Annotated in this window: 113 protein-coding genes and 2 rRNA genes (1 of these 115 running past the window's edge); 32 read left to right on the top strand and 83 right to left on the bottom strand. The window is 40.1% G+C overall.

Translation table 11 applies throughout. The annotated features are described in order from the left end of the window. Both ACOB80_RS11550 and ACOB80_RS11545 read left to right on the top strand, forming a co-directional pair. A protein-coding gene (locus ACOB80_RS11550) for a TorF family putative porin (RefSeq protein ID WP_473165987.1) crosses the window boundary here: on the top strand, window positions 1–217 show its 3' end. 434 nt of this gene lie to the left of the window's left edge; the window shows 217 of its 651 coding nt (coding positions 435–651); the start codon falls outside the window, past its left edge; its stop codon occupies window positions 215–217. Between the two features lie 43 nt (window positions 218–260). Continuing rightward, on the top strand, window positions 261–2,585 hold the full coding sequence (locus tag ACOB80_RS11545) for a methyl-accepting chemotaxis protein (RefSeq protein ID WP_473165986.1): 2,325 nt from the start codon (window positions 261–263) through the stop codon (window positions 2,583–2,585). A gap of 76 nt (window positions 2,586–2,661) precedes the next feature. Here ACOB80_RS11545 and ACOB80_RS11540 read toward each other — a convergent pair whose 3' ends face one another. The 29 genes from ACOB80_RS11540 to ACOB80_RS11400 form a co-directional block, all read right to left on the bottom strand. Continuing rightward, a complete protein-coding gene (locus tag ACOB80_RS11540; RefSeq protein ID WP_473165985.1) occupies window positions 2,662–5,214 on the bottom strand; it encodes a TonB-dependent receptor in 2,553 nt (850 codons plus the stop codon). A gap of 92 nt (window positions 5,215–5,306) precedes the next feature. Continuing rightward, window positions 5,307–5,552, bottom strand: a complete 246-nt coding sequence (locus ACOB80_RS11535; protein ID WP_473165984.1) for a hypothetical protein — start codon at window positions 5,550–5,552, stop codon at window positions 5,307–5,309. Window positions 5,553–5,747: 195 nt separating this feature from the next. Continuing rightward, window positions 5,748–7,187, bottom strand: coding sequence for a metalloprotease TldD (gene tldD, locus ACOB80_RS11530; RefSeq protein WP_473166288.1), 1,440 nt, complete (start codon window positions 7,185–7,187; stop codon window positions 5,748–5,750). Beyond that, the gene (locus tag ACOB80_RS11525) at window positions 7,180–8,019 is read right to left on the bottom strand and encodes a carbon-nitrogen hydrolase family protein (protein WP_473165983.1); all 840 of its coding nucleotides are present in this window, start codon (window positions 8,017–8,019) and stop codon (window positions 7,180–7,182) included. The genes tldD and ACOB80_RS11525 overlap by 8 nt, the downstream gene beginning before the upstream one ends. Next, window positions 8,009–11,995 carry a YhdP family protein gene (locus tag ACOB80_RS11520; protein ID WP_473165982.1) on the bottom strand — a complete coding sequence of 1,329 codons (3,987 nt, stop codon included), beginning with the start codon at window positions 11,993–11,995 and terminating at the stop codon, window positions 8,009–8,011. The genes ACOB80_RS11525 and ACOB80_RS11520 overlap by 11 nt, the downstream gene beginning before the upstream one ends. A 45-nt stretch (window positions 11,996–12,040) precedes the next feature. Next, window positions 12,041–13,504 (bottom strand): ribonuclease G, encoded by a 1,464-nt coding sequence (gene rng / locus ACOB80_RS11515; protein ID WP_473165981.1) that lies wholly within the window; start codon window positions 13,502–13,504, stop codon window positions 12,041–12,043. Beyond that, entirely contained in the window at window positions 13,501–14,109 is a 609-nt protein-coding gene (locus tag ACOB80_RS11510; protein WP_473165980.1) for a Maf family protein, read from the bottom strand. The genes rng and ACOB80_RS11510 overlap by 4 nt, the downstream gene beginning before the upstream one ends. A 13-nt stretch (window positions 14,110–14,122) precedes the next feature. Further along, complete coding sequence (mreD, locus tag ACOB80_RS11505; protein WP_473165979.1) at window positions 14,123–14,602, bottom strand: rod shape-determining protein MreD; 480 nt, start codon at window positions 14,600–14,602, stop codon at window positions 14,123–14,125. Continuing rightward, window positions 14,589–15,479: a rod shape-determining protein MreC gene (gene mreC, locus ACOB80_RS11500; RefSeq protein WP_473165978.1), complete on the bottom strand. Its 891-nt coding sequence runs from the start codon at window positions 15,477–15,479 to the stop codon at window positions 14,589–14,591. The genes mreD and mreC overlap by 14 nt, the downstream gene beginning before the upstream one ends. 91 nt (window positions 15,480–15,570) lie before the next feature. After that, window positions 15,571–16,614 carry a rod shape-determining protein gene (locus ACOB80_RS11495; RefSeq protein WP_473165977.1) on the bottom strand — a complete coding sequence of 348 codons (1,044 nt, stop codon included), beginning with the start codon at window positions 16,612–16,614 and terminating at the stop codon, window positions 15,571–15,573. 165 nt (window positions 16,615–16,779) lie between these two features. Beyond that, window positions 16,780–20,415, bottom strand: a complete 3,636-nt coding sequence (locus tag ACOB80_RS11490; protein WP_473165976.1) for a DUF6701 domain-containing protein — start codon at window positions 20,413–20,415, stop codon at window positions 16,780–16,782. Window positions 20,416–20,568: 153 nt separating this feature from the next. Beyond that, window positions 20,569–21,234 (bottom strand): PEP-CTERM sorting domain-containing protein, encoded by a 666-nt coding sequence (locus tag ACOB80_RS11485; protein WP_473165975.1) that lies wholly within the window; start codon window positions 21,232–21,234, stop codon window positions 20,569–20,571. 188 nt (window positions 21,235–21,422) lie between these two features. Continuing rightward, window positions 21,423–21,932, bottom strand: a complete 510-nt coding sequence (locus ACOB80_RS11480) for a hypothetical protein (protein WP_473165974.1) — start codon at window positions 21,930–21,932, stop codon at window positions 21,423–21,425. Further along, a complete protein-coding gene (locus tag ACOB80_RS11475; protein WP_473165973.1) occupies window positions 21,904–22,668 on the bottom strand; it encodes a PulJ/GspJ family protein in 765 nt (254 codons plus the stop codon). Before ACOB80_RS11475 ends, ACOB80_RS11480 begins: the two co-directional genes overlap by 29 nt. Next, window positions 22,668–23,231 (bottom strand): type IV pilus modification PilV family protein, encoded by a 564-nt coding sequence (locus ACOB80_RS11470; RefSeq protein WP_473165972.1) that lies wholly within the window; start codon window positions 23,229–23,231, stop codon window positions 22,668–22,670. The genes ACOB80_RS11475 and ACOB80_RS11470 overlap by 1 nt, the downstream gene beginning before the upstream one ends. Then, window positions 23,221–23,700, bottom strand: a complete 480-nt coding sequence (locus tag ACOB80_RS11465) for a type II secretion system protein (protein ID WP_473165971.1) — start codon at window positions 23,698–23,700, stop codon at window positions 23,221–23,223. Before ACOB80_RS11465 ends, ACOB80_RS11470 begins: the two co-directional genes overlap by 11 nt. A 24-nt stretch (window positions 23,701–23,724) precedes the next feature. Then, the gene (locus ACOB80_RS11460) at window positions 23,725–24,201 is read right to left on the bottom strand and encodes a type II secretion system protein (RefSeq protein WP_473165970.1); all 477 of its coding nucleotides are present in this window, start codon (window positions 24,199–24,201) and stop codon (window positions 23,725–23,727) included. Between the two features lie 174 nt (window positions 24,202–24,375). Then, a complete protein-coding gene (locus ACOB80_RS11455; protein ID WP_473165969.1) occupies window positions 24,376–24,870 on the bottom strand; it encodes a prepilin-type N-terminal cleavage/methylation domain-containing protein in 495 nt (164 codons plus the stop codon). A gap of 20 nt (window positions 24,871–24,890) precedes the next feature. After that, the gene (locus tag ACOB80_RS11450; protein WP_473165968.1) at window positions 24,891–25,511 is read right to left on the bottom strand and encodes a prepilin-type N-terminal cleavage/methylation domain-containing protein; all 621 of its coding nucleotides are present in this window, start codon (window positions 25,509–25,511) and stop codon (window positions 24,891–24,893) included. Window positions 25,512–25,629: 118 nt separating this feature from the next. Next, entirely contained in the window at window positions 25,630–26,100 is a 471-nt protein-coding gene (locus ACOB80_RS11445) for a hypothetical protein (protein WP_473165967.1), read from the bottom strand. Between the two features lie 2 nt (window positions 26,101–26,102). Further along, on the bottom strand, window positions 26,103–27,341 hold the full coding sequence (locus ACOB80_RS11440) for a type II secretion system F family protein (RefSeq protein ID WP_473165966.1): 1,239 nt from the start codon (window positions 27,339–27,341) through the stop codon (window positions 26,103–26,105). 1 nt (window position 27,342) lies between these two features. Then, window positions 27,343–29,061, bottom strand: a complete 1,719-nt coding sequence (locus tag ACOB80_RS11435; RefSeq protein WP_473165965.1) for a GspE/PulE family protein — start codon at window positions 29,059–29,061, stop codon at window positions 27,343–27,345. 3 nt (window positions 29,062–29,064) lie between these two features. Beyond that, window positions 29,065–30,333: a tetratricopeptide repeat protein gene (locus ACOB80_RS11430; protein WP_473165964.1), complete on the bottom strand. Its 1,269-nt coding sequence runs from the start codon at window positions 30,331–30,333 to the stop codon at window positions 29,065–29,067. Beyond that, a complete protein-coding gene (locus ACOB80_RS11425; protein ID WP_473165963.1) occupies window positions 30,330–31,232 on the bottom strand; it encodes an ExeA family protein in 903 nt (300 codons plus the stop codon). The genes ACOB80_RS11430 and ACOB80_RS11425 overlap by 4 nt, the downstream gene beginning before the upstream one ends. A 9-nt stretch (window positions 31,233–31,241) precedes the next feature. Beyond that, entirely contained in the window at window positions 31,242–32,921 is a 1,680-nt protein-coding gene (mshL, locus tag ACOB80_RS11420) for a pilus (MSHA type) biogenesis protein MshL (protein WP_473165962.1), read from the bottom strand. Continuing rightward, window positions 32,918–33,259: a hypothetical protein gene (locus tag ACOB80_RS11415; protein ID WP_473165961.1), complete on the bottom strand. Its 342-nt coding sequence runs from the start codon at window positions 33,257–33,259 to the stop codon at window positions 32,918–32,920. The genes mshL and ACOB80_RS11415 overlap by 4 nt, the downstream gene beginning before the upstream one ends. After that, window positions 33,252–33,947, bottom strand: coding sequence for a type II secretion system protein M (locus tag ACOB80_RS11410; RefSeq protein WP_473165960.1), 696 nt, complete (start codon window positions 33,945–33,947; stop codon window positions 33,252–33,254). Before ACOB80_RS11410 ends, ACOB80_RS11415 begins: the two co-directional genes overlap by 8 nt. Next, window positions 33,947–34,549: a PilN domain-containing protein gene (locus ACOB80_RS11405; RefSeq protein ID WP_473165959.1), complete on the bottom strand. Its 603-nt coding sequence runs from the start codon at window positions 34,547–34,549 to the stop codon at window positions 33,947–33,949. Before ACOB80_RS11405 ends, ACOB80_RS11410 begins: the two co-directional genes overlap by 1 nt. Further along, on the bottom strand, window positions 34,546–35,454 hold the full coding sequence (locus tag ACOB80_RS11400; protein WP_473165958.1) for a hypothetical protein: 909 nt from the start codon (window positions 35,452–35,454) through the stop codon (window positions 34,546–34,548). The genes ACOB80_RS11405 and ACOB80_RS11400 overlap by 4 nt, the downstream gene beginning before the upstream one ends. Before the next feature lie 148 nt (window positions 35,455–35,602). Here ACOB80_RS11400 and ACOB80_RS11395 point away from each other — a divergent pair, with 148 nt between their 5' ends. After that, a complete protein-coding gene (locus tag ACOB80_RS11395) occupies window positions 35,603–36,532 on the top strand; it encodes a 1-aminocyclopropane-1-carboxylate deaminase/D-cysteine desulfhydrase (protein WP_473165957.1) in 930 nt (309 codons plus the stop codon). Here ACOB80_RS11395 and ACOB80_RS11390 read toward each other — a convergent pair. The 9 genes from ACOB80_RS11390 to ACOB80_RS11350 all read right to left on the bottom strand — a co-directional run bounded on the left by ACOB80_RS11390 (window position 36,510) and on the right by ACOB80_RS11350 (window position 44,971). Beyond that, window positions 36,510–38,132: an EAL domain-containing protein gene (locus ACOB80_RS11390; protein WP_473165956.1), complete on the bottom strand. Its 1,623-nt coding sequence runs from the start codon at window positions 38,130–38,132 to the stop codon at window positions 36,510–36,512. The genes ACOB80_RS11395 and ACOB80_RS11390 overlap by 23 nt on opposite strands. Window positions 38,133–38,266: 134 nt before the next feature. Then, window positions 38,267–38,719, bottom strand: a complete 453-nt coding sequence (gene rplI / locus ACOB80_RS11385) for a 50S ribosomal protein L9 (RefSeq protein WP_473165955.1) — start codon at window positions 38,717–38,719, stop codon at window positions 38,267–38,269. Window positions 38,720–38,736: 17 nt separating this feature from the next. Further along, window positions 38,737–38,964: a 30S ribosomal protein S18 gene (gene rpsR / locus ACOB80_RS11380; RefSeq protein WP_473165954.1), complete on the bottom strand. Its 228-nt coding sequence runs from the start codon at window positions 38,962–38,964 to the stop codon at window positions 38,737–38,739. A gap of 9 nt (window positions 38,965–38,973) precedes the next feature. Continuing rightward, window positions 38,974–39,279, bottom strand: a complete 306-nt coding sequence (gene priB / locus ACOB80_RS11375; RefSeq protein ID WP_473165953.1) for a primosomal replication protein N — start codon at window positions 39,277–39,279, stop codon at window positions 38,974–38,976. A gap of 7 nt (window positions 39,280–39,286) precedes the next feature. Continuing rightward, the gene (gene rpsF, locus ACOB80_RS11370; protein WP_473165952.1) at window positions 39,287–39,688 is read right to left on the bottom strand and encodes a 30S ribosomal protein S6; all 402 of its coding nucleotides are present in this window, start codon (window positions 39,686–39,688) and stop codon (window positions 39,287–39,289) included. A gap of 168 nt (window positions 39,689–39,856) precedes the next feature. After that, window positions 39,857–40,978: an ABC transporter substrate-binding protein gene (locus ACOB80_RS11365; RefSeq protein WP_473165951.1), complete on the bottom strand. Its 1,122-nt coding sequence runs from the start codon at window positions 40,976–40,978 to the stop codon at window positions 39,857–39,859. A 113-nt stretch (window positions 40,979–41,091) separates the two neighbouring features. Then, window positions 41,092–41,853, bottom strand: coding sequence for a 23S rRNA (guanosine(2251)-2'-O)-methyltransferase RlmB (rlmB, locus tag ACOB80_RS11360; RefSeq protein WP_473165950.1), 762 nt, complete (start codon window positions 41,851–41,853; stop codon window positions 41,092–41,094). Window positions 41,854–41,864: 11 nt separating this feature from the next. After that, window positions 41,865–44,240 (bottom strand): ribonuclease R, encoded by a 2,376-nt coding sequence (rnr, locus tag ACOB80_RS11355; protein ID WP_473166287.1) that lies wholly within the window; start codon window positions 44,238–44,240, stop codon window positions 41,865–41,867. Between the two features lie 101 nt (window positions 44,241–44,341). Next, a complete protein-coding gene (locus ACOB80_RS11350; protein ID WP_473165949.1) occupies window positions 44,342–44,971 on the bottom strand; it encodes a tetratricopeptide repeat protein in 630 nt (209 codons plus the stop codon). A gap of 246 nt (window positions 44,972–45,217) precedes the next feature. Here ACOB80_RS11350 and ACOB80_RS11345 point away from each other — a divergent pair, with 246 nt between their 5' ends. Further along, window positions 45,218–46,375 carry an HD-GYP domain-containing protein gene (locus ACOB80_RS11345; RefSeq protein ID WP_473165948.1) on the top strand — a complete coding sequence of 386 codons (1,158 nt, stop codon included), beginning with the start codon at window positions 45,218–45,220 and terminating at the stop codon, window positions 46,373–46,375. Between the two features lie 33 nt (window positions 46,376–46,408). Here the strand turns inward: ACOB80_RS11345 and ACOB80_RS11340 are convergent, their stop codons facing one another. The 4 genes from ACOB80_RS11340 to ACOB80_RS11325 form a co-directional block, all read right to left on the bottom strand. Beyond that, window positions 46,409–49,549, bottom strand: a complete 3,141-nt coding sequence (locus ACOB80_RS11340) for an efflux RND transporter permease subunit (RefSeq protein WP_473165947.1) — start codon at window positions 49,547–49,549, stop codon at window positions 46,409–46,411. A gap of 14 nt (window positions 49,550–49,563) precedes the next feature. Continuing rightward, window positions 49,564–50,640: an efflux RND transporter periplasmic adaptor subunit gene (locus ACOB80_RS11335; RefSeq protein WP_473165946.1), complete on the bottom strand. Its 1,077-nt coding sequence runs from the start codon at window positions 50,638–50,640 to the stop codon at window positions 49,564–49,566. Window positions 50,641–50,924: 284 nt separating this feature from the next. Then, a complete protein-coding gene (gene erpA / locus ACOB80_RS11330) occupies window positions 50,925–51,266 on the bottom strand; it encodes an iron-sulfur cluster insertion protein ErpA (RefSeq protein WP_473165945.1) in 342 nt (113 codons plus the stop codon). Window positions 51,267–51,320: 54 nt separating this feature from the next. Beyond that, complete coding sequence (locus ACOB80_RS11325) at window positions 51,321–52,076, bottom strand: DUF6776 family protein (RefSeq protein ID WP_473165944.1); 756 nt, start codon at window positions 52,074–52,076, stop codon at window positions 51,321–51,323. Window positions 52,077–52,129: 53 nt separating this feature from the next. On the opposite strand from ACOB80_RS11325, the gene ACOB80_RS11320 reads away from it, so the two are divergent. From ACOB80_RS11320 to hemL, 4 genes are all read left to right on the top strand, one after another. After that, window positions 52,130–53,815, top strand: coding sequence for a chloride channel protein (locus tag ACOB80_RS11320; RefSeq protein ID WP_473165943.1), 1,686 nt, complete (start codon window positions 52,130–52,132; stop codon window positions 53,813–53,815). Further along, window positions 53,812–54,243, top strand: coding sequence for a CopD family protein (locus ACOB80_RS11315; protein WP_473165942.1), 432 nt, complete (start codon window positions 53,812–53,814; stop codon window positions 54,241–54,243). The genes ACOB80_RS11320 and ACOB80_RS11315 overlap by 4 nt, the downstream gene beginning before the upstream one ends. A gap of 90 nt (window positions 54,244–54,333) precedes the next feature. Beyond that, a complete protein-coding gene (locus ACOB80_RS11310; protein WP_473165941.1) occupies window positions 54,334–55,347 on the top strand; it encodes an aspartate carbamoyltransferase in 1,014 nt (337 codons plus the stop codon). 14 nt (window positions 55,348–55,361) lie between these two features. Next, complete coding sequence (gene hemL, locus ACOB80_RS11305) at window positions 55,362–56,642, top strand: glutamate-1-semialdehyde 2,1-aminomutase (protein WP_473165940.1); 1,281 nt, start codon at window positions 55,362–55,364, stop codon at window positions 56,640–56,642. 61 nt (window positions 56,643–56,703) lie between these two features. Here hemL and ACOB80_RS11300 read toward each other — a convergent pair whose 3' ends face one another. From ACOB80_RS11300 to ACOB80_RS11275, 6 genes are all read right to left on the bottom strand, one after another. Next, a complete protein-coding gene (locus ACOB80_RS11300) occupies window positions 56,704–57,096 on the bottom strand; it encodes a hypothetical protein (protein ID WP_473165939.1) in 393 nt (130 codons plus the stop codon). Window positions 57,097–57,264: 168 nt separating this feature from the next. Continuing rightward, entirely contained in the window at window positions 57,265–57,657 is a 393-nt protein-coding gene (rpsI, locus tag ACOB80_RS11295; RefSeq protein ID WP_473165938.1) for a 30S ribosomal protein S9, read from the bottom strand. 3 nt (window positions 57,658–57,660) lie between these two features. Beyond that, window positions 57,661–58,089 carry a 50S ribosomal protein L13 gene (gene rplM / locus ACOB80_RS11290; protein ID WP_473165937.1) on the bottom strand — a complete coding sequence of 143 codons (429 nt, stop codon included), beginning with the start codon at window positions 58,087–58,089 and terminating at the stop codon, window positions 57,661–57,663. Window positions 58,090–58,381: 292 nt separating this feature from the next. Then, on the bottom strand, window positions 58,382–59,164 hold the full coding sequence (locus tag ACOB80_RS11285; protein WP_473165936.1) for a TIGR04219 family outer membrane beta-barrel protein: 783 nt from the start codon (window positions 59,162–59,164) through the stop codon (window positions 58,382–58,384). A gap of 5 nt (window positions 59,165–59,169) precedes the next feature. Beyond that, the gene (locus ACOB80_RS11280; RefSeq protein WP_473165935.1) at window positions 59,170–60,162 is read right to left on the bottom strand and encodes a DUF2333 family protein; all 993 of its coding nucleotides are present in this window, start codon (window positions 60,160–60,162) and stop codon (window positions 59,170–59,172) included. A 9-nt stretch (window positions 60,163–60,171) separates the two neighbouring features. Next, window positions 60,172–60,678 (bottom strand): copper chaperone PCu(A)C, encoded by a 507-nt coding sequence (locus ACOB80_RS11275; RefSeq protein ID WP_473165934.1) that lies wholly within the window; start codon window positions 60,676–60,678, stop codon window positions 60,172–60,174. 67 nt (window positions 60,679–60,745) lie between these two features. On the opposite strand from ACOB80_RS11275, the gene ACOB80_RS11270 reads away from it, so the two are divergent. After that, on the top strand, window positions 60,746–61,483 hold the full coding sequence (locus tag ACOB80_RS11270; RefSeq protein WP_473165933.1) for an enoyl-CoA hydratase-related protein: 738 nt from the start codon (window positions 60,746–60,748) through the stop codon (window positions 61,481–61,483). A gap of 47 nt (window positions 61,484–61,530) precedes the next feature. On the opposite strand, the gene ACOB80_RS11265 is transcribed toward ACOB80_RS11270, so the two are convergent. The 8 genes from ACOB80_RS11265 to dusA form a co-directional block, all read right to left on the bottom strand. Further along, window positions 61,531–62,517, bottom strand: a complete 987-nt coding sequence (locus tag ACOB80_RS11265) for a tetratricopeptide repeat protein (RefSeq protein ID WP_473165932.1) — start codon at window positions 62,515–62,517, stop codon at window positions 61,531–61,533. A gap of 24 nt (window positions 62,518–62,541) precedes the next feature. After that, the gene (locus ACOB80_RS11260) at window positions 62,542–62,883 is read right to left on the bottom strand and encodes a hypothetical protein (protein ID WP_473165931.1); all 342 of its coding nucleotides are present in this window, start codon (window positions 62,881–62,883) and stop codon (window positions 62,542–62,544) included. A gap of 46 nt (window positions 62,884–62,929) precedes the next feature. Continuing rightward, on the bottom strand, window positions 62,930–63,130 hold the full coding sequence (locus ACOB80_RS11255; RefSeq protein ID WP_473165930.1) for a PspC domain-containing protein: 201 nt from the start codon (window positions 63,128–63,130) through the stop codon (window positions 62,930–62,932). A gap of 65 nt (window positions 63,131–63,195) precedes the next feature. After that, window positions 63,196–63,858 carry a phage shock protein PspA gene (gene pspA / locus ACOB80_RS11250; RefSeq protein WP_473165929.1) on the bottom strand — a complete coding sequence of 221 codons (663 nt, stop codon included), beginning with the start codon at window positions 63,856–63,858 and terminating at the stop codon, window positions 63,196–63,198. Between the two features lie 32 nt (window positions 63,859–63,890). Beyond that, window positions 63,891–64,157: a hypothetical protein gene (locus ACOB80_RS11245; RefSeq protein WP_473165928.1), complete on the bottom strand. Its 267-nt coding sequence runs from the start codon at window positions 64,155–64,157 to the stop codon at window positions 63,891–63,893. Between the two features lie 215 nt (window positions 64,158–64,372). After that, entirely contained in the window at window positions 64,373–65,218 is an 846-nt protein-coding gene (locus ACOB80_RS11240) for a sulfurtransferase (RefSeq protein WP_473165927.1), read from the bottom strand. A gap of 125 nt (window positions 65,219–65,343) precedes the next feature. Beyond that, a complete protein-coding gene (locus tag ACOB80_RS11235) occupies window positions 65,344–65,472 on the bottom strand; it encodes a hypothetical protein (protein ID WP_473165926.1) in 129 nt (42 codons plus the stop codon). A gap of 278 nt (window positions 65,473–65,750) precedes the next feature. Then, on the bottom strand, window positions 65,751–66,737 hold the full coding sequence (dusA, locus tag ACOB80_RS11230) for a tRNA dihydrouridine(20/20a) synthase DusA (protein WP_473166286.1): 987 nt from the start codon (window positions 66,735–66,737) through the stop codon (window positions 65,751–65,753). A 368-nt stretch (window positions 66,738–67,105) separates the two neighbouring features. On the opposite strand from dusA, the gene zur reads away from it, so the two are divergent. From zur to ACOB80_RS11205, 5 genes are all read left to right on the top strand, one after another. Further along, complete coding sequence (gene zur / locus ACOB80_RS11225; protein ID WP_473165925.1) at window positions 67,106–67,543, top strand: zinc uptake transcriptional repressor Zur; 438 nt, start codon at window positions 67,106–67,108, stop codon at window positions 67,541–67,543. A 234-nt stretch (window positions 67,544–67,777) separates the two neighbouring features. Next, on the top strand, window positions 67,778–68,242 hold the full coding sequence (locus ACOB80_RS11220; RefSeq protein ID WP_473165924.1) for a chemotaxis protein CheX: 465 nt from the start codon (window positions 67,778–67,780) through the stop codon (window positions 68,240–68,242). A gap of 199 nt (window positions 68,243–68,441) precedes the next feature. Next, complete coding sequence (locus ACOB80_RS11215) at window positions 68,442–70,463, top strand: methyl-accepting chemotaxis protein (RefSeq protein ID WP_473165923.1); 2,022 nt, start codon at window positions 68,442–68,444, stop codon at window positions 70,461–70,463. Window positions 70,464–70,639: 176 nt separating this feature from the next. Beyond that, entirely contained in the window at window positions 70,640–71,062 is a 423-nt protein-coding gene (locus ACOB80_RS11210; RefSeq protein WP_473166285.1) for a secondary thiamine-phosphate synthase enzyme YjbQ, read from the top strand. A gap of 101 nt (window positions 71,063–71,163) precedes the next feature. Beyond that, entirely contained in the window at window positions 71,164–71,787 is a 624-nt protein-coding gene (locus ACOB80_RS11205; protein ID WP_473165922.1) for a HEAT repeat domain-containing protein, read from the top strand. Window positions 71,788–71,809: 22 nt separating this feature from the next. Here the strand turns inward: ACOB80_RS11205 and ACOB80_RS11200 are convergent, their stop codons facing one another. The 9 genes from ACOB80_RS11200 to rpmE all read right to left on the bottom strand — a co-directional run bounded on the left by ACOB80_RS11200 (window position 71,810) and on the right by rpmE (window position 79,678). Beyond that, window positions 71,810–72,793 carry a tetratricopeptide repeat protein gene (locus ACOB80_RS11200; RefSeq protein WP_473165921.1) on the bottom strand — a complete coding sequence of 328 codons (984 nt, stop codon included), beginning with the start codon at window positions 72,791–72,793 and terminating at the stop codon, window positions 71,810–71,812. Window positions 72,794–72,889: 96 nt separating this feature from the next. Then, window positions 72,890–73,558: a phage tail protein gene (locus ACOB80_RS11195; protein WP_473165920.1), complete on the bottom strand. Its 669-nt coding sequence runs from the start codon at window positions 73,556–73,558 to the stop codon at window positions 72,890–72,892. Window positions 73,559–73,625: 67 nt separating this feature from the next. After that, window positions 73,626–74,447 (bottom strand): PEP-CTERM sorting domain-containing protein, encoded by an 822-nt coding sequence (locus tag ACOB80_RS11190; protein WP_473165919.1) that lies wholly within the window; start codon window positions 74,445–74,447, stop codon window positions 73,626–73,628. A gap of 177 nt (window positions 74,448–74,624) precedes the next feature. Further along, window positions 74,625–75,692 carry an alanine racemase gene (gene alr, locus ACOB80_RS11185; RefSeq protein WP_473166284.1) on the bottom strand — a complete coding sequence of 356 codons (1,068 nt, stop codon included), beginning with the start codon at window positions 75,690–75,692 and terminating at the stop codon, window positions 74,625–74,627. Window positions 75,693–75,700: 8 nt separating this feature from the next. Beyond that, the gene (gene dnaB / locus ACOB80_RS11180) at window positions 75,701–77,119 is read right to left on the bottom strand and encodes a replicative DNA helicase (RefSeq protein WP_473165918.1); all 1,419 of its coding nucleotides are present in this window, start codon (window positions 77,117–77,119) and stop codon (window positions 75,701–75,703) included. A gap of 168 nt (window positions 77,120–77,287) precedes the next feature. Continuing rightward, entirely contained in the window at window positions 77,288–78,235 is a 948-nt protein-coding gene (locus ACOB80_RS11175; RefSeq protein ID WP_473165917.1) for a DUF4097 family beta strand repeat-containing protein, read from the bottom strand. A 10-nt stretch (window positions 78,236–78,245) separates the two neighbouring features. Continuing rightward, window positions 78,246–78,752 (bottom strand): hypothetical protein, encoded by a 507-nt coding sequence (locus ACOB80_RS11170; RefSeq protein ID WP_473165916.1) that lies wholly within the window; start codon window positions 78,750–78,752, stop codon window positions 78,246–78,248. Then, the gene (locus ACOB80_RS11165; RefSeq protein WP_473165915.1) at window positions 78,749–79,321 is read right to left on the bottom strand and encodes an RNA polymerase sigma factor; all 573 of its coding nucleotides are present in this window, start codon (window positions 79,319–79,321) and stop codon (window positions 78,749–78,751) included. The genes ACOB80_RS11170 and ACOB80_RS11165 overlap by 4 nt, the downstream gene beginning before the upstream one ends. Window positions 79,322–79,465: 144 nt before the next feature. Next, the gene (rpmE, locus tag ACOB80_RS11160) at window positions 79,466–79,678 is read right to left on the bottom strand and encodes a 50S ribosomal protein L31 (protein ID WP_473165914.1); all 213 of its coding nucleotides are present in this window, start codon (window positions 79,676–79,678) and stop codon (window positions 79,466–79,468) included. A 211-nt stretch (window positions 79,679–79,889) separates the two neighbouring features. On the opposite strand from rpmE, the gene priA reads away from it, so the two are divergent. The 4 genes from priA to hslU all read left to right on the top strand — a co-directional run bounded on the left by priA (window position 79,890) and on the right by hslU (window position 84,717). Then, window positions 79,890–82,082, top strand: a complete 2,193-nt coding sequence (priA, locus tag ACOB80_RS11155) for a primosomal protein N' (protein WP_473165913.1) — start codon at window positions 79,890–79,892, stop codon at window positions 82,080–82,082. A gap of 93 nt (window positions 82,083–82,175) precedes the next feature. After that, window positions 82,176–82,730 (top strand): SPOR domain-containing protein, encoded by a 555-nt coding sequence (locus tag ACOB80_RS11150; RefSeq protein ID WP_473165912.1) that lies wholly within the window; start codon window positions 82,176–82,178, stop codon window positions 82,728–82,730. A 118-nt stretch (window positions 82,731–82,848) separates the two neighbouring features. After that, window positions 82,849–83,367 carry an ATP-dependent protease subunit HslV gene (gene hslV, locus ACOB80_RS11145; RefSeq protein ID WP_473165911.1) on the top strand — a complete coding sequence of 173 codons (519 nt, stop codon included), beginning with the start codon at window positions 82,849–82,851 and terminating at the stop codon, window positions 83,365–83,367. 21 nt (window positions 83,368–83,388) lie between these two features. After that, the gene (hslU, locus tag ACOB80_RS11140; RefSeq protein WP_473165910.1) at window positions 83,389–84,717 is read left to right on the top strand and encodes an ATP-dependent protease ATPase subunit HslU; all 1,329 of its coding nucleotides are present in this window, start codon (window positions 83,389–83,391) and stop codon (window positions 84,715–84,717) included. 71 nt (window positions 84,718–84,788) lie between these two features. Here the strand turns inward: hslU and ACOB80_RS11135 are convergent, their stop codons facing one another. Further along, a complete protein-coding gene (locus ACOB80_RS11135) occupies window positions 84,789–86,648 on the bottom strand; it encodes a methyl-accepting chemotaxis protein (RefSeq protein WP_473165909.1) in 1,860 nt (619 codons plus the stop codon). Between the two features lie 109 nt (window positions 86,649–86,757). Further along, window positions 86,758–88,458, bottom strand: coding sequence for a putative bifunctional diguanylate cyclase/phosphodiesterase (locus ACOB80_RS11130; protein ID WP_473165908.1), 1,701 nt, complete (start codon window positions 88,456–88,458; stop codon window positions 86,758–86,760). A gap of 480 nt (window positions 88,459–88,938) precedes the next feature. Between ACOB80_RS11130 and rraA the strand changes: the two genes are divergently transcribed. Then, window positions 88,939–89,424, top strand: a complete 486-nt coding sequence (gene rraA, locus ACOB80_RS11125) for a ribonuclease E activity regulator RraA (RefSeq protein WP_473165907.1) — start codon at window positions 88,939–88,941, stop codon at window positions 89,422–89,424. A 13-nt stretch (window positions 89,425–89,437) separates the two neighbouring features. Here rraA and ACOB80_RS11120 read toward each other — a convergent pair whose 3' ends face one another. Further along, window positions 89,438–91,318 carry an EAL domain-containing protein gene (locus ACOB80_RS11120; protein WP_473165906.1) on the bottom strand — a complete coding sequence of 627 codons (1,881 nt, stop codon included), beginning with the start codon at window positions 91,316–91,318 and terminating at the stop codon, window positions 89,438–89,440. A 91-nt stretch (window positions 91,319–91,409) separates the two neighbouring features. After that, window positions 91,410–92,660: an imidazolonepropionase gene (hutI, locus tag ACOB80_RS11115; RefSeq protein ID WP_473165905.1), complete on the bottom strand. Its 1,251-nt coding sequence runs from the start codon at window positions 92,658–92,660 to the stop codon at window positions 91,410–91,412. A 154-nt stretch (window positions 92,661–92,814) separates the two neighbouring features. Here hutI and hutC point away from each other — a divergent pair, with 154 nt between their 5' ends. From hutC to ACOB80_RS11085, 6 genes are all read left to right on the top strand, one after another. Further along, the gene (hutC, locus tag ACOB80_RS11110; RefSeq protein WP_473165904.1) at window positions 92,815–93,525 is read left to right on the top strand and encodes a histidine utilization transcriptional repressor HutC; all 711 of its coding nucleotides are present in this window, start codon (window positions 92,815–92,817) and stop codon (window positions 93,523–93,525) included. A 32-nt stretch (window positions 93,526–93,557) separates the two neighbouring features. Further along, window positions 93,558–95,249, top strand: a complete 1,692-nt coding sequence (hutU, locus tag ACOB80_RS11105) for a urocanate hydratase (RefSeq protein WP_473166283.1) — start codon at window positions 93,558–93,560, stop codon at window positions 95,247–95,249. Between the two features lie 2 nt (window positions 95,250–95,251). Then, window positions 95,252–96,793: a histidine ammonia-lyase gene (gene hutH / locus ACOB80_RS11100; RefSeq protein WP_473165903.1), complete on the top strand. Its 1,542-nt coding sequence runs from the start codon at window positions 95,252–95,254 to the stop codon at window positions 96,791–96,793. A 317-nt stretch (window positions 96,794–97,110) separates the two neighbouring features. Continuing rightward, window positions 97,111–97,563 (top strand): NfeD family protein, encoded by a 453-nt coding sequence (locus tag ACOB80_RS11095; RefSeq protein WP_473165902.1) that lies wholly within the window; start codon window positions 97,111–97,113, stop codon window positions 97,561–97,563. 36 nt (window positions 97,564–97,599) lie between these two features. Then, complete coding sequence (locus ACOB80_RS11090; protein WP_473165901.1) at window positions 97,600–98,517, top strand: SPFH domain-containing protein; 918 nt, start codon at window positions 97,600–97,602, stop codon at window positions 98,515–98,517. Continuing rightward, complete coding sequence (locus ACOB80_RS11085; protein ID WP_473165900.1) at window positions 98,517–99,440, top strand: SPFH domain-containing protein; 924 nt, start codon at window positions 98,517–98,519, stop codon at window positions 99,438–99,440. The genes ACOB80_RS11090 and ACOB80_RS11085 overlap by 1 nt, the downstream gene beginning before the upstream one ends. Here the strand turns inward: ACOB80_RS11085 and ACOB80_RS11080 are convergent. The 4 genes from ACOB80_RS11080 to ACOB80_RS11065 are packed head-to-tail and all read right to left on the bottom strand — an operon-like array spanning window position 99,437 to window position 101,966. Continuing rightward, a complete protein-coding gene (locus ACOB80_RS11080; RefSeq protein ID WP_473165899.1) occupies window positions 99,437–99,730 on the bottom strand; it encodes a hypothetical protein in 294 nt (97 codons plus the stop codon). The two genes, ACOB80_RS11085 and ACOB80_RS11080, sit on opposite strands and share 4 nt — an antisense overlap. 7 nt (window positions 99,731–99,737) lie before the next feature. Further along, window positions 99,738–100,598, bottom strand: coding sequence for a Rossmann-fold NAD(P)-binding domain-containing protein (locus ACOB80_RS11075; protein WP_473165898.1), 861 nt, complete (start codon window positions 100,596–100,598; stop codon window positions 99,738–99,740). After that, a complete protein-coding gene (locus tag ACOB80_RS11070) occupies window positions 100,599–101,063 on the bottom strand; it encodes a nuclear transport factor 2 family protein (RefSeq protein ID WP_473165897.1) in 465 nt (154 codons plus the stop codon). 12 nt (window positions 101,064–101,075) lie between these two features. Next, a complete protein-coding gene (locus tag ACOB80_RS11065) occupies window positions 101,076–101,966 on the bottom strand; it encodes a bifunctional GNAT family N-acetyltransferase/hotdog fold thioesterase (protein ID WP_473165896.1) in 891 nt (296 codons plus the stop codon). A 38-nt stretch (window positions 101,967–102,004) separates the two neighbouring features. Between ACOB80_RS11065 and ACOB80_RS11060 the strand changes: the two genes are divergently transcribed. After that, a complete protein-coding gene (locus tag ACOB80_RS11060) occupies window positions 102,005–102,739 on the top strand; it encodes a polyamine aminopropyltransferase (protein ID WP_473165895.1) in 735 nt (244 codons plus the stop codon). 10 nt (window positions 102,740–102,749) lie between these two features. Here ACOB80_RS11060 and dtd read toward each other — a convergent pair whose 3' ends face one another. From dtd to ACOB80_RS11045, 3 genes are read right to left on the bottom strand one after another with little or no spacing between them, the layout of a single operon-like run. Continuing rightward, the gene (dtd, locus tag ACOB80_RS11055) at window positions 102,750–103,187 is read right to left on the bottom strand and encodes a D-aminoacyl-tRNA deacylase (RefSeq protein WP_473165894.1); all 438 of its coding nucleotides are present in this window, start codon (window positions 103,185–103,187) and stop codon (window positions 102,750–102,752) included. Next, window positions 103,184–104,173, bottom strand: a complete 990-nt coding sequence (pip, locus tag ACOB80_RS11050) for a prolyl aminopeptidase (protein ID WP_473165893.1) — start codon at window positions 104,171–104,173, stop codon at window positions 103,184–103,186. Before pip ends, dtd begins: the two co-directional genes overlap by 4 nt. Next, complete coding sequence (locus tag ACOB80_RS11045) at window positions 104,151–105,035, bottom strand: virulence factor BrkB family protein (protein WP_473165892.1); 885 nt, start codon at window positions 105,033–105,035, stop codon at window positions 104,151–104,153. The genes pip and ACOB80_RS11045 overlap by 23 nt, the downstream gene beginning before the upstream one ends. A 111-nt stretch (window positions 105,036–105,146) precedes the next feature. On the opposite strand from ACOB80_RS11045, the gene ACOB80_RS11040 reads away from it, so the two are divergent. Next, window positions 105,147–105,380 (top strand): hypothetical protein, encoded by a 234-nt coding sequence (locus ACOB80_RS11040; protein ID WP_473165891.1) that lies wholly within the window; start codon window positions 105,147–105,149, stop codon window positions 105,378–105,380. A 2-nt stretch (window positions 105,381–105,382) separates the two neighbouring features. Next, window positions 105,383–106,036, top strand: coding sequence for a DUF2959 domain-containing protein (locus tag ACOB80_RS11035; RefSeq protein ID WP_473165890.1), 654 nt, complete (start codon window positions 105,383–105,385; stop codon window positions 106,034–106,036). 8 nt (window positions 106,037–106,044) lie between these two features. Here ACOB80_RS11035 and ACOB80_RS11030 read toward each other — a convergent pair whose 3' ends face one another. The 3 genes from ACOB80_RS11030 to typA form a co-directional block, all read right to left on the bottom strand. Then, window positions 106,045–106,221 carry a hypothetical protein gene (locus ACOB80_RS11030; RefSeq protein WP_473165889.1) on the bottom strand — a complete coding sequence of 59 codons (177 nt, stop codon included), beginning with the start codon at window positions 106,219–106,221 and terminating at the stop codon, window positions 106,045–106,047. Between the two features lie 39 nt (window positions 106,222–106,260). Continuing rightward, window positions 106,261–106,440 carry a hypothetical protein gene (locus tag ACOB80_RS11025; protein ID WP_473165888.1) on the bottom strand — a complete coding sequence of 60 codons (180 nt, stop codon included), beginning with the start codon at window positions 106,438–106,440 and terminating at the stop codon, window positions 106,261–106,263. Window positions 106,441–106,811: 371 nt separating this feature from the next. Further along, on the bottom strand, window positions 106,812–108,635 hold the full coding sequence (typA, locus tag ACOB80_RS11020; protein WP_473166282.1) for a translational GTPase TypA: 1,824 nt from the start codon (window positions 108,633–108,635) through the stop codon (window positions 106,812–106,814). Between the two features lie 321 nt (window positions 108,636–108,956). Between typA and glnA the strand changes: the two genes are divergently transcribed. The 4 genes from glnA to glnG all read left to right on the top strand — a co-directional run bounded on the left by glnA (window position 108,957) and on the right by glnG (window position 113,567). After that, complete coding sequence (gene glnA / locus ACOB80_RS11015) at window positions 108,957–110,363, top strand: glutamate--ammonia ligase (protein WP_473165887.1); 1,407 nt, start codon at window positions 108,957–108,959, stop codon at window positions 110,361–110,363. Window positions 110,364–110,474: 111 nt separating this feature from the next. Beyond that, the gene (locus ACOB80_RS11010; RefSeq protein ID WP_473166281.1) at window positions 110,475–110,999 is read left to right on the top strand and encodes a DUF4124 domain-containing protein; all 525 of its coding nucleotides are present in this window, start codon (window positions 110,475–110,477) and stop codon (window positions 110,997–110,999) included. A 76-nt stretch (window positions 111,000–111,075) separates the two neighbouring features. Next, the gene (gene glnL / locus ACOB80_RS11005) at window positions 111,076–112,164 is read left to right on the top strand and encodes a nitrogen regulation protein NR(II) (protein ID WP_473165886.1); all 1,089 of its coding nucleotides are present in this window, start codon (window positions 111,076–111,078) and stop codon (window positions 112,162–112,164) included. Beyond that, entirely contained in the window at window positions 112,161–113,567 is a 1,407-nt protein-coding gene (gene glnG, locus ACOB80_RS11000; RefSeq protein WP_473165885.1) for a nitrogen regulation protein NR(I), read from the top strand. Before glnL ends, glnG begins: the two co-directional genes overlap by 4 nt. Here glnG and ACOB80_RS10995 read toward each other — a convergent pair. From ACOB80_RS10995 to rrf (ACOB80_RS10980), 4 genes are all read right to left on the bottom strand, one after another. Next, a complete protein-coding gene (locus ACOB80_RS10995; protein WP_473165884.1) occupies window positions 113,564–113,944 on the bottom strand; it encodes a MerC domain-containing protein in 381 nt (126 codons plus the stop codon). The two genes, glnG and ACOB80_RS10995, sit on opposite strands and share 4 nt — an antisense overlap. A gap of 82 nt (window positions 113,945–114,026) precedes the next feature. After that, window positions 114,027–114,986, bottom strand: coding sequence for an elongation factor P--(R)-beta-lysine ligase (epmA, locus tag ACOB80_RS10990; protein WP_473165883.1), 960 nt, complete (start codon window positions 114,984–114,986; stop codon window positions 114,027–114,029). 65 nt (window positions 114,987–115,051) lie between these two features. Further along, a 5S ribosomal RNA gene (rrf, locus tag ACOB80_RS10985) occupies window positions 115,052–115,166 on the bottom strand. 94 nt (window positions 115,167–115,260) lie between these two features. Continuing rightward, a 5S ribosomal RNA gene (gene rrf / locus ACOB80_RS10980) occupies window positions 115,261–115,343 on the bottom strand; the annotation flags it as partial.

The raw sequence follows: 115,343 nt of genomic DNA, 5'->3' as shown, positions 1-115,343 counted from the left end.
TTACGAGATTAGCCACCCTTTAGCCATTACCAACACGCTTTCATTGAACCTGCACGCCGGCTATTACGACTTCGCTCACGGCGATAATTATAACGATTTCAAAGTATCGTTCGAAACGCACGGCTTTGAACTAGCGGTAAGTCATTTGAACGGAAACAAAGACTTAGAAGATACATTAGTTTTCCTTTCTTATTCTCACACATTCAATGTGAACTAGTTCACGCTCATAAAAACAATAATTTAAATACATCGGAAAGCTCATGACTTTAAAAAAGAAGCTACTCATTCAGGCAATTTGTTTAGCCATTATTCCTTCTTTATTGCTGGCAACGTTATTAACATTACAGTCAAATAGAATGGCATTTAATGCATTAGAAGAAAAGTCGATTAACAGGCTTGTTTCATTAAGAGAAATGAAAAAATCTCAAATTGTTGACTACATATCTACAATAGAACATCAAATTGAAAGTTACTCAAAGAACATTGCAGTAAAATCAGCTGCATCTAGTTTTATTCACAGCTTTCATCAGTCTGCGATTGAACAAGATCAAGTCAGGTCAAGTAGACAAGCATTACAGCGATATTACCAAGAAGACTTTAGTCATACGTTTAATGAAAGAAACCCAAACAGCCGCTCTTCAGCATTGACCAAAGTTAACGAATTAGATGAAAGAGCAGTGCTTTTTCAAAGTCAGTACATAGCAAATAACCAATATCCACTTGGCGAGAAAGATAAGTTAAACTCTGCGGGTAGCAGCGGTTACGATTTAACCCATCACCATTATCATCCAATGTTTAGGGATTACCAACAAGCATTTGGCTTTTACGATATTTTCTTAGTCGACGCATCTTCAGGCCACGTTGTTTACTCTGTTTTTAAAGAAGTTGATTATGCGACCTCATTGAACACTGGCCCCTATCAAGACTCAGGTTTAGCACAAGCGTTTCGCCAAGGTCTAGCCTTGTCAGACCCTAGTCAATCGGTATTGATTGATTTTGCTAGCTACTACCCTTCTTATAATCAAGCGGCATCATTTATCGCCTCTCCAATCGTGAACGACGCAGGCCAAGTAATTTCAGTACTTATTTTCCAGATGCCAATCGATGGTATTAATCGAATCATGACCAACAACATGCAATGGTCAAGTGTGGGTCTTGGACAATCTGGGGAAACCTATTTAGTAGGCCCAGACAAAACGCTAAGAAGTGAAAGCCGCTTTTTAATTGAAGACAAACAAAATTATTTTGATGCGTTAGAACAAGCGAATGATCAGCCAAACTTAGCGCAAATAAAAGCGTATGGTTCAGCACTAGGTTTGCAGAAAATTAACAGTCCAGGTGCAATCCAAGGGTTGGCAGGGAAGTCTGGCTCCGCAATTTTTAACGACTACCGACAAGTCGAAGTTCTATCAGCGTACACGGCTTTTAATTATGGTAAACACCAATGGGCTGTTTTAGCTGAAATAGACGTGGATGAAGCTTTTGCTGATGCAATTCAACTCAGCGATAAACTGTACCAGTATGCCACCATCTGTATTATCGTCATTGGTTTTATCAGTGTCGCTATCGGCCTATGGGTGTCGAAAATAATCATTACACCAATTAACCAATTAGTGCATACCATTGATGATATTTCACAAGGAGATGGAGACTTACGCGTGCAATTAACCTTGGCAGAACGTAGTGATGAAATTGGTGCTGTCGGTAAATCTTTTAACCTCTTTGTCCAGAAAATACGACATATAATTGAAGAAATAGACTCCCATGCAAGTCAGTTAGCAACATCGTCAGAAGAGCTTTCAGCTGTTACTCGCGATACCAGTGAAGTCGTCAAACATCAGAAAGCGAAAACAGACAACACGACCGATGTCGTTAGAGATTTTTCTGCTGATATTACTGAAATTGCCAACAACTCAAATGAGACGGCAGCGTTGACCTTACAAGCGAATCAGGCTTCCAGCCAGGGAGCAGGCATATCTATTGAGGCAGAACAATCCATTAGTCAATTGGCGAGTTCAGTCACAGGCGCAGCTCAAGAACTAACGCAGTTGAATGCTCAAGTAGAAGAAATTACCGAAATACTAGGCGTTATCGAGTCCATTGCCGACCAAACAAACTTACTTGCACTAAACGCCGCAATTGAAGCAGCAAGGGCTGGTGAGTCTGGCCGAGGATTTTCTGTTGTTGCCGATGAAGTGAGAACCTTAGCAGGAAAAACTCAGGAATCAACAGTGGAAATTCAACGTAAAATTGATCGTTTAAAAACAACGTCTGTTACTTCTGTTAAAGCCATGGAAGAAGCGGCAAACGAAGCCGACAATGGCGTAAAGCTGGTAAGAGAAACAGCATCTAGTTTACAGTCTATTACACAGCTAATGGCACAAGTTAGTCATAAGAATAATGAAAATGCTAATGTCGCTAAGCATCAAAGTGAAAGTATTGAGGGTGTTCACTCTAATATTATTGATATCGCCAACTATACCGAAAACACGGCAAGTGCTTCACTGCAGACCTCTCAGGCTTCACAAGAGCTAGCTAAGTTGGCAGGCAATATGTCATCGATAGTTCAGCAATTTAAGTACTAAACGTCATATTAGCTAAACACTGCTCTATAAAAAAGCCGGACTTATTGCCCGGCTTTTTTATCTCATTCAATAGCTTTTAGAAGCTACCTCTAATACCTAACTCAACACCACGACCTGGTAATGGTGATACATCTCTCAAGAAAGAAGTATGTGGACGTGCTTCTTCGTCAGTTAAGTTACTACCTTTAACGAATAAAACAAAATCTTCACCGATACCATCGAAGTAGTAGTTAAAGTTAGCATCAACTAGCGTGTAACTTTCACTTTCTTCTTCCATAGGTGCTACGTCTGACTGATCAAAGTAATGTGTCACAGATAATTGTGCGGCCATATTATTTAATTGATAATCGAATTGACCACCTAAACGCATAGTAGGAATACGTGGTAAGTTGCCACCATCGTCTAACTTCGCGCGAATGTAATCTGTAAATATTGTTGTTTTAAAACTGTCAGAAGCCTGATAAATAAATTCAGCTTCAATACCGTACATTGTCACGTCTTCTTGCTGATACATGTACACAGGTAAACCTTCTTCTTCACTGTGCTCATCATCATGCTCGTCACCGTGTTCATCGCCATGGTCGTCGTGATCATCACCATGCTCGTCTTCATGGCCGTGATCGTGACCGTCATCAGCAGTAAAGCCTGTTTCAGCAAGGTAATAGAAGTCACTTGCTTGGTTATAGAATGCACCAATAACAAAGCCAAAATCACCTTCAAATTTACGCCATGTTAAATCGATATTAAATGAAGATTCAATCTCTGGATCGTAATCAGTTAAGTCGAAATGTACTTCACCGTCTTCTTCATGCGCTTCATATAAAACACCAACTTCATAAGAGTTAGTACCAATATGTGGGCCATTTGAATATAACTCAGAAACTGAAGGAGCACGCTGTGCATAAGATACCGAGAAACCTAAGTTATAGCCGTCTTGGTAATCCCACACTAAACCAGCAGAAACACTAACAGGCGTGAAAGATTGCTCATCTTTCATTAATTCTGTTTCATGCTCATCTTCATGCTCGTGATCATCGTGATCACCTTCATGCTCATCTTCATGATGTTCTTCTTCGTGATGCATCTCGACATTTGCTGACACTTCTACACGCTCGATACGTGCACCTAGTTGTAATAAAAGATCATCACTAATGTGGGTTTCTTCTAACCAAGCTAATGCAATAGAGCGAGTCTCAGAAGGAGGCGTAAACGCTTCTGCACCTACTGCAGCAAAATCTGTATCTTTGTAATGGAATGTCCAAGCACCTTTCCAACCTGAAGTTTCTTGATGGTAGATATCAAATCTCGCTTCAGCCATTTCGCTGTCAAACGTAGTGCCAACAACACCATTTTCAATTTCACTGTGCGTGTAATCAGTGTAAGACACTTTACTTGCTACTTTATTGATGAAGCCTTCATCAAAGGTTAGCTCGCTTAAAAATTGAAAACGATCTTGCTCAAGATCACCCATTACGCTAATGATCTCGTCTTCGTGACCTTCTTCTTCATGACCTTCTTCATGCTCTTCTTCATGACCTCCATGTGAATGACCAGGAATACCGTATTCACGCGTCATACGACCATATGAGAAACCAATAAAGCCGTTATCTAAAATGTAACTTGTACCTAAAGTAAAACCTGAAGACTTTGACGAGCTATTTGGCAAGTGGCCATATTGGCTCGGATTTTCTTCATGTTCATCATGGTGTTCATCATCATGATGGTCTTCATCGTGATCGTCATCATGGTCATCTTCATGAGCATGCTCTGATTCAGCAAAGCCAGGAATTTTATAATTGTCACCATCGCGCCAAAAACCGTCTAGGTGAAACGCCATGTTGCCAGAGAATGTGTTAATGGCAATCGAGCCTTCGTTTTCATCAGCAACAGTATTGTGCTTAACCATGTAATCGACAGAGTTTTCTAATTCAGTAGGTACACGTGTATCAACAACGTTTACTACGCCACCAATTGCACCACTGCCATAGAATAAAGTCGCAGGGCCACGAAGCACTTCCACTTGTTGTGAAGTCGCTGTTTCAGCGGCAACGATATGGTCAGGGCCAACACGAGAAGCGTCACCTACGTCTAACCCGTTTTGCGTGATCATCACACGAGGGCCGTCCATACCACGAACGATAGGACTACTTGCAACAGGACCGTAATAAGTTGAGTGAATACCCACTTCATTTTTTAAGGTTTCACCTAAGGTTGAAGCGTGCTTTAAACGTAATTCATCATTCGCAACTACGTTAATAGGCAGAGCAGATTCTATTGATGAAACGTGGAAAGGCGTTGCATGAACATCGATAATTTCAATCACTGACTGTGCTAATGAAAAATTGATGTTAGTTACATCATCACTACCAATGTTAAACTTTTTGTTGCTATGACCGTAGCTTTTAGCACTCACGTGAAGTTCTACGACACCACGCTTGATATCGTCAAATGAAAAACGACCTTGTGCATCAGTTAAAACAGATTTTTTGCTATTTACTATTTCAACTTTTGCGTTAGCAATAGGCTGACCTTTAGAATTTTTAATCACACCTGACACCTGTTGTGCAAATACACTTGGTGCAAATGCCATTGCCAATCCACAGGCGATAGCGGTTTTATTAAATTTCATGATTTGTTCACTTATCTTTTAAATGTAAATTGCCTGCTCTTCTAACGGAGCAGAACAGTTAAATAAAATAGGTATGTAATGGGGGTAAATGCCTAGAAAGGTGGAGCGCGCTGTCCTACAAAGGTACGCCACGGTTTTTGGCGATGAATAGGCAACACATCTGGCTGAAGCCAAATATAGTAGGCATTATGAGAAAAAGATACCGAGAAACTTGGTTTTGGCATGTCACCTTGAGGCTGACACAATTTACAATCAAGCTGCTCTTGTGAAGAATCTACTTGGTTTACATCTAGCTCAAATTCATGACTATGTGTCGCGAACGAGCACAACAAAATCATCGCGAGTATGATACTAACGATCGTTTTGCATTTTTCTGATAATTGCGATGTACAAACCTTCATGGCGTGTGATGGTATAACATTACAAATAAGGCTGCAATCTTATTAACATTAAAAGATCATTGCCAAAATGTAACAAAACCTCTACATGGAGCCCATATAGAGGTTTTTTATTCTGTCGGCTTAAGTTGAATTTTACTGGGTGCCACCCACCGTCATTTCATCAACTTTGAGGATTGGCTGGCCAACACCAACCGGGACACTTTGACCATCTTTCCCACAAATACCAATACCTGGATCTAACGTTAAGTCGTTGCCCACCATACTGACTTTTTTCATCGCTTCTGGGCCACTGCCAATTAACGTAGCACCTTTAACTGGTGAGGTAATTTTGCCGTCTTCGATCAAGTAAGCTTCTGAGCTGGTAAAAACGAACTTACCTGAAGTAATGTCAACTTGACCACCAGCAAAATGAGGTGCGTATATGCCCTTTTTCACTGATGCGATAATATCTTCAGGCGCATGTTCGCCAGCTAGCATATAGGTATTGGTCATACGAGGCATAGGTAAATGCGCGTATGACTCACGGCGACCATTGCCCGTTAGCGGAACGCCCATCAAAGAGGCATTATGCTTGTCTTGCATGTAACCTTTCAATATGCCCTTTTCAATAAGTACATTGTATTGGCTTGGCGTACCTTCATCGTCAATATTCAATGAACCTCGGCGGTTTGCTAAGGTACCGTCATCGACAATAGTACAGTGTTCAGATGCCACTTGTTGACCGATTTTACCTGAGAATGCAGATGAGCCTTTACGGTTAAAATCCCCTTCTAATCCATGACCCACAGCTTCATGTAAAAGAACACCAGGCCAACCTGAGCCTAACACGACAGGTAATGTTCCAGCCGGTGATTCAATAGCCACTAAATTAACTAGTGCTTGGCGAACAGCCTCTTCCGCATAGGAAAAATAGCGAGCTTTATCACCCACAGGTTCGAAAAAGTAGCTATAGTCAGTACGACCACCACCACCGGCACTACCGCGCTCACGCTTACTACCTTCTTCTACTAGAACAGAGCAGTTTAAGCGTACTAGTGGGCGAATATCAGTAGCATAGGTGCCATCACTAGCGGCCACTAACACCTTTTCGTAGACACCTGTTAAGCTAACTATTACCTGCTTAACACGTTCATCTTGCTTACGTGCATGCGCTTCCACTTCATGCAGTAAAGAAATCTTCTTTTCTTGAGACAAGCTTTGTAATGGATCGAGAGCTTGATAAATCGCTGTTTGATTAACCGATGTTAATATGCCCACGGTGCCCGAGCTGCCAGTATTTGCGATCCCTTTTGCTGCGTCTGCTGCTTTTAGCAATGACTCAGCGCTAATATCATCCGAGTAAGCAAAGCCGGTTTTCTCACCCGAAATAGCTCTTACACCGACACCACGCTCAATATTATATGAGCCTTCCTTTACAACACCATCTTCAAGTAACCAAGACTCATGCGCACTTGATTGAAAGTATAAATCAGCGAAATCAACTTCACGCTGATAGATATGTGCCAAAGTGTCTTGAAGTGCAGTTTGATCTAATGCACCATTTGCTAGTAGTTCTTGTTCTACTTCATTCATCATATTTAAACTTCGTTTTAAAAGCGTTATGTAAGCTAACTGGCATAGCGGTATGGCAGTCTTCAACTTGTTGTAAATTCACTTCAACACTGATGTTGCCGACCTTGTCAGGTAAACAGCTCAATATTTCTCCCCAAGGGCTAATAATCATTGAGTGCCCATGGGTTTGTCTACCGTTGGCATGTGTACCCACTTGCCCCGCCGCAACAATAAACACTTGATTTTCAATTGCCCTAGCTTGCAATAGTGCTTGCCAATGGGCTTTACCTGTAACTTGAGTGAAAGCGCTTGGCAAAGTAATGACATTTGCTCCAAGCCCTTTTAAGTGTCTAAATAGCTCAGGGAAGCGCAAATCATAACAAATTGCTAACCCCAATGTTAGCTCGTTTATCTTAGCAGTCGCGATACGTTTACCTGCTTGCGTATACTTAGACTCTAGGTAATTCTTCTCACTGTCATTGACTTGAACATCGAATAAATGAATTTTTTCATAGCGAGACACTTCTTGCCCTATGGTATCAAAGACAATACTGGTGTTAGCAAACTTGTTATTGTGAGTTTGATAAATAGGTACACTGCCGGCAACTAAATTCACTTGATATCGTTTAGCTAATTGGGCAAGCATAGTCAGATGTTGCTTTTCTTCATGCTGAGCTTGAGCGTAATCAAGTTGTTCTTTATCTTTGCCACCAAAAAACAAGCAGCACTCAGGTAATACAACTAAGTGGTGTTCATGTTTAGGAAGTTCAATGAGTTGCTGTTCTATAAACGCCAAGTTAGCTACCGGATCCGGCGTAGAAGTCATTTGAATAGCTGAGAGCCTAGCTTTCATTTCGTAAATCCAGTGGAATATTTGTTTTAGGTGGAATTAAACCATTTTGTTGTGGCTTTTGTTGCTTAGCTTCAGGTTCCGGCTCGTTATTTTCAACCACCTGCGGTTTATCACGCCCAACAGTAATGTTTTTCGTTTTTCGGTTCACTTCACGAACCAAAGGATCAGATATTCCACCTGTGACTTCGAAATTAAATTCAGAAACCACTTGCGAAGTGATCACTTCGTCGATGGCAATGCCAGCTAAAAATGTTACAGGGTTTAACGTGGCAATCCAGGCGATTGCCGGCAAGCTCGAAGTAATATTAGGTTTAAACGACATTCTATAGTCGAGTACTTGCGAATTAAGGTCGGTATTACCTTTTACCGTTAGATCGCCAGCAGTTCCTTTCATATAAGTGTTCTGCGTGTAAATAACACCATCTTTCAATTGAAAATCACCGCGAATATCAGTGTAGAACATGCCTTCAGAAAATATGTCCCTAAAATCAAACTTTAATTTTCGAACTAAAGATTGAAGACTCAGGATAGATAAGGCGCTTGCTTTTTTCGCTTCACTCGGCACATCTTTAAGTACCCCTTCATCTAGCTTAGCTTTTACATCACCGTTAAGTTTAGCTAATTCAAAATCAAAGGGCGTATTTGCCCAATGAATATCAAAATTCAAGTCTAAAGAACTGTCAGAAATGGTTGAATTAAAGCCCAAGTTCTCGACTTCTCGCTCAACGTCCGCACTTCGTAGCGAGCCTGTTAGCTGCGTATAATCTTGCTCGCCAGATTGTCGCCATACCGCATCTAGATTTAAACGACTATTTTTTCGTTTGGCGACGAAATTACTTAACGTTAGTTGATCATCCTGCTCACGTTTTAATACAAAATTAACGTCACCAAAATTTATTTTGCCGTATCGACAGTCATCACATTGAAAACGTATTGGCGGTACCGAAGAAAACAATGCTTTGTGGGTTTCAGTAAGCTCTTTTGCGACTTCTTCTAACTCAGGTGAAACATCGTCATGCGCCTCTGTCTGAGCAAAAACATCTTTTTGTGGAGACAATCGAATAAAGTCAGCGTCAATATTTATTCCATCTTCTAGCCAATCGGGTAAAAACTGAATACGGGTATGTGCTTCTTTGCTAGTTAATTCTAATAACCACCAACTGGTTTCATCGCGCACACTAAATGCAACGTTAGTCAGTTTATCGTCACCTAAGGCAAGGTCAGCGATATTCCCTCTTATTCGCTGAGGCGATGGTAGTAAAGGGTTAGCTTGTTCAACCCTATGACTCTGATTCTTTTCAAGGCTGTCGAAAATGTCGCTAATGAAAGGCTGCCACTCAAAGAAATCTGCATTCGCTAGCTGTGTGGTAATGTAAAAGCCGTTAATTGGCAAAAACATGGGCTCACGACCAACAATCAAATGTGCTTGTTCAAAACTGATTTTCTCGTGATCTAATTTCCCATAAAAGGCTAACTGTTCGGTAATGTTGGCATCAATAATTGAGTGGTCTAAATCACCAGTCACTACAACACTTGCATTGAAAGTTTCACCTTTAGCTTTGCTAAACGGCTGAGGAAGCGATGATTCAATCTCTTGAAGGTTACTTGAAACAGCTAGTTGATAATCAAAGGTTTTATCCCGAAAGTTATTTAAGGTTAACTTACCTTGCCACGCCAAATTACCATTTCCGTACCCCGTCATATTATCTGGTAATTGTGCTAACCAACCTGTGTCTGCCCAATCGGCATTAATATCGATATCGGTTTGATAGTGAAGTGGGTACTGATTGCCAACTACCGAGAAAGAAAGCGGCATGTCTCGCCACAAAGCTTGTAACCCCGTTGTCGAGATTTTCTCATTTTCAAAATTCAATACGCCAGAAACATTGGTAAACACCATTTCAGGTGATTGAAGCTTAAGTTGATTATCATTAAAGACGACGGTGCCAGACGCAACGGCCTTATCTACATCATCTAACGGCATATCTAATGAAAACTGACCATTTATTGCCGAGCCAATTTCAAGTCGTTCAAGTACAGCGCCAACACTGTCATCTAGCGGACTAGAAAGCATCAGGTGAGAAACTAATTGTGGTTGAGTCTGATTAAATTCAGCATTAACTTCTAACAACTGATTCGTATCTAAGTTCTCGATATAGGCTGTTACGCCATTCACATCAATACCCGATAAGCTACCATCACGTCCCGTGATTAGCATACTGTTGTTGGTAAAGTTTAAGTTAGCATCAAAATGCTGAATCGCTGGCCAAGATGGACTGAACTTGAACGCAGCATTTTCTAACTCGGCATCAACAACAAAAATACCTTTCGTTGGATCTTTATATGGAAACTCTGATAAAGGCCCATTCACTAGCACAACTGCTTGCTCAAGTTGGCCACTTTTTAGCGAGCCATTAAGGTAACTAATCAGGTTTTCACCCATTAGTTTTACCGGATAAAATTTAGGAGCATTTGCTACAGCTACTTTATTCAGTGTCGTAAGCAGTGACATAGTTATCGGTTCATTTTCGTTAGCATAAAGTGCTAATTGCCCCGATAAATCGATATCATCCGATAACAACTTAAGGGTAGGTAACTTAAGCTGCCATCCAGATTCAGTAAAAGAAACCAGTCCACTTAACGCGATATCATGGTATGCAATTGGTGCAATAAAAGCGTCTTCAAAATCTAGAGCACCAGCGTTCCCCACGACGTCAAATTTTAATCTTCCGCCAGTATAAAGTACGTTACCAGATAACCCATCAACAGCAGGAATTCCTTGATGTGCCTCGGTCTTAATTGAGTGATAATCAAGTTTGACCTTTAAATCACCATCGGCTTTATGGCGATCAAAATAAATATCATTAATCTGCCCTGCTGCCTTCAAATTATTAGTAAAGGTCAACAGTTGATCATTCGAGGTAAATAAGGGCAATAGGTCTTGCATACCAGCCAAGTCAACATTAGAAACATACCCATGTTGCATTTGGTTTTCTTGATTGATACTAAAAGATAATGGCTGCCAATTTTTACCGTTCGATACAACCTCGATATCAGAAGAATAAACCGACAAATTGTTTTGCGAGGCGTGCTCAAAAATTATTGTGCCTTTATTTACATTTACCGTTTTAATACCTGTGTTGTCTTGCCAAGCGATTTGGTTCTGACCAAGTTCTACCTGAACTTTGTTAGCTAAACCATTAGCTAACGTTAACCAAGCATCAAAGTTAACAGAAGAGTGAGTGTCTTCATCGCTAATAGCGAATACCCTGTCGAGCCATGGAGTAATATTTAATTGATTCGCTTGCAAGTAAATGGTGCCATTCATTTCCTGCATCGTTTTTCCGTGCAAGGCCATATTCAATTGCAAATTGTTGGAAGTTAATCCATCAACTATCACATTACCGCGAGCTTTGTGGCTATCACCTTGGTTTAGCCAATCCAGGTTATTCAATAGAAATATTCGTTCACCAACCTCGCTGCGAAAGATCACTTGACTGTTTGCAACGGAAAATCGATTGATCTGTTGTAAGAACAAGTTGGAAATATTTTCCAACATAGATTGTTGCTGAGTATCTGGTTCATTTTGCGCGATAAAGGTTTTATCAAAGAGAATTTTTACGCCGTCGAGGGTAAAGTCTTTAGTAATGATTTGACGATGGCGAAGGCTCCGCCAGAAATCGATGTTTATATCAAATGCTTCGATATAAATTTCTACACCACCCGTTTGCAACAGGCTAACATTAGCCGCGACTAGACTTGGACCCGAACTGGTCCACTCCATTTGCAGTGCACCAATAACAACGTTACTTTCGTAGGTGTCATTAATATAGTTTTGCAGATCCAATCGATAATTGTGTGCATACGGAAGCAATAAACGTAAGCCACTAATAAGCACAGCAAACATCACTAAAAAAATAGCAATGCTCTTGTATACTCTATTAAGCCAACGGTTTATAACCGTAGATGTACTCATTGTTTCGTTACTGCCTTATACGGATCTTTTCACTCAAATAGCGCTTTACATCATAACAACATCAAATTGTTCTTGATTATAAAGGCTTTCTGTTTGAATTTTAATCTGCTTTCCAATAAAGACCTCTAATTCTGCGAGGTTGTGATATTCATCATCAAGTAAAGACTCACTTACTGCTGGTGATGCATAGACAATAAACTTGTCAGTATCGTAAGCACGATTTACTCTCACAATTTCACGCAATATTTCATAACACACTGTTTCAACAGTCTTTAAGTTGCCTCTGCCTTCACATACTGGACATTCGCCACATAAAATATGCTCTAAACTTTCACGCGTGCGTTTGCGAGTCATTTCCACTAAACCTAAAGAAGAAAAACCGCTAATACTATACTTTACCTTATCTTTAGACATCGCCATATCTAAACTATGTAACACTCTGCGTCTGTGGTCATCACTAAGCATGTCGATAAAATCAATAATAATAATGCCGCCAAGATTTCTAAGCCTTAACTGACGAGCAACCGCTTGCGTAGCCTCAATATTGGTATTAAAAATGGTTTCTTCTAGATTTCGATGACCAACAAAAGCGCCAGTATTTATATCAATAGTTGTCATGGCTTCAGTTTGATCAATGATGAGATAGCCGCCAGACTTTAATTCAATTTTACGATGAAGCGCACGTTGTATCTCATTTTCGACATCAAACAAATCAAAAATCGGCCTTTCGCCTGGGTAATACTCTAAAACAGGCGTTAATTCAGGAACAAATTCTTGGGTAAACTCACCAAGCTGATCAAAGGTTAACTTAGAATCGACTCTGATACGCTCTAAGCTAATGCCGACAAAGTCCCTAAGTACCCGAAAAGCTAAAGACAAGTCTTGATATATGGCGACTTTTGTTTGTTTCCGCTTTTTACGCTCAACGACTTTTGCCCAAACTCGGCGCAAGAATTCAGCGTCATGTCTTAATTCTTCGTCGCCCGCACCTTCTGCGGCTGTACGCACGATAAACCCATGTTCTTCGTCACAATACGGCTCGACAATATCTCTTAAACGCTTACGTTCTTCTACATCTTCAATACGTTGAGAAATTCCGGCATGACTCGCGTTAGGCATTAACACCAAATAACGCGCAGCAATAGTAATGTCAGTAGTTAAGCGCGCACCTTTCGTTCCCAACGGGTCTTTTACTACCTGTACAACAATAAACTGCCCTTCGTGAACTAAGCTGCGAATATCGGGTACTTGCTCAGATTCTTTATTGTCATTAAGAATAAGTGAGGTGTTAATATCTGACGCATGTAAAAATGCCGCTTTGTCTAAATTAATATCAACAAACGCTGCTTGCATACCAGGAAGTACGCGAATAACTTTACCGAGGTAAATATTACCCACTAAGCCTCTTTTCGCTTCTCGCTCGACATGAACTTCCTGCAAAACGCCATTTTCAATCAAGGCTACTCGCGTTTCACTAGGCGTAACATTTATTAATAATTCACCACTCATAAATTACCTGACTCCCTTGATGGATTAAATGCGCTAAATAATCCGATAGAGGCTAAAAGCTCAGCGGTTTCAACCAGCGGTAGCCCGACAACATTAGAGTAACTACCGTGAATTTGACGAACAAATTGACCACCAATACCTTGAATGCCATAAGCGCCGGCTTTGTCTTTGGGCTCTCCAGAATGCCAATAGGCCAAAATCTGTTGCGGTGTTAACTCAACAAAATCGACCTCTGTTGATACTACAATTGTTTTGGTTAACCCTTGCTGAACAACAGATACTGCCGTCAATACTTGATGTCGCGTACCTGAAAGCATAGTTAAGTATGCCTGACATTGCGCTAAATTTTCAGGTTTTCCCAATAACTTATCTTCAAAAACCACTATGGTATCTGAACCAATAACCGTTACCGGCGCCTGCCTTAGTTTAGCCACACATTCAGCTTTTTCTTTTGCCAAGCGAGAAACATAATCCGTTGGCTTTTCTTCATCGTGGGGTGTTTCGTCAATATCTGCTGGAATACAGTCAAATGTATAGCCCATATTTGATAATAACTCTTTGCGCCTTGGCGACTGAGAGGCAAGTATTAAAGGAGAATGCTCCATGCAGAAGACCTTATTATTTAATAGAGAAGTGACGGCGAATTTTACGAAGTAACAAAAACGCCCATGGCCACAATATAACAGTCGTGATCACAGGGTATAGATAATTGGGTAGGAAAACGATGTCATTTAAAAAGCGCTGCGACCAGAATACTAACAAGTGATATAACGCAGAAACGACACCAACAATTAACGCTTGTTGCCACACGGAAAAGTTACGAATTTTTTGAAAGTTACCGACAAAAATATAAACTGCCAATGCCATAGCGGCCGCATGAACTCCTAATACAGATCCTAATAAGATATCGAGTATTAATCCCATAAACCAAGCCGTAATAATATTCACTCGGCTAGGCAAAGCCAAAGACCAGTATAACAACACAACAAGTACCCAATCAGGACGAAATGGGTCAACACTTAGCGGTAAAGGAGTGATACTTGCCACTAAAGCAACGAGTAACGTCAATATAATAATAATGCCATTATGAGCCAGCATTAGCTTTCTCCTGAACTTGTTGCGCATTACCGTCATTCGATGAAAATACACTGTTAGGCTTTTCTGGCCACAACAAGAGTAGATAGCGCAGTCTATCTATTTGCGCGATAGGTTCGCTTTGCACTTGTGCAAACGGACGAGATTCGTCACTTAATACCGCTGTTACCTTGGCAACAGGGTAACCTTCTGGGTATTTCCCACCTAAGCCAGAGGTCACCAGTAAGTCATCTTTTCTGACATCAGTGCTATGAGGCACATGGTTATGGGTTAATCTTGAGATATTGCCAGTGCCACTTGCTATCAAACGAACACCGTTGCGTTTAATACGCACAGGTACCGCGTGAGTCACATCAGTAATTAACAGTACTCGACTTGAGATAGTACCAACATGCAGTACTTGCCCCACGATCCCTTGGTAAGCTAACACTGCCTGCCCTTCAAAGACACCGTCATTAGCGCCTTTGTTAATAACGACTTGGTGAGAGTACGGGTCGCTGTCGACAGATAACACCTCTGCCACCATTTTTTTCACGTCCTTTCTCACAGGAGATGCAAGTAATGCGCGTAAACGATCATTTTCTTGCTGCAATATATTCAATTGCATCAGCTGTTCTTGATAAACCAACTCATTCGTTTTTAATTGCTGATTTTCTTCGATTAGCTGGCGGCGAGTCGCAATATTTTCGACTGCCCAGTCAATGGCTTGTTTAGGTGTAGATGCGATATACTGCAAAGGACTAACCAACGACTGCAAATAGCCACGAACGAATTCGAAACTGTTTGCTTTGTGGTCAAAATAAATTAACAAGGCAGAACAAAACAGCACCAATATCAATCGGTGCTGTGCTGAAGGTCCATGTTTAAAAATTGGATTCATCGAGAATATAGTTTCTCTGTATTTATCAAACTACAAATGCGAATTTTTGACGATACATTTAAGGTCAAATAGCAAATTCGACACTTAGCGATTATTCATACGCGAATAAATCGCCGCCATGCATATCAATCATTTCTAGCGCTTTACCACCACCACGTGCAACACAAGTCAGTGGGTCATCAGCGACAACAACAGGAATACCTGTTTCTTCCATTAATAGACGATCTAAATCTTTAAGTAATGCACCGCCACCTGTTAATACCATACCGCGCTCTGAGATATCAGATGCTAGCTCCGGTGGAGATTGCTCTAATGCAACCATAATAGCACTGACAATACCTGTTAATGGCTCTTGTAATGCTTCTAAAATTTCGTTGCTGTTTAAAGTAAAGCTTCTTGGTACACCTTCGGCTAAGTTACGGCCGCGTACTTCAATTTCTACTAGTTCTTCACCTGGGTAAGCAGAACCAATTTCGTGCTTGATTCGCTCAGCAGTAGCTTCACCAATCAAGCTACCAAAGTTGCGACGCACGTAGTTGATAATCGCATCGTCAAATTTGTCACCACCAATGCGAACAGAAGAGGAATAAACAACACCATTAAGTGAAATAATACCAACTTCAGTAGTACCACCACCAATATCAACAACCATTGAACCTGTTGCTTCAGATACTGGCATACCAGCACCAATTGCTGCTGCCATTGGTTCGTCAATCAAATAAACTTCACGAGCGCCCGCACCAAGCGCAGACTCTCTAATAGCACGACGTTCAACTTGAGTTGAACCGCAAGGAACACACACCAACACTCGTGGGCTTGGGCGTAAAAAGTTATTGCTGTGTACTTGTTTAATAAAGTACTGCAGCATTTTTTCTGTCACAAAGAAGTTGGCAATTACACCGTCTTTCATCGGTCTAATAGCTTCAATATTACCTGGCGTACGACCTAGCATTTGTTTTGCTGCAGTACCCACAGCAGCAACACTTTTCGAACCACCCGCTCTATCTTGACGAATGGCAACAACTGAAGGTTCGTTAAGAACAATACCTTGCTCTTTCACATAAATAAGGGTATTCGCCGTTCCTAAATCAATAGAAAGGTCATTAGAAAACATGCCACGTAATTTTTTAAACATAAGGCCTTTTAGTCCTTGCTCTCTGGTTGCTTGGTTTTTATGTCGCAACCGACTACTTAAATAGATAATTGCCGCTAATCATAACTCAGTCTTCACCAGATGTGATGCCTGAATCTTAAAAAAATGGCAGTTTTTTTACATTTTTTTATTAGAAGGCCCAAAATATCAGTCTTCGAATATTTCACGCCATGAAATTACCCTATCATTACCGCGAAATAAACCAAAATTTAACTGTGTTGTAGGATTAACATTGCTATCGTCATTTAGCCAGTCATACTTTAACCACTCAGGTACTTCATACTCCATCAGTAAGACACCCGGCGTTTGACCAACACTATTGTTATCGTTTTCATCTTCAGGCACAGTAAAGTAAAGGTTTGAGAACGTACCACTGGTAAAGGATGAACCAACGCTAAGGTTTGTCAGATCAGTGAAGCTTACTTCAAGATTATCACCACCGTCTCCGTCAACTAACCGATATTCCCAAAGATCTAGGCCACCACTGCGGATCGCTCCAGCTTCTTCTTTATCACCAACAACTGGCACGGTACAGCTGTCTAATGTGTTGGGTATAAAACGCGTACCGTTGAAATATTCGGCGGTTAGATTCACGGGTAACAAATCGGTATCGGAGCCATAGGCATTGGCGATAGCAATGCGACCGTAGCGTACTTCAACACCAGAATTTAAGACGTCAACCAGACCATCTGTAGCCTCACTTTCACCAGAAAACGTAAAGTTTTCTGCTTTTATGCCATCTTTATCTGTAATGGAATCAATTACTGTACTAAAAGAGGCACCAAAAGGAGCAATTTCACTATCAGCATCGCGAATATAAACAAAGTTATCACTGGAAGCAAAGCGGTAATGAAATGTGCCTCGGTCTAAATCAGGCGCGGTAAGGTCATCGTTCGTTGTCAATTTTTTTAGACTTAGCAAAGAGTCATCTTCAGCGCTACCCGTGGCTGTGTATATATCACTGTTAATAGGCCGACTTTCAGCTCCCGTGTCGTTTTGAGGCGCTATTATGTCGATACTACCATTATCCAATTTGAAAAAGTCGGTATGGCTATAGTTTTCTGTAATCACACCATGTTGATTATAAGCGGTAATTTCAAGAACTGGGCGCTCTAAATATTCAATTGCCCCTTTTGTATCATCAAGGGTGTTCATTTGGCCCGTGTAAACATAATTGTTTTGAGCGACACAAGGAACCTCTAGCTCACTTTGACGCTCAACGGTTTGCTGGAAGAATGCTGGCGTAAAACGCCCTAATGTTACTTCGTCGGTGGAAGAGATATGATCATCATCATTATTGATGTCTGAACCTCCATAGCCTCGATCTTCAATCTTCAGCGAAATAATCGCGACTTCATCAAATGTCATACCGGTGAGAATTCCAATGCCATTAGTAAACGTTGGTGTCTGTTTAATAGCCGTGTATATACCGTCAAACCCTGGACTGTTAACACTAGATATTGAAGTGTCATCATTACTGCTATCACCGGGAATTATTAAATCGCCCGCAGACCAGCCGTCGCTAATACTCGGCAAGTCTTGGTGAACAAGTCCATGTAAATTATTGGCTTGATAGTTTTTAGTAGTAACGCCATTCCTGTTCTTTCCTGTCACTTGCACCGTAAAGACGTCACCAGTTTTCAAATGCGAGTTTTCGTCATCGTTTTCGTCCCAAGTAGCATTGCTACTCTCTAGAACAAGGTAGTCTGGCCTTACCCAGAAGCTATTACTTGCACCAACAATATTGATGTCGTCCTGACTATATTGAGCGTACAAGCTAATTTCACCAGCATCGTCATAACGAGGTGTAGTTAAAGTCGCGACTCCTTGCGCGTCGAAACTCAACTCAAACTCTTCAGGCAAGGGTTTATTATTCACGTAAAAACGGTTATCCGTTGAGACACTAGGATTTACGTACTGCTGCGAAAGATTCACTTTGACAGTTTCATTATTAAAAATAGTCTCACAAACGCCTAGATTATTGCGCACTGCTTTTAGGCTTACTGAATTTGCGAATTCTACGCCTGCCACTTGTCTATCTATCGCTGTATTTTCATCACCGTTATAGAAAAATTTAAAAGCAGCATCTTCAAAGGCTAGCTGACAAGCCCCCGTAGAATTATCATTACAAATATAGCCGTTTAACGGTGTAACTGTGGCATTGGCTATCGACATAGTAACCGTTTCAGCGGTTGTATAGGATAAAGGCGTTGTCTTACTGTCATTAAAATTCAATTCTTGAGAAACAAGTGAGACGCTGCCTGTCGCTACCAAGTCTAGAGTTACATTCTCGGAGGATTCGTCACAGGTTTCACCGATACTATTGGTACAGGCCTTAACGGTAATATCGAGAGGCTCACAGGTTAAGCCCGGTCCAGTAAAAGAAATTTCGTAATGATCGATGACAGGTGCAGTTTCACCACATTCATAATAAATACGCGCATCACTGCGGAGAAATACATGACCACCAGATGCCGCACCATATACATGGGCAGATCCTTCAATGCCCACTGTAGATTCGGCATAAATTAAAGCGCCAACACGCGCGGCAGTGTCTACTACTACATCACCGTAGCCGATGATTTGTAAGTTATAACCATCTGCTGCGTTATGGTTAACTTCACTGTAACTGCCAATAGTCACCACATTCTTGGCAAAAATTCGCACATCACCGGGAGACGTCAAATGAATAAACGAACCAGTATTTAATGTGAGATTTTCAATGTAGTAGTCACCAGGCGACAGATTAAGTGTGCTCAAGAAACCATACATATATAAATTTTTAATACGATAAGTTGATTGCGCGCTACTGGTCGTTAATGAGGCACCGACCCAAACATAGATATCGTCATACTCATTATCATTGCTATCACCAATGATTTCACTGGTAAAACTTGGAACAGTTAAGTCCGTACTTGAACTAGACTCCAAAAAGGTACCTAGTACAACATCGCTAATTGGACTGCCACTTGCAGTACAGTCACCAGTGCCACAAGTACCCGTAGCAGCAGCGTTTGTTACATAGGTAGTTTCAAGTTCAGTATCTGGATTATCAAAAATATAGGAGTAAGAATGCATATAGATATTGCTGGAAGCACCATGGGTTGTTGCTCCATCAACAAAGACGTTATCACAGGTTAACGTAGGTTGTGGCACATCAACAATAACGGCAACATCTTCACAAAAGCCTTGAGTATTTAGGCCATCTAAATCACTTGTTTGGTAATTAAACGTGCTACTGTGTTTTAAAGTTAATTTATTTTTCGCTGCGATAGCACCGTTAATAACTGAAGAATGCTCTATTGTAGTTTCATTACCAGCCACATAAATAAAGGCATTGATTTGCGCAGATTCTTCTATCTTAAGCTTGCCTTTAAATACCAACAACACATTAGAAGCTTCACCGCCAACATTAATCTTAGTTTCTTTATTAATAACGACATCATTGTCTTCAAAATAAACAACTGCAGTGCCATTTCCTGAAAAAGTAATCGTTGCGCCATCCCCTAACCCCCAGCCGTCATGCTCATATACACCAGGCGTTAAGTTAGTCGAAGAAAAATCACCAGACGCATTTATGCTAGGAAAAGGCGTTCTTTGATAGAAAGCGCTAGGTGAACATGTTCCGCCATTACACGTTACACCACCTTCTTGAGAAAATTGGTTTAACTTAGTGGTAAACGGATCTGTTCCGGGGAAAATATCAATACATTTATCAGCAAATGCCCATACAGGCATACTGATTAAGGCAATAAAGATAACAGCCAACCGCACTAAATTCATATCAACTAATACTAAGAGGTTATTATTAGTAAAGTTACTCTGAATCACTATATTTAACAAGGTTTTGCTATCAAACAAGCCTAGAAAAGAAAAACCCCGCATCCGGCGGGGCTAATTTTCATGAAATGAAGGGGATACTTCTTTAACGTTATTTTATAAATATAATTTTTTTCTAGACAAAGTCAGTAAGGCTATGGCCATTAAAAGAATGATTGATGGCTCTGGAATCGGGTTACCGCCATTGTCAATTGGCGCTGGCGGACGATCAGATACCGCGCGAACGTAAAATGTTTCCCAGAAAGATACGTTACCAAACATAGATTGGTATGTTGACGCGTTGTTAGGGTCGCTTGCAATAAAACCGTCAAATAAGTTCTGGATAGAAACGTTTTCACCGCCAGACAATAGCTGTAAGTCGTCAAACATAGTGTTCCAGTATGAAACAGCTTGAACGTATTGTACTTCACCGTTTATCACTATATCGTCGCCAAACTCATCTTTTTGCGTAAACAAGTCTAACGCTGCCGCATTGTTATTGTAGGCAAATACACGAAACTCCATCATTTCATCGAAAGTCGCGTAACGCCAGTTTAGGTGTGTAGAAGGTGCTAACAATTGGTTGTCCGGCCAATCGGCATGCGGTAAGTACACAGGGGAAGCCCATGCCCAATCTAGACCATTCCACTCAACGAAGTTAGTACCTAACTTGTCAGCAGTTAGCTTATCTTCGACACTATTTCCTGTAATCAAAGTAGCGTGTATGTTAAATGAACAGAAACATAATAAAATGAAAGCTATTTTTTGAAATTGCTTATTCATTAAAACTTCCTCTATTTAATGAAAACTTCGTGCTAGTTTAATAATAGCGCTAATACTATCAATGTAAAAGCATAATACGTACCAAAATTAATATACACTTTATTTTCAAAAGGTTACAAAAGAAACAAAATACCAAACATTAACAACTGTAAAAAAACGCTACAGTCAAATGTTAATAAAAAGTTAATCTAACGATATCGGCGAGCTTGCACTTCTACCTGTCGAGAGGTAACGATACGCTCTTTTGCCCCCTCTCCTTCCTCTTGGTTGCCAACAGTGCACTCACCAATCGCGTTAATGACCCAGTAATCAACATCAGGTACCTGTGCTGTGTCAGGATCGTCAACTTCCGTTCTAACGCAGGTAGTCGATGCCACTCTACAACCTGGAAAACCTGCAGCTCCCGATAAATCGATATTTTGAAGAGCCAGGTTGCAGTCACCGTTATTGCCGTTGTCGTTTAATGGAAAAATAGCCTGCAACTGCAATTGAGCGCCTATTTGCGCTGCTTGTAATGTACGAGTGCCATAAACCTCATAAACCACGCTTTCCGATTGGGCTGAAAACATTTTCACCAATGCCGCCCCCAATAAGCTCATGACAATAATAACAAATATTGCCGTCATTAACGCGTTGCCTTTAGCTTTTTGTGCTTTAAGGTACATTTGCTTAGGGTACATTCGGTATGTGTATTTCATGATTAAATATCACGGACTCGTTACTCACTTGTGCTGATTGACTGGCGAGTTCCAGCGCCAGATCCACACTCACTATTGCATTACGCTGTAGACTTGCCGCCGTAATGGCAAAGACATTAGCATTCACAAGGTTATCTAATATTGGAATATTATTTCGCTGTAATTGCCCCCCTACGACGCAATAAGAGACATTATCGGCGTTATTAATAAAGTATATTCGACTTGAAGGTGAATCGCTGACAAAGGTAACACCGTTATTAGTAAAATTAACCTGCCAAGGTGCTGGCTCAACGTTTACATCAACTGAATCAATTTCGTGAATTTTGCCACTTCCTATTGTTAAATCATCAACCGATAACGGGTAAACAACCACATGACTGGCGTTTGCTACATTGCCATTATTGGTTGGAAGGATATCAATACTATCTTCGCCTCCTTCAGGAGGTACGGGCAAATCAATATATAAAGTGCTAGCTACAATAGGCATGAAGGTTAAACAACCGTTGTTATTAATGGTCACCGTATTTGGTAAAGCATTTCGAACATCTCGGTTTAAGCGCTCAATAGCAAACCTTGCATTTGCTACCAAGAGATCTCGATCACTTGATTCCACAAATATCTTCGAACCGAACTGCAAAAAACCACTAACACCTACAGCCATCACACCGAGGATCACCATAACAGTAACCATCTCGATCAGTGTAAAACCCGTGATGTGTTGCTTGCGATTTTTCATTAGAAGTTCATCCGGTAAGATGAAAAGGTCAACTGGATACCTGTTGGCGTTTCAACAATAACGGTAATGAGTTTAGCCGTTTCTACGTTGTCATTCCCGTCACCATCCGAAATAGTAATACCGTTCAAGTCGCTGTCATTACCAACTGAAATCCACATGCTATAGCCGAGGTAAGCGGTCAAAACATTTCCTTGAGAGTCTTGTACATTATCATTTGTGTAGCTCAAGCCATCATAGTCGTCGACATCATCAAACAAAGCTCTATTACCACCTTCGTCGTCTTCAGCGCCTAAAGCAGCGTCTGCCGTACAATCATTATCTACTCCCTCACCGCAACGAATATTACCTCCGGATTTATCAGACTCCTCATCAAACGCTTTAGCTGTAATCTCGTTAAGAACTGATTGCGCTAATTCCGCAGCGCGAATTTGATGTAAAGTACTAGCACTTCTTTCTGTCGCAGGTAATATCCAGGTGCTCATGATTGAGAAGGCGATAGCAATGAGCACGATGCCGACGATTGTTTCTATTAACGTAAAACCAAAGTGCTTATTAATTCCCACTAATAAACCCCTCTACGTTTATGTTAACACTTACTGTTTGCGTTCCTTGTACAAATAACTCTATCGCTTGAACATTGCCCAAACAATCGGTTGGCTGACCTAACGAATTAAACTCAAAACAACTGGTATTAAGATTATTGGAAAAAGTAATAGAATGATTTCCCTCCACCGCGATACGTGTTGTATCACCCGAACTAGCATTGCCACAGATAGGCAGTGGTGGATTGTTTACGGTGTTTTTTAAAAATATTTGTGTGCTTTGCAAAACAATTTCTTTGCAAGTATCACTGTGCACTTGTTGCATTGCTCGCAGTTGAATGGTTCTTAGTTTGAGGATGAGCTCTTTTTGATAGCCGAGGTATTCAAAATCCTGACTTTTAGAAAAACGAGGAACTACCGTAACAGAGATTATTCCTATGATAAGCAGTGTTACAATTAGTTCTAATGTCGTAAATCCACGTTCACTCATGTTAAATCAATTTCAGAACCTAATTTATTCGCAGTCGTAAACAGTCACTTGAGACCTCAAACCAACGCCTTGTGCTTGCTCGTAAACAACGGTACATGGCTCGCCAATTGCAGTTGGTACGGGGTTTTCGGCCAAATAAAAAATAATGGTAGAGCCATCGGTTGTGCCACGTATTCTATACTCGTCGGATAAATTTAATATTTTCTCCCACTCGCTATCGTCTGCGATAGGGTAGCCATAAGTAATACCAATATCGCCGTACTCAGTTTCTACCGAAGGTAAATCAAAAAAGGTTCTTCTTTTAGTGTGATTTCCTTTAACAACAGACTTACCGTAAATTTGTGCAGCGGCTCCTTCAATAGCCGCAGCTAAGCCTTGCAAAGTTGCCGTATGAGCATCTGCTTTCAAGTTAATAAATTTAGGCGCAGCTGTCGTTGCTAAAATGCCTAAAATAACAATGACAACAATCAGCTCAATTAACGTAAATCCTTTAGTTTTCATCAACAACCATCCGTCACACAACAACCCTACTCAAGATAACCTGAATAAAAAGAAAAAGTAAGAAAAATATAACACGATAGCAAGAACAGATCATTTCTCAGAAATATCGATCTATTCACCAAACAAAAACGGAGAGCATTTGCTCTCCGTTTCTTATTACTGAATGATTGTTTACTAACAGCCAGTAGTATCAACAGTAGCTGCTGAAGGCGTAACAACTTGACCGTTTATTGTTGCATCAGCATACGTTACCGAACAATTTGCTGGCGTTGTTGCACCATCGTGACTAAACACACCTGCGGCATACGAAATATCTGAACCATTACTTAATTCAATTAGCTCACTAATTGGATAACCATCATCTGCAGATGTTCCATCAGCATCACCACGGCCCGCTAACGTTGGGTAACCGTATGCCAAGTCGTAGAACTCACCATTAATTTGAATCGCACCTGTTGCAGCGGTCTGATTTTCTACTAATGCTTTTGAGTAAGCTAAGCTTATTGCGCTGTTTACGCTACCTTGTACACCTTCAATAACTGAAGCACGTGCGTCACCTGTTAAATCAATAAACTTAGGTGCAGCTGTCGCAGCTAGAATACCTAAAATTACGATAACGACAACAAGCTCAATTAAGGTAAAACCTTTGTTATTTTTCAATGTTTTCATTTGCTGTTCCTCAATTTAAATTAATTAGTGCTGTTAATGGTAATAGCTACAGAGCTATTAGCAGGCTGATAAGTAAAGTAGTTAGCCGTAGTATTAATATCTGTCGTTACAAAACTACCGTTATTTTTGGCCATTGTCTCTTTTAAATAATAGAAACAAGTAGTCGATGCGCCAGTACCTGTTTTATCCACGTAATATTGCATTGAAGTGTCACCATTAAGCGTAGTCGTACTGTCGGTTAACTTCGGTGGTTGCTGTAAAATGCTATTCCATACGTCAATACAGTTAGCACTGTCAAAGTTAGCGCCAAGGTCATTACCATCGTTCGAGCCACCAGTAGAAGCGACAATGTAACCAGGTCTAATACCATTAACAGAATCTTCGGTGGTCAGTAACACTTCTAAGCCATCATACACAACGACATTATTACCCGTATTGTCTTGTGGGCGCCCCTCTGCTTCCCACTGAGCTCTCGCAAGCGATACGCCAGTGGCGAAACCGCCCGCCATACCTTCAATATTAGCTTTAGTTGCTTGATCAGTTAAATCAAGAAATTTAGGAATAGCAGTTACAGCCAAAAAACCTAAAATCACTACGACTATAACCAATTCTATTAGCGTAAAACCAGATTGTTTTTTCATACTAACCTCAAGCATTTTTATCTAACTTCATTCTAGCAACCTTTTAAACAATAAGTCACTTACTTCGTTCATCTAATTACAAATTTTAGCACTTTACTATCAAATTGTAGCACTTTCATTAATCACTCTTAACCACACCAGAAGTCAATGAATAATCGAAATACTCACCGCTTGCTAATTGGTATCGACAAAAGCGACTTTTAGAACTTTCGTTTTTTAATGCGATAGCCGAAACGGGCTGTTTCATAAAAGTTAAATCTACAGACATAACTGCCTGCCAAATTTTTTCACAGTTATTACTAACTGGCGAAAAATCGACCCACCCTTTATTGTTTAATTTTACGAGTACTTTTTTATCGTCAATGTTTAGCTCACTGGGCTGGTTGTCCATAAACCACTGACCTCGTATTGAAGTAACACGAGTCGAAAACGTATTGGCTATCGTGGTGTATGCTACCTTCGTTAATTGCTTTTCTTGCTTAAAAAAGTAATAAATAAAACTAACCATCATGATTAATACTAAAACGCCTATAGTTATATTTTCTATAACCGATTTCTCTCGTTTGTCAGCGCGTCCTTGTCTATCCATGATTACCCTTTAAATGCGGACATCATATCCCACATAGGCGTAAATATACCTAGCGCTAACACCAGCACCATAGTCGCAACAATGCCTATTAAAATAGGTTCAATACGTGCTGTTAACGTACTCAGTTCATAGTCGACTTCTCGTTCGTAGTACTCTCCCACTTCCTGCAACAGCTCATCTACACGACCCGTTTCTTCGCCAACCGCAATCATTTGTAGCACGAGTGGAGTAAACAATGTACTGGTTACAGCCGACCGCAATAAGCTTTCACCACTTTCAATGGCACTACGCATAGAAATAATTTTGTCACTCATAAAGGTATTATCAACGGCTTCTGCAACCAAGCTTAAACCTGATGTCATTGGCACGCCAGCCTTTAATACGATAGAAAAACTATACGAGAAACGCGCTAAAATAGAGCGCTCAATAATAGAGCCAACTATGGGCAGCCGAGTTTTAATACGGTCCCATTTATAGAGTCCCGCTTTAGTTTTTAAATAGCTACGAACACCAAAAACTAACGCTAATAGAGCAACCAACATATGAGGCCAATAGGCCAAAAAGAAATTAGAACTAGCAATAAGAGCACGCGTTGCCAGTGGCAAGTCGGCACCAAGCTTACTGAACATATCAGCGAAAGTAGGCACTACAAATATGTTTAACACCACCATGGCGGCGACTATGGCGATCAAAACAAACGTTGGATACCGCATTGCTGTTTTAATGCGTTTTTTCGTTTCTTGTTCACGCTCATAATAGGACGCGAGTTTGGCAAAAGACTCTTCTAACTGACCAGTGTTTTCACCCACATGAATTAGAGAAACAAACAAAGGAGAAAATATTTTAGGGTGCTGGTTTAATGCAGAAGATAAAGCATAGCCGCCCTCTAATTGACCCGCGATTTCCTCAAGCGCGCGCTTAAGTTTAGGATTAGTGCCTGCGTCAGCCATACCATTGATAGCACGCAAAATGGGGACACCAGAACGAACAAGCGCATACATTTGCCGACAAAATACAATCAAATCATCGAGAGATACGGGCGAAAAGCCTAATAAGTCACCGATATCAATATTGGCTAAATCATCTTTATCGACTTGGACGTTAGTGCTTGGTTCAATCTTAATAGGAATAATGCGCTGACGAGACAATTGCTCAGCGACAGCGCTGGCACTAGCAGCTTCTATACTACCACTGACCTGGTTACCATTGGCGCTTCGCCCTTTGTAGTCAAAGATTGCCATATTAGTTGTCAGTGACCTCAACCATCTCAACCAAGCGTAATACTTCTTCCACAGAAGTTACTCCTGCGACGGCATAATCGAACGCTGCAAGCGCCAACGGTCGAAATCTTGGGTGCTTTTTAGCGGCTTCAGTAAAGCCTTCTGCATCGTCACGCTTTAGAGCTGCCATCATAGCTTCATTCATCTCTAAAAGTTCAAAAACACCAATTCGTCCCTTATAGCCAGTATGCTGACAAGATTGGCAGCCTGTACCGCGCCTATACTGCACTGTAGCTGCTTGCTCTCCGGCAAGGTTAGTCAACCACATTTTTTCTTGGCTCGTTAGTTGATAAGGTTGTGAGCAGTTTTCACAAACTCGACGAACCAATCGTTGGGCAATAACAGCTCGTAACGAACTACCAACTAAAAAGCCCGCGGCGCCCATATCAATTAATCTTAAAGCACTGGTAATAGCATCATTAGTATGCAGTGTAGAAAGTACTAAGTGACCTGTTAAGGCACCTCTCAGGCCTATTTCAACCGTTTCTTGGTCACGCATCTCACCCACCATGATAATATCGGGATCTTGACGTAGTGCTGTACGAAGAACGCTTGAAAAGCTTAGGTCAATTTTACTGTTAACTTGCACTTGGTTAATACGCGGTAAGCGATACTCTACAGGGTCTTCAACGGTAATAATTTTCTTCGAAGACTGATTGAGTTCACTCAAGGCACCATACAAGGTTGTGGTTTTACCGCTACCAGTCGGTCCTGTTACCAAAACCATCCCGTGCGGTCTTGTAATTTGATGTCTGACTCTTTCGACTAATTCAGCCGGCATACCTGTTTCATCTAAAGACAACAAACCAGCCGACTGATCTAGAAGTCGCATAACCGCCGATTCACCATACTGAACAGGCATAGTCGACATACGAACATCAATACTATGACCTTTAATTTGCAAATTAAAGCGGCCGTCCTGAGGTAAACGTTTCTCAGAAATATCTAGTCCCGCCATTAATTTTAAGCGTAAAATCATTGCCGTAGCGATTTTACTTTCTTTTAATATGTTTTCTTGTAAAACACCATCGATACGTTGACGAATTCTCAGTAAATTTTCATCAGGCTCAATATGAATATCTGATGCACGCATTTGTACAGCATCTTCAAATACTGACTGTAACAGCTTACCAACAGTCGCATCTCCACCTTCATCTAGAAATGAAGTGCTTAAGTCGAAGTCCGTCGTTTGTTCATATTCTTCTTCAAGTTGGCTCGCGAAACTCTCAATGTCCGCAGTTCGGCGATATAGACCATCAAACGCTTCATATAGCTGCGATTCCATAACAACAGCGAGTTTAATTTTCTTAGGCGCCAGCATATCTTCAAGCTGATCAAGGCCACCTAAATCGGCAGGGTCACTCATTCCCACCAACACGCTGTCACCGTTATCTTCTATGATAATAGCGCGCAATCTGCGAGCATGTACTTCTGGTAATAAATTAGCTACTTGAGAAGAAATTCGACGTTGTCCGATATCCAAGAAAGGAACGCCTAACTGTTGAGCTAAGAATTCTAATAATTGACGCTCACCAATATAGCCAAGTTCAATTAAGGTATCACCAAGCTTACGACCAGTTGCTTTTTGACTATTAAGCGCCTGCATTAACTGTTCGTTAGAAATAATGTTTTCGTGAACCAACAGGTCCCCTAAACGCATTTTTAGTTTAGGTGCTGCCATAAATTAAATACCTCCTAATGCCTGAAGCCTTTGATTAACAAAGGAAGTAGAATTACTTGATAAACCACCCACAGCAATCGCTTGTCGGTAAGCAACAACCGCATCTTCAAAACTACTTTGGCTATCTAACATAGACGCTAACCCTAACCACCATTTTGCCAAATTTGGCTGCAATTTCGTTAATTGTTGGTAGGCCTTTATCGCAACGTCAAATCGTTGAGTTTGCTGAGCGCTAGTGGCTAACAAAGATTGATACTCTACTGTTTCGATATTGGCGTAAGGTAATAAAGTGTTTAATGCGCCTGAAAACTGTTCCTGTTTTAAGTATATACGGGCTTTCATCACCAGCAATTCAGGATTACTTGGCGATAATGCTAAGCCTTGCGACAATAAGTTTATAGCTGCCTGGTAATCTTGCTTTCCAAACCAAAGAGCTGCAAGCTGTTTCCTTGCTTGCGTTTGATTCGCATCAATTAACAGTACTTCTTCTAACAGAGTTTGTGCCTGCGCTAGCTGATTAGTATTAACCGCCTCTTGTGCTTTATTTAGTTTAGTTTGTACTAACTGTTCTGGCGTTAATTGTTTTCGCGCGATTGAAAGTGTTGGTTTAGCTTTCTGTTCCTGTTGCATGTATTGTGGGTCAGCCTTTGTAATGTTTGAATTTTCTAATTTAGTTTTTACAGTTCTAGACGTTTCTAGTTCCGCCAACGCAGGTACTTTAGAGTCAGTTGGGAGCGCATTTTTATCAATTTCTTTTGTATCGACACTAGCGTGTTGCTCACTCGTTGATTCAGAGACTATATCTTCCGTTGGCGAAGTCTGTGTTGTTGGCTTGTTTGAAAGAGGCTTGGTTGAAAGTGACTTGGCTAAATCTGCAGATTCTTGCTCAACTTTTTTGTTAATTTTTTCAACACCTTGCTTCACCACAGATGTTTGTTGCGTGTCAGTCTCTTCAGTTCGCAATTTAGAATGAACCTGATTACCTTGTACCTGATTACCTTGTACCTGATTACCTTGTACCTGATTACCTTGTACCTGATTACCTTGTACCTGATTACCTTGTACTTGGTTAGCTTTAAGTGATTGATTTTCTTGATACAAGCCCCACCCATATAACCCAATAACATTAACAATAACAATCACAATGATTGCCAAGGTAAGTATTTTAGAGGTACTCCAAGGTGAATGACTTACTTGGCGTTGAACTTGATTTTGATCTTGGGCTTTTTGATTACTATCAAGATCTTTTAACATTTGATTTATTACACTCATAAAGAGCCACCAAAATAATAATAACTAATACCGCATAGCAGGATTAATAACAAAATAGCAAAGCTCAAAGGGATTAAAGAGCTTGAATATTGTGTTGACTCCGTATCCTTGGCCGCCATTTTTAGATGGTTATTTGTTAACTTGTAGGTGCTTTGCCCATAGCCGAGCATTAAAATTTTATGGCAAAGTACATTAACTAATCGAGGAATACCTTTAGCCACCTTCGCTATCTTGCGACATAAAGCGGGTTTAAATAAAGTAGCTCCTTTGTAACCTGCAACATGTAACCGATGTTGAATATAATGCTCTACTTCTTGGCTGGTCATAGGTCTGAGCTTGTATGAGAAAGTAATACGTTGCTTCAATTGCCTAAACTGGTCGGTTGCTAAACGTTGATCAAGCTCCGGCTGACCAAAAAGTACCACTTGTAACAGTTTTCTTGACTCTGTTTCTAAATTGGTAAATAAACGCAACGCTTCCAAACTTTCATCCGGTAACGCTTGTGCTTCATCCAATAACAAGACCACCGAATGACCTTTAGCATGTAGTTCAAGTAATCGGTTTTGTATGCGTTGTGTCAACAATTGCAGTGACATACTGCGGGCTTGCTTTACACCAAGCTCCATAGCGACAGCGCGACGCAATTCGTCAGGATTTAGATAAGGATTGGGAATATAAGCGGTAACAAAGTGCTCAGGGATTTCATTCAACAGTTTTCGACAAAGTAGGGTTTTACCTGTTCCCACTTCGCCTATAACTTTAATAAAACCCTCACCGGTTTGCAGGGCTGTCGTTAATACTTCAAACGCTTCATCATGAGGCGCCAAACCTAAATAGAAGTTAGTATTTGGCGTCAACGTGAATGGTAGTTCCCGCAGTCCGAAGTGATATAGGTACATAACTACCTACTATTCAGAACTGTCGAGTTGTTCGTTTGGAAACCATTGCTTAAGCAGTTTACGTGCGTCTTTCAGCTGGTTCTTCCATGTATCTTGCCCAATAACCACAGGTTTAAGCATAATGATCAGCTCTTTCTTTTGCATGGTTTGGCTCTTACTTTTAAACAACTCACCCATTAGAGGAATGTCGCCAAGTAACGGTGTTTTAGACTCTAAATCAACACTGCGGGTTTCGATTAGACCACCAATTACGACGATTTCTCCGGAATTTGCCCGAATAATAGTGTCAGATTCACGTACGCTACTTTGTGCCAAAGGCAACGCGAAATCATCGTCGCCTAACGTAATAACCTTAACCTGTTCGTTCGTCACCGTAACTGAAGGGTGTATATGTAAAATAACTTCGCCATTTTCATTTATCTGAGGAGTTACATCTAGCGCTATACCCGAGAAAAATGGTGTTAATTCAACTTCTGGCGTCGTTGTTGTCGCTGTACCTGTTGTGGTCGTGCTTGAGACTTCTGTAACAAAATACTCATCATCACCTACTTTGATAACAGCTTTCTGGTTGTTCGTTGCCGTAATTCGAGGACTTGACAGAACTTGTACATTACCTTGTGTTTGTAATAACTCAATCACACCTGAAAAATCTTGGTTACTAAAACTGATAGCTGTTGTACCGCCAATAGTCGACGCAATAGCGTTACCTGCAAGTTGCCCTGTCGTAGAAAAACCGATATCTGTGCTACCAATATGACCTAGCACTTGATCCCACTTCACGCCCTGTTGGTAGTCGTCATTCAAGGTAACTTCCATTATTTTTGCTTCAATAATGACCTGACGGCGCAAGTGGCTTTGCGTATCATTGATGAATTTTTTAACCGCCGCGATTTCATTTGGTAAAGCACGTACTGTCACTAAACCAGCTTGTGGAGAAACGATAACCGAGCGACCTTCTTCTTGACCAACCAGTGTTACTAACGTCTCTTTTAGCTCTTTCCAAAAGTCAGATTCATTCTCGGTATAAATATTAATACCGCTATTCATACTCTGATTGTTCTGACCGTTCTGGTTATTACTGTTGTTATTTCGTGAATTACTATTTCGACCGTTATTATTATTGTTTCCGTTACCATTATTAGGATCATTTTCTGAAACACCGCCAGAATTTATTGAAGTACTCGACGCACCAAATCGTTTAACAAACAAATAGTTAAGCGGGATGGTTTCGGTGCGAATCCCTGCAGGATAAACCTGAATAATTCGACCTTGGTGTTTAATATCAAATCCATAAAGTTGTTCAATAACATCAATTGCTTCAGGTAAAGTGACATCTTTTAAGTTTAAGGTAATGCTACCGGCAACTTCAGGGTGAACAGCCACACTATATGGAGAGTCTTCTACTAGGGCAGCAAAAAAAGCCTGCGCATTTACTTGGCTTGCCGCAATATCTAATCGTTTTTCAGATAGCAATCCTGCTCTAGCTTGCTGAATTTCACCTTGCATCAGCTCTTGCTGCACGCTAGAAGGTAAATTCTTTAAAGGTGCGGGTGCTGCAACTTTTTCTGCACTCGCGATGGCGTCGTCTAGTTCCTGCGCCATTTCAGTCGGTGGCTGAGGTACACTTTGGCAACTCGCTAGACCAACTAGCATCAAAAGGGAAAATATTCTTAACGATGGCTGCTTCATAATTGCGTATCTTTTGTTGTTGCTTTTATTACTTGGTTGCGAAATAAAGACAGAGTTAGCGTATCTTCTGGAGACGTTAATGTCACCAGTTTATCCTTAATGTTCTGCACTTTATACTGATTAATTTGGTCACCAACTTTGAGTATTTGACCGTTAATAACGACACGGACTTCATTGTTAGCTTGTATGACAGACTCGAGTGTTAATTCACCGACTTGCCTAACTGACTCTGCACCAGATTGAGCATGCAGGTTTAAAGGCTTGGTTGGATCAGTGGTCTGAGCGAATACTATCGCTGACGAAAATAACGAGACGATGAAAATGCACTTATTAAACACCGATAAACCCTCTTTTCGTACTCAAACTATATAATCGAATGACTAAAGTCCCTTTAGGGTACTCAGTTAATTGATAGTCAAATTCTTGCCAAAAAAACTTCCACTTTAAAGACTCTAGCGCTTTCAAGTAGTCTTGCAAGGCAAAGTAACTCCCTGACAAAGTAAGCGTTAGTTCATGACGATAAAGAGTTAAATCTTCTTCTTTCTCACTGTTTTGTTCAGCGTTACTATCCATATCGCTGTCTTGTTTATCTGCGCCTAAGATCACGCTCTTTGCAGGCGATATTTCGAAGGATAACAATGACACTCGATTATCTGAGCGGAGTAGCTCTTGTAACGCCATTCGCATCTGAATCGGAGAAATTAACTCAGTGGTTAATTCGAGAAGTTTACCGTCAACTTGCTTTAACTGTTGTTCTATTTTTTCTAGCTGCAAATTTAAACGCTTATTCGGATCTTTAGACAAACCGTCATTTAAGATGTTGATCATAGATTCAGTCGACTTAATCGTCGTCTGCGATGTACGAATACTTTTTTCATACGAGTTAATTTTTTGTAGCAATGGGTCAATTGCCAAAGAAAAACTAACAAATATAATTGCTACTAACCCTGTTGCGGTAATAAGTATTTGCTCGCGAGAAGATAACGCCTGAAATTTTTGTTGATACTCTTGCCAACGATTTGCCATTATTTCGTCTCCTCACTATCAACCTGTGAGCTTACGGTAAATTCAGTAATGCCTTGTTCATTTTCTCGTAAGGCGAAGTGGGCAAAATGATGGCCAGATAAAAATGTAGTATGTTCAAATGCCGTAAGCCAAGTAGGCACAGAATCTGGCGCCCTAGCAACTCCAGCCAAATAAATCGAATCATCCGCAAGCTTGACTTGTTGAATACTAATATCGCGATGGTGACGCTCAGAAAGTTCCGTCATTGCCTGAGAAAAACCTTTTGCATGAGTCGAAGATGAGTTGGTCAGTAACTGATTAAGTGTATTCTTGTGCTTTAGCACCAATTCAGCATTTTTAAGTTTTTCAACGAGCGCAGCATCCGCTTTGTGGTTACCAAGCGCTGTTTCTAAAGTATTCTTTTGATCTTCTAATTGTGCTTCTTTTTCTGATAATTGATTAGCTAACTCACTCAATTCACTGTGCTTGTTATCAGACCAAACAAACCAAACCACCATTAATAAAGCAGACACACCCCACAATTGCACCGTGTTTTCGAAAGACCAACGAGGCTTTTTAGGCAGTAAATCATCTTGTAAAAGGTTTAATGTATATTTACTCATTGTGTCAGCTCCATTTGACTCGCGAGTCTAGTCGCTCCAATGCAAGCTGCGAATTCCCTATGCTGTTCATACCCTTCAGGCATAGTAAATAAATTGACGGGGATATGAGTATTTTCAGCTAATTTTCGAGCAATAAAAGCCTCACTTTCAATAGGAAGTAAAACGTCAATCGATTTAATGGGTGCTTGCTTTAGTTGTCTTTCGTAATAGTCTGTAGAACGCTGAATTTCCAAGCTTAGGCTATCTAATGTGCCAAAAGCTAATTCTTCCTGTGTTTTACTGCCAATTTGAGCCATACCCCGCAATCGACGCTGAAAGTAAATCATGCCCTGCTTAACAATTAAAATGAGTATTTCCTCATTTGGCTGCTGGCAAAGAAGCAACTTAGCGTCTTCACTCACGGGCGGTAACGCAGCAAACGCAAACTCTTCAGCCGTAATAGACTTCAAAGATAACTCTTGTTCTGCTAAGGAGCTAACCCATGCGCTCAAATTATCTTTGGCAGTGCACACTACATTTATCTTATCTTCGCCGGCAATTTGAATAGGTAAATCGACATAATCGACAACCATATTCTCTGGTGCATAGGATACGAGATCTTTAATTTGCCAAGGGAGGGCGCTTACAATTTCATCGTCAGCTAATTTAGGTTTATCGATTTGAACAATTTGTTGCTGTTTACCGGATAATATCAAATGCGTTTGACCAGCAAACTCGTCGCGTTCTGCTAGTGATTCAAATGCTTTGTCTACATTATTGCCAGATAACTCTTTATCAAAGCATGTTGCAACCATAGCTTTATTTGTATAGCAACATTGCACAACTTTTTGCTGCAAGCTAATAGCTAAGATGCCCTCAGGCTCTTTTGAAGAAAACAGCTTTTTAACGCGATTAATTAAAGACATTGGTCCGTTTTATTATATGATACTGCACCTTGCTCTATAGATTCATTATCCCTGATTGGTCGTGATCCGCAAGTTTTTTAGCTAAAATTCAAGGCCTAACCTAAATTGAGCCTAATTAACACTCGCTAATTTAACGAAAGATATTTAAATGACAGATTATTTTACTGGCTCTCCGCTTCATAAACTCAGCCATCCTATATTCGACAAAGCTAATATTTCTGTCTCTGTAAAGCGTGACGATCTTATTCACCCTATTATCTCTGGCAACAAATGGCGAAAGCTAAAACAAGCATTGCAGCAAGTTAACAACAAAAAATTCAAAGGTATCTTAAGTTTTGGTGGCGCTTATTCAAACCATATTCATGCACTAGCTTATGCAGGCAAGCTCCATCAATTTAAAACCATGGGCATAATTCGTGGGGAAGAAAGATACCAAAACAATGCGACCTTAAGTGAAGTTCAACAGTGGGGAATGCAGCTTCAATTCGTTGATAGAGAAACGTATAAGCAAAGAGCTGAACCGGCCTTTTTAAAAGAGTTACAAGAAAAGTACCCTGATTACCTTCTTCTTCCTGAAGGTGGAAGCGCTTCTTCGGCATTGCAAGGTGTTGGCGACGTAATCAATGAACTCGATAAACAAACGACTTATGACTATTTAATTACACCTGTAGGTAGCGGTGGCACCATAGCAGGTTTGATTAAGGCAGACCAAAATAAACACAACATTATTGGTATTAGCGTCTTAAAAAATGCACATTACTTAGAGCAAGAGATTAAAGGCTTAATTGAGAAAGGAACCCCCCTTCTTACCCAATGGCAGTTGCTACACAATTTTCACTGTGGCGGATACGGCAAGTTTTCTGAAGATGATATCAAGGCAATGCTTTCTTTTAGGCAATACACGCACCTTCCCATTGAGCCAGTTTATTCAGGAAAAATGATGCTTGCCGTTTTACAACTGGCCGAGCAAATGTACTTTAAACCAGGAACACATGTTGTTTTGCTGCATACTGGTGGTCTTCAAGGGTTAAGAGGTATGGTTGAGCGAGGAAAGCTTAAGGCAAGTGAATGGCTTTAGCCATTTGTGATACAGGCTCGGTAAAAAAGTGCCCTTGCCCGCCACTAATGCCTAATCTTAGTAAGGTTCGCCATTCTAAAGAAGTTTCTACACCTAACGCATACATAGTCACTTCTTGTTGCTCACAAATTGCAGACAGGCTTTGCACAAATACCTGATTCTCAGGTTTTTTATCTATATTTCCAACAATACTCGAATGTAACTTCAAATAGCTTATTTGGCAAAGTTTCAGGTATTCTGCACTTTCAACATATTGACCAACCTTATCGACAAGTAACCTAAATTTCATGGCAATAAGCCGATCGAGAATAGGGCGCAATGCTTCTAGGTGATTAACGAGGTGGTATTCAGAAATTTCTACGATTATTTGCGAACACACTTGCTCATATTGTGCTGCAAGCTCTTCTAAGCCTTCCATAAAAGCATCGGATAACAGAGAATCTATAGACAAATTTAGACTACAATCATCCCTGAGTGGCTGGTCGTAAGTAAGTAGGCGGCAAACTTGTTCGACAATGAGTAAGTCGACTTGAGACGCCATACCACATTTAATCGCCATTGGTAAAAAGACCCTGGCATTAATTAAACCGCCATCCCTATCTCTGACTTTAGCTAATACCTCATGATGTATTGGTGCTGCGTTGTGATTTGAAATGACGGGTTGAAAAAACAAAACAAAGGCATTTCTTTGAATGGCTTTTTCTAAAAAGGTACGCCATTGCAAAGAGCCTTTAGCACTAATATGCTCAACTTCACCAGGCTCATACATGAACCACTGAGAAGGTCCTTGTAATTGGGCAGAACGTAACGCCATATCGGCTTCTGACTTTATTTGATAACTATTTTCAGCTTGAGAGAAATAGCTCACCCCAATATGAACAAAGGCTTCTTTATTTACGCCTACAGGTAAAGATAAAGCTGATAAAGATCGAATGAGTCTTTGTGCCAACTTTTCAGCTTCGAGCACAAAAACATTGGGTAGAATTATGGCTAATTCATAGGCGCGTCGTCTTGCAATATGAGCACCTTGGTATTTCATGACTTGTCGCTTGATGGTGTTAACCACCTGCTCTAGCAACACTTTTGCTTGCGAAGCGCCATATAAAGATAAGATAAGTTCAGCTTCATTAAAGTGAATGAAATACACGGCCCCTTGCACATCTTCCTCTTTTAACAATGCCTCTAATCGGTTATTAAAAAACTCTCGATTCCCTAGGCCAGTATCCTTGTCTAATAACGCTTGGCTCCTAAGACGTTGGTCAAAGTTATTAACAACAAAATCATTTTGCTGAGCGGTTCTCATTAGCTTGCGAATGAGATCTCCTATAACCCCTACTCTAGGTGGTCGAGTTTTCTGTTGAAGATCTGAATAACAATACGCCCAATTTTCTAACTGAATAAATTGCCTTAGCTTCGGAAATAAATAGAAATAATTTATGGCTGCTAATGCAGCTGAAAGAAGCGCTGTAATTGCTGCACACCATAAAATAATAAGGTAGCTATTATTAAATGCCCAATACATTCCTGCACTGGCAATTAAGGCAATAACGCCACAAAACACATTTGCTGCAACAAATAAATTTTGCAATGACCGTGTCATAATATTGATTAAAAGTATTGTTATGTCTTAGCAAGTGTAGTCAAAGAAATGAAAACAACACGGGATTGGAAAAATTTTGACACAAAAAAAGCACTATGCCGAAGCGCTAGTGCTTTTTTAAGTAAAATAGTTAATTATGCTTCAGCGATAACAACTAATTTTACTTCAGTGTCTACATCTGTGTGTAAGTGAATTGCGATAGCGAATTCACCAGTTTCACGGATGCTACCTAAAGGTAAACGTACTTCAGCTTTTGCTACTTCAACACCAGCTTCAGTGATCGCATCAGCGATGTCACGAGTACCAATAGAACCGAATAACTTACCTTCGTCACCAGCTTTTGCAGCGATAGTTACTTCAGCAAGCTCTGCTAATTTAGCAGCACGAGCTTCAGCAGCAGCTAAGTTTTCAGCTAATTGCTTTTCTAATTCTGCGCGACGTGCTTCGAAATGCTCAACATTTGCTTTTGAAGCGAAAACTGCTTTACCTTGTGGTAATAAGTAGTTACGTGCATAACCAGATTTTACTGTAACCTTGTCACCAAGGCCGCCTAATTTGGCGATTTTGTCTAGAAGGATAACTTCCATCTTAATGCCCCTTTAGGTTACTTGTGTAAATCAGTATACGGTAATAATGCTAAGTAACGAGCACGCTTGATCGCACGACCAAGTTGACGTTGATATTTAGCGCTAGTACCAGTGATACGGCTAGGAACGATTTTACCACTTTCAGTGATATAGTTTTTTAACGTAGCGATATCTTTGTAATCAATTTCGCTAACGCCTTCCGCTGAAAAGCGGCAGAACTTACGACGTCTAAAAAAACGAGACATGGATTTCTCCTAAATAATCATTTCAATTCGCTGGGCATGCAGTACCAGAAGTGGATTACCATTTCTGGCTTCGTGACGATGAATAAATCCCGTCACCTCTACGTTACTGCCCGCAATTAATTCATGCGTTATGTGTGATAAATCACCTGTTGCCATCACTTGCATTCGAACATACGCTTGGCGATTTAAGCCAGCTTCCTGTTGAACAGATTTATGTTCGATAGAAAACTGACAATGCTCGATGCCTGCGGGGCTTGTTGAAAAGCTTGGTTGTTTAACCACCTCTCCAGCAATAACAAGGCAATTAGTAATCACAGATCACTTATTCTTCGCTAGCTGCTTCTTCTGTTGTTTCAACAGCAGCAGGTGCTTCAGCAACCTCTTTCTTAGCTTCACGGCGGTCATCTTTAGCAGCAGCCATAGGTGATGCTTCAGTTACCGCGTTTTTAGTACGCATGATCATGTTACGAATAACAACGTCGTTATAACGGAAAGAAGTTTCTAGTTCATCAATAACTGACTGAGGCGCTTCAACGTTCATAAGAACGTAGTGTGCTTTATGTAGTTTATTGATTGGGTATGCTAATTGGCGACGACCCCAGTCTTCTAGACGGTGGATTTGGCCTTCAGCACCACTGATTAAATCAGTGTAACGCTGGATCATACCAGGTACTTGTTCACTCTGATCAGGGTGAACCATAAATACGATTTCGTAATGACGCATTACGAGCTCCTTACGGTTGTAGCCTCTTATCTGGCTCAGCCAAACACCAGTATTGAGGCAAGGAACAAAAATGTTCAGGCTGATTTAAGGCCGCGTATTGTATGGAATATCTACATTAAAGGCAAGTCATTTTAGCGAGCAGTTCAAATATCAAGCAGAATGACAAAGTTATTGGTGTATAAAGATATTTAAATACACTTTATTTAAGCCTTGATGATTAGATTCACTAAAGGATACCAATTGTCCATCAAACTTAAATGTCGCGTTTTGTATTTGTTTAATAAAGCACTGTTTGTCCAGTTGGGGTTGACACTTGAGTGCTGCTACCGAAAACAAGTGAGCATTCAAATAACCTTCTAATTGAATAGGATCAGTTTTAGAATGACCAAGTGCCTTCATGTCTGAAACAAACAGCTTGCACAAAGGGTCTTCACACTCTGCGGGGTCAGGCATTACCTCCGTGACTAATACCTTAGCGCTGCGTGTGAGCTTAGGGAATAAATCATAACTAGAAACAAAAGAAACTGAGCTAAAAATAGGTGAAAAGCCTTGTTCAATTGAAGAGTTTATTAAATGTGCAAAAGGCGCGTAGGTTCCGACAAATGCGATGGCGTCAACGTTAGCTTTTTTCAACAAGCTCAATGCCAATTCAATATCTTGCGTATTTCTGCGGTAACGTGTCGTCACGGTAGGAGAAATACCAAGAGCTGCCATTTCTTTTAGGTAGCCTGCCTCAACGGTTTTGCCAAACTCGTCAGCCTGTACTAATAGCCCTATGCGCTTTGCTCCATGTTGCAATAAATATTTTAACTGAGCTTTCACTTCTTGCCTGTAGCTCGCCCGTAAATTAAAAATATTGCTTGAAACAGGGGTTCTTAGAAATTCAGCTCCAGTAAAAGGTGTTAAAAAAGGTAAATTAGATTGTGTGACAATTTCAAACGCAGCGAAGCTCGTTGGCGTACCTACATAATTAAAAAAGCCAAAAAGCTCACCTTTCTCAAGAAAGTTTTTTGTATTCTTTAACGTTTTATAGGGTTCATAACCATCGTCCAAATGTGACATGTAAACAGGTTGGCCATTGATACCGCCACTTTTATTCAGACGATGAAAGTAAGCACTTGCACCTTGATTTAACCGTATTCCTAACTTTGAAGCAGGGCCTGAGGTCGCATTTGATACAGCGAGGACAATTGGTGGACCTTGCTGCTTTTCTATTGAGTTCACGCTGCTACTTTCAGCATCCGCATGAACTTGTCTTGCAAAGCCAAAACAAAGAAAGATTAACACCACGAATAAGAATCCGCGGCGTAACTTTATAACTGATTTGATGGGGGTACTTACTAACAAAAGAGACTTCTTTACAACTTAACTTCTCGTTTAACTATGTTAAGCATAGTGCTAATTTAGCTAATTGCACGCCTTTGTCTGACAATTTCGAATAAACAAATACCTGAAGCGACAGAAACGTTCAAACTAGAAACTGAACCCGCCATAGGCAATTTCACTAATTGATCACAGGTTTCTTTCGTGAGGCGGCGCATTCCTTTTCCTTCTGCTCCCATCACTAATGCCATTGGCCCTGACAGTGATACGTCATAAATGTTATCGTCAGTTTCACCAGCAGTTCCGATCACCCAAACCCCTAAATTCTGTAGTTGTTTAAGCGTTCGAGATAAATTAGTCACTTGAACCAAAGGCACAGTATCAGCAGCACCCACAGCAACTTTTCGAACAGTCGGGGTAATGCGAGCTGCATTGTCTTTGGGAACGATTATCGCTTGAACACCTGCGGCATCAGCATTCCTTAAACAAGCGCCTAAGTTATGTGGATCTGTAACGCCATCTAACACTAATAAGAAGGGGTGCTCCCCCTTGCTTTCAGCCTGCGATAAAATGTCTTCTAAATCATTCTCACTATACGTTTTACCCGGTGTTACTTTAGCAACAATACCCTGATGTTGTTCACCTTTAGTTTTTTCATCAAGTACTTTACGGTTAACTAAGTGACTGGCGATTTTATACTTGCGTATTTGATTAATGATTGGCACTAAACGCTCATCTTCGCGCCCTTTCAGTAAATATATTTCTATAAACCTTTCAGGCGATCGCTTTAGTAGCGATTTTACTGCATGAATTCCGAAGACTAGCTCTTCATTTTTTGCCATGTCTAAATACCTTATTTCTTATTACGCTTACGAGCGTTCTTTCCAGGGCGCTTTGCTTTATGCTTCTTTGCCCCTTTTTTTGTCGTTTTGTTTTTTTTCGCCGTTTGAGGCGATGAATTCTTTCTCAACGATTTTTTAACCGCTTTAGTCGATTGCTGCTTTCTTTCCCCTTTTATAGCTTTTGCCTTTTTCACAATGGGGTTGTCTTGATCTAAGACAAGGTCAATTTTCTTCTCTTCCAAATTGACGGCAGCGACTTTAACCGTTAATACATCACCGACTCGAAAACTGTTACCTGTTTTCTCTCCGCTCAAACTCATGCGAATATCATCGAAGTGATAATAATCTCTGCCTAGAGAGGTTATGTGGATCAGCCCTTCAATGTGCAACTCTTGTAAGCGAACAAATAAACCAAAGTTTGTTACAGTGGAAATAACCCCAGTAAAAGAGTCTCCAACATGATCTTGCATGTATTCACACTTTAACCAGTCGGCGACATCTCTTGTTGCATCGTCGGCTCTGCGCTCTGTCATAGAGCAATGTTCGCCAAACACCATCACCTGTTCTTCACTGTAATTTACATTGCCAATGTTGGCGTCACTTTCTTGTTGTGATTGCAAAATACTTTTAATGACACGGTGAATAACCAAATCGGGGTAGCGCCTGATCGGTGAGGTAAAATGACTATAAGACTCTAACGCTAAACCAAAATGACCAATATTGTCACTTTGATATACCGCTTGCTTCATTGACCGAAGCAGCATGGTTTGAATCAATTCCTGATCTGGACGTTCCGCTACTAGCTTTAAAATATTGCTGTAATCGTGTGGCTCAGGTTGTTCTGTAAGAGGCATTGAAATACCAAGCTCACCAAGGTACTTCACAAAGTTAACGTATTTCTCTTCACCTGGTTTATCATGAACACGAAACAGGCCAGGCTTTGCATGCTTTTCGACAAATTTTGCAGTAGCCACGTTTGCCAAAATCATGCACTCTTCGATCATTTTGTGGGCGTCATTACGCACCAAAGAGACTATTGATTCGATTTTTCGATCTTGATTGAACAAGAAGCGTGACTCTTCCGTTTCAAAAGCAATCGCCCCGCGCTTCTCTCTCGCAGCATTAAGAGTAGTATATAAACGGTGTAGTTCTTCTAACTCAGGAACACGTGCTTGATATTCTTCGCGAAGCACTTCGTCACCATCAAGAATTGCAGCAACTTTAGTGTAAGTAAAACGAGCATGAGAGTTAATCACAGCAGGATAAAACTTGCTGCCAGATAACTTGCCGCGATCACTTATAGTCATCTCACAAACCATTGCCAACCTATCGACATTTGGATTGAGAGAACAAAGGCCATTTGATAGTTTTTCTGGCAACATAGGAATAACTTGGCTCGGGAAATAAACTGAATTTCCGCGCGCTAATGCTTCTTCATCTAAAGCGCTTCCTGGCCTTACATAATAACTAACATCAGCTATTGCCACCCAGAGACGCCAGCCGCCTGATTTTTTTCGCTCACAATAGACTGCGTCATCGAAGTCTCTTGCATCTTCACCATCAATAGTAACTAACGGCAGATTGCGTAAATCTACACGACTTTGTTTGGCACTATCTTCGACTTCATCAGCGATTTTATCTGCTTCTTCTTCGACTGCTGGTGACCATTGATGAGGTAAGTCGTGCTCTCGAAGTGCAATTTCTATTTCCATGCCAGGCGCCATATGGTCACCCAATACTTCAATAACCTTGCCCACCGCGTTACTTCGTTTACTTGGTCTTTGTACTATGTCCACCATGACCATTTGACCATGACGTGCACCAAGACGCATTTTAGGGTCGATTAATATATCTTGTTTAATTCGTGCATCTTCTGGTACGACGAATAAAATATTATGCTCAACAAAGAATCGACCTACCATGCCGTGTTTTCTTGGCTGAATCACATCAAGAATTTTTACTTCTTGTCGGCCTTTTCTATCGGTGCGATCAACGACAATTGCTTCGACAACATCGCCATGAAAAACACGCTGCATTTCGTGAGAGGAAATATACAGATCTTTACCTTGTACGCCATCTTTTTTGTCAGGCTGGAAAAAGCCGTAACCATCACGGTGACCAATCACTGTCCCCGTTAATACATTGCTTTTAGGTGGTACTGCGTATTGCTTGAATTTGTTAAATATAAGCTGACCATCGTTTTCCATTGCTCTCAGCCGACGCTTTAGACCAATAAGTTGCGATTCCTTCTGATATTTTAATGATTTAGCAATAGCTTTAAAGGTTTGCGGCATGGCCGCCTTTTCGATAAGCGTCAGTAAAAGCTCCCTACTAGCAATAGGGTTCTCATACTTTTCAGCTTCGCGTTTTAAATGTGGATCTTTGATAAGGTAATAGTCTTAAGTTGATATTTTTATCTATTATATCGTAGATACCTTAGACAAGGTCAATGTTAGAACAAATCTTTCACGATTTATTCAAATAAACCTTAATATTTGTTTTGTTTTGCCGCTTCAACAACGCGGGTTGGCATTTTTTGTTCGAGGCTTCTTAAGATATTACCGATTTTCTTATGCACTTTTTTGTCGTCGGTAACAGAGTGATGAAGTTGAGCATACAACTCTGGGTAATCGAGCGGGCTGCCTTCGCCGTTACTGTATATTTCTCCTAGGCGAATTTGTGCCTTCAAGTTATTGAGTGCTGCCGCTTCGCGGAGGAATATTATTGCCTGTCTTAGGTCTGGCTGCATGAATTTACCTATATGGTAATAACGTCCTAGCTGTTCTAAGGCTTCAGGCAAACCTTGATCTGCAGCTTCGTTCATATAGTGAAGCCCAAGTTCGACATTTTTCTTTACGCAAACACCGTACGCTAACATGTCTCCCCAAAGAAACTGAAATGACGGTTTATTTGAAATGGTTGCTCTAGCTTCAATGTCTTGCACCAATTGACATTCATCGACTACGACTTGAGAAAGGTGCTTGTTCTCTTTAATCAGATCAAGCAAAACATCGTCAGTATAAACCTGAACAGCTTTCAAAGCGGCTGAATGGGCCATAAACGGCGTTAATGTTACGATTAACATCATTAACGATAGCTTTAATATTACTGACTTCATTTTTCTAAATACTCACAACCTTCTTATTTGCTTTATCGGCAACAGGTACCAAAACTAAAGCTGTTTAATAAACCAGCCACCAAAGACGAAACTTTGACTTAGCTCTAAATACCTAGCAATTTTGACACCATAATTATTTATAGTATGACAAATCGTAAATACGGTTGCATAAAACTTCATTAGCGCTTATAAAAACTATAGAGGTAACAAATGTGTTACAGACTTTAGTCAACGAGCAAGAGCTGTATGTTAAAAGAAGTGTCAATAGGAGAGTTAGTGATAGGAGATTTTGTTGTAGACATTGTCGAACAACAAGGTGACTACAGCTTAACAAAATCGGACAACATAAAAAGCCAACTTGTTATAGACAACTTAAAAGCTAAAGGCGTTGTTTCAGTTTTAATTGATACAAGTAAAGCGAAAAAACCACTCTCTGAGCGTCGTAAGCAAAAAGCCAATACTGTCATTGTTGACGTTCAAAAAGCCAAAGCGATTTTTGACAAATCTAAAGACATTCAAGCTAAAGTTTTCCAAGACGCTCTAGACGGTAAAGCCCTAGAAGTTGAGCCTGTCGCAGAAATTACCGATAAGGCCATAGATGAAGTATTCAAAAACCCTGATGCACTCGCTTGCGTTATTAACATTCGAAACAAAGACGAATATTTACTCGAACATTCAGTCTCTGTATCTGTATTAATAACCATATTTGCCAAATACTTAAAAATAGATCGCAACATCACCCATGAACTTGCTATCGGTGCATTTCTGCATGATGTCGGCAAAATTATGATCAGCGATGACATACTGCACAAACCAGGTAAATTAACGTCAAAAGAATTTGAAGTGATGAAAACTCACGTCAACCATTCTATAAATATTATTGAGCAAACACCTGGTGTTCCAGCACTTAGCTTGGAGGTAGCTCGATTACATCACGAGAAATTAGACGGTACGGGTTATCCGTTTAATGTGAAAGGTGACGATATTTCCATGTATGGTCGCATGATTGCAATCTGTGATATTTTCGATGCGTTATCTGCAAACCGCTGTTACAAACAGGGATATAGCCACATAAAAGCTTTCTCGATTTTGCGATCGTTGGCCGACAACAATCACTTAGATTCTCGTTTAGTTAATTTGTTTATTAAGTGCATGGGAGTTTACCCTGTAGGTTCGCTAGTCGAACTTAACTCAAACAAAATAGCAATTGTTGAACAACGAAACCAAGACGACCCCACCAACCCTAAAGTTCGCTCGTTTTACAATAAGAAGCACGGTAGATACATCATGACGGAAGATGTAGATTTAGCGAAAGAAGAAGATTTCATTGTCAAGGGTGTTAGAGCAGACGACTATGACCTAGACATGAACAAAATCGTCGAGTTTTTATTGATGGAAGGTTAGCCCTCCCATCAATACATGTATTATTTAGCTTAATTAAGCTGCCGATCGAATTTTCTTAAACTTATTCACCAAAGAAGATTTTTCTGCCGGTAATCGATTGTTTCTATTTCTATCTCTTAAAACGATTAAGCAAGGCGTTAGCAAAAGGGTTAACACTGTTGCGAAGGCTAAGCCTCCTGCGACAACTGTTGCTAACTGAGTCCACCACTGAGTAGATGGTGCACCAAACACTGCTGTACGATTAAAGAAATCAAGGTTGACCTGCAACACCATAGGCATCAGACCTAAAATAGTGGTGACTGTTGTTAGTAACACCGGTCTTAGTCGTTGAGCGCCGGTCGTTAATACCGCATCAATCACGTTCAACCCTTGTTTTCTCAAAACGTTATAGGTATCGATCAACACGATATTGTTATTAACGACAATACCTGCAAGCGAAATTACACCTATCCCTCCCATAACAATACCGAATGGCTTTTGCGCAATAAACAACGCTAGAAACACGCCGATAGTAGAGAAGACTACCGCACTTAATATTAAAAATGCTTGATAAAAACTATTAAACTGAGTCACAAGAATAATGGCCATCACAAACAAGGCAACGCCAAATGCATTTACTAAAAACTCTTCAGACTCTTGCTGATCTTCATTTTGCCCTTTAATGGCAATTTCAACTCTAGGATCTATCCCTAAACTAACAAACTGTTCTTTTAATTTAGGTAGTTCTGTCGCTAATTGGGCACCAGTCACCAAGTTTGCCTGAATAGTAACAACGCGCTTGCCATCTGTACGGCGAATAGTGTCAACTTTTGGAACAGCTTTACGCTCAACAAAACTACTAACAGGCACAAGCCCGGCATTGGTTTTTATGCGTAAGCTATCTAGCCGGCCAATATTTCGCTTTTCTTCAGGAAATCTAACGCGAATATCAAGCTCATCATCGACATCATCAGGTCGATACTCCCCAAGTTTTAAGCCATTGGTCACCATTTGTACGGTAGATCCAACAAGTGCTGCATCGGCTCCATATGTTGCCGCTTTCGCTCTATCGATATTAAGCTGCCATTCGATACCAGGTTTAGGGGCAGAATCTTCAATATCGGTAAATTTACCAGTTTGAATAAGTGCTGTTCGTAATGTACGCACAGAATCATCTAACATCTCAGGAAATCGAGAGCTCAGTTCGATAATAAGATCTTTACCACTTTGTGGCCCGTCTTCATTTTTTCTAACTTCTAGTTCGACGCCAGCCAAATCACTTGTTTTTTGGTTGATATCGGCAATGATTTCATCGGCCTTTCGTCTAAATTGCCAATTCATAAAATTGACTTGAAATGATCCGACAATATCGTTCCCACCAGTTAGCGTATAGAGAGACTTAATCTCTTCCATACCTAATACTCGCGTCTCGATATCTTTCATAATACTGTCTTTTTCTCGAACAGAAAGATCGCCATGAGAACGGACAACAATTGTCGCGCTATTTGGCTCAACATCTGGAAAAAATACGACTCCTAGGCCTGAAGCCCCATATAGCCAAATAACAAAAGCTGAGATACCAATGGTGGCCATTAATACTTTCCAAGGATTAGCCACCGCTTTTTTTAATATGGCAATGTAGCGCCCCGTCACCCCTGTTAACGCATCTAAGTTACCTTGCTCAGCTTCTTTTACTTGCTGCTGTTCTTTTTCAGACATATAACGGGCTTTACCAAATAAGCTTCCGAGTGTTGGCACAAACACTAACGCCATTGCTAAAGAGGCAGTCAATACCGCAATTAACGTGATAGGTAAATATTTCATGAATTCACCCATCATACCTGGCCAAAACATCAGTGGTGCGAAAGCTGCAAGAGTTGTGGCTGTTGATGCTATGATCGGCCATGCCATGCGTCTAGCAGCCAAACCGTATGCTTGTAGTTTGGGCTTGCCTTCACTCATTTCCCTATCTGCAAACTCAGTTACCACAATCGCGCCATCAACTAACATGCCAACCGCCATGATTAAACCAAATAGCACGACAATGTTGACGGTCAACCCTGATATAGCCAACACAAGAATGCCTGTTAAAAACGCACCAGGAATTGCTAAGCCAACAAGCAATGCCGTTCTGCTTCCTAGTGTGGCAATAATAACAATGACGACTAACAATACTGCAGACAACACATTATTTTGTAGGTCACTCAAGGTGTCTTTCACATCTACTGACTGATCGCCAACGTAGTCAACAACCACTTGGTTAGGCCAGCGTAATCTATCTTTCTCAATTAACGCTTTCACTTTCTCAACGGTATATATAATGTTCTCACCAGAGCGCTTTTTTACCTCAAGTGAAATAGACCTTTCACCATTTAATCGGGCAAAAGTTGTTGGATCTTTATAAGCACGTCGAACAATAGATACATCTTGAAAGGTGATCACTTTATCACCATCTGCTTTTATCGGTAGTTCAAGTAAATCTTGTACCGTTTCAAAAACGGAAGGTACTTTGATAGCAAATCGCCCTTTACCTGTGTCCATTGTCCCTGCTGGCACGAGTCTATTATTGCGCTCTACTAAGTTATAAATATCATTTTGATCAAGTCCGTAGCTTTCCATTAATAGAGGGTCGACAATAATTTCCACCATGTCTTCTCTATCACCGCCGATATCAACTTCTAAAACTTCTGTTAACGCTTCAATTTTATCTTTTAGATCACGCGCGAGTGTTAGAAGTCCTCTTTCCGTCACAGGTCCTGAAAGAATAACAGTTACCGCAGGCACTTGATTCGCCATGGTAACTTCGTGAACTTCGGGCTCTTCCGATTCTGACGGTAGTTTCGCTTTAGCTAGCGTCACCTTATCGCGTACGTCGGCTAATGCTTCTTTAGGATCTAAACCAGCAAGAAATTCAAGTGTTACCGAAGCATGGCCTTCACCGGCATTAGAGGTCATCTCTTTGATACCAGCAATAGATTTAAGCTCCTTTTCCATCGGTCTGACTAGCATTCGCTCGGCATCTTCAGGCGAGATACCGTCATGTACCATAGAAACATAAATCATTGGTATGGTGATATCTGGGTTAGATTCTTTGGCAATATTCGAATAAGTAACCGCGCCTGCAATTAATAGCAGCACAAATACCATTAAAACTGAGCGTGTTCTAGAAAGAGCAGCGTCGATAATTGTTAACATAGCTTATCCCTCTCTTAATTTACCGGATCAACTTGATCTCCGGCGCGCACAAAACCTTGCCCAAGAATTATCACATCAGCTTTAGCGCCTAGCCCCGTTAACCAAAGACCATCACTTTCACTTTTAATCAGGTTTATAGGAGTGAAAACCACCAGATTATTTTCAACCGTTTTAACACCAATGTTTCCTTGTTCATCGAGCGCAAGTAATGCCGGTGAAATTTTAATGGCATCAACCTCTTTTAAGCCGATGTTAATTTCGCTGCTGATACCCGCGACCAATTGATGGCGACTGTTGTCTAGTTGTACTTCAATCTTGAATGTATTGGTCGCGTCATCTGCTACACTCGAAATATAACGTATAGTTCCGCTAATGGTTCCTTTATCTAGTAATTTGACCGAAGCCTCCTGCCCAACCGACAAGCTGCCCACTTGATTTTCTGTCGCAAATGCCCTGACGATTAAAGGGTTTAGATCAGCAATAAGCGCAATATCATCTCCAGCTTGAACAAAGTCTCCCTGCTCAACATAACGTGTATTCAATACCCCAGAAAATGGTGCTTTGATCACGGTATTACTAATAGCTATCTCTAGGCGCTTTATTTCTGCTTTTATAGCGGCTAAATTTGCTTTGCTTTGACTTAACTGCACTTCACCTTGATAGCCACTAGCATTCAATTTTTTCGCACCTTTGTATTCAATTTCACGCTGAACAAGTAAAGCTTTACTTTTCGTTAACTGAGCATCTAAATCGTTGATGGCTAGTTGTGCAATGACCTGACCTTTTTCAACAAAAGCGCCACGCCTAGCAAGAACATTTTCAACTTGTCCTGAAATTTCGGCCTTCAATGTCGTGACTCGATGAGGCTCAGTACGCCCATATAGCTCGATGGTGTTTTGAACTTTAGTCGCTGATAAAGTTTTAATTTTTACTTGAGGGATAACCTCTTTCTTATCTGTTTGCAGATCTGGATTTGTCGGAGTCTTAGTAACGCCACTAGCCATCCAAAAAAAGAGAATGAGAGAAATAAAGAGCGCAATAACATAAGGCTTTTGAGACAGCCAACGGGAAAAAGATACTAGCTTATTCATTGTTCGTCCTAACTAACTTTGCTTACTCAGAGTGAGTAATCTCTATCCTTGTGAAGAGAAGAGCAAATTCGAAGTTTTTTACATCAAATTAGAGCTTATGCCATTTGCGACAAAAAAACACCCTTGTTTACAAATTTCAACATTTTCCTATATAAATATAACGCATTTCTAGAGCCTCATTTGGTCTAAAAAAGGCTTTTGTGGAGACTTAGACTCCAAACATTACTAGCTAAAACCAAAAAAGGCTGCGCAAGGCAGCCTTTTGAAAAACTTGTAACATTTAACTAGATAGAGAAGGAAGAACCGCAACCACAAGTTGTTGTTGCATTAGGGTTATTAACCAAGAATCTGCTTCCTTCTAGTCCTTCGATGTAGTCTACTTCACCATCGACAAGGTACTGTAAGCTCATTGGGTCAACAACCATGGTTACCCCTTGCTTTTCGATCGTCATATCACCGTCATTTACCTTTTCATCAAAAGTAAAACCATACTGAAAGCCAGAACAACCACCACCAGTTACATAAACGCGTAACTTCAAGTTAGGATTTTCTTCTTCAGTAATTAACGCATGAACTTTATTAGCGGCAGCGTCGGTAAACTTAATTGGGACTTCTGGGTTTGACATAACTCTTTCATTCTGACGAAAACAACGGCACTAATTATCTTAAACTTGACTAATTTAATCAAGTATTAGCGAAGAGGTTTGGGTAACATTTTCGATAACGTCTTGCCAGCGATAAGATTTATCTACCCGTTGAAAGGTTTGCCATTTACTTTTTGGCAATACGGCGGCTAACGCTATTTTTTCTGGCTCAAAACCATCAGGAAGCGTTACTTCACCTTCTATAATTTGAAAGTATTGAAAGTTAAAGCTTAGATCTTCTTTACTTAACTCCGAAACACGCAATAAATTGAGTTTTTTAGGTTTAAGTTCCTGACTACCTATGAACTCTACAACGATATGACCTTTAGCGTAGCGTTTTTTGACTTTTTGTTGCACTAATACCACTTGAAATCGATAGTGGTTTGCACTTGCTGTTGGGGTGATCGCAAAATTATCAACGACTAAGCCATCAGCTTGTTTCTCGGGAGCCATGACTTTTTCATAAAAGCCTAGTTGTGTTTTAACTTGGTAATGCTGTTCTTCTATGTCTTTCAGCATTTTTTGCGATTCTTGGTTCGCTAAGCGTTCAACTTCTAGCTCCACCTCAAGAGTGTGAATACGTCTTAACTGCTCTTCATTTTGTTGATACAGATAAGAAAGTCGTTGTTGTTGCTGTTTTAAGCTTTGTTGCTGATAACCATGAAAAAAATTACCTATTCTATAACCACAGAACAAACATACCGCTATTAAAAGCAATAATAACAGGGCTGAACGAAAGCTCCCTAATCGCTCAACTAATGCTTGTAAATTTATTTTTGCTAACCAACTCATAGGAAAAGTATTATGATAACTACAAAATAACAATATTAATCACTAAGTTGAGCATGAGCCGTTTACTCATTTTAAAAAAGCACTTAGCACAACCTAAAACGTCTTGGCAGCTTTGTTTACTCGCTGCAACAGGTGGCTTTGCTTCTGCCCTACTGGTGATCCTCTTTATCCTTACAATTAAAGGACTCAGCTATTTTTATCTTCATTATATTGCTGAGTATATCAATTCTGACAGTTTTAGTCGTTTATTAATACCTCTTTTTGGTGTTTCAATTATTTTGCTGCTCGGAAAAATTACGGGTTACCAATACTTAAGAACCGGCATTCCCTTTGTTTTAAACCGCTTAAAAGTCGCTTATGGCGTGATCCCATTTCGCAATACCTTTAACCAATTTTTTGGCAGCGCATCTGCTATCGCCAGTGGCTTTTCCGTAGGGCGCGAGGGCCCAGCCGTGCATTTAGGCGCGGCGTGCAGCAGTTATTTAGGAAATAAACTTGGCTTACCCTATAACGCAGTTCGCACCTTATGTGCCTGTGGTATAGCAGCAGGAATATCAGCTAGCTTTAATACGCCTGTTGCAGCGGTAATTTTCGTGATGGAAGTTATATTGCGTGAATATAAAGTTTATATATTTATTCCTATTATGATTGCAGCGCTGATTGGCTCAATGATGACACAAGCGGTATTTGGTCCTGCTCATGATTATGAATTCTTCAATACCATTTCCTTAGATATTGAACATTTTCCGCTACTTATCGTCTTAGGTTTAATCTTAGGGATGATGTCTTCTAGCTTCAATTTATCATTGACCAAACTCGTTGGTTTCTCACAACTATATTCACTGCCTAAAAGGTTATTAATAGCAGCGTTAATTACCGGTATCATTGGTTTTTTTCTTCCCGAGGCGGTGAGTTTAGACTTCAAATTTGATCAAGAAAATAGCCTAAATATGTCCCCCGCTATTTTTATATTTTGTTTACTGGTTGCCAAATTAGTGATGACCACAACGGCCCTAGGGTTAGGTGTACCGGGCGGCGTGGTTGGCCCTATTTTGTTTATTGGTGCGCTATCTGGCGTGGCAACCGCCCATTTAATAGCCTTGTATGTCCCTGGGCAGCAGTTTACAACAGACTATGCGTTAATGGGGATGGCAGGCTTTATGGCCGCAACGCTAAATGCGCCATTAGCCGCGCTATTAGCTGTAGTTGAGCTATCAAATCAAATCGAAATCATACTTCCGGCTATGTTAGTTATTTCTACGGCATGTGTTGCATCGGGGCAGTTTTTAAAGAACCGTAGTGTGTTTATTATGCAATTAGAAGTTCAAAAACTATTGTACCGTCAACCGCCCATTGAAAAATCGTTGCAGCGCATCGGTGTGCTAGGCGTAATGCAAGATAACTTTAAGATCGTGCATACGACAAAGTTTGACGCTTTAAAGCCCCTTTACGAAGAACAAGACGGCAAGTTAGTCATCATTTCTAAAGTCCCCGAAAAACAGGCAAGTTTTAACTGGCACTCTCCAGTTTTTGATGGTCACGGAAACTTAGCGCATTTTGAAAAGCACGTACTTTTGCCTATGAGTAGCCGAGCAACATTGTCCGAAGCTTATAATGCTTTGATAGATGCGCGACAAGGTGGGATTTACGTGTATGAAAATACACCAGATAATATTTTAGGCATTGTGACTTTTTCACAACTTAGAAACTATTTACTTGAAGGAAAAACACATTCATGACAATTCTTTGGTTAAAAGCCCTACATGTCAGTTTTATAGTCGCATGGTTTGCCGGTATTTTTTACTTACCGAGACTATTCGTTAACCACGCAGAAACAGACAGTAAAGATGTTAGCGAGCGTCTAAAAGGCATGGAAAAGCGATTACTGTATTTTGTTACCCCATTTGCCTTACTTACCATAGCACTGGGTATATCGTTAATCTTCCAGTATGGCTATGAATGGTTTGCTACGTCCATTTGGCTACACATAAAGGTTACCTTAGTTATTATTCTAGTTTTTTATCACCTGTATTGCTTTAAATTGGTCGCTGATTTTAGAGACGATAAAAACAAAAAGTCAGCAAAGTTTTACCGAATTTTTAATGAAGTACCTGTTCTAATTTTATTTGCTTGCGTCATCTTGGCTTACGTTAAACCGCAATTTTAATTTAAACCATTTTATGCTATATTTCCGCGGATTTTATTCCCCTATTTTTAACCGAAATTTGCGGTTAAATAAGATGAATTAGGAAAAGCCATGATGACCTTCGAGGGTAGCCATATCCTGTCAGTTTCACAGTTTGATCGTGAAGCTATTTCAAAAATTCTTTCAGTTTCAGCTCAAATGGCGCCATATGCCATGCGCCAAAAGCGTTGTCACGTATTAGATGGTGCGATTTTAAACAATCTATTCTTTGAGCCTAGTACCAGAACCCGTGTTAGCTTTGGTACTGCGTTTAACTTATTAGGTGGCTTTGTAAGAGAAACGGTTGGTGAAGAGAATTCTTCTCTTAGTAAAGGCGAGTCATTATTTGACACCGCAAGAGTGATTAGCGGCTATTCCGATGTTATTGCAATGCGTCACCCTAAAATGCACTCTGTTAGTGAATTTTCATTAGGTAGTAACGTGCCTGTGATTAATGGCGGTGACGGCGCCAATGAGCATCCGACACAAGCGCTATTAGACCTATTTACCATAGAGTCTGAAATGAGGCCTCATGGCAAATCTCTAGACGGTATCAATATCGCGTTAATGGGTGATCTTAAACACGGTAGAACCGTACACTCTTTGTCTAAGTTATTAAGTTTATACAAAGACGTAAAGATCACCATGATTGCGCCAGACGCACTGCAAATGCCTGATAATGTGATTAGCATTCTTGACAATGCAGGACACCAAATTACTTTAACAGACAAAGTAGAAGGTAACCTTGCTTGTGACGTTATTTACCAAACACGTATCCAGCAAGAACGTTTTCCAAGTGTTGAAGAAGCCAATAAATACCGTGGCCACTTCAGCCTAAATCATGAAACTTACCGTCAATACTGTCAAAAGCACACGGTAATCATGCATCCGTTACCAAGGGATTCTAGACCAGAAGCAAATGAACTAGATACCGATTTAAACGAATTAGATAACTTGGCTATATTCCGACAAGCTCAAAATGGTGTACTAGTAAGAATGGCGCTATTTGCCCTGACGTTAGGCGTAGAAGACAAACTTACACAATATGAACGCCCAGTGACTTGGTACACCCCTAAAAAAATGTGATAGACGAGAAGCAAATGAACCAATCGCAACAATTATTTGATCAAGCAAAAGAAGTTATTCCAGGCGGTGTGAACTCACCTGTACGTGCTTTTAACGGCGTAGGCGGAACACCGCGTTTTATAGAAAAAGCGAATGGCGCTTATATCTATGATGCTAACGGCAAAGAATATATCGATTACGTAGGCTCTTGGGGGCCGATGATTCTTGGTCACAACAATAAAGCTATTCTTGATGCCGTTATTGAAACCGCTCAGAAAGGCTTAAGTTTTGGTGCGCCAACAGAACTTGAAATTACCATGGCTAATAAAGTGCGTGAAATTGTACCGTCAATGGAAAAACTACGTATGGTAAGTTCAGGTACAGAAGCGACGATGAGTGCAATTCGTCTAGCACGCGGTTACACAGGTAGAGATAAAATTTTAAAGTTTGAAGGCTGTTATCACGGTCATGCTGACTCTTTACTTGTAAAGGCTGGCTCTGGCGCGTTAACGATGGGCGTTCCAAATTCTCCAGGCATTCCAGAAGACTTTGCCAAACACACGTTAACAGTTAGCTTTAATGATATCGAGCAAGTGAAGCAAGTGTTCAGTGAAGTTGGCGATCAAATTGCTTGTATTATTGTAGAACCTGTTGCCGGCAATATGAACTGCATCCCACCAGTTCCAGGCTTCTTGGAAGGACTTCGCCAAGTGTGTGACCAATATAAGTCTGTACTTATTTTTGATGAAGTAATGACAGGCTTTCGTGTCTCTTTAGGTGGAGCACAAGCTCACTACAACATTGAACCAGACTTAACCACGCTAGGTAAAGTTATTGGTGGTGGTATGCCAGTAGGCGCCTTTGGTGGTAAAAAAGAAATAATGGACTTTATCGCGCCAGTAGGGCCGGTCTATCAAGCAGGAACATTATCTGGTAACCCAATTGCTATGGCAGCAGGTTTAGCAGCGCTTAACGAGCTTTCAAATGGTGAACATTATGAAAAACTAGTAGCTGCTACAGAGAAAATTGCTAAAGGCTTTAAAGCGGCCGCAGATAAGCACAATATCCCATTAACTATTAATTATGTGGGTGCTATGTTTGGTTTCTTTTTTACCTCTGACGAGAAAGTAACGACTTACAAACAAGCGACCGAGTGTGACGCTGAGCGTTTTAAGAAGTTTTATCACCTAATGTTAGATGAAGGCGTATATCTTGCACCTTCAGCTTTCGAAGCAAGCTTTTTGTCGACGGCACATTCAGAACAAGATATTGAGAATACATTAGCAGCAGCAGACCGCTGTTTTGCTCAGTTATAAGATATCAACAGCAGCCTCATTTTCTTGAGGTTGCTTTCTCTTTGTGTAAGACAGAAAAAGGCTATACCTCTTCTGTTGCCAACTCGTGTTGTAGCCACTTGTAAGCTTGTTGCCAACCTAGCTCAAGCCCTGAAAAAACTTTTGTATTCCAATTATCCATTTCTCGCGCTTTGTTTAAGCTCTCTGTAACAGCTAGCCCATCTTTTGAATACACAACAAAAGCCAGTGCTTTTAAATTCTCATAAGAAGCAATGCTGAGCTTCGCGCCATATTCATAGTCATAGTTATTGATGCGATTAACCAACATTCCAAATTCACCTTGGATATGCTCATCTACGAACTGATGGCATTCTTCTATCATTTCTAAAGTAAATAGTACGCCTTCATCGCCAACGACTTCGACAATATTATTATCGAGAATATTAAAGTACCCGAAGCTCATACGATATTTCATGGCGTTACCTACTTATAAACGTGTTAGGTTTGATGTGTATTGTATACGAAGCTATAAACTTTAATACGGAATAAGAATTATTTCAATTTAGAGGAGTGCATTTTTTAATCACTTTTAGGCATAAAAAAAGCCAGCATATGCTGGCTTTTTGACATAAGATAAAACGAATTAACGTTTTGAGAATTGTGGACGTTTACGTGCTTTGTGTAAACCAACTTTCTTACGTTCAACACGACGTGCATCACGAGTAACGAAACCAGCTTTACGTAGTTCGCTACGTAGAGTCTCGTCATACTCCATAAGAGCACGAGTGATACCGTGACGAATTGCACCAGCTTGACCTGTGCTACCACCACCAACTACAGTGATGTTAAAGTCAAACTTGTCAGCTAATTCAGCTAGTTCGATAGGTTGACGAACAACCATACGAGCAGTTTCACGAGCGAAGTACTCAGAAATGTCACGTTTGTTAATTGTAATTGCACCACTACCAGCTTTCATGAACACACGAGCAGTAGAGCTCTTACGACGACCAGTACCGTAATATTGATTATCAGCCATTGCTTACAGCTCCAATGTTTGTGGTTGTTGTGCAGCATGCTTGTGCTCAGGGCCAGCATACACTTTTAGCTTGCGGTACATTTCACGGCCTAAAGGACCTTTTGGAAGCATACCTTTAACAGCGAATTCGATCGCACGCTCTGGCGCTTTGTCAATTAGCTTTTCGAAGCTAATTTGCTTTAAACCACCAGGGAATTCAGTGTGCGAGTAGTAAATTTTACCTTTCGCTTTGTTACCAGTAACTTTCACTTTCTCAGCGTTAACTACAACAATGTAGTCACCTGTGTCACAGTGAGGTGTGTATTCTGGCTTGTGCTTACCGCGTAAACGGCGTGCAATTTCAGTAGCGATACGACCAAGAGTTTTATTCTCAGCGTCCACTAAAAACCATTCGCGTTGTACGCTTTCTGGTTTAGCTACAAAAGTTTTCATTTGAAAAACCCAATATTAAAAATGTTACTTAAAAAACAACCCTAAGGTTGCCGTTCAATAAGGCTTCGCCTTTACCCCTTCGAGTATCGAGCCCCTTGCCTACCCGTTTGGGAAAAACTAAAGCAGACAATTTGTAACGTTAGGGAGCGCAGGATTATACAGAATTATTTTTTCAAGATCACGCTTATTTTTTAATCTTTTGCATTTTTATTAAGTAGAAAACAAACAAGCAGTTAACCGAGTTATTATCGATTAACTGCTTGTAGAATATTTTCAACTAAAAATGCGAGGATTAGAAATGTAAAACAGCGCCAGCAAATACACCGTCAATATCAAGATTTGAGTATAGGCCGTCAACATCTTGTAAGTCGATTTGTGCAGCTCTATAACCAAGAGTAAGATTAAAATCTACTGCAATATTATCAACTAAAGCGTAGCTTAGACCTACTTGGTAATCATAAATGGTGTGATCGCCAAATGATAAAAAGTTGCCTTCCCCAAACACACTTAACCCCGTTAAAGGTAAACCAATAGACGTAGCAGCGTACACCATAGGCACTATTTCGTCAGTGTTCATCGTTCCTGTAACAGTCGTTAAAACAGGAGTTTCGCCAACAGGAGCAGTGTTTACTGAAGATGACACCATGATGTCGCCATTAAAGTCACGACCAGTTAAACCAATATCAAATGAGAATAACCCGTTATCGAAAATCTCGTAATACAAGGTGTAGTCAACATAACTAACATCGAAACCTGTATCTACTTCACTGCCAGCAGCAAACGTTTCACCACCGAAATCGATATCACTGGTTAATGTGGTCAAACCTGTTGTATCCATCGTTGTAGAAGCGATACGCGCGTTTGGAATTAATGGGATTGGATGTTCAAATGCGACATAGAAGTTGGTTTGCTTTTCTTTTGCAAGGTTAAAGTCGGTTTGGTTACCGCTCTCACCTAAGATACCATCAAATTGTGCATCCCACACTTGCCCACCTATGTACAAGCCCAATGTATCTGCTGCTGAAGAAACTGAAAATGTTGCTGCCAACATGGCAACAAGACATGTTTTTTTCATTTAATTTACCCTTGACTTAGTAACTCATTTAAATCGATAAGAGCGGCATTGGCTCTTGAAATATAATTAGCCATCACTAGAGAGTGATTAGCAAGAACGCCGAAACCGTCACCATTTAAAATCATAGGACTCCAAATAGCTTGTTGACTGGCTTCTAGTTCACGAATAATTTGTTGTAAGCTAACTTTTGCATTTTTCTTTTCAAGTACATCGTTGAAATCTATTTCAACAGCTCTAAGAAAATGTAAAAGTGCCCAGCAAGCTCCTCGAGCTTCGTAAAATTCATTATCTATTTGCCACCAACTGGTTTTAAGTTGAAGTTGGCTAGCAGAGGCAGTAGATTGCGTCGCGACACTATCACCGGCTAAATCAACGTTCAGCTGATCACGACCAACACTTGCACTTAATCTTTGCGAATAACTACCAAGCCTTTTACTTACTTCTCTTAACCAATCTCGTAAATTATCTGCACGAGCATAAAATTGTGAAGACTGAGTATTTACATCAGTTAGCTCAGAGCGATAGGCGTATAAAGATTTAATCGCTTCGCGATATTCACTTTCGGCACTAGGCATCGCCCAACTTTTATGATCAATGTTTAATCTAGGCTGCGCTATTTTCAAATGACTATTTTCAACGGATTGTGATTGAGAGCGACTAAATTCTTGGCGCATAACAAGTGCCATGTCTCTACTCATTTCTAATACGCCAAACTCCCAAGAAGGAATGTTGTCTAGAAAGACTGATGGCGGTAATGCATCATTTGCTAAATAGCCCCCTGGCTTATCTAACAAGGTTTCAGCCACTCTAATTAAAGCAGTAGTCGTCGTGTAACCTACAACGGGCTTAGCGTTTTCCGCTTGTGCTGCCGTAATCACTTCTTGCTTAATATCTAGAGCCGATGGTTCAAAACTCCAATAGACGCCAAGTAAATAAAAAAAAGCGAAAACTGCGGCGACAGTCGAAACTATCGTTTTAGTTGAAAAATTAAACGTCATTGCATCCCCCTAGTGATGGTGGTGGTGTTCAGCCGGTTTCTTTTTGCGAATAATACTTTCGATAGGTAACTCTACCTCTTGTTTACTATCGTCGGAAAAATAAAAGACAAACGAGGCTTTTTCACCACTTTTAAGAGCCTGTTTTAAATCAAAAATCATAATGTGATAACCACCAGGCTGTAACTTAACAGTTTCTCCTGCGGCCAAATTTAGCGATTTAATTTGTTGCATTTTCATCATACCGTTTACATGAGCATGTTCATGAATTTCGATACGATCACTTACAGCACCAGTAACCTTCACCAACTTAATATCTTTATCGCCTTTATTGGTAATATCCATATAGGCAGATGACACTTTTGTTCCCGGGATTGTTTCCCTAACGTGTCCATTTTCAATAGACACGCTAGAGGCTGCTTGCACAGACAGGGACGCAGCTATAAGCGTTAAAAAAGAGAAGACTTTTTTCCAATTGAGCCAATGGTTGCTTACCAATAATTTTATATTGTTTTTCATATCTAGCTATACTTCCTAATCAATCCATACTAAGGTTACTGGGGTATTGTAACTAAGCAAATGATAAATGGATAATTTAATTCACACTCACTATAAGAATAACCTTCTTGTTATTACAATTAATCGTTTCGATAAAAAAAATGCTTTAAACACTGAAATGTATTTGGCGCTGACATCTGCGTTAAAGCATGCAAGTACTGAAGAAAGCGTTCATTGCGTTCTCATTCAAGGTAATGAGCACTGCTTTTGTGCAGGTAACGATTTAGCTGACTTCATGAAACACGCTAATAGCGAAGAGCTCGCTGCATTTACTTTTGTCAAAGCTTTAGCAAACTTTAATAAGCCCATTATTGCTGCAGTCGCTGGGCCAGCTGTTGGTATTGGTACCACCATGCTATTACATTGCGACTTAGTTTTTGCCACTGCAGACGCCAAACTAAAACTCCCTTTTAGCCAACTTGGTCTTTGCCCCGAGGCTGCATCTAGCGTACTTCTTCCTTTGAAACTCGGCCATAATAAGGCTTTCGAATTATTAGCACTTGGCGACACCTTCTCTGGTGAAAAAGCCCATGAATTAGGGCTAGTCAATCAAATCGTCCCTAGCGAGTCACTGCTCGACACTGCATTAAGTCAAGCTGAAAGGGTAGCTGGTTTGCCAAACGACGCTGTTATAACGAGTCGAAAATTGATGAAGCAAGCCACGCGACCTCAAGTACTTCAGGCACTGGAAGAAGAAGCAATTGAGTTTACCCGGTTAGTCAAAACTAACACTTGCCAGCAAATACTCGCTTCATTCTTTAACTAATCAATGAAAGTACCTCAAAACAGAGGTACTTTCCTCTTTGACCAACATTAAACCTTATGTTTCTTTAGCTTCTTTTTTAGCTTTTTAACTCTTTTACTTAGTTCCTTGTCGTCGGAAACATCAATACTGCTCACTTGTGCTTTTGCTTGCTTCCAGTCCTCTTGATGTACATATAACTCCGCTAAACGGTAATGAACCCAAGGTATAAAGCTCTCTGAGGCAATAGGCAAAGACTCTTTCAACGAATCTAACCCTAGCTCAATGTTCAAACCTGACTCCGCAGAAACCTTACCTTGTTGATACAAAGCCTGCGCTTTTTCATCTTCATCTTTGGCATGAGCAACAGCTTTGATTAAATCGTCACTTGCTTGCTGCCACTTTTCATCCTTGATGTAAGCAACCGCTCTAGAAAAGTAAAGCTCTCCTATTTCCGGGTTGGCTTCTATAGCATTTGCTATCTTCTCATACGCAAGATTCGATTTTTCAGTTGCCCAATAAACGTTAGCAATTTGCTTAGCGCCTGCAACCTCATCAAATGTAGCAAGACTTTCAGCGTAAGCTAGTGCTTGCTCTTTGTCGCCACCAGCGATACTCGGAGCATTCAAATGAAAGCCTATGAGATAATTCAATGCCCCTTCATGCTCAGGCTTAAGTGCTAATGTTTTTTCCATTGATGCAAGAAAGTCTTTGGCATAACCCATTTTGGAGAAAATACTGGCTTTTTGGGCCATTATCACGGAACTAACACCCAGGTAATAATGTGCTTCAATATTTTTAGGAAGGGATTCAGTAAGATCTTCGAAGTAATCATAGGCATCTTCTGTTTCGTCGTTTTCCAACAAAAAACGACCAGTAAGAATTTTTCCTTCGACAGTCTGTTTATCTTGTTTAGTTAAACCTTTAAAAAGAGAACTCGCATTTTTAACTTCACCTTTATCTAAAGACGCTTTTACTGCTGAAAGGTCATTGGCATAAACGCCCACACTAGCTGTTACACAAAGCAACAAGCTAGCAGCTAATATCGTTTTCTTCATTTGTTATTATTCCTATTTATTCCTTTAATTATAGTGTGGTCGTTTATTATCTCGGCAAGCAAGCCAAATAATAATAGCGGCTAAAACTATCGGCCAAAACACGCCAATCATAACCATACCAATCGTGCCTGCAACGATAAGTCCAACAAATACTAATGTGCCGAAAACACTCAATACGATGAATACTGCAGCAACAACTAATAAAACCACGACTAATGCTGAGATACTAATTGCTTTTAAAGGTTCAATTAGTTGGTCATCCATATATAAATCTATATCAAGTAGCTCGATAAAACTCATTCCGAGAGCATAGGTAATAAATAACGTCGCTAAAACAGCGAGTACAAGTGCTTTGAAAAATGACATTGTCCAAACCTCTGTGTAAATGAAACAGTAAATATGATTGTTAAATTTAACGGCGAGTAGGAAGTAAAATTGCTGCAGTGATGTAGGCTACGCCAGTTACCATAGGAAACATAAATAAAGAAACGATCGCGCCGGCACGTACACCCCATGCGGGTAAATCAAAATAGTTAGCTAATCCAGCACATACACCTGAAAGTTTTTTATCTATTTGGCTTTTAAAAATTTGGTTTCTATCTGAGTAACGCATATATCACCTCTTATGTTATTAAAGAAAGTTAAGTGCGCTCCTGTTTACAGAGCGCTCTGTCTAAATTAGCCGTTCGCTGCTTTCTTCTTCAGCTCACTAAGCTCTTGTTCAACATTTTCGTCAGTTTCTAATGCATCGATTTGGCTTGCCAGATCCTGGTTATTAGTCATGTCATAAGCCTCAACTTTTGCTTCAACTTCATCAATTTTTTGTTGATAACGTTCAAATTTAGAGATTGCCTGGTCAATGTTATACACCGCTGCTTTTTCGCGAACTTTCAAACGAACTTGTGCAGATTCTTGACGCAATGCAAATGACTCCTGACGACGCTTAGCTTCGTTAAGCTTTTCTTGTAAGCGTTGGCTGTCTTGTTGAACATCCGTCAACAACTCTTCTAATGTGTCCATTTCCTCATTGAGGGTAGCCAATTCTTGCTGACACTTTTGTTTTTCAACTAAAGCAGCTCTAGCTAAATCATCTCGAGATTTCCCAATAGCCAACTCAGCTTTTTCTTGCCAATTCGCTATTTGCTTTTCAAGGCTTCGTGTTTGTCGTAACAAGGTTTTCTTTTCAGCAATATGTTTTGCGGCTGTTGTACGAACTTCCACTAAGGTTTCTTCCATTTCCTGAATAATCAATTTGATCATTTTTTCAGGGTCTTCAGCGCGATCTAATAGGCTGTTGATATTAGCGTTAATTACATCAGTAAATCTTGAAAACATTCCCATAATAGTGCTCCTAAGTGGCTAATTTTGATAAATTATTTTTTAACTTGTTTGTTAATTTTGACGATAAGTTGCGAGTCTTTCAGGTCAACTTGCGCTGACTTTTTTAACCCGTTAGTTACTTGTTTCTTAATCGACGCTTTAAGGCTTTGTGCGATTGATTCACTCAACATTTTCTGGTGTTCATTCAATGACTGAGTTAACTGTTTTTCTATATCGCTCTGTTGTGCTGAAACGGTAGTGATTGATCCTAACCCTACTACTAGGACCAATAATGAACATGTACGGCCTAGACGATTCATAACTTTTCTCCCTCAAATTAGTGATAAAAATTCAGGTAACTAACCTGTGGGATAACATAATCAATCAACGTGCCAACACGGAAAAAAGTTTTAAGTGGTTGTTTTAATGATATTTATTAATTTTATTGAAATTCAAGATGGGATAAGGACATATTATGTCAAACTAATTTATGGTTAAATTGACCAAGGATATAGTCAATTTAACCATGCTAGATTTACTCAATAGGAAGGTTAGTATTAGATCCCCACTCAGACCATGATCCGTCATAAACTTTTAATTGGCTAAAACCTAGCATATCTGCCGCTAACGCAAGTACACAGGCCGTTATACCTGAGCCACAACTAAAAATAAGCTCCTGTTCTTTATCATTGAATATGGAGAAGGAATCTGACAAGTGTTCAACTGAGTTAAAGCACCCATCGGTGAGTAATGTGCTAAACGGGAGATTAACCGCATTTGGGATATGCCCTTTTCTAACACCAGCTCTTGGTTCATCTACCAAACCATTGAATCGTGCTTCGGCGCGAGCATCTACAACAGTAGAAGAACTCTGCTCTATTTGTTGTAAAACATATTGATGATCACAAAACCTGTCATTGTAAGAATCTACATTTACGTGCGGTTCAACCTGGTTAAATTTAACCTGCTCATTGTTTGCTGGATATGTTTCCCGCCCCTCCTTCAACCATTTAGGCAGTCCACCATCCAGAACAGCTACATTCTTAAACCCAGCATTTTTTAACATCCACCAAGCTCTAGGCGAACTAAAAATACCGACATTGTCATAAACAACAATTTGGCTATTATTATCGCAACCTAATGCATACATTTTTTCTACAAGTTCAGATTCAGGTATTCGAGTATGAGGATTAGGAGCACCCACTCGAGAAAAATGTTCTTCTAAATCGAAACGTTGGGCAGTATCAATACTTGCTTCAGGCCAGGATGGCTTGCAAGCCTGTATGCCAGCAATAGGTTTTATGCTAGCGTCAAATACTTTTACCTGTCCGATAGAAAGGAGTTGTTGTAGTTCATTCGTGGATATTAAATGAGTGTACATTGAATCTATCCGATAATTTTATATAGAGAAATTTATATAAAATTAGCGAAAGACACCGAGACTGTAAATAGAAAGGTAGCTGTCTTAACTCGTTATTAAAGAAAAACTGCAGGCTTCATTTAGGGTTATTCTTGAATGAGAATTAATGATTCTGCTGAATCATTTGATTCAACCATACCCAAAATCATTGATAGTGCTAATAGACCTAACGCTGGCACTAACATTATTAAACTCACGGTGAATAAACTAAGCATTTTCTGCAATCTCCATTACTCGATAATAAATAAGATGCAGTTACTAGTACAAAGGTTGTGCCACTAATTAAGGTTTTTTATATCTTGTTGTTTTTATTCAAAATTTAATTTTTACATTTTTGGTACATATAGACATACCTCAAGTGGCAATATGTTGATATGGCTAAAAAGCTGTAATATTAGTTAATTTCACCAACTATTAAATAAAATCAAATTTTACAAATCGAGATAAATTCCTGAAAACGGAATAGCAATTCCCGATTTCAGGACATTTTCACTTATAACTCAGACTCATTTAATGCTTGCACCAACGCATAAGCTTCTTCGAGCACTTTACTATCAGCCCCCTCGCGCCCAGATTGCTCACTCAAGTGACGACGAAACCTTTTTGCTCCGGCTAGACCATTACACAAACCCAGCATGTGACGGACAACATGCCAAACACGGCCGCCATCTGATAGGTGCTTTTCAATATAGTCACTCATTTCAGCAATAACTTGCGCTCGTGATTTAATTGCTTCAGCACTTTGCCAAAGCGTTTGATCTGCTTGTGCCAACATATAAGGGTTTTGATACACTTCTCTGCCTATCATTACACCATCAATGTGCGCTAAGTGCGCAAGTGACTCTTCATAGGTTTTAATACCGCCATTAATAGAAACCTGAATATCAGGGAAATCTTGCTTAATTTGATAAACGCGCTGGTAGTCTAGCGGCGGAATTTCGCGGTTTTGTTTAGGGCTTAAACCACTAAGCCATGCTTTTCTAGCATGAATAATAAAATGTTCGCAGCCAGCCGCTTTAACGGTTTCAACAAACTGAGTTAAAAAAGCATAACTGTCTTGATCGTCAATACCAATGCGAGATTTTACCGTGACAGGAATATTCACCGCTTGCTTCATGCTATCAACACATTGTGCAACAAGCTCTGGCTCAGCCATTAAACATGCACCAAAGCGACCATTCTGCACTCTATCAGACGGGCAACCAACGTTTATATTTATCTCGTCGTACCCTTTTTGCTCAGCAATTTTGGCGCACTCAGTCATATCCTTAACATTTGAACCGCCTAACTGAAGCACTAGTGGATGCTCACTTTCATTAAAGCCTAAGTAATCCCCTTTGCCATATAAAATAGCTCCCGTCGTTACCATTTCAGTATACAGCACAGTATTACTAGTCATGGTTCGATAAAAGTATCGGCAATGACGATCTGTCCAATCAAGCATTGGGGCAATACTTAATTTATGACTGGAACTTGCCAAAACGTTATTACAATTTTCAGCAGAAGAATTTAGGGTACTCACGGATTTAACGACCTATTTAAGCAATTTATTTATGGTATTGAGGGTTCCAAGGTTCATAGGCTCTAATCGACGATGCATGCCGATTATTTAAGAAGTATTGCCTTCAAACCTTTACAAATTATCCTATTTGTAAATTAAGAAAACGCCGTGCGTGAAATTATACATTGCTGCACTACTTCTTTCACTAATCGTTTTATTAATTAACAATGGGTAAATAATAAGTTGATCTAAACAACTTTTCTTTAATCAACTTATTGTTATTACTTGGCTAGCTACTAAAAAATGGTTAAGGTTATCCTCAAGAGAGCAAAATACATAATTTGACGATGTCGAAAATTAACAAACAACTAGAGCAAGCAAAGGCGCACTGCGCGAGTAAAGGCGCAAGATTTACCCCTACGCGCGAGCAAGTATTTAGATTGCTTGCTGAAAATGATGAAGCAATTGGTGCTTACGATCTATTGGATCAACTAAAGAAAACCGATCCTGCTGCAAAACCAGCGACGATTTATCGCGCCTTAGATTTCTTAAGTAAACAGGGGTTTGTTCATAAAATTGAATCGATTAATGCTTTTATCATGTGTCACCACTTTGGCGACTGTAATCACCCAGTACAATTATTAATTTGTGATGAATGTGGGCATGTAGATGAAATTCAATCAGATGAATTTGATAAATCTTTGCGTCAGTTAGCTGAGCAAAAAGGTTTTCAAATAATGAACCAAATTGTTGAAGCACATGGTGCTTGCGCTAAGTGTAAGTAACTGAAAAGTTAAATTAGCTTTGTAAAAAAGTAAGTAGTTAAAGAAAACTTATAAAAATTAGCAAATATAGTGGTAAATCATCGAAGACTTGCCGATACTTATAGGTAATGCGAGCAATAGAAGTAATAAAGCGTTCATCAGTATAAAATTAGCGCTTTATTATTTAAATAGAATATTGTTACTATCAAGGTTAGCAATAAATTAATAAAACAATATAAGGCTTTGAGTAATTTCATGAATGTAGAGTTTATTAACCCGTTTTTGTCTTCAATGCTAAATGTGATGTCTACAATGGCACAAATGGAATTGTCACCTGAAAAGCCAAAATTAAAAAAGAACGAAGTTGCAATGGGCGATGTTTCAGGATTAATTGGCATGGTAAGTGAGCAAACCAAAGGCTCTCTTTCTATAACTTTTGATGCTCCTTTAGCACTTGCGACAATGAAAAACATGGTGGGTGAAGCACCAGACGAAGTCAATGATGAAATAACCGATCTAGTTGGTGAAATCACCAATATGGTGACAGGTGGTGCAAAACGCATGCTGAGTGAAAAAGGATTTGAATTTGATATGGCGACCCCTATGGTTGTATCAGGTAAAGATCACACAATAAATCATAAAGCAGATGGGCCTATTGTTATCATCCCTCTTAATTCTCCTCACGGAAAAGCTTACATAGAATTTAGCTTCGATAAGTGATCTAGTAATTTATTGCTAAATAGCTACACGGTTTAGAACAAGGTAACGAGATTTAAGTTGCTAGGAGCGACTGTATCTCGTTTGTTTCAGAGCGCGTTTGTTTGTTTTGTAAACAAGCCTATTTTGTTAATATACGTTACAAATTCAAACAAGCGTTTGATAACTTATTTTTATTCAAGAGTTTTTTGTAGGGGGTGGAATGGGGTTTTTAAAGCGCAGTTTTGCTGCACAACTCATATTCGGCATTTTAACAGGGCTATTGGTCCTATCAATTTTATCTTCAACTTACCATGTATCAGTTATTCGAGCTGAAGCAAAAGATGAAAACGCTAGAGAAGTTTCTAGTGTTTTAACCCAGTTAACTAGCAATTTAAACCAACTTCTCTACTCTAGAAATAACCAATTAGATGCAATTTTTACTCACCCAGCGACAATAGAGGCTGTTGAGTCTATTGAAGTCCGTGGTAAAACCCGTGAAGAGTTACCAAAGTGGAAAGAAGTCACCGATTATTTCGTCGATGCAATGAAACTAGACCCAAGCGTATTTGAGTTATTCATCACTACGACTAAAACTTGGGAGTATTTTTCATCTAAAGGAAAAAATAATGACCCTGATTATTACATAAACAAACGTCCTTTCTGGAACGAGTTTCTAAGTCAGATGAATCATTACGTTAATGACCCATATTTAGATAATGATGGCAACATCTTGATGACCTTCAGGTCACCTATTTACAATGCGAATAATGAGCTCATCGGTACCGCTGGTCTTGATTTGAACTTAGCTGATGTAAATAAAACATTAGCCAACGTTTCTAGTGCATATGACAATGTTCAAGTATTTGTAGTGAGTGACACAGGCACTATGGTTAACTTCCCGGATATGTCTGAACAAATGCTGAAAAAAGGTGTTGGTGAACTTCACTTAAAAGACGTAGATAGTGTTTTTGATACTTACGAAGCCGGTGGATTTAACAGTTTATGGAATGACTATTCAAGTAATCAAATGAGGGAAATGGAAAGTACGGTTACTTGGCAGGGTGAGTTATATAAAGTTTATATCAAACCATTTGATAGGAAAGTACCTGAAGTTCACTGGAACGTAGCAGTGATGATCCCACAAAGCCAAATCGACGCAAAAGTAAATAGTGCGGTAATCGACAATCTTGTATCTACGTTGATTTTTATCTTAGTACTTGGCTTGCTTATTTGGTTTATTGTCAACTTCCAAATGAAGCCAATTGTTCAAGTACAACAAGCAATGCACGATATTAGCCATGGGTCTGCGGATTTAACCCAACGAATAGAAATTCGCCGTCAAGATGAAGTTGGCGAACTTGCGAAACGATTTAATGTATTTGTAGAGAAAATCCAAACGCTTGTAAAAGAATCTGACCAAGTTGCCATGCAATTCAAAGACAATGCTGATCAAGCACGCAGTGCCTCTTTAGAAGCACGAGGTTTTATCGAAGAGCAGAAACTACAGTTAGATTGTGTATCTTCCGCTTCTACAGAAATGACACAAACCTCTGAGCACGTTGCGCAACGAGCAAACGATGTAGCAGGCATCGCGAACGAAACTAAAGAAAGCGTTGACTCTGGCGCCAGCATTATCAAGCAAGCAACAGATAAAATTGCCGATATAGCTGAGCATATTGAAAATGCTACGCAAGTAGTTTCTGAGTTAGCCGTTGAAACTCAACACATTGGTGAAGTTATCGAAGTGATCAGTACCATTGCCGAGCAAACCAATTTACTTGCTTTAAATGCCGCTATTGAGTCAGCTAGGGCCGGTGAACATGGCCGAGGATTTGCTGTTGTTGCTGACGAAGTTCGAGGTTTAGCTTCTCGTACGCAAGAGTCTACTACGCACATTCAAGATATCGTCGTTAAGCTGCAAACTGCCGCTCAAAATGCAAACCAAGTGATGGATCGCAGCCAGCAAGAAGCACGCGAAGGTAAAAGCTATACGGAAAACATCACTAGCATATTTACGCAAATGCGAGATTCGATGACAGAGCTAGATACGCATCTTGTCGACATTGCTTCAACCGTAAATCAACAATCATTAACGGCTGGCCAAATGAATCAATCTCTTATTGATATTGATAATCTAGCGACCAAAACGGTTGATAAATCGCAAGACTTATCAGATCAAATGGAATCTACAGATATCAACTCAATGGAGCTTATCGCTAAGTTACATAGCTTCAAGTTTTAAAAAACTGCGGATAATCAAAGTCAAAAGCGCACAATGATGTGCGCTTTTTTTATACTTGAAGGAACAAGATTGAAACTTACCTTAAATTTTTGAGTGTTTAACAGTTGTTTACCTAACTCTTAGTCATGGTTATAGTAGGATAATATTGTTTTTATTGCTTTAAAACGACTCAATCTATTATGTGGCAGCAAACTCGACTAACCTTGCCTGCGAAGCCTCGTGGCTTTCATTTAATTACTAATAACGTAGTAAGGGCACTCGATACGTTTCAACCTGTAGAAACAGGTCTATTACACCTATTTTTACAACACTCCTCTGCTTCACTCACCATCAACGAAAATGCTGTTCCGACAGTGCGTAGTGACATGGAAGCACATTTTAATAAGTTTGTACCGGAAAGAGCACCTTACTATCAACATACTTACGAAGGCGACGATGATATGCCTGCGCACATCAAATCGAGTACATTAGGCTGCCAGTTAACTATTCCCATTCATCAAGGCACAATGCTTCTAGGAACCTGGCAAGGTATATATCTAGGTGAACACAGAGATTACGCTTCCGGTAGAAACGTCATCATCACTTTACAAGGAAACTAAGTAGTAAATAGACTTCGTTTGCCATCACTCATAGTCAAATGTTATTTTATTATTTCGTCATGTAGTTCTCTAAGCACGAGTTAGAGAGGAGCAAAAAAGCGATGAATAAACTTTTTATTTTTATCAGTTTACTTCTCACTTTTGTTTTAGGAATTCTATTCGGTAAGACGCTAAATACAGTTCAACCTACAACAGTGAATTTAACTGAGACTGTAGCTGAAAACACACGTGAGCCTTCAAAACAAGAGTTAAGCGACTCTTCTAACCCTACTTCTACCAACAATATCAACGCTAATCTAGAGGCTGCACAAGCTTATAGGTATACTGACGGTGTCTTAAAAAATAACGCCTTTAATACAACTGAAAAATTTCAGCTAGAAGAAAACACTAGGGTTGAAATAGCAAACAAAATTGAAATTATTCGAGAACTAACAGATGAGAAACATATTACCCAACTAGCAAACTGGCTTGGCGATAACTCAGCACAAGTCCGCAAAGAAGCGATTAGGGCTCTTGGTATTATAAGAACAGATAATGCCATTAGAACGCTAGGTCAGGCACTATTTTCAGAGCCACTAGAAGACAACAGGTTATATGCCATCGAGATTCTTTCACATCACCTCGACATTGAATTTTCAAAGCATTTGCTTGCCAATGCCATGAAAAATGACAAAAGCCTAAAAGTACAATCGGCTGCAGCCAATGCGCTTGGCGACCAAATTTGATGACAAAGTTTACTGACTAAAGCTAGAATTTGCTTAAATGTTCAGTAACTTTTTGGTCTAACGACGGCCTCCATCCTACTGGCATTTCTTTATCAACTTTATGCATTAGCTCGCTTATTTCACTTTGTTCATCTAGTGCTGTTGCGCTCAACTTCGCTGCCTTTCCCCAAACATAAGCTTTAGCTAACGCTGCTTCTTGCCATTTACCAGACTCTGGATCTTTAGGCGCATTCGCGTAAATCTTAGCTGTTTCTATGTAGGCGGGAGAATAACCCAATGTTGCTGATTTTTCGAACCAATGTAAGGCACTGTCGACATCAGCATTAGTGCCCAAACCATCTCGATTTATTTTACCAAGAAAGTAGTACGCTTCAGGATTTTCAAAATTTGCTGCCGTTAGAAACCAGTGAGTCGCTAATTTTATTCCGTCATCTCGTTGAGCATTTAAATACATTTTACCGACACGAACCATAGCGGGCGAAGAGCTTTGCATCGCTGACTTTTCACATAACGCAATGGCTTTGTTCACGTCTATTTTAGTTTCAATTCCTTGATAATAAATATCCGCGATATTGCATAAAGATATATGATGGCCAAGCTGTGTGGCCAAGTCAAAGCTATCTATTGCTTTACCAATGTCTCTTTTTTGATGATGCCCTTTTAAATAACAGTTACCTAAACGGTCTAAAGCTACGGGAATTTCTTTTTTAGCTGCCTTCTCATACCACTGGCATGCCGTTTTCTTGTCTTCGTTATAACCGTTTCCATAGAAATACATATCACCAAGTAACCACTGTGCAATACCATCATTTTCATTCTTGGCTAACGTTTTCAAGAGCTTCGACGCTTGGATATACTCTTGCTGCTTTATAAGTGATAGTGCTTTCTCAAGTTTTGTGTTTTGGCTATCACCTTGCTGAGTTACCGTTTGTTTATTTTTAGCGAATGCTTCCGTTCCAAGAAAGATAACAACTAAACTAATGGCTATTACTAATAAATTTGACATAAATGACTCTACTATTCCCTGCTTTCTCGCTTTTTTACATTATAGGTGCAAAAAAAAATCGCTGTAAACACAGCGATTTTTGATACTGAACACAAATTAATTACGAGACGGGTATGTACCCACTGTCGCTATAACGTGATAGATGCCTAAATATGGCATGCGATTTTCGTGAGACTGAGAACCACCGGTATTAGTAACAGTCGTTGAGGCACTACCAGAGACAGTCGCGGCAGCTGAACTCATCGTAACATCAGGCGCACTAGTACTGTATATATCAGTTCGGCTCTTAGTTGAAAGCACTGTACCGTCAGGCGTACCTGAATCGCCTGTACCGGAGTAGCCGTGTAAGTTCACTTGCAAGCTACTAAGTGTCGTTGTAGCACCATGGTTATGAGCAGGCATTTGAGCGATGGTTAAAGTGACTCGCTCTTGTCCTCCACGTTGCCCCCAAGCATAAGTTGATAATCCTGGGCCTTGTCCTGGATGAATAGCGGTACGACCTCGTAAATCCGGTAATGCAAATGTTGTTCTACCATCTCCACCGTAGGTTGTACCTAACAGAGAGAAAAGAGCGCTATTTGAGGAAATTGCCAAAAGTTGACCATTACAAAAAGCAGTTCCACGCGGTGCAAAACCAAACCCCACCATGGTAATTTCGCCTAGATAAGCGTCAGTACCTGCTTGTGCGACAGGAGCGACTGTTGCAGTTAATGAAGCAGCTATCGCGGCGGCTAATGAAATTGACTTAACAGTTTTCTTTAACATTTTTATGTCCTTCTAATGCCAGCGTACAGCATTCCCGCTGATTACTATGAATGTTTCTCTTAACTTTCTATGCTCTTCTTCTTACCAGTAAACCTAAGCCTGCCAACATGAACAATAGAGCAATATTAGGCTCTGGAATAGGATTAGGGTTGCTCGAACCGTTTGTAACTCGTGATGAATTAATAGTAAACGATTGATTAAAGTCGCTTTCGCTTGTACCTGAGTCAAAATCGCCACCCGTTAGCGTATAAATTAGGTCAATGGTCATGATTTGCCCTGGGTTTAACGTGAAAGTAAATTGTCTGTCATCGTTATGCGTTAACGTACCACCAAAACCAGGCAAGCCAACGCCATCTTCTTCATTGCCATTCAAAGAGTCTGAAATAAGATCTGAGAAAAATATTTCAGAACCGTCTTGCTCGATAATAAATTCAGAATCTGCAAAAGCATCATTGCCACTAGCACTAACGGTATTTAGAAAACTCAAGTCAAAGATGATTTCTATAATATCGGTCAACGAGGTGTTATTGAGAGTAATTGTAGAATCAATGCCTATCGCAAACTCGTCATTAATGATTTGCCCATTTGTTGCACCATCGAAGCCAACACCGTCCCCATCTTCCAATAAATCACCGGTAAGCGGATTGGGATTGGCTGTATCACCAGAAAACGTAGCTGATGTTTCTGTACCACCTTCAGTCACACTAAAAGAGCCTGAAGTATCACCGAAACTATGGCCGTTTTGTCCGCCATCAAATTCTGTAGAAGTCGATATCATTAAATCTGCAGGAATGAGGCTAGCCATGGCAACATTGCTAAAGCCAACCAAGAATAATAATGTGGTTACCAAATACTTAACTGAATAAACCGAATGCTTGAAGGATTTCATCGTCACTCTCCATGTTACTTATCGTGGGTATTAAGATTTTGAGTAAGTATGCATGAAGTAGACCAGCCCAATTAATGGCTGTTTTTTATACGATTTTTAGACAGGATAGCCAAGTATTAGCAAAATATGTAAAATTTCCTGACACAAAAATGACATAAACATCCTTGTCTATCGCGCTTAGATTAAGGTCACTTTTACTCGACGTGCGACGTTACATAGTAACTCATAAGGAATTGTTTCGGCACATTCTGCGATACGCTCTACAGGTAATCCATCTCCCCATAACGTTGCAGTATCACCCACTTCATCAATGGCTTGTGGACCTAAATCCACGGTTATCATATCCATAGCAACACGCCCAACAAGAGGTACTGTTCTACCATTTATTAGAACTGGCGTACCTTCAATGGCATGTCTTGGGTAGCCATCGCCATAACCAATAGCGACAACTGCTAAGCGAGTATCTCGAGGAGCTTGCCATACGGCACCATAGCCAACACAATCTCCCTTTTTAATGTGTTTGATGGCAATGATGCTAGATTTTAACGTCATAACCGGTGCAAGTTCGGCAATAGGGGTAGATAGCATAGGGCTAACGCCGTACAAAGCCAGCCCAGGCCTTAACCACTGAAAGTGGCTTTCTGGCCAAGCACAAACACCAGCCGAATTAGCTAAACTCTTATCTAGTGTTAATCCTTTAGTAACAGCTTCAAACTTGGCAATTTGCTGTCTGGTTCTAACATTTTTCTCGTCATCTGCGCAGCCTAAATGACTCATTAGCACTATGTTGTCTTGAACATTACCACTAGCCGATAAACGCTCAAAATATTGGTCGAATTCTTCAATTTCTATTCCTAATCGATGCATTCCAGTATCGATTTTCAACCACACTTTAATTGGTTTAGTTAGCTTAGCGTTGCAAATAGCTTCTAATTGAAGATTGTTATGAATAACCGTTTGTAAGTCGTTTTCCTCAATCACCGACAGGTCGCGTTCATCAAAAAAGCCTTCTAACAATAAAATAGGTTTAGCGACCCCTTCGCCCCTTAATTGCAAAGCCTCTTCGATTCTAGCGACACCAAAGGCATCGGCTTGTGATAACGCTTTGGCAATACGCGATAAGCCATGCCCATAAGCATTAGCTTTAAGTACTGCCAATACTTTACTGTTTGGCGCTTTTTTTTGAATATAGGAGAAATTTTGGTTTAGCGCTTGTAAATTAATACATGCCGTAGCCGTTTTAATTAACATGCTTAATCTTCTTCAAGAACATGTGGTCCGGCGTAATTGTCAAAGCGCGAAAACTGGCCTTGGAATGTTAAAGGTACACGTCCAATCGGCCCGTTACGTTGCTTACCAATAATAATCTCAGCCATTCCTTTAAATTCAGAATCGTCGTGGTAAACCTCGTCACGATAAATAAACATAATTAAATCGGCATCCTGCTCGATAGAGCCTGATTCACGTAAATCTGAGTTTACTGGGCGCTTGTCAGCACGCTGCTCCAAACTACGGTTAAGCTGAGAAAGGGCAATAACAGGAATTTCTAATTCCTTTGCTAACGCCTTCAAAGAGCGAGAGATCTCTGCAATTTCTAAGGTACGGTTATCTGAAAACTGAGGGGCACGCATTAGTTGAAGGTAATCAACCATTATCATGCTTAAACCACCATTATCTCGAGCAACACGTCTAGCTCTAGAGCGGACTTCTGTTGGTGTCAAACCGGCGGCATCATCAATGTACATTTTGCCCTTTTCAAGCAATAACGCCATGGTCGAAGAAAGTCTTGCCCAATCTTCATCATTTAGCTGACCAGTTCTAATTTTGGTTTGATCGATTCGCCCTAAAGACGCCAACATACGCATCATAATTTGTTCTGAAGGCATCTCTAAAGAAAAAATTAAACATGGCTTGTCTGAGGTCATTGCGGCACTTTCACACAAGTTCATCGCAAACGTTGTTTTACCCATTGACGGTCGAGCGGCGACGATAATTAAGTCTGATGGCTGCATACCAGCAGTCATTTTATCTAAATCAGAAAAGCCTGTGGTAACCCCTGTTACACCGTCATGCGGTTGCTGATAAAGCTTTTCAATTCTATCAACAGTTTTCTCTAACACCGCATGGATATTTTCTGGACCTTCCGACTTATTTGCTCGCTTTTCTGCTATTTGGAAAACTTTCGTTTCTGCCAAGTCGAGCAAGTCAGCACTGGTTCGCCCCTGTGCATCAAAACCTGCCTCGGCAATTTCATTAGCAACGCTAATCATTTCCCTTGTTACTGCACGCTCGCGTACAATTTCCGCATAAGCGGTAATGTTGGCAGCACTTGGGGTGTTTTTCATCATCTCTGCGAGATAAACAAAACCACCAGCATCTTCGAGCTTTTGGTCGTTTTCTAATGATTCAGACAGCGTAATTAAGTCGACTGGCTCTCCTAACTCAATAAGCGCACCAATCGTTTCAAATACTAAGCGATGTGAGCGACTATAGAAGTCTTCAGCAACTACCCTTTCACTCACTCTATCCCATGCTTCGTTGTCCAGCAGTAAACCACCTAAAACAGATTGTTCAGCTTCAAGTGAATGCGGTGGAACTTTCAACTCATCAACAAGTTGATCATGTTTTTTATTGGAAGGCTTTGTGAATTTTGAAGGCTTACTATCTGCCATTTAAATACCTAGAACATGTTGAAGAAAAGCAGCAAATCAAGGGTGCAATTCAGTAACTTTTATAATTGCGGTATTATGGCTTAGTTAATCGATATAAGCAAAGAGAGGTGAACTGACGAAGACTATTAAGCGTTATAATTTTCGTCAGCGCACTCATTGATTGAATTATTACTTGTAGTACAACTTAATAGTACCACTTACCGTTGTACCTTTTACGCTAGCTGAACCACTGCCAGTGCTAAAGCTCAGTTTTGCACCCGGACCATACTTAGCGTACGTTGTTTTATCATCGGTTAGCTTGTTAACAATATCGCCACCAGCATTCGCCTTTAAACGAAAGTTAGCATCTACCGGCTCGATAAAGCCTAACGACATGTTACCGCTCACCGTTGACATCTTTAAGTGACCATCAGCGCTTAAACCGAACTTACCTTTAATATCGCCACTTACCGTTGAAAGGTCGAACTCTTCAACACTTGCTAGATCGAAGTCAATGTCGCCAGATACTGCACTTAACGACACTTCACTTGCAGTAGAAGACGTTTCGATACTGCCGCTTACTGAACGAAGGTTAATTCTCCCAGCTGAGTTAGCATCACTTACATCACCACTTACTGAAGATAAATAAATTTTTCCATCAAGATCTCTAGCATCGATATCACCGCTTACGGTTGAAAGGGATATGTGCCCTTTACCAGTTTCCATGTCGATATCACCGCTCACAGTTTTTATTTCGCTATCAGCAAGCAAATTTTTCAACACTAAGCTCGTTGACACCCCTATAAATTCAACTGCAGATTCCTGAGGAATGTGAATCACTAAATCTGAGCCTTTAAAGTTTCTATTTTTAGAGTTATTTGGAATTTGCACCTTGATATTAACGGTTGAGCCACTTTGCTCGAAAATAAATTCAGTGGTTTGATCGTCAAGCTCACCTTTTACCGCTACTTTTGCTTGGTTCCATGATTTTATCTCAACTTTGCCACGCACATTTTCGATAAATACTGATTTAACACCTTCAACGTCTAACGTTTTATTAACGCTTTCGCCAGCAAACGCTTGCATTGAAAACAATGTAGTCATTAAAACGGGGATAATATTGTTCTTTGAAATCATTTTTAATTCCTTAAATTGTTTGCCATTGAGGCGAAATTACTTGATTAAGTAAGTCTAATTCTTGTTTTTGAGTCCAACGTAACAACTCAATCAAATCGCTATTAGTTGGATCTTGTGCCAGCGCTTTAACAATAGCCCGTTGTGCATCACTTAGTTCCTTAAGCTGGGTTTGAATATCATCTGAAAAAGCAGAACTATCACTTTTTCCTGCACTGGCTAACATCAATCCTTTTTGTTGCTCAAACTCTTTTGACATTACCGTAGCAAAGTCTACTATCGTGTCATTTTGGCTAGTCGCTGGGGACAAGGTCATCCAGCCAGTAAATACAGCAGTGCATATCGAAGCTGCTACCGCAAATGTTGCCCTTTTGTCAGCTCGTACTATTTTCGCTTCAACTTGTTTAGACTCAACAATTGCTTTTTCAATACCTGACCATAAATCTCGAGAAGGTTCAATTTCTTTTGATAGTTCAGCAACTTGTTCATTAAGTGATACGTCTAAATCTTGCTTACTCATGATGCCTCCTCCGCCAATGATTGTTTTAATAACGTTTTAGCTCGGTGATATTGCGCTTTGCTAGAACCAACAGCCATATTTAACATCTTACCAATCTCTTCATGACGGTAACCTTCTACTGCAAATAACACGAACACTAGCCTAGCTCTTTCTGGTAAACGCTGAATGTGACGGTCAAGTGCAGATATATTATCGTCGTTGTCTAATTCAACAGTTTGTTCAACCGTTTTTTCTTCAATACTAAATACGCGTTGAATCCAATTTTTTTGTTGTCTTACGTGCCCTAAAACGACATTGGTTGCAACACTGTGTAGCCAGGTTGAAAACTTACTCTCTCCTCTAAAATTTCCAACTTTATGCCACAACTGAACAAAAACCTCTTGGCAAACATCTTCAGCACTATCCTTATCTGCTAGCATGCGCCAGCAAAGTCCGTATATTCTGCGATGATGTCGATCATACAATTGCTGAAAGGCGTGCATATCACCTTTTTGTGCCTCAGCTACCAAAGGTAAATCTGGGTCTTGTTCAAAACGCTTTGCAGCTTTTATTACTGATGAGTTACTCAAACAGACTAACCTTATTCCATGTTTGTTGTTTATTTAGATGCAGTATGAAGAAAAAGGGTTTAAAGAGATAGAAAATAATTTTAATAAATATTTCAAATACAAAAAAAGCGCCTTAAAGGCGCTTTTTCTCTCGGGATTGGATATTTACTTCTTACCCAATGCACCGAAACGCTTGTTGAACTTGTCAACACGACCACCAGTTTCAGCAGCTTTTTGCTTACCAGTGTAGAATGGGTGACACTCTGAACAAACGTCTAAGTGAATGTTTTTACCTAACGTTGAACGTGTTTTGATAACGTTACCGCAAGAACAAGTAGCGTCGATTTCAACGTAATTTGGGTGAATACCGTCTTTCATGGAAAACCTCTATATATAGGCCGTATCGCCACTTGGTCAATTTTTGCCAAGCACCATACGTAGTTAAAATTAATGGGCGCGAATAATACTCAATTAGTGCCGCAATAGCAAGCACATCATTTTAACTTTTTCAAAGTAGTTAGTTTTAGATAAGTCTTGGCATCAACTCATTAATCGCTAAAATAGTAAAAAAAGCTAAATAAGTGTCGTAGTGCTTACCGAAACTTTCATCAATGTCGCAGTACCAGTTCCTTTGCGTCAATTGTTTACATATTCTTTTTCCCAAGATGAGAACGCAGCTCCTTTACAAAAAGGAGAACGAATGCTCGTCCCATTTGGCAACAGAAACCTTATCGCCATATATGTTGGTGAGCACCATGATATCCCCGAAAATCAAGAAAAAATAAAACCCATCATTAAACGCCTCGACAATGTAGCCGTTATTCCAAATGCTAGCTTGAGGTTTATCGATACGGTTGCCAGTTACTACCAGCACCCAATAGGGGAAATCTTTCACCACGCCTTACCTAAGCTATTAAGAACCATCAATGAGCAGAAAAGAGAGCCACTACTTCATTGGACAGCTACAGATAAAGAGACAGACGAAAACAAATTAAATAGAGCTAAAAAGCAAGCTTCTCTATTTAGGTTATTGAATAAGCGCTCGTTGAGCTGGCCTGAAATAAAGGCTCTGGGTTACTCGAAAGCTCAGCTAAATGCCTTAAACGATAAAGGGCTTATTCAAAGTAAAGAAGTCGTTATGCCTGAATTTTCTTGGCAGGACAATAATTTAAATGAAAGCAATAAACACCAGTTATCTGCCGAGCAGTCGATTATTGTTTCCGCGATTCAACACACGCATAACAAGTTTGCCTGTCATTTAATTGATGGCATTACTGGCAGCGGTAAAACAGAAGTCTACCTCCAGGCAATGGAGCACACCTTAAAACAAGGGCAACAAGTATTAATGTTAGTGCCAGAAATTGGGCTAACGCCACAAATGCTTACCCGTTTTGAACAAAGGTTTAATGTTCCTATTTTTTTGCATCATTCTGGCTTAAATGACAGTGAGCGCTTATCAACTTGGCAACATGCTGCAAAAGGACAAGCCGCGATAGTCATTGGCACGCGTTCTTCGATATTTCTGCCAATGAATAAACTCGGTTTAATTTTAGTTGATGAAGAGCATGACAGTTCTTTTAAGCAACAAGATGGTTTTAGATATCACGGTAGAGATTTAGCGATATTAAGAGCAAAGCAGCTTAATATTTCCATTGCATTAGGTAGCGCAACGCCAAGTTTTGAATCTTTGCAAAATGCATTAAGCGAAAAATATCATTACCATCAATTAAACAAACGTGCTGGCAATAGTAAACCAGCAAAAATTGAGCTAATTGATCTAAAGCAGCAACAAATAACCAGTGGTCTTTCGCATTCAGTCATAGAGCAAATGAAGCAAACACTTGAGCGAAATGAACAAGTACTGGTATTTCTAAATAGACGCGGCTTTGCGCCTGCAATTCACTGTAAAGAGTGTCACTGGGTATCAGAATGTACTCGCTGTGATCGTCCTTATACTTATCACAAATCGCAGCAGGCATTAATATGCCACCACTGCAATAGTCAACGCAGGCTTCCTCCGCAATGTCCGAACTGTGGGAGTATTAGGTTAGAGCCTCTGGGACAAGGAACAGAGCAAGTCGAAAGCTGGCTTGAGCAACATTTTTCAGAGTACAGCTGCGTTAGAATAGACAGAGACAGTACTCGTCAAAAAAACGCACTAGCAAAATTATTAGAAGAGATTAGCGATAAAAAGCACCAAATACTCATTGGTACGCAAATGTTAGCAAAAGGGCACCATTTTCCTGACGTTACCTTAGCCGTACTGTTAGATATTGACGGTGCTCTTTTCAGTTTTGACTTTAGAGCCTCAGAACGAATGTCTCAACTTATTGTACAGGTAGCAGGTCGCTCAGGAAGAGCAAGTAAACCTGGAAAAGTACTCATCCAAACCTATTACCCTGAGCACTCCTTGTTGCAGGATTTAGTCAATAATGGCTATCGACATTTTGCCGAGCAAGCGTTAACAGAGAGAAAATGGGCGAAACTGCCCCCCTTTGGCTATCAGGCGTTAATACGCGCCGAAGCAAATTACCCGAGTTACCCTGAGCAGTGGCTTCGAGCCATTAGTCAATTAGACCTCAAATGCCAAATAGCCGGCCCTATGCCTTCCGCAATTGAAAAGAAAGCAGGAAAGTTTCGCTATCATCTTTTAATGCAAGGGACCGACAGAAGGCAGTTACATCAATCTGTTTTGACGGTGATACAAGCATCTGAACAAATCGAACTCACCAAAAAGGTAAGGTGGTCTATTGATATTGACCCCATGGATCTTAGCTGGTAATTTGCACTTTAAGTCGAGTAATCCTTCTTTTTTACTTTGGCTAGGTTAAAATAGTAAGTTCAGTTTTTAGATTTATTCATTGTAGTTCGTTCCATGACACACCAAGATTACGTTTCGCGCTCTCGTGCCCCTAAAAAGAAGGCTAATGGTAAGAAAAACCAAGCAGCCCCAGAGAAGACAGGTATGTCAACTCAGTTTAAGTTGGTGCTGAGTATAGCCATTATAGGGGTAGCTGGCTTTGGTTACATGTTATGGAGCATAAAAGACATAGAACCTGATACCACGCCAAAAACCCCCAGCAAAACAGTAGAAAAGAAATCAGATTTACCTAAACCGCCGGAAGAAAAGTGGCGCTATATGGAAGAGCTTAAATCAAAAGAAGTTGAAGTTGGTCAATACGAAGTTAAAGATAAGGGCCCATGGAAAATGCAATGTGGTTCGTTCCGTTCACGCCAGCAAGCAGAAAAAATGAAAGCGACTATCGCCTTTTCAGGGTTATCATCAACCATCAGCAAATCCAATGGTTCTAATGGCACTTGGTTTAAAGTGGCACTAGGTCCATACGAGAAAAAGCGTGAAGCTGAAAAAGATAAACACAAGCTGCGCAATAATAATATTTCTACCTGTCAAATCTGGCTTTGGCAATAAACCACAGTTAAGGCGTATTGCTTTTACAATACGCCTCTTGAATTTACATCCCCTGCCCCCACTTATAATTTCATTGAGAAGATTTGACCTTATCTAAGGTCAAGATTGAGGTGAACAAGTGACTACAATAGTTTCAGTAAGACGCAATGGCAAAGTTGCCATTGGCGGAGATGGCCAAGTATCTCTTGGTAATACAGTAATGAAGGGCAACGCAAAAAAAGTACGTCGCCTATACAATGATAAAGTACTGGCAGGTTTTGCTGGTGGCACAGCTGATGCGTTTACACTGTTTGAACGTTTTGAAAGCAAGTTGGAAATGCATCAAGGGCATTTAACTAAAGCGGCGGTTGAACTTGCTAAAGACTGGCGCAGTGACCGCGCTTTGAGAAAGTTAGAAGCCCTGTTAGCGGTTGCCGACGAAACAGCTTCTCTCATCATTACTGGCAATGGCGACGTGGTTCAACCTGAGCACGATCTAATCGCTATCGGTAGCGGCGGAAACTTTGCTCAAGCAGCAGCAACGGCTCTACTAGAAAACACCGAACTTAGCGCCACAGATATTGTTGAAAAATCATTGAAAATAGCTGGTGACATCTGCGTATTTACCAACCACAGTCACACCATTGACGAGCTATAGAAAAGAATTCGAGGAAATTACATGTCTAATATGACCCCTAGAGAAATTGTTTCTGAATTAGATAGCCATATTGTTGGTCAAGCAGATGCTAAACGAGCTGTGGCAATCGCGCTAAGAAACAGATGGCGTAGAATGCAGTTATCAGACGAGTTACGTCCTGAAGTAACGCCTAAGAACATTCTTATGATAGGCCCTACAGGTGTAGGTAAAACAGAGATTGCTCGTCGTTTAGCAAAGCTAGCAAATGCGCCTTTTATTAAAGTAGAAGCGACCAAGTTCACTGAAGTTGGTTATGTAGGTAAAGAAGTTGAAACGATTATCCGAGACCTTGCTGACATGGCATTTAAAATGACCAAAGAGCAAGAAATGGAGCGTGTGAAGCACAAAGCATTAGAGCAAGCTGAAGAAAGAATTCTTGATGTGCTATTACCAAACCCTCGTGACAGCTTTGGCAATGAAGAAACGACTGATAATTCATCAACTCGACAAGTTTTCCGTAAAAAATTACGTGAAGGAAAACTGGATGACAAAGAAATTGAACTGGATTTAGCTGCTCCACAAATGGGTGTTGAAATTATGGCACCTCCGGGTATGGAAGATATGACCTCACAGTTACAGAATATGTTCCAAAACTTGTCAAACGACAAAACCAGTAAGCGTAAACTTAAAATTAAGGACGCATTTAAAGCCTTGCAAGAAGAAGAAGCTGCAAAGATTGTTAACCAAGAAGATATTAAGGTTAAAGCACTCGAAGCCGTGGAACAAAATGGTATTGTTTTCATTGATGAAATAGACAAAATTTGTAAGCGAGGCGACACATCTGGTCCAGATGTTTCTCGTGAAGGTGTTCAGCGTGATTTACTGCCACTTGTAGAAGGATCAACCGTATCGACTAAGCACGGTATGGTAAAAACCGATCACATTTTATTTATTGCTTCAGGCGCTTTCCAAATGGCAAAACCGTCTGATTTGATCCCTGAACTGCAAGGCCGTTTACCGATTCGTGTTGAGTTACAAGCGTTAACGAGCAAAGATTTTGTTCGCATTCTTACCGAGCCAAACGCTTCTTTAACAGAACAATATACTGCCCTAATGGCGACAGAGGGTGTGGATCTTTCATTCAGTGAAGACGGCATAGAAGCGATAGCGAATGCTGCTTGGCAAGTAAACGAGTCTACGGAAAATATTGGTGCTCGTCGCCTACATACAATGATGGAAAGATTAACAGAAGAGATTTCCTATAGTGCAAACGATAGAGGCGGCGAATCAATTGTTATTGATAAAGCCTATGTCGATAACACCTTAAATGATGTTGTACAAAACGAAGACTTAAGTCGCTTCATTCTTTAGTCATTCTGCATCAACAAAAAAGCCTTAACAGTTCGTTAAGGCTTTTTTATGTCGACATAAAAACCGGCTAGTTAGACATTAAACTGGTTAACTTCTTTATCTAGCACTTCCGCTTGCTGTGATAGCTCTTCACTCATTTCAGCATTCTGGAAAGCTGCCTGTCCTGATTGCTCGGCTACATCTCGAATCATTACTACATGTTCATTTACTTCAGAGGCAACAGTACTTTGCTCTTGAATTGCCGTTGCGATAGCAGTATTCATTTCCATTATCGTTGATACATCTTGGGTAATTTCTTCTAGCATTTCACCGGCAGATGATGCCTGATCAGCACTCTCTTGACCCTGTTGTCTACATGCAGCCATGTGCGAAACGATATCTTTAGTACGACTTTGCAGAGAACTTATTATACCTTCAATTTCTTGTGTAGAATCTTGTGTTCGACTTGCTAATGTTCTTACTTCGTCAGCAACAACGGCAAAGCCTCGACCTTGTTCTCCAGCTCGAGCAGCTTCAATCGCGGCATTTAACGCTAACAAGTTAGTTTGCTCAGCAATCCCACGAATAACATCTAATACAGAGCCAATGGTATCACTGTCTTTTGCCAACTCTTGAACGACGTTTTCAGATTCTAATAAAGTATTAGACAACTGATCAATTTGGGCGATGGTTGAATCGACACCCGATTTACCTTTTTCAGCGTTGTGGTGGGTAGTTTCGGCTTTGTTTGCCGCTTCATGGGTATTATTTGCAATCTCATCTACGGTCGCAACCATCTCTGTAACGGCGGTAGCAACTAAGTCAGTTTGTTGAATTTGCGTATCAACACCTTCATTCGCTTTATGAATGTTTTCAGATAGATTTTGTGTCGCTTCGTTAACGGTATCGACCGAATGGTTTACTTCAACGATGAGGTTCTTAAAGCTGCGAATCATTAAATTAAACACATTGGCCATTTCAGCAAGTTCATCTTTATTGGTAGAAACCACCTCAATAGATAAATCTTTGGTGTCTGACACGCGATTCATGGTGTCTTTCATGTTATTAATGCCATCTAGAATTGATTTAGCGATATAGAATGCAAACCCAGTGGCTATTATTAAAATGACCAAAAACACACTTACTGATAAGGTACCCACAAAAGCGGTGTGTTCTTCAACGGTTTGAATACTTGCTGCCAATAACGCCTCTAGCATTTTGTCTACTTGGTGAACGGCGTTTCGCATATCACCTTGCAATCCTTGGTCGGCTTTATAGCCTAATTGTCGTTGTGCATCGGTAAGCTCTTTAAAGGAACTTTGGTAGACACCAATACTACTAATGATTTCTTCCTTCACATCATCAGATAAATCGCTGCCTCTTACATAGTCTACAAAGTTGGCCGCATTATTGTTCCAACGAGTCACATATTTGTCGTCTAAACGCAGCATATAGTCTTTTTCATTACGTCTTAGCTGCAACATATCGCTTAGCATTTTGTAGTCAGAGTCACCAATTAACGACTCTACATTATGAACAGCAGATCTTAATTTGCCGTAAAGCCCATCTTTTGGATGTAAGCCTATTCTTTTCTGGGCATTAACTAACGCAGTAAACCCTTTTTCGTAATCGTTAAGAACGCGCTTTAAGTTTGCTATTTCCGGGCGTTCATTGCCAATAGCAATAAATAACTCATCCAACGTATTGGTGTTTGCAATAAGAGCGCTATAGTTTTTCTGAAATTTATCATGGTAACTGGTATCTTTTCGCGCGATGAAGTCTTTTTCGTTTCGCCTCAACTGCAAAACGCCAACTTCCACTTCCCCTAGTTTACGGGCGACTTCAATGTCACTTTTTAGTGAAGACTCTGAAAAGGTAATCAGTGCCAGCATAAAAATCATAGCTAATGCCAAAATAGAGGTATTAGCGATTAGTTTGTGCTTAATTAACATACGAAACGTGCCCTAAATCAATATACGTTATACTTATCATTAGTAAGTATAGACGTTATCGGCACAAGTATAGGAATTTATAGAGGTTTGTTACTCTTTTTTTACGACTTTATGACTTCTGAAAATATTTAACCAGCTTTTCATTAGGCAACGGAGGATTTATCAAGAACCCTTGGACCGCGTCACAGCCAAGTTTTCTTAATAAATCGAGTTGCTCTTGGTGTTCGACCCCTTCAGCGAGAACACGCTTACCTAAGCCATGAGAAAGACGGATCATGGATTTAACTATCGTTAAATCAGAATCATTACTAGCAAAGTCTGTAATAAAACTTTTATCAATTTTTATCTTATCGATGGGAAGCTCACGCAAGTAAGCCAAAGAAGAGTAACCTGTACCAAAATCGTCAATAGACACTTTGATCCCCATGTTTTGCAGGGTAACAATGGTATCCATGGCGCTGTCCATATCCGTAATAACAACGTTTTCAGTAATTTCTAGCTCTAAATAATTTGGAGAAATATCATACTTTAAAAGTAACCCTTGAATTTTAGCGACTAGTTTAGGGTCTTGGAATTCTGGCGCACTAATATTTACGGCGATGGTAATTCGCCTTTTAAACCTTTGATACCACTCGTTAATCGTTTGACAAGCCAGTTCTAAAACGTAGTTATCTAACTCAGCGTTCAAACCTAAAGAGGAAAAGTCGTCTAAAAATTCATTTGGTGCAAGAACACCGCGCTCAGGATGATTCCAGCGTACTAATGCTTCAACCGCCTCTATACGATTATTTAACAAGTTTAGCTGCGGCTGAAAATATAAAACAAACTCCTTGTTAGCAATACCACGACGCAAATCCTTCTCGACCTCAGGCAATTGCCTCACGTCAACCTGCATTCCTGAAGTAAACTGAACGCTAGGAATATTATTACTTTCTGCCTGGAATAAGGCCAAGTTTGCTTTATGCAAAAGATCTTCAGCTTCTGTTCCATCATAGGGCGCTAAACAATAACCAACACTAGCTTGGAGGTGAATTTCTTGTCGACTAACAGTATAAGGGCGAGAAATGAGATCCTGAAGATGCTGAGCAGCCTTTGGCAATTGGTTATCTTCATTTATTTCTATTGCAAAAACAAAGGAGTCGCCACTTATCCGTCCAACAAGCTTTGGCAATAGAATACTCTCTGTTAACCGTTTGGCAATTCTACCTAAAATCAGGTCACCCGTTTTAAGACCATAGGTATCGTTAATGGACTTAAATCGCTTTATGTCTATCAGGTAAATCGCAAGTTTTAATTTACTCTCGACAACGCTATTAATCGCGGTCGGTAGCTTTTCCATGACTTGCTCTCGGTTTAAAGCGCCAGTTAATGAGTCATGTTTACCTAAGTATCTTGCTCGACTTATCGCAATTTCTGCTTCATATCTTTCTGCACCTTGCATCCACACTAAAAGACCAATACTTAATAGGGCTATACAGGCAAAGTCGAAATACATAACCACTTGCTTAGCTTCGATAAACCAAGCATCTTGAAGCATAACAACCGATAAAAATGAAAACAGCAAATAACGAATCGCAAGTAATGCACTCAATACGGTTAAAGCACGCGCTGCTATTATTTTTTTACCTTGTGCTATTAGCAACATAGCAATAAGTAAATAGATACCTGAAAAGATAAAGTCAGCTAAACTTTCCCTTAAATATATCCTTGAGTACACAGCATACAAATCAAAAGCAAAGGCGAATGTGGAAAAAGTCGCTATTAAAAAAGCAACAACAGCTGTTGGTTTGACCCAGCTTTGATATTTCATTCTATTTTTACTAGTAAAAATAAAACCAAATAATAAAAACGTAAGAAAAAAGTTTTTTCCGAGTAAAGACAAATAAACGAGTAAGACTTTTACCCAATGCGTATCGAGTAAAAAATCCAAATAATGGATACCCGCTTTAGATACCAAACTAATGGTTAAAGCAATAAAACTCCAGAACCAGAACTTAACATATTTACGTTTTAAACCAAGGTTATAATAAACAAGGAGAAAACTAACCGAAGCCGTCAAGCAAGCCTGAAAAAAATAAAAAAAACTAACAGCTACAGCACTATTTGCCGCCATGTATTTTTACCCAGTAAACAAAATTTTTTGTATAAGAGACGCATTAAATCTATTTTTCCGCGTTTTTACAAGGGTAATTTAACAATCCTTAATGACTATCGCTTGTACCCTTTGGTCACGATTGTATACTATTAACTTAAAAGTTAACTTTAGTACTCAAGGTATTAAGGAGAAATTGTGGAATACAATACTTCAGAATTATGCAACTTATACGCAGACCTTATTGACGTGGTCGAGCCTATTTTTTGCAATTACGGTGGCAGAAACTCCTTTGGTGGTAAAGTAGTAACGATTAAATGTTTTGAACAAAATGGACTCATTACGCAAACTATTGAACAAGACGGAACCGGAAAAGTACTAGTGATCGATGGTGGGGGCTCTACTCGACGAGCACTCATAGACGCCTATATTGCAGAAGCTGCTTTGAAAAACGGCTGGGAAGGCATTATTTGTTTCGGCAGTGTTCGCGATGTGGATGCATTGGAAGATATAGAAATAGGCCTTCAAGGGTTAGTTTCAATACCTGTTGGTGCAACAGACGAAGAAGTAGGCGAAACCGATTTACCTGTCAACTTTGGCGGTGTGACCTTCTTACCAGACGATCATATTTATGCGGATAACACCGGTATCATTCTTTCACCTGACGCATTAGATATAGAGTAAATAATACATACAGTTAACTGGCTTTTTGCCAGTTAACAAGCCATTCTTCCAATTGATTTAACGCTAAGCCAGAGTGGATAACTTTGCCTTGGATAGTGTCGCCACCAATCTCTAAAATAGCTTTTTGCGTTGATTGACGATTAATTTCTGTCGCAATAACAGGTATTTCCATTTTGCGAATGACATTAACTAAAGCCGTTACAATCGTTTTATCCGCTGTATATCTGTCTTGCTCACTTAAATGAAAGCAATCTATTTTCACTTGTGCTATTGACGCTTTTCTTAGATATTTAAGGGCTTCATAACTACCAGAAAAATCATCTACTGCAACTTGAATACCCAATGCACGAAGTTGATCTATCATCATTCTCGCTCGAAAAGCACCGCTAAGTAAAATACCCTCGCTAATTTCGATCACAAGATTATCTAACGGAACAGAGCGTTTTTGCGCTTGCTCTTCAATAAAGTCGGCTAATTCTGGTTGCAGTAAATCTTGACTGGATAAGTTAATTGAGACCTTAAGTTCTTCTTGACTATTTTTCGCTAAAACCACTAACAAATCTAATGCTGCGCTAATGCTTAGCTGGGTGATCATATAGATAACACCTGTATTCTCTACAAGGCGCATAAATTGTTTATGCTCAAGCTGCTCATTTAACACCGAGGATGGGTCAAAAACGACTTCGAATCCTTTTACTTTTCTTGTTGAAGCCGATACTTGCGGTTGATAAAGACAATTAGCTCGTCCTTCCTCTAGCGCGCTACGCACCTTTTCCATATTTGATAGCTGGTATTCGCTAAATATCTCAGACTCATGATTATAATACGCCAACGGGCTAGCTGAGCGCTCCGCAAGCAAGAGCGCATCACTTGTTTGCGCTATCATTAAATTTGCTGAGAAATTGCTTGAGGGTAAATTTGCACCAAAAGTGAGTTCATAATTTAATGAAAAATTTCTAAAGCTCATCGCTTTAGGAGCAACTTCTGTAAGCTCTTTTGCCACACTTTCTAATACGATTTTGATTGGATGTTGGCATTTTCTTTTGTCAATAACGACGAGAAAGTCTAAGCCATTGAGTCGACAAACACGCTCAGGGCTACTCGCCATGCCAAAATTAACCAGCAATTGATTATCCCGAGTAAATTTCGCTAATTTATAGGCAAACTGTAACAACATTAGGTCTGAATTTTGATGGCCAATTACTCGGTTTACTTGAGAAAAATTTAGCGGTTTAAAGGCGAGAAAAGCAAAATCTGATGTTTGGGCTTCTTGTAATTTATCGTCAATAATGGCAATGGCTTGTGCCAGAGAAGGCAAATTTGTGACGGTGTCTCGATATGGTGTAACTAAATAACTATTTTCCTCTTCCTTACTAGCACTATTAGCGTTTTTGTTCTCACTGCCTTGCTGCTTAGGCGCTACTAACAACATGACACAAATTGCAATTAGTTGCGCGGCAAAAAGATAATCGCTAAAAATCATTACCGACAAATAATTACTAGTAACGAAAGCGCCAAACAACACCCCAACAAGAGATGCATTGACGATTGTTAAAGCTCTGTTAGTTTCTGACTTTATTAATAAAATTAAAAATACTGATGCAAAGCTGTATACGGTAAGCGCAACAAGCTGTAATAGTTGCTGACCAAAAGCATGAAAGCCAACAAAACTAACAAAAACCACAAGAGCAGTTGCACTGATTTTTGACGAGAGTGATCTTGTTACTAACGTAACTAATGCCGTGAGAAGAATAGCTCCACAAGCTATCGATACAGGTAAACTAATACTAACGGCACTTTCAACTGAAGAACTTAAAGCATAGGCTGGTTCAGCAATAAACAAGAATACACAAAGTGCAAAACAGCCAAGACCTAAAAAGCGATTAACACACATGTTAACTGATAACCCTACAAATACAGCATTGCTAGTTAATAAGCCTAACTAAGTATTAACGCTTTGTACAGTTACCAATTGAAGGCACTAACTAGTTAGCTGTCACCTGCACACCTTTTTGATAAAGGCACATTAACGGGTTTACGCCAAATTGATAGCTTAATTCTGCAGGGTGTTCAATATCCCAAAGCGCAAGATCGGCGTCAAAGCCTAGTTTTAGCTGGCCTTTTCTGTTTGATAGACCCAATGCTTGAGCGCCATTTCGAGTAACGCCAGCAAGCGCTTCTTGTGGTGTTAGTTTAAAAAGAGTACATGCCATATTAAGCATCAATGGCAGATTACAGATAGGAGAAGAGCCAGGATTGGTATCGGTAGCAATTGCCATAGGCACCTGATATTTGCGCAATAATTCTATTGGCGGTAACTGCGTTTCTCTTAAAAAGTAAAACGCGCCTGGTAAAAGTACCGCAGTCATGCCACTTTCTTTCATCGCCTTAACACCAGCTTCGTCTAAGAACTCAATGTGATCTGAGGAAAGCGCTTTATATCTTGCGGCGAGCTCAGTGCCCCCCAAATTAGATAGCTGTTCCGCATGTACTTTTATATCTAACCCATTTTCTTTCGCTGCTTTGAAAACACGTTCCGTTTGTGCGGCAGAAAAGCCAATAGATTCGCAAAAAACATCAACGGTATCAGCTAACTCCCCCTTAACGACAGCAGGGATCATTTCATCGCAAACTAAGTCGATATAATCATCCGCTCTACCCGAAAATTCAGCAGGAAGCGCATGAGCGCCAAGAAATGTCTTTCGTATTTCAATTTGATATGAGGCTGCTAACTCTTTGGCAACCTTGAGCATTTTTAACTCATTTTCTACATCTAGCCCATAACCAGACTTAATTTCAACCGTGGTTACGCCCTGCTGTTGTAACGCCTTTAATCTTTTACTCGCAGATATAAATAATGATTCTTCGCTTGCTTCTCTAGTTGCCTTTACCGTAGAAACAATGCCGCCGCCAGCTTCGGCAATTTCTTGGTAACTTGCTCCTGTCAACCTCATTTCAAATTCATTGGCACGATTACCACCAAATACTAAATGAGTATGACAATCTATTAACCCTGGGGTTAACCACTTCCCTTGGCAGTCGACGATATCAATTTGGTCATTTTCAATACTAGGTAACTCGTCTTCTTTACCAACCCAAACAATTTTTCCATCAGCAATAGCAAGTGCTGCATTTTTAATTTCGCCATAGCCAATGGTTTCTTCAGCCATAGTAGCTAAGTGAACATTTTTAAAAATTGTTTGGCAATCTGACCAATTTGAGAAGTTGTTTGTCATGAAAATTCGGAAGAGTCATTTGAAAGTAGCGTTACTTTAGCTCACAAAGGGATGATATGCAAACTTGTATATACAAGTGTTGACGAAAAGTGCTTTTCATGAGATTGTATATACAAGCTATACTTTACCTACTCATTATCTGGGACAACACGCAATGACGCAACCAAAAGCCGCTAAATTCATGCTGATAAAGGAACACATTTGCCAAAAAATTGAATCAGGTGAATGGCTACAACACAGTAAAGTTCCCTCAGAAAATGAACTTGCCGAGGCATTTTCCGTGAGTCGCATGACGGCTCGACGAGCGCTTCAAGAACTGACCGAGCAAGGCTTATTGGTTCGAACGCAAGGAGCAGGTACGTTTGTTGCTACCTTCAAATCACAGTCTTCGATTTTAGAAATAAGAAATATTGCAGACGAAATCACCGACAGAGGGCACTCTCATTCGTCAAAACAAATCGTTCTTGAAGAAAAAGAGGTAAGTGAAGAATTATCTATTCTTTTAGGGGCTAAACAAGGCGATAAAGTGTTCTATTCAGAAATATTGCACTTTGAAAACGAGCAACCTATTCAGTTAGAACAACGTTTCGTTAACCCAAAGTTAGCACCTGATTATTTAAAACAAGACTTTGCGCAGCTAACACCTCATGAATACCTTTCGCACGTTGCACCTTTAACGGAAGCAACTCACGAAATAGAGGCTGTTCTAGCCGATGACAACGTCAACCAGCTACTTGAAATTAGTAACACATCTCCTTGCCTACAAGTCAAACGACGTACTTGGTCTAGTCAAGGGGTGGTTAGTCTGGCTGTGCTTACCTCTCCTGGTGATAAGTACCGTTTAGGCAGCCATTTAACATTTTAATACAATACATACATGAGAACATAACCATGACAATCAATAACCGTTTAGATACGAGTCGCAATATAAAAGCGGCAACAGGCAGTGAAATTACTGCCAAATCTTGGCTAACAGAAGCCGCAAAGCGCATGTTGATGAACAACTTAGACGAACAAGTTGCTGAGCATCCACAGTCACTAGTTGTTTACGGTGGTATTGGCCGCGCCGCGCGAGATTGGGAATGCTTCGATAAAATCGTAGAAACGTTAGATAGATTAGAAGACAACGAAACGCTTCTTGTTCAATCAGGTAAACCAGTGGGTGTTTTCCAAACACATGCAGACGCACCTCGCGTGCTTATTGCTAATTCGAACCTAGTACCAAATTGGGCAAACTGGGAACACTTCAATGAATTAGATAAGCAAGGTTTAATGATGTACGGCCAAATGACGGCAGGTTCATGGATTTACATTGGCTCTCAAGGCATCGTTCAAGGTACTTATGAAACGTTTGTCGCTATGGCTAAGCAACACTTTAATGGTGACGCCAGTGGTAAGTGGGTACTTACTGGTGGATTAGGCGGTATGGGTGGTGCTCAGCCACTAGCTGCGACTATGGCTGGTTTTTCTGCACTAGTGGTTGAATGTGATGAATCTCGCATCGACTTTAGACTTAACACTCGTTATGTTGACAAAAAAGCAACAAACCTAGACGAAGCATTAGCAATGATTAACGCAGCGTGTGAAAAAGGTGAAGCTGTTTCTGTTGGTTTACTTGGCAATGCTGCAGATGTATTTGCAGAACTTGTTAAGCGTGGTATTACACCAGATGTTGTTACAGACCAAACATCAGCACACGATCCATTAAACGGTTACTTACCACAGAACTGGACCATGGAACACGCTGCTGAAATGCGTAAAAAAGACGAAGCAGCCGTGGTAAAAGCAGCTAAGCAGTCAATGGCTGTTCAAGTACAAGCGATGCTAACACTTCAAGAGCGCGGCGCAGCAACAACAGACTATGGTAACAACATACGCCAAATGGCGTTAGAAGAAGGCGTAGCTAACGCGTTCGATTTCCCTGGATTCGTTCCTGCATACATTCGCCCACTATTTTGTGAAGGCGTGGGCCCTTTCCGTTGGGTAGCGTTATCTGGCGATCCAGAAGATATTTATAAGACTGACCAAAAAGTAAAAGAGTTAATTCCTAATGACCCTCATTTACATAATTGGTTAGATATGGCGAAAGAACGCATTTCTTTCCAGGGCCTTCCAGCACGTATCTGCTGGGTTGGCTTAAAAGATCGTGCTCGCTTAGCGGTAGCATTTAACGAAATGGTAAAAAATGGTGAACTAAAAGCACCTATTGTTATTGGTCGAGATCACTTAGATTCAGGCTCTGTAGCATCGCCTAACCGTGAAACTGAAAGCATGAAAGATGGTTCTGATGCCGTATCTGATTGGCCTTTATTAAACGCTCTACTTTCTACTTCAGGCGGTGCAACTTGGGTTAGTTTGCATCACGGTGGTGGCGTAGGCATGGGCTTTAGCCAACACTCAGGTGTAGTTATTGTCGCAGATGGTACTGATGCAGCCGAAGCTCGACTATCACGTGTTCTATGGAACGACCCTGGTACAGGCGTTATGCGTCATGCTGATGCAGGTTACGATATCGCAATTAAGTGTGCGCAAGAACAAGGTTTAGACTTACCTATGGTTCCTGGTGCAAACGGCAAGAAAGGGGCTTAATCATGATTACTGAATTAAATATTATCCCAGGTAAGTTAACGCTAGCTCAGCTTAGAGCTGTTAGCCGCTATGATGGTATCAAGTACTCTCTTGACGAGTCAGCATTTGACGAAATAAATAAGAGTGCTCAAGCCGTACAAGACGTAATTAACCGTGATCAAGTTGTTTACGGTATCAACACAGGCTTTGGTTTACTTGCCAATACACGCATCAAAAAAGAAGAGTTAGAGCTTCTACAACGCTCAATTGTACTTTCACACTCAGCCGGCTTTGGCGAGTACATGGAAGATGCTACCGTTCGCTTGATGATGGTATTAAAAATTAACTCTCTATCTAGAGGCTTTTCGGGTATTCGCCTCGAAGTTATCCAAGCATTGATTGCTCTGCTAAACGCCGAAGTTTACCCATGTGTTCCTAAAAAAGGCTCTGTTGGCGCTTCTGGCGACTTAGCCCCTCTATCTCACATGGTATTACCGTTGCTTGGAGAAGGTGAAATGTCTCACCAAGACCAAGTAATTTCAGCAGAAGAAGGGTTAAAAATTGCAGGGCTCGAGCCACTAACGTTAGCCGCTAAAGAAGGCTTAGCGTTATTAAACGGTACGCAAGCTTCAACGACCTTCGCACTAGAAGGGCTATTTTTGGCAGAAGATTTATTTGCTGCTGGTGTTACTATCGGTGCGATGTCTGTAGAAGCTGCACTCGGCTCTCGTGCCCCATTTGACGACAGAGTACATCAAGTGCGTGGGCAACAAGGTCAAATCGATGCAGCTGCTGCTTACCGCTACGTACTAACGAGTGATTCAGAAATTGCAGGCTCGCATATTGATTGTGAAAAAGTGCAAGATCCATATTCATTACGCTGTCAGCCACAAGTGATGGGTGCTTGTTTAACACAAATTCGCCAGGCAGCTGAAGTGTTACACGTTGAAGCAAATGGCGTCACAGACAACCCATTAGTATTTGCTAACGAAGGTGACTTCATTTCTGCTGGTAACTTCCACGCTGAGCCTGTGGCTATGGCGGCTGATAACCTAGCACTTGCTATTGCTGAGATTGGCTCTTTATCTGAGCGTAGAATGGCATTACTTATCGATGCAAGTTTAAGTAAATTACCACCATTTTTAGTTGAGAACGGTGGTGTAAATTCTGGATTTATGATTGCACAAGTGACATCGGCTGCACTTGCTTCAGAAAACAAGACGCTTGCTCACCCAGCATCAGTAGACAGCTTGCCAACATCGGCTAACCAAGAAGACCACGTCTCTATGGCAGCTTTTGCTGGCCGTCGTTTAACTGACATGGCGGAAAATACCAACGGTGTACTTGCAGTTGAATACCTAGCAGCAGCTCAAGGCCTAGACTTTAGGGCACCGCTTAAAAGCTCACAGCGTGTAGAAACAGCGAAAGCTATCTTGAGAGAGTATGTCGCTTACTATGATAAAGATAGATACTTCGCACCTGATATCGCTGAAGCTTCAGGCATCATCGCAGAAGCCGACTTAAATGCATTAATGCCAGCATCATTGTTACCAAGTTTGCACTAAATTTTGTAACTTAATGTGTACATTTTAAAAGGGAGCTCAAGCTCCCTTTTTTATTTCAACTGTGTGTAAAGCTCGCGTTTTTATAAGCGCCCTAATCGATTTAGCATCGATTTCTCCCTCAACTTCAAGCTTAATGTTCCACATAATTTTCCAGTTTCAAAATAAAAAACCCAATCAGATTTGACATATTATGTCTCGATTGATAACGTAAAGGTTACGTACAAGAAACAAACTGTTTACTTTGTGCTATGATTGCATAGATAGGTACACAAACACTGGAATTGTTGAGTGTACTTAACGTACTCAAGGAGTTAGCCGTGGAATTAATATTATCGTTTGAAACTTGGATTGTTCTTGCCATTTTATTTTCCTGCCTAGAAATTTTTATTCCAGGCGGCATATTACTCAATTTGGGTATCGCTTCATTACTCGTCGCAATTGGTGTACAACAACAACTTCTCGACACATGGGCTATCACACTCACAGCCTGGTTTATTTGTGCATCTATTCTTTTATTTGTTCTCTACTTCTTTACTGAAAAGTTTTTTAAAGGAGAGCAAACTATCGGCAATATTCACGAAGAATTGGACATCTTTGGTCAAGAAGTCACTGTTATTGAAAGCATAGGCCCTGGCACTCAAGCTGGTCGCGTAGAGTTTCAAGGCAGTACTTGGACAGCTCTTGGAGATGGCAGTGAAATTATTGCTGGAAGCCATGCAACCATAGTTTGTAAAGACAACATTTCGCTCGTTGTTGAACCACTTAAATAACGACCACTAAAAACAAAAACTAATGGAGAGTTAACTATGTTAGCTACGCTTACCTTTGGCTTTTTGGCGCTACTGTTTATTATTGTCAAATTAGTCTTAATTGTTCAAATGAAAGAAGTCTGCGTTATTGAACGACTAGGAAAGTTTCGTGCGGTTATGCAACCAGGCATGCACTTTCTCATTCCGTTCATTGACCGCGTCGCCTATCGACACGAAACACGCGAACAAGTATTAGACATCCCCTCCCAGAGCTGTATTTCTAAAGATAATATTCAAATTGATGTCGACGGACTGGTTTACATCCAAGTCATGGATGGAGCAAAAGCTAGCTATGGTATCGAAGACTATCGTCGCGCCAGCGTTAACTTAGCGCAAACAACGATGCGCTCTGAAATTGGCAAGCTCAATTTAAGTCAAACGTTTTCAGAACGTGATGCGCTCAACGAAACTATTGTGCAAGAAATAGATAAAGCGTCTGATCCTTGGGGCATCAAGGTTTTGCGTTATGAAGTTCGCAATATAACCCCTTCACCAAATGTTGTGCATACCCTCGAAAAACAAATGGAAGCAGAACGACAAAAACGCGCTGAGATCACTTTAGCGGAGGCTGAAAAGCAATCGACCATCAATTTGTCAGAAGGCCAGCGCCAAGAGGCGATTAATCTTTCTGAAGGCGATAAACAGCGACAAATTAACGAAGCTCATGGTCGAGCTAAAGAGATAGAAATACTCACGAAAGCAACCACAGAAGGTATAAACCTTATCGCGCAAGCTGCATCTCAACCTGGCGGTGAGCAAGCAATAAAAATGCGCTTGATGGAACAGTTCATTCAGCAGTCAGGGGCGATTTTGAAGTCTGCAGATGTATCAGTGCTTCCTACTGAAGTTGCCAAACTTGAAGGTTTTTTTCAAGGGTTAGAAACCGTCACTAATACAACAAAAGGAGCAAAGTAATGGATGCACCATCAGTAGCAAATTTAGATATTGTTATTTTAGCAATTTGGGCCGCTATTTTTCTTTACCTTGCCTTTAAATTTATCCAAGCGATTTGCTTGGTACCAACAAAATCTGCTTATGTAGTGGAAAGATTAGGTAAATACAGGTGCACGCTAGAAGCGGGGTTTCACTTACTACTGCCCTTTATCGACCGTGTCGCCTTTGTGCAAGATTTAAAAGAAGAAACGATAGATGTACCACCACAAGAGTGTTTCTCCAAAGACGAAGTTAATGTCGAAGTTGATGGAGTAATTTATATCCAAGTTGTAGATCCGTTAAAGGCAAGCTATGGCATCACTGACTATAGATTTGCAGCAATGCAACTAGCACAAACAACAACACGTTCAGTCATTGGTACGCTTGATTTAGACAGAACCTTTGAAGAACGCGACATTATCAGTGCCAAAGTCGTAGAAGTATTGGACAAAGCTGGAGAAGTTTGGGGAATTCGAGTTCATCGTTACGAAATTAAAAACATAACACCACCGCTGACTGTCAAAAATGCCATGGAACTTCAGGTAAATGCTGAACGAGAAAAACGCGCTATTTTAGCGAAAAGCCTCGGCGAAAAGGCAAGTCGTATTAATCATTCTGAAGGTGAAAAAACCGAAATGATTAATATTTCAGAAGGTGAGAAGCAACGAAGAATCAATGCTGCAGAAGGTAAAGCAGCTGAGATCCTGGCAATTGCTACGGCAACAAGCGATGCAATAGCAAAAGTAGCTAATGCGATAGAACAGCCCGGTGGCGATCTAGCCATTGAAATGCAATTAAATGAACAATATTTGCGTAACCTAAACGGGTTAGACTCTGCTAAAACGAAAGTGGTTCTGCCTGCTAACCTCCTAGATTTCGAGCACTGGCAAACCAAACTTCGTTAAATCATCAGTATGCCGATGAAGGCTAATAAGATCAGCGATAATATTACCCATATTTTATCGCTGATCACATTAAGTTTATTGTTCTTTAGTTTTCTTAATTGTGTGATAAACACATAAAAAATAGTTGCGAGCAACGCCGTTACAAAGTGAATTCCAATAGACTCAAGCGTTGTATTATTATCCCAGTAAAACTGAACGCCATAGTGGTTTACATAAACCAAATTTAAAATAAATGCGTGAGAAAACAAACACACAAAAAGTAATACAGGCTTAGATTTTAAAAATTGCATATTCCGCCTAATCTGCAGGTGATAAAAGAGTCGCTTTTTGATGTTTAACCATCCATGTCAACATATCAGGGTGTTGCAACTTGTAGTCTAATTCATTCATGGTACGTTTAGCAACGACATGCCTGCCAAGGTTGGCTGCGTCCTTCTGACTAAAGCGCGGTGTCTCTTTACCTAAACAATGTGCAGCAACCGTATAAAAATGCTGTTTTGTCACCTGTGTTTGACTGACACAGTTATAAATCCCACGGGAATTTGAATTCTGCATCAGTAAATGACATAAACTTACAACATCGTCTTGATGAACTAGGTTTACATATGCATGAGGATCAGAAATCTCCCTGCCTTTGGAAAAGAAACGACCGGGATGTCTATTAGGACCAACCAGGCCTGCACATCGAAGAACAACTCCTCTTCGTGAAAAATTTAATACGGCTTGTTCAGCTGCGCAAATAAGATCAACTTTCTCAATCTCCCTTTGCGGGACGGTATATTCATCAACGTCACCAACATGCCCTTGATAGGCAGCAGTAGAACTTATTAAGATAATACTCTCGACACCACCTTGTTCTGCAAGAGCAACAATTTGGGCTATTTTTTCAGGGTAGTCTTTTTGACCTTTCTTAAAATAAGGGGGAATACAAATAATAAGATGATGGTATGAAAAAATGACCGAGACTTGCTTATCATTAGGCTCTGCGGGCAAAGATAACAATGAAGACATAGCCCCAAGCGCTTGAATGTCTTTTAACTTTTCATTATTTCTCGTTGTCGCAATGGTAGTAATTTTTCGCCCAATGCAATCAGCGGCAATAGCTTTACCTAACCAACCAAAGCCAATAATGGCAACAGATTTAATAGGGACATTCATCTATTTCTTACCATAGCCGATATATTTGACCACTTGCGCGGCTTTTTCATTTGGCACCATTACCGATAAGTTAAATTGTAAAATCTTCCACTGTCCTTCTCGCTTTATTAGCAAACCACTGCTTCGGCATAAACCATAAAAATCGTTTTCCAATAACTCATCAAAAAATGCAACGTCCGCTCCCTCTATCACATTTATATGACGTTTTTTGACGGCATAAGTCCACCCCTGCCCTTTTGAAAAGTAGGGCATTGCAAACTGCTTAAACGTTGACTTGCTCCAACGTTCACTGCCATCTGTGCCCATAAAAACTCCCTCTTCATCTAAGGTGTCAAAATACCTTTTTCCTTGCGCTTTAGATGCTGCTTCATGATAAGTATCTAATACACTTGAAATGGTTACCTTTTCATCTGCCCATGCACCAAATTGAATAGTAATAAGTAAAATTACGACCAACAATTTCATTTTTGTTCTTCCTTATTTGCGCACCAATACATATTGTCCTGAGAATACAGCCGCAACAATATCACCACTCATAATGTGTACTTGCAACTTATATTTGCATTTTGATTTGGCGACTAGCTTCTTACAGTCGCCTTCACACAATTCACGCACCGCATAGCCATTTGCAGCGCCAGCTATGGGCGCGAAATATTCAATATTTCCTTGCGCCAAAACAATATCGGCATCCAACCCATTTGCTGCTAACTCGAGATAAATCCAGCCCCAGCCCGTTAGCGTAGCTAAGGTATAAATACTGCCGGCAAACATAGTGTTATGAAGGTTTTTATTAAACTGAATGTCAGCATGAGTAATAAGCGACTGAGTATTGTATGAGTCAATAACAAGCCCCATAGCTTTACTTAGTGGAATGGTTTCATGCCACGTTTTTTGCAATAAATGAACACTCTCACTTAAAGCGAAACTTTCAGGTATTAACTCTTTATTCATAGAAAAGTGTTGAACTTCACCGAACAGTAAATGTGACTTTTCCTCTAGGGTGTACCCCAACTTGCTATAAAAGGTGACAGCTACTTCTCTAGCATGAAGGGAGATTCGATTAACCCCTCTTTCCAATGCTGCTTGCTCCAAGCTTTCGACGATAACTTTACCAAGCCCTTTTCCTTGCGCATTAACATCAACCGCCATAAATCGAATATTAGCTTGCCAATCTTGAGTAATGGTAAGTCTGCCTACTGCTAATACCCTACCTTCACTATCAAAGACGGCTCGATGAATACTTTGCTGCTCTAACTCATCTTTTTCACTACCAAGAGGTTGTTTCCATGGCTCTCTGAGAATTTTCCATCTAAGATGATAATATTGTTCAAACTCTTGTTTATTTTTCGGCGGTCGGCAATCGAACATAATGTAGATAAAAGCAAAATAACTAAGGTGGTTATTTAATGAAATTAGCCCAACATTTACAACAGGGAGAGTTACAATATTTGCTGATAAAGCCGATTAATTTGTCTGTTTACGAAAATGCGAACTATCGATGGTTACAAATAAACGATACGGTGCAAAGCATCATGTTGAAACGAAAGCCATGGTACTTGCCACTTACGCATCAATACTACTTATTACTTCCCTTGATATTCCTTCAGCCTTCTAGCGTTGTAGAGTTTGGTTTAGGTGGCGGAAATAGCATAAGGCTTATCAATAAACTCTATCCTGAGTGTGACATATTGAGTGTTGAAGCTAACCCAGAAGTCGTTTCAATCTTTTACCAATACTTTGATCCAGACAATATTGACTTGAACATTACTGTAGATTCAGTGGCAGCATGGCTAAACAACCAAACACGATTAACAGAAAGCTGGTACTTATTAGACATTTTCCAAGAAAAAAACAATGAGTCTTATGACTCATCTATGATAGAAAGCTTACTAGCAATGCTGTCAGAAAATAGCTGGCTTAGTATCAATGCGACTATGTCTTCGGATGCCTCTTTTGCATCTCTGTTAACAACCATTAAGCAACATACACAACACCACCAAGTAAAGTGGTTTACCATTCCTAATTACCAAAACAAAGTAATACACCTTTTTCCTAACTCAGCCCTAGAAAATCTGTCAACTGACTTTCCGTATACTTCTTGGGGTTTACGAGGAAAAAAGCTTTGGTTGGCAGGAATGTAACGTTAGCAAATTAAATTGTTAGCTGGAAAGTTATCGGACCATCATTCAATAAACTAACTTTCATATCTGCACCAAATTGGCCAGTTGGTGCACTGAAACCGAGATTTCGAAGTTGTTGACAAAAATATTGATATAGATTGTCACTAAATTCAGGCGCTGCAGCGCTAGAGAAACTAGGGCGCATACCCCTTGTTGTATCCGCCGCTAAAGTAAATTGAGATACAACTAAAACATCACCACCTATTTGACCAACATTTAAGTTCATTTTGCCGTTTTCGTCTTCAAAAATTCTATAGCCAGCCACGCGTTCCGCCAATCGCTTAGCTTTTGCTTCTGTATCTTCAGGCTCTACCGCTAATAACACCAAAATACCTTTTTCTATTTCTCCGACAACTTTGTTATCGACTTCTACTTTTGCAAAAGAAACTCGTTGCATAAGTGCGATCATTGACTATTTGACTCCAAAAATGTTGACATTAAATCTGTCGCTTTACATATTGCATCTATCGTTTGGCTTTCAAAGCCGCTATGCCCAGCTTGAGGCAAAATATGTAAGCTTGCGTTTTGCCAATTGTCAGTTATCGAAAAAGCATTTTCAATGGGGTTGACTAAATCAAATCGTCCATGAATAAATACCGCCGTTAAATGCCTTATTTTATCTAAGTTTTCCTTAAGATAATTCCGGGGTAAAAATGCCTTATGATGAGCAAAAAAACAGGCTAATTGGGCCATACAAAGGGCTTGATGTCTATCTGGCTCGTTAAACTGCGCATTTATTTGGTGTTCTACAGACGCTAAGCGCAATTCCCATTGGTACCAATTTTTACTAGCTGAAATTTTGGCTAGCTCATTTTCACTGGATAAAACCTCAAAATACCTATTTAACAAGCTCTTTTCATTTTTGTTATCAAAAGCTTGGTTATCGCCGTTTGTAAATGAACTGAACACCCGATAATACTCAGGAAAAAAGCGAGCAACGCCATTATTACTGTACTTCCAAGCATAACTGTCTTCATCTAATAGTGAAGCACTGCGTAAAATCATTCCTAATAAACGTTCCGCATATTGAGTAGCATAGACCAAGGCTAAACTCGCTCCCCAACCTCCACCAACAACTAACCACTGGTCTATTTCAAGGTGTTGTCTAATAGCCTCTATATCTTGAATGTAACTATTCATATCGACAGCGCTTAGGCTAGGAGAAGGCTGAGATCGACCACACCCCCTCTGATCAAAGCAAATAATATGATAATGATTAGGGTCGAAATAACGACGGTGATGTTCATTACATCCAGAACCAGGGCCACCATGTAAATACAATGCTGGTATCCCATTTGGATTTCCGGACTGCTCTAAATACAATAAATGACCGTCTGAGACAGGAAACATTTGCTCTTTAAAAGGAGAGATTTTAGGAAATAGTGGTCTGGTCATCATTTTCTCCCTGTGCTTTGTTTATTTTAGCAAAGTCTTCTAAACAAGCGGTAAACAAAGCACCAATTAACACAACTAACCAAGATAAATACACCCATAAAAACAAAATAGGAATACTAGCCAAAGCACCATAGATTGCTTCATAGGAAGGTAATTGCGTCACATAAAATGCAAAGCCTTTCTTGGCTATTTCAAACATAACAGCTGATAAAACAGCACCTTGTAAAGCATACTTAAAAGGAACTACCTTGTTAGGGACAACCAAATAAATAATTAAAAAAGCAGCTATTGCCGTAAGCAATGGCAAAGCGCGCATAAAAACGTTCGCTAATCCAAATAAATCATAATCGCCAAGCGACATTGAAGACACTATGTATGAAGTGGCAGCGATACTACTACCAACCAACACTGGGCCTAAAGTTAATATCATCCAATACATTGAAAAAGCGGTAATGATTCTTCTTTTCTTATTCACTTGCCAAAGTTTGTTAAGGCTTTTATCAATGGCGGAAATCAGCATTAACGCAAATAAAAATAAAAAAGTTATAGCAACCGCAGACATTCTAGAGGCATTTGAAACAAAGCCATTAATGTGATGTTTAACCACGTCTCCCGCTGCTGGTAAAAAGTTTTGATAGACAAATTCTTCTATCAACACCTTAATATCAGTAAAAATCGGAAATGCTGTCATCATAGACAACATAACCACTAGCAGCGGAACGAGAGACATCAAGGTGACATAAGCTAAATACCCAGCATTTACATGGAGCGACTCTTCTTTGATTCGCTTTACGAAAAACAAGCTAAAAAGAGATAGTTTTTGCCAATACTTTGATTGGAAAATACTGTTAATAAATTGCATACTGAGTATAAAATGAAAGATAACAATTGATTAAGTATATGATCATTCAATACGAATGCACATGTTCTTTATGATTCTCACGCTTTAACCCTATATTTGTAAGGAGGCTTTATGGCTAGTCAAGGTTCAGGTGGAAATGTATTAGCGGCAATTTGTAGTTTTTTTATCGCTGGTTTAGGTCAATTAGTCCAAGGCAGAATAATGGCTGCTATCATATTTTTCCTGTTAACTTGGGTTAACTACACTTTAGCCGCTACTGGGATATTGTTTTTTATGGCAATTCCAGGGTTTGTTTTTCATGTATGGTCTATTATTGATGCAGCGAAATTTAGCAGTGGAGACTAAAGGTGACTAATCGATTTTATGCCATTTGGGGCACTCTCTTATTGGCATTGACATTATCAGCATGTCAGTCGGCCTATTACGCGGCAATGGAAAAAGTAGGCTCTCATAAAAGAGACATTTTGATCGACCGCGTTGAGTCAGCCACAGAGTCACAAGAAGAAGCTAAACAAGAGTTTAAAGACGCTTTAGAGCAATATACTAGTTTAATTTCTATCGACGGTGGAGAGCTTCAATCTCAGTACGAAAAAAGTAAGGATAGATTTGAGTCTAGCCAAGCCTCAGCTGAAGAAGTGTCTAAACGTATCGAAGCAATTGAGGATGTCGCACAAGCATTGTTTGACGAATGGGCTGAAGAGATTGAGCAATACTCAAACGCATCGTTAAAGCGACAAAGCAAACAGCAATTAAGGGAAACTGAATTAAAGTATAACTCTGTTATTAGAGCTATGCACAACGCTAGAGATAAAATGACACCGGTATTGGCTGCCTTAAAAGACAATATGCTTTTTCTCAAGCACAACCTTAATGCTAAAGCGATTGGCGCACTTAAAGGGGAATATCAGTCGATTAAATCTGATGTAGACTTATTGATTAGCCAAATGAACAAGTCAATTGAAGAGTCACAACAGTTTCTTTCTACGCTAAAGAGCGAGTAATTTAACTGTTAACCAACGGAAGTAGGCTGCGCTAGCAGTTGGTGAAGCTTACTTTCATTGGACTCCTGATGCTGATTTATATTGGCCAACAATTCAGACAACTGTTTAATTTGCTCTGGTCCAGCTAATCCAGCTTCAAAGAGTTCACTTAGACGTTGAAGTGTTTTAAGTTGTTCAGGAGACATATTCAATTCCTTTTGATGATAGAAATACTACAGCTAAAATTAGTTGACGACAGCGCGTTTGTACTGAGTTTTGTTAGTACGGAAATGACTAGAATCTCGACCGTCATTGATAAACTCTTGATATAGCATCGCGAGCTCTTTTCTTTCAATAACGTTGACATTATCTGCTACCATCTTTTCAAATAGGGTGTTCAATCGGCTAACTTTACCTGGTTCCATATTTAAATCTCCCATTTTGCTAAGACTCCATCACTCAAAAAAATACAATCAAACCAACTTAGCTGTATTAAAGTGTAGCAAGGAAAACCTTTCCATCTAGTCAGAAAATGTAAAGCGATGTTAATTCCCGTTAGTTAACACAAAAGAAACAAATAAAAAATTATTTTAAAAATCATATAGTTATAGCGCGACTTACTAAATTACCTCATTGTTTTTGTCTAATCACCTACAGTACTGTGAGACATGTCTTACACATTCTTTTGATTTGGATTACTTAACGTTTCAATTGTTTTTTGAAATAAAAAAGGCCGCATGACTAATGCGGCCTTTTTCTACAGATTAAATGTGAGAATTTTCGTCAGAATAATTCTTTAGCTTTTCTTCGCAGCACGGCTTTCGCGTTTACGATCCGATTCCTTTAACCACTTTTTACGAATACGGATATTCTCAGGGGTTACTTCTACTAATTCATCGTCATCAATAAATTCTAATGCTTGCTCTAGCGTCATTTGAATTGGTGGAGTCAGTACTTGTGCGTCATCAGTTCCCGAAGCTCGAACGTTAGTTAACTGCTTACCTTTAAGCGCATTAACTGTTAAGTCGTTATCACGGCTATGAATACCAATGATCATTCCTTCATAAACTTCAACACCATGACCAATCATTAAACGGCCACGCTCTTGTAAGTTAAATAAAGCGTTGGTTAATGCTTTACCTTGTGCGTTTGCGATCAATACACCGTTTAAACGTTGGCCAATATCACCGCCTTTGTGCGGACCGTATTGTAAAAACGTATGGTAAATTAACCCTGAACCTGAGGTTAAGGTCATAAACTCAGTTTGGAAGCCAATTAAGCCACGACTTGGCATGATGAAGTCCATACGAATACGGCCTTTTCCATCTGGTGCCATATCAGTCAGTTCCGCTTTACGAAGACCCATTTTTTCCATGATAGACCCTTGATGTTCTTCTTCAACATCAACGGTTACCGTCTCATATGGTTCTTCAATTTGGCCATCAACTTCACGCATGATTACTTCTGGACGAGAAACAGCTAATTCATAACCTTCACGACGCATATTTTCAATTAGGATACCTAAATGAAGCTCACCACGACCTGAAACTTTAAACTTATCTGGGTCATCTAGCTGCTCAACACGTAATGCAACATTATGGATTAATTCTTGGTCTAAGCGATCTTTAATATTACGAGATGTTACGTATTTACCTTCTTGACCTGAAAATGGAGAGGTATTAACTTGGAAAGTCATAGTCACAGTTGGCTCATCCACAGATAGTGGTGGAAGAGGAGCAACTTCATTTGGACAACAAATTGTGTCCGAAATCTTCAACTCACCAAGACCTGTAATTGCGATAATGTCACCAGCTTGTGCTTGATCAACTTCGTGACGTTCTAGGCCTAAATAACCAAAAACTTTGCCTACTTTGCCGTTATGCAACTTGCCTCTAGAGCCTTGTACTGTTACTTGCTGGTTAGGCTTAACGGTACCACGTGTAATTCGGCCTACACCAATTACACCAAGGTAAGAGCTATAATCCAGCTGAGATATTTGCATTTGAAATGCGCCATCAGGATCTGCGTCTGGTGCAGGAACTTGATCAACAATCGTTTGGAAAAGAGGTGTCATATCTGTCCCCTCTTCACCTTCTTCCAATGATGCCCAACCGTTAATAGCCGACGCGTATACTACTTGGAAATCTAACTGGTCATCTGTTGCACCTAAATTATCAAATAGATCGAATACTTGATCCATTACCCACTCAGGGCGAGCACCAGGTTTATCAATTTTGTTGATAACAACGATAGGCTTCAAACCTTGAGCAAATGCTTTTTGCGTTACAAAGCGTGTTTGAGGCATAGGCCCTTCTTGCGCGTCAACAATCAACAGTACCGAATCAACCATTGACATTACACGCTCAACTTCACCACCGAAATCCGCGTGACCAGGAGTATCTACGATGTTTACACGATAGTCGTTCCAATTAATCGCTGTGTTTTTCGCTAAGATAGTGATACCGCGCTCTTTCTCGATATCGTTTGAATCCATCACACGATCTTCAAGATCGGTTCTAGCATCTAAAGTTCCCGACTGATCGAGAAGTTTATCAACCAAGGTAGTTTTACCATGGTCAACGTGGGCAATAATTGCAATATTACGAAGTTTATCTAACACGGTTTGGCGCTCATTAGGATATAATTGGGCGCGTATTGTACAGGAGTCAGCGTTACAAATAAAAGGCAATGACAAATTATTTTTGTTCATTGGCGAAACCGGCATTTATCTCATACACTGCTAATACGTTGCTATTGCACCAATTTAAAACATTGACCGCACCAACTTGGTGCAGCCAAACAAAACAATAAAAGCTACACCCTTGTTTTTATTGAGTTTACACTTTGGCACGCTATTAGCTTAACAACAGCAAATGCAATTTGACTTAGCACTATAATAGTTAATTGCCCTATTTTGTCACAACATTACCGGAGACAATCAATGTCACAAGCAGTTTTAGATTTAATCAAAGAAAACGATGTTAAGTTCGTTGATTTACGATTCACTGATTCAAAAGGTAAAGAGCAACACGTTTCTCTTCCTCATCACCAAGTAGATGAAGATTTTTTCGAAGAAGGAAAAATGTTCGATGGTTCTTCAATTGCAGGCTGGAAAGGTATTAACGAGTCTGACATGGTATTGATGCCAGATGCTTCTACAGCTGTTTTAGACCCGTTCACAGAAGAAGTAACCCTTAATATCCGTTGTGACATTATCGAACCTACTACAATGCAAGGTTACAGCCGTGACCCTCGCTCTGTAGCGAAACGCGCTGAAGAGTACATGCGCTCTACAGGTATCGCTGATACGGTATTAATTGGTCCTGAGCCTGAGTTTTTCGTATTTGATGACGTTAAATTCCACACTGATATGTCTGGTTCAATGTACAAAATTGATGATAAAGAAGCTGCTTGGAACGGCGCTACAGATTACGAAGATGGTAACCACGGTCACCGTCCTGGCGTTAAAGGCGGTTACTTCCCGGTTGCTCCAGTAGATTCTTCTCAAGATTTACGTTCAGCAATGTGTTTAGTTATGGAAGAAATGGGCTTAGTTGTTGAAGCGCATCACCATGAAGTTGCAACATGTGGTCAAAACGAAATCGCATGTCGTTTTAACACTATGGTATTAAAAGCTGACGAAGTTCAAATTTACAAGTATGTTGTTCACAATGTTGCTCATGCTTACGGTAAAACAGCAACATTTATGCCTAAGCCATTAGTTGGTGACAACGGTACTGGTATGCACGTTCACCAATCTTTAGCAAAAGATGGTGTTAACTTATTTGCTGGTGACAAATACGGCGGATTATCTGAAACAGCGCTTTACTACATTGGTGGTATCATCAAGCATGCTAAAGCATTGAACGCTTTCACTAACGCTTCAACTAACTCATACAAGCGTTTAGTTCCAGGTTTCGAAGCACCGGTAATGCTTGCATACTCTGCACGTAACCGTTCAGCGTCAATTCGTATCCCTGTTGTCCCTTCACCGAAGGCACGTCGTATCGAAGTTCGCTTCCCTGATCCAACAGCAAACCCATACTTAGCATTCTCAGCAATGTTAATGGCTGGTCTTGACGGTATCAAAAACAAGATCCACCCTGGCGATGCAATGGATAAAGATTTATATGACTTACCTGCAGAAGAAGCAGCAGCAATTCCACAAGTTGCAGCATCACTTGAAGAAGCATTAGATGCACTTGAAGCTGACAAAGAATTCTTAATGGCTGGCGGCGTAATGGATAGCGACATGATTGACGCATACATTGGCTTAAAACGCGAAGAAGTTGAAACACTTAACATGACAACTCACCCAGTTGAGTTCCAAATGTACTACAGCGTTTAATAACCAACTTGCTCAAAAAAAGCTCACTTCGGTGAGCTTTTTTTATGGCTAATTTCTGAAATTTCCTATAAATTATGAACATAGGCGCGGATATGGAGGTAGCAATAGGTGATGAAATTAGTGTCAGTTATACTAGGACTGTGCTTATTGTTAACGACTCTCAGCAGCCTTGCCAGCTCCACTAAAATTTACGTTTGGGTTGATGAAAACGGAAAAGTTGTTTATTCCGACACGCCTAGACCGGGAGCTGAAGAAGTACAAGTCAAAGAAAAAAATGTTATCTCCTCTAACATTGACACTTCAATTTTAGATATCAACCCCAAAGTTATCGAAGATAAATTTGAGGTCTCTATAACCCAACCTGAAGCAAACCAAACCATTAGAGATAATACCGGCTCAGTTTTGGTGCAAGGTCGAATAAAACCTTTATTCAAACAAGGGTACAAAATACGGCTTTTACTAGATAATCAACCATATAAAAAACCACAAACTTTCGCCCAGTTTAGGCTTTCTAACGTTGATCGTGGCGAGCACCAAATAAAACTAGAGTTAATCGACGATAAAGGCAAGGTAATTGCATCTTCAACACCGGTTACGTTTTATATGCATCGTGCAACGGTAAACCGCGCTAATTAAGCAATAAACTTGTGCAATAATCATAATTAGTCGCTACACTATCGACATGATGCACCATATTAGTGCAAGGTGTTAAATGTCGTCTTTGAATCCAAATAACCAGAACAATTTATTGTACTACCAACAGAATTTACCTAATCACATGGTAACGGCTGTCATCGTGCTCAACTCCACGTTGTTGATTCAATATGCCAACCCTGCAACAGAAGCATTGTTATTAAAAAGTGCAAGGCGGTTGATTGGCAGACCTTTACAAGAAGTGTTTTACAACTCTCCAATCAATAAAGACAGATTGGAGCAACTGTTAACTTCAGGACAAGAATTCAGCGACAGTGATGTCTCGATTGAAATCTATCAACAGCATCATGTTTCGGTAGAAATTACCGCTTCTGCAATAGAGTTAGATGGCGCGCCCCATATTCTGCTTGAACTAAAACAAATAGATCAACAAAAGCAAATCAGCGCCGAAGCGTTTCAACAGCAGCAATGGGAATCGGCCCGAGATCTGATAAGAGGTTTAGCTCACGAAATCAAGAACCCTTTAGGAGGGTTAAGAGGTGCCGCCCAGCTACTGCACCGAGAAATTACATCTCAACAGCAAGAATATACTGAGATGATTATCGAGCAAGCAGACAGACTAACAACGCTCGTAGACCGCCTGTTAGGCCCGAATCAACTGCCTAACTTTAGTCACCAAAATATTCACGTTGTAATAGAAAAGGTCCTTCGATTGACCGAATATGAAGATGGTAAAGAAATTAACTTAACCAAAGACTATGATCCATCTATTCCAGATCTAAATTACGACGAAGATAAAATCCATCAAGTTATATTGAATATAGTCAATAACGCCAAGCAAGTATTGAATGAACACGGTACGATTTGCTTTAAAACAAGAGCAGCAAGCAATAAAACGATAAATGGTAAACGCATCAAGCTTTGCGCTCAGATTTCTATTATTGATAATGGGCCGGGTATCCCAGAAAGTATCAAAGAAACCTTGTTTTACCCAATGGTATCCGGGCGTTCTAATGGCACCGGAATTGGATTATCCATTGCTCAGACTCTTGTTCACCAACATCAAGGCAAGTTAACCTGCATTAGCAGGCCAGGCCATACCGAATTCACCATTTTATTACCCATTAGCGAAGAGAGTAATCTATGATCACAGAACAAGTTTGGATAGTAGACGATGATAGTTCCATTCGCTGGGTGCTTGAAAGGGCGTTACAAAATGCTGGAATATCGGTAGCATCTTTTGATAATGCGAACAACTTACTTATTGCCTTAGATCACAGCCAACCAGAAGTTATTATTTCTGATATACGCATGCCTGAAATAGACGGAATGGCTTTGCTTAATGAAATTAACCAACGCTTTCCCGATCTACCCGTGATCATTATGACTGCTCACTCGGATTTAGATAGTGCCGTAAACGCCTATCAAGGCGGTGCTTTTGAGTACCTACCAAAGCCATTTGATATTGATGAAGCAATAAGCCTTTCTAAAAGAGCACTTGCTCATGCTCAAGAACTAAAAGCTAATTCGACCAACCAAGAAACCGGTCAGATAGCTGCTGGAATAATTGGTGAAGCTCCTGCAATGCAAGAAGTGTTTAGAGCCATAGGCAGGCTTTCACGTTCAAGTATCAGTGTATTAATTAATGGTGAATCAGGCACAGGTAAAGAGTTAGTTGCACATGCACTGCACCTACATAGCCCACGAGCTAAAGAGTCTTTTATACCACTTAATATGGCTGCTATTCCTAAAGATCTCATTGAATCGGAATTATTTGGCCATGAAAAAGGCGCTTTTACAGGTGCTAACTCAGTCCGACAAGGGCGATTTGAACAAGCTCACAATGGCACACTTTTTTTAGATGAGATTGGTGATATGCCATTAGACATTCAAACTCGTCTACTTCGCGTACTAGCCGATGGTCAGTTTTATCGTGTTGGTGGTCACTCACCAATCAAAGTAGACGTACGAATTTTGGCGGCGACACACCAGAACTTAGAAGAGAAAGTGAAAACGGGCGATTTCCGTGAAGATTTATTCCATCGCTTAAATGTCATTAGAATTCAAATCCCAAGCCTGAAAGAGCGACGTGAAGATATCAATAAACTCACCGCTCACTTTTTAAGACAAACAGCTGAAGAACTCGGCGTAGAAACGAAGTCTTTAAGTGCAAAAGCATTAAAGTTTTTAGAAGGTTATCAATGGCCCGGAAACGTCAGACAACTTGAGAATATCTGCCGTTATTTAACGGTGATGGCAAGTGGTCAAGAGGTTCAACTTGAAGATTTGCCTAACGAGCTACATCAACCTTCAGAACAAACTGGAGCACCTAACTTAAGTTGGCAACAAGGTATTCAAAACTGGGCTAACAATGAACTTGCTGCAGGTAACACTGGCTTATTAACAACCGCCGTGCCTGAGCTAGAAAAAATACTAATAACCGAAGTACTTAATCATACCAATGGCCACAAACAAGATGCAGCGAAAATTTTAGGCTGGGGCAGAAATACGCTTACACGTAAGATTAAAGAGTTAAACCTAGAAGTTTAGTTACTACAGCCGTGCTCAGTACATTGCTTACAGCTATTGCAAAGCTTTATATTGATCAGGTGAGCAGCAACAATAAGGCTGGCGCCACTAATAATAAATAGTGGTTGCCATTCTTCTCCGAAATCGTGTTTCATCCAGTAAATAACGACACCAAGCAATAGCATATAAAAAGGGTATAGCTTTTTGTGGTAACGCTTAAATCCAGATAAAACAGCGTAAGAGCCAAGAATTGCTGTAATAATTAAAAAGACATGTTCCCAAACATGATCAGCTAGAAAGCTTAAGCCTAACAGAGGTAAAGCAGGTAAAATTATCGGCAACAAAATACAGTGCAAAGCACATAAAGAGGTTGCTGTAATTCCAAGTCTATCTAGCACATTTGTTCCTAAAATTTGGGTCTTTTATCACGGGGTGCAACAATATCACACCTGATACAGTATAACAAAATTAAAATTGTAATTATGCGTTAATACTATTAAAGGTGATCACATCCTTAATGTTATTTTTACCTAACGCTAACATAACGAGCCTATCGACACCTAAAGCGACACCTGAACAATCTGGTAAACCAGACTCAAGTGCGCTAATAAAGCGATGATCTATAGCCACACTTTCTTTTTCCATGCTTATACGCTTTTCATTATCCTTTTCAAAACGTACCTTTTGCTGTTTCGCATCTTGCAACTCTTTAAATCCGTTTGCTAGTTCAATACCTTTAAAATAGCATTCAAATCTATCCGCAACTTCAGGCACTTGCACATTTAGTTGTGCCAGTGAAGATTGACTTGCTGGATAGTGGTAAATAAATATAGGTTTCTCTAAGCCTATCTTAGGTTCTATAATTTCAGAGAGAATAACTTGCAATAATATGTCTTTATCTGACTCATTTTCAATCCAGTCGCCTTCTATACCATGGCTAAGTAATATGCGCTTTAGCGTTACTAGGTTCGTATTTAAAGGGTCAATACCAACATGAGACTCGAATAAAGATTTATAGCTAATGCGCTCGGCTTTGTCAGTTCCTAAAATATGGTTGAGTAGACTATCCACTTCGTTAATCAAATCAAACATATTAAAGCCAAGACGATACCATTCAAGCATTGTAAATTCATGATTATGGTGGCTTCCACTAGCTTCAAATCTAAAAGATTTACAAAGCTGAAATATAGATTGATATCCAGAACACAATAAACGCTTCATTGCGTATTCAGGTGAGGTTTGAAGATATAACTTACGTTTGTCTTCAAGTGGGAAGTCAAGAGTCTCAAAAGCATCTAAGAATGGATCAGTAACACTAAACCGTCCTAGGCTAGGTGTTTCTACTTCAACAACATTCCTTTGAACAAAGAATGAACGGATATTGTGAATGACTGTCGCCCTATCTTTGGCAGTTTGCCAATCCATTTGAGATTGCCACATGGCTTTTTTCCTCAATTGCAGAAACAAAAAAGCCCCTGTCTTTTGACAAGGGCTTAATATTAGGTGCCTAGTAATGTCCTACTCTCACATGGGACCTCCCACACTACCATCGGCGCTATTGCATTTCACTTCTGAGTTCGGCATGGGGTCAGGTGGTTCTACAATGCTATTGTCACTAGGCGAAAACTGACAATGTTTAATATTCTTATCAAAAATTACTAAACATTGTGAGCAAAAAACCCGTAGCGTTAGCTACGGGTCTTTCTAATTAGGTGCTTAGCAATGTCCTACTCTCACATGGGACCTCCCACACTACCATCGGCGCTATTGCATTTCACTTCTGAGTTCGGCATGGGG

It is taken from the genome of Thalassotalea coralli (assembly GCF_055786205.1).
This window is presented reverse-complemented; position numbering and strand designations above follow the sequence as displayed.

Excerpts from the sequence above, each read along its gene's own strand:
- hutI (WP_473165905.1), bottom strand. The coding sequence starts at position 92,660 with ATGACAAACAACTTCTCAAATTGGTCAGATTGCCAAACAATTTTTAAA.
- mreD (WP_473165979.1), bottom strand. The coding sequence starts at position 14,602 with ATGCTGGCTCATAATGGCATTATTATTATATTGACGTTACTCGTTGCT.
- erpA (WP_473165945.1), bottom strand. The coding sequence starts at position 51,266 with ATGTCAAACCCAGAAGTCCCAATTAAGTTTACCGACGCTGCCGCTAAT.
- ACOB80_RS11345 (WP_473165948.1), top strand. The coding sequence starts at position 45,218 with ATGTTAAAAGAAGTGTCAATAGGAGAGTTAGTGATAGGAGATTTTGTT.
- ACOB80_RS11135 (WP_473165909.1), bottom strand. The coding sequence starts at position 86,648 with ATGTTAATTAAGCACAAACTAATCGCTAATACCTCTATTTTGGCATTA.
- hutC (WP_473165904.1), top strand. The coding sequence starts at position 92,815 with ATGACGCAACCAAAAGCCGCTAAATTCATGCTGATAAAGGAACACATT.
- ACOB80_RS11195 (WP_473165920.1), bottom strand. The coding sequence starts at position 73,558 with ATGTTAAAGAAAACTGTTAAGTCAATTTCATTAGCCGCCGCGATAGCT.
- ACOB80_RS11310 (WP_473165941.1), top strand. The coding sequence starts at position 54,334 with ATGATGACCTTCGAGGGTAGCCATATCCTGTCAGTTTCACAGTTTGAT.
- ACOB80_RS11350 (WP_473165949.1), bottom strand. The coding sequence starts at position 44,971 with ATGAAGTCAGTAATATTAAAGCTATCGTTAATGATGTTAATCGTAACA.
- ACOB80_RS11495 (WP_473165977.1), bottom strand. The coding sequence starts at position 16,614 with ATGTTTAAAAAATTACGTGGCATGTTTTCTAATGACCTTTCTATTGAT.
- ACOB80_RS11025 (WP_473165888.1), bottom strand. The coding sequence starts at position 106,440 with ATGGAACCAGGTAAAGTTAGCCGATTGAACACCCTATTTGAAAAGATG.
- rpsF (WP_473165952.1), bottom strand. The coding sequence starts at position 39,688 with ATGCGTCATTACGAAATCGTATTTATGGTTCACCCTGATCAGAGTGAA.
- hemL (WP_473165940.1), top strand. The coding sequence starts at position 55,362 with ATGAACCAATCGCAACAATTATTTGATCAAGCAAAAGAAGTTATTCCA.
- ACOB80_RS11030 (WP_473165889.1), bottom strand. The coding sequence starts at position 106,221 with ATGTCTCCTGAACAACTTAAAACACTTCAACGTCTAAGTGAACTCTTT.
- ACOB80_RS11235 (WP_473165926.1), bottom strand. The coding sequence starts at position 65,472 with ATGCTTAGTTTATTCACCGTGAGTTTAATAATGTTAGTGCCAGCGTTA.
- glnA (WP_473165887.1), top strand. The coding sequence starts at position 108,957 with ATGTCACAAGCAGTTTTAGATTTAATCAAAGAAAACGATGTTAAGTTC.
- ACOB80_RS11200 (WP_473165921.1), bottom strand. The coding sequence starts at position 72,793 with ATGTCAAATTTATTAGTAATAGCCATTAGTTTAGTTGTTATCTTTCTT.
- dtd (WP_473165894.1), bottom strand. The coding sequence starts at position 103,187 with ATGATCGCACTTATGCAACGAGTTTCTTTTGCAAAAGTAGAAGTCGAT.
- ACOB80_RS11120 (WP_473165906.1), bottom strand. The coding sequence starts at position 91,318 with ATGTGTGTTAATCGCTTTTTAGGTCTTGGCTGTTTTGCACTTTGTGTA.
- ACOB80_RS11300 (WP_473165939.1), bottom strand. The coding sequence starts at position 57,096 with ATGAAATATCGTATGAGCTTCGGGTACTTTAATATTCTCGATAATAAT.
- ACOB80_RS11255 (WP_473165930.1), bottom strand. The coding sequence starts at position 63,130 with ATGCGTTACTCAGATAGAAACCAAATTTTTAAAAGCCAAATAGATAAA.
- dnaB (WP_473165918.1), bottom strand. The coding sequence starts at position 77,119 with ATGGCAGATAGTAAGCCTTCAAAATTCACAAAGCCTTCCAATAAAAAA.
- ACOB80_RS11445 (WP_473165967.1), bottom strand. The coding sequence starts at position 26,100 with ATGGATAGACAAGGACGCGCTGACAAACGAGAGAAATCGGTTATAGAA.
- ACOB80_RS11080 (WP_473165899.1), bottom strand. The coding sequence starts at position 99,730 with ATGCAATTTTTAAAATCTAAGCCTGTATTACTTTTTGTGTGTTTGTTT.
- rng (WP_473165981.1), bottom strand. The coding sequence starts at position 13,504 with ATGAGTGGTGAATTATTAATAAATGTTACGCCTAGTGAAACGCGAGTA.
- ACOB80_RS11390 (WP_473165956.1), bottom strand. The coding sequence starts at position 38,132 with ATGACACGGTCATTGCAAAATTTATTTGTTGCAGCAAATGTGTTTTGT.
- hslU (WP_473165910.1), top strand. The coding sequence starts at position 83,389 with ATGTCTAATATGACCCCTAGAGAAATTGTTTCTGAATTAGATAGCCAT.
- mshL (WP_473165962.1), bottom strand. The coding sequence starts at position 32,921 with ATGAAGCAGCCATCGTTAAGAATATTTTCCCTTTTGATGCTAGTTGGT.
- ACOB80_RS11260 (WP_473165931.1), bottom strand. The coding sequence starts at position 62,883 with ATGTCATTTTTCAAAGCACTTGTACTCGCTGTTTTAGCGACGTTATTT.
- zur (WP_473165925.1), top strand. The coding sequence starts at position 67,106 with ATGTCGAAAATTAACAAACAACTAGAGCAAGCAAAGGCGCACTGCGCG.
- ACOB80_RS11520 (WP_473165982.1), bottom strand. The coding sequence starts at position 11,995 with ATGAGTACATCTACGGTTATAAACCGTTGGCTTAATAGAGTATACAAG.
- ACOB80_RS11395 (WP_473165957.1), top strand. The coding sequence starts at position 35,603 with ATGACAGATTATTTTACTGGCTCTCCGCTTCATAAACTCAGCCATCCT.
- ACOB80_RS11280 (WP_473165935.1), bottom strand. The coding sequence starts at position 60,162 with ATGACGTTTAATTTTTCAACTAAAACGATAGTTTCGACTGTCGCCGCA.
- ACOB80_RS11205 (WP_473165922.1), top strand. The coding sequence starts at position 71,164 with ATGAATAAACTTTTTATTTTTATCAGTTTACTTCTCACTTTTGTTTTA.
- ACOB80_RS11475 (WP_473165973.1), bottom strand. The coding sequence starts at position 22,668 with ATGAAAAATCGCAAGCAACACATCACGGGTTTTACACTGATCGAGATG.
- ACOB80_RS11130 (WP_473165908.1), bottom strand. The coding sequence starts at position 88,458 with ATGAAATATCAAAGCTGGGTCAAACCAACAGCTGTTGTTGCTTTTTTA.
- ACOB80_RS11545 (WP_473165986.1), top strand. The coding sequence starts at position 261 with ATGACTTTAAAAAAGAAGCTACTCATTCAGGCAATTTGTTTAGCCATT.
- tldD (WP_473166288.1), bottom strand. The coding sequence starts at position 7,187 with ATGAATGAAGTAGAACAAGAACTACTAGCAAATGGTGCATTAGATCAA.
- rpsI (WP_473165938.1), bottom strand. The coding sequence starts at position 57,657 with ATGGCTGATAATCAATATTACGGTACTGGTCGTCGTAAGAGCTCTACT.
- ACOB80_RS11325 (WP_473165944.1), bottom strand. The coding sequence starts at position 52,076 with ATGAGTTGGTTAGCAAAAATAAATTTACAAGCATTAGTTGAGCGATTA.
- ACOB80_RS11085 (WP_473165900.1), top strand. The coding sequence starts at position 98,517 with ATGGATGCACCATCAGTAGCAAATTTAGATATTGTTATTTTAGCAATT.
- ACOB80_RS11440 (WP_473165966.1), bottom strand. The coding sequence starts at position 27,341 with ATGGCAATCTTTGACTACAAAGGGCGAAGCGCCAATGGTAACCAGGTC.
- rplI (WP_473165955.1), bottom strand. The coding sequence starts at position 38,719 with ATGGAAGTTATCCTTCTAGACAAAATCGCCAAATTAGGCGGCCTTGGT.
- ACOB80_RS11060 (WP_473165895.1), top strand. The coding sequence starts at position 102,005 with ATGAAATTAGCCCAACATTTACAACAGGGAGAGTTACAATATTTGCTG.
- ACOB80_RS11320 (WP_473165943.1), top strand. The coding sequence starts at position 52,130 with ATGAGCCGTTTACTCATTTTAAAAAAGCACTTAGCACAACCTAAAACG.
- ACOB80_RS11335 (WP_473165946.1), bottom strand. The coding sequence starts at position 50,640 with ATGAATAAGCTAGTATCTTTTTCCCGTTGGCTGTCTCAAAAGCCTTAT.
- ACOB80_RS11485 (WP_473165975.1), bottom strand. The coding sequence starts at position 21,234 with ATGAATAAGCAATTTCAAAAAATAGCTTTCATTTTATTATGTTTCTGT.
- ACOB80_RS11040 (WP_473165891.1), top strand. The coding sequence starts at position 105,147 with ATGGCTAGTCAAGGTTCAGGTGGAAATGTATTAGCGGCAATTTGTAGT.
- ACOB80_RS11450 (WP_473165968.1), bottom strand. The coding sequence starts at position 25,511 with ATGAAAAAACAATCTGGTTTTACGCTAATAGAATTGGTTATAGTCGTA.
- ACOB80_RS11340 (WP_473165947.1), bottom strand. The coding sequence starts at position 49,549 with ATGTTAACAATTATCGACGCTGCTCTTTCTAGAACACGCTCAGTTTTA.
- rpsR (WP_473165954.1), bottom strand. The coding sequence starts at position 38,964 with ATGTCTCGTTTTTTTAGACGTCGTAAGTTCTGCCGCTTTTCAGCGGAA.
- ACOB80_RS11245 (WP_473165928.1), bottom strand. The coding sequence starts at position 64,157 with ATGAATCGTCTAGGCCGTACATGTTCATTATTGGTCCTAGTAGTAGGG.
- ACOB80_RS11190 (WP_473165919.1), bottom strand. The coding sequence starts at position 74,447 with ATGAAATCCTTCAAGCATTCGGTTTATTCAGTTAAGTATTTGGTAACC.
- rplM (WP_473165937.1), bottom strand. The coding sequence starts at position 58,089 with ATGAAAACTTTTGTAGCTAAACCAGAAAGCGTACAACGCGAATGGTTT.
- ACOB80_RS11045 (WP_473165892.1), bottom strand. The coding sequence starts at position 105,035 with ATGCAATTTATTAACAGTATTTTCCAATCAAAGTATTGGCAAAAACTA.
- ACOB80_RS11070 (WP_473165897.1), bottom strand. The coding sequence starts at position 101,063 with ATGAAATTGTTGGTCGTAATTTTACTTATTACTATTCAATTTGGTGCA.
- ACOB80_RS11090 (WP_473165901.1), top strand. The coding sequence starts at position 97,600 with ATGTTAGCTACGCTTACCTTTGGCTTTTTGGCGCTACTGTTTATTATT.
- ACOB80_RS11480 (WP_473165974.1), bottom strand. The coding sequence starts at position 21,932 with ATGAAATACACATACCGAATGTACCCTAAGCAAATGTACCTTAAAGCA.
- ACOB80_RS11425 (WP_473165963.1), bottom strand. The coding sequence starts at position 31,232 with ATGTACCTATATCACTTCGGACTGCGGGAACTACCATTCACGTTGACG.
- ACOB80_RS11525 (WP_473165983.1), bottom strand. The coding sequence starts at position 8,019 with ATGAAAGCTAGGCTCTCAGCTATTCAAATGACTTCTACGCCGGATCCG.
- ACOB80_RS11220 (WP_473165924.1), top strand. The coding sequence starts at position 67,778 with ATGAATGTAGAGTTTATTAACCCGTTTTTGTCTTCAATGCTAAATGTG.
- ACOB80_RS11150 (WP_473165912.1), top strand. The coding sequence starts at position 82,176 with ATGACACACCAAGATTACGTTTCGCGCTCTCGTGCCCCTAAAAAGAAG.
- ACOB80_RS11435 (WP_473165965.1), bottom strand. The coding sequence starts at position 29,061 with ATGGCAGCACCTAAACTAAAAATGCGTTTAGGGGACCTGTTGGTTCAC.
- ACOB80_RS11010 (WP_473166281.1), top strand. The coding sequence starts at position 110,475 with ATGAAATTAGTGTCAGTTATACTAGGACTGTGCTTATTGTTAACGACT.
- hutH (WP_473165903.1), top strand. The coding sequence starts at position 95,252 with ATGATTACTGAATTAAATATTATCCCAGGTAAGTTAACGCTAGCTCAG.
- ACOB80_RS11270 (WP_473165933.1), top strand. The coding sequence starts at position 60,746 with ATGGATAATTTAATTCACACTCACTATAAGAATAACCTTCTTGTTATT.
- ACOB80_RS11315 (WP_473165942.1), top strand. The coding sequence starts at position 53,812 with ATGACAATTCTTTGGTTAAAAGCCCTACATGTCAGTTTTATAGTCGCA.
- ACOB80_RS11400 (WP_473165958.1), bottom strand. The coding sequence starts at position 35,454 with ATGTCTTTAATTAATCGCGTTAAAAAGCTGTTTTCTTCAAAAGAGCCT.
- ACOB80_RS11065 (WP_473165896.1), bottom strand. The coding sequence starts at position 101,966 with ATGTTCGATTGCCGACCGCCGAAAAATAAACAAGAGTTTGAACAATAT.
- ACOB80_RS11510 (WP_473165980.1), bottom strand. The coding sequence starts at position 14,109 with ATGGAGCATTCTCCTTTAATACTTGCCTCTCAGTCGCCAAGGCGCAAA.
- ACOB80_RS11410 (WP_473165960.1), bottom strand. The coding sequence starts at position 33,947 with ATGGCAAATCGTTGGCAAGAGTATCAACAAAAATTTCAGGCGTTATCT.
- ACOB80_RS11460 (WP_473165970.1), bottom strand. The coding sequence starts at position 24,201 with ATGAAAACTAAAGGATTTACGTTAATTGAGCTGATTGTTGTCATTGTT.
- ACOB80_RS11405 (WP_473165959.1), bottom strand. The coding sequence starts at position 34,549 with ATGAGTAAATATACATTAAACCTTTTACAAGATGATTTACTGCCTAAA.
- ACOB80_RS11540 (WP_473165985.1), bottom strand. The coding sequence starts at position 5,214 with ATGAAATTTAATAAAACCGCTATCGCCTGTGGATTGGCAATGGCATTT.
- ACOB80_RS11275 (WP_473165934.1), bottom strand. The coding sequence starts at position 60,678 with ATGAAAAACAATATAAAATTATTGGTAAGCAACCATTGGCTCAATTGG.
- ACOB80_RS11430 (WP_473165964.1), bottom strand. The coding sequence starts at position 30,333 with ATGAGTGTAATAAATCAAATGTTAAAAGATCTTGATAGTAATCAAAAA.
- pip (WP_473165893.1), bottom strand. The coding sequence starts at position 104,173 with ATGACCAGACCACTATTTCCTAAAATCTCTCCTTTTAAAGAGCAAATG.
- ACOB80_RS11075 (WP_473165898.1), bottom strand. The coding sequence starts at position 100,598 with ATGAATGTCCCTATTAAATCTGTTGCCATTATTGGCTTTGGTTGGTTA.
- ACOB80_RS11175 (WP_473165917.1), bottom strand. The coding sequence starts at position 78,235 with ATGATTTCAAAGAACAATATTATCCCCGTTTTAATGACTACATTGTTT.
- ACOB80_RS11465 (WP_473165971.1), bottom strand. The coding sequence starts at position 23,700 with ATGAGTGAACGTGGATTTACGACATTAGAACTAATTGTAACACTGCTT.
- rpmE (WP_473165914.1), bottom strand. The coding sequence starts at position 79,678 with ATGAAAGACGGTATTCACCCAAATTACGTTGAAATCGACGCTACTTGT.
- ACOB80_RS11285 (WP_473165936.1), bottom strand. The coding sequence starts at position 59,164 with ATGAAAAAAACATGTCTTGTTGCCATGTTGGCAGCAACATTTTCAGTT.
- ACOB80_RS11215 (WP_473165923.1), top strand. The coding sequence starts at position 68,442 with ATGGGGTTTTTAAAGCGCAGTTTTGCTGCACAACTCATATTCGGCATT.
- ACOB80_RS11265 (WP_473165932.1), bottom strand. The coding sequence starts at position 62,517 with ATGAAGAAAACGATATTAGCTGCTAGCTTGTTGCTTTGTGTAACAGCT.
- ACOB80_RS11240 (WP_473165927.1), bottom strand. The coding sequence starts at position 65,218 with ATGTACACTCATTTAATATCCACGAATGAACTACAACAACTCCTTTCT.
- mreC (WP_473165978.1), bottom strand. The coding sequence starts at position 15,479 with ATGAATCCAATTTTTAAACATGGACCTTCAGCACAGCACCGATTGATA.
- ACOB80_RS11490 (WP_473165976.1), bottom strand. The coding sequence starts at position 20,415 with ATGAATTTAGTGCGGTTGGCTGTTATCTTTATTGCCTTAATCAGTATG.
- glnG (WP_473165885.1), top strand. The coding sequence starts at position 112,161 with ATGATCACAGAACAAGTTTGGATAGTAGACGATGATAGTTCCATTCGC.
- rlmB (WP_473165950.1), bottom strand. The coding sequence starts at position 41,853 with ATGGCAAAAAATGAAGAGCTAGTCTTCGGAATTCATGCAGTAAAATCG.
- ACOB80_RS11535 (WP_473165984.1), bottom strand. The coding sequence starts at position 5,552 with ATGATTTTGTTGTGCTCGTTCGCGACACATAGTCATGAATTTGAGCTA.
- ACOB80_RS11455 (WP_473165969.1), bottom strand. The coding sequence starts at position 24,870 with ATGAAAACATTGAAAAATAACAAAGGTTTTACCTTAATTGAGCTTGTT.
- epmA (WP_473165883.1), bottom strand. The coding sequence starts at position 114,986 with ATGTGGCAATCTCAAATGGATTGGCAAACTGCCAAAGATAGGGCGACA.
- glnL (WP_473165886.1), top strand. The coding sequence starts at position 111,076 with ATGTCGTCTTTGAATCCAAATAACCAGAACAATTTATTGTACTACCAA.
- pspA (WP_473165929.1), bottom strand. The coding sequence starts at position 63,858 with ATGGGAATGTTTTCAAGATTTACTGATGTAATTAACGCTAATATCAAC.
- ACOB80_RS11170 (WP_473165916.1), bottom strand. The coding sequence starts at position 78,752 with ATGAGTAAGCAAGATTTAGACGTATCACTTAATGAACAAGTTGCTGAA.